This window comes from Burkholderia cepacia, from assembly GCF_001039005.1.
GTDB lineage: Bacteria > Pseudomonadota > Gammaproteobacteria > Burkholderiales > Burkholderiaceae > Burkholderia > Burkholderia theae.
This window is the reverse complement of sequence record NZ_LDWR01000096.1, coordinates 1-115,237: the sequence shown is the minus strand read 5'-3', so window position 1 is coordinate 115,237 and position 115,237 is coordinate 1. Positions and strand designations below refer to the sequence as shown.

At 65.4% G+C, this 115,237-nt stretch carries 98 protein-coding genes; 52 read left to right on the top strand and 46 right to left on the bottom strand.

Going from position 1 to position 115,237, the window contains the following annotated elements; translation table 11 throughout:
- From VL15_RS37475 to VL15_RS37425, 11 genes are all read left to right on the top strand, one after another.
- Positions 1-866: hypothetical protein (locus tag VL15_RS37475; RefSeq protein WP_230684614.1), on the top strand; the 866-nt coding region annotated here is incomplete at its 5' end.
- Between the two features lie 141 nt (positions 867-1,007).
- The gene (locus VL15_RS37470; protein ID WP_053077789.1) at positions 1,008-2,270 is read left to right on the top strand and encodes a hypothetical protein; all 1,263 of its coding nucleotides are present in this window, start codon (positions 1,008-1,010) and stop codon (positions 2,268-2,270) included.
- A 17-nt stretch (positions 2,271-2,287) separates the two neighbouring features.
- Positions 2,288-2,530: a hypothetical protein gene (locus tag VL15_RS37465; protein WP_048251936.1), complete on the top strand. Its 243-nt coding sequence runs from the start codon at positions 2,288-2,290 to the stop codon at positions 2,528-2,530.
- A 145-nt stretch (positions 2,531-2,675) separates the two neighbouring features.
- The gene (locus VL15_RS37460) at positions 2,676-2,882 is read left to right on the top strand and encodes a hypothetical protein (protein ID WP_048251935.1); all 207 of its coding nucleotides are present in this window, start codon (positions 2,676-2,678) and stop codon (positions 2,880-2,882) included.
- Positions 2,883-2,967: 85 nt separating this feature from the next.
- Positions 2,968-3,423 (top strand): CesT family type III secretion system chaperone, encoded by a 456-nt coding sequence (locus tag VL15_RS37455; protein WP_048251934.1) that lies wholly within the window; start codon positions 2,968-2,970, stop codon positions 3,421-3,423.
- 248 nt (positions 3,424-3,671) lie between these two features.
- Positions 3,672-4,409 carry a hypothetical protein gene (locus VL15_RS37450; RefSeq protein ID WP_196319672.1) on the top strand — a complete coding sequence of 246 codons (738 nt, stop codon included), beginning with the start codon at positions 3,672-3,674 and terminating at the stop codon, positions 4,407-4,409.
- A 177-nt stretch (positions 4,410-4,586) separates the two neighbouring features.
- A complete protein-coding gene (locus tag VL15_RS37445) occupies positions 4,587-6,566 on the top strand; it encodes a hypothetical protein (protein WP_155420390.1) in 1,980 nt (659 codons plus the stop codon).
- A gap of 254 nt (positions 6,567-6,820) precedes the next feature.
- A complete protein-coding gene (locus VL15_RS37440; RefSeq protein WP_053077788.1) occupies positions 6,821-7,747 on the top strand; it encodes a metal-dependent hydrolase in 927 nt (308 codons plus the stop codon).
- Positions 7,737-8,186, top strand: a complete 450-nt coding sequence (locus VL15_RS37435; protein WP_053077787.1) for an acyl-CoA thioesterase — start codon at positions 7,737-7,739, stop codon at positions 8,184-8,186. Before VL15_RS37440 ends, VL15_RS37435 begins: the two co-directional genes overlap by 11 nt.
- A 72-nt stretch (positions 8,187-8,258) precedes the next feature.
- On the top strand, positions 8,259-9,242 hold the full coding sequence (locus VL15_RS37430; RefSeq protein ID WP_155420389.1) for a hypothetical protein: 984 nt from the start codon (positions 8,259-8,261) through the stop codon (positions 9,240-9,242).
- Between the two features lie 69 nt (positions 9,243-9,311).
- On the top strand, positions 9,312-11,477 hold the full coding sequence (locus tag VL15_RS37425) for a hypothetical protein (RefSeq protein ID WP_155420388.1): 2,166 nt from the start codon (positions 9,312-9,314) through the stop codon (positions 11,475-11,477).
- 138 nt (positions 11,478-11,615) lie between these two features.
- Here VL15_RS37425 and VL15_RS37420 read toward each other — a convergent pair whose 3' ends face one another.
- From VL15_RS37420 to VL15_RS37405, 4 genes are all read right to left on the bottom strand, one after another.
- Entirely contained in the window at positions 11,616-13,400 is a 1,785-nt protein-coding gene (locus VL15_RS37420; RefSeq protein WP_155420387.1) for a hypothetical protein, read from the bottom strand.
- Positions 13,401-13,485: 85 nt separating this feature from the next.
- Entirely contained in the window at positions 13,486-14,697 is a 1,212-nt protein-coding gene (locus VL15_RS37415; protein ID WP_048251925.1) for an MFS transporter, read from the bottom strand.
- A complete protein-coding gene (locus VL15_RS37410; RefSeq protein WP_048251924.1) occupies positions 14,687-16,282 on the bottom strand; it encodes an FAD-binding oxidoreductase in 1,596 nt (531 codons plus the stop codon). Before VL15_RS37410 ends, VL15_RS37415 begins: the two co-directional genes overlap by 11 nt.
- A 2-nt stretch (positions 16,283-16,284) precedes the next feature.
- The gene (locus tag VL15_RS37405) at positions 16,285-17,508 is read right to left on the bottom strand and encodes an aromatic ring-hydroxylating oxygenase subunit alpha (RefSeq protein ID WP_053077786.1); all 1,224 of its coding nucleotides are present in this window, start codon (positions 17,506-17,508) and stop codon (positions 16,285-16,287) included.
- Positions 17,509-17,903: 395 nt separating this feature from the next.
- Between VL15_RS37405 and VL15_RS37400 the strand changes: the two genes are divergently transcribed.
- On the top strand, positions 17,904-18,683 hold the full coding sequence (locus VL15_RS37400) for a GNAT family N-acetyltransferase (RefSeq protein ID WP_048251922.1): 780 nt from the start codon (positions 17,904-17,906) through the stop codon (positions 18,681-18,683).
- A 225-nt stretch (positions 18,684-18,908) separates the two neighbouring features.
- Here the strand turns inward: VL15_RS37400 and VL15_RS37395 are convergent, their stop codons facing one another.
- Complete coding sequence (locus VL15_RS37395; RefSeq protein WP_048251921.1) at positions 18,909-19,829, bottom strand: LysR family transcriptional regulator; 921 nt, start codon at positions 19,827-19,829, stop codon at positions 18,909-18,911.
- A 132-nt stretch (positions 19,830-19,961) separates the two neighbouring features.
- On the opposite strand from VL15_RS37395, the gene VL15_RS37390 reads away from it, so the two are divergent.
- The 8 genes from VL15_RS37390 (at position 19,962) to VL15_RS37355 (ending at position 27,285) form a co-directional block, all read left to right on the top strand.
- Complete coding sequence (locus VL15_RS37390) at positions 19,962-20,912, top strand: ketopantoate reductase family protein (RefSeq protein ID WP_048251920.1); 951 nt, start codon at positions 19,962-19,964, stop codon at positions 20,910-20,912.
- Positions 20,909-21,301 (top strand): VOC family protein, encoded by a 393-nt coding sequence (locus VL15_RS37385; protein ID WP_044848449.1) that lies wholly within the window; start codon positions 20,909-20,911, stop codon positions 21,299-21,301. Before VL15_RS37390 ends, VL15_RS37385 begins: the two co-directional genes overlap by 4 nt.
- A gap of 2 nt (positions 21,302-21,303) precedes the next feature.
- On the top strand, positions 21,304-21,762 hold the full coding sequence (locus tag VL15_RS37380; RefSeq protein ID WP_048251917.1) for a MaoC family dehydratase: 459 nt from the start codon (positions 21,304-21,306) through the stop codon (positions 21,760-21,762).
- Positions 21,762-22,982 carry a CaiB/BaiF CoA transferase family protein gene (locus VL15_RS37375; RefSeq protein ID WP_048251915.1) on the top strand — a complete coding sequence of 407 codons (1,221 nt, stop codon included), beginning with the start codon at positions 21,762-21,764 and terminating at the stop codon, positions 22,980-22,982. Before VL15_RS37380 ends, VL15_RS37375 begins: the two co-directional genes overlap by 1 nt.
- A complete protein-coding gene (gene aroE / locus VL15_RS37370; RefSeq protein WP_048251948.1) occupies positions 22,982-23,815 on the top strand; it encodes a shikimate dehydrogenase in 834 nt (277 codons plus the stop codon). The genes VL15_RS37375 and aroE overlap by 1 nt, the downstream gene beginning before the upstream one ends.
- A 19-nt stretch (positions 23,816-23,834) precedes the next feature.
- Positions 23,835-24,278 carry a type II 3-dehydroquinate dehydratase gene (gene aroQ / locus VL15_RS37365; protein WP_048251947.1) on the top strand — a complete coding sequence of 148 codons (444 nt, stop codon included), beginning with the start codon at positions 23,835-23,837 and terminating at the stop codon, positions 24,276-24,278.
- A gap of 207 nt (positions 24,279-24,485) precedes the next feature.
- Entirely contained in the window at positions 24,486-25,913 is a 1,428-nt protein-coding gene (locus VL15_RS37360) for an MFS transporter (protein ID WP_048251913.1), read from the top strand.
- A gap of 136 nt (positions 25,914-26,049) precedes the next feature.
- Complete coding sequence (locus VL15_RS37355; RefSeq protein WP_048251946.1) at positions 26,050-27,285, top strand: MFS transporter; 1,236 nt, start codon at positions 26,050-26,052, stop codon at positions 27,283-27,285.
- A gap of 2,690 nt (positions 27,286-29,975) precedes the next feature.
- Here the strand turns inward: VL15_RS37355 and VL15_RS37340 are convergent.
- On the bottom strand, positions 29,976-33,569 hold the full coding sequence (locus VL15_RS37340; protein ID WP_048251908.1) for a YadA family autotransporter adhesin: 3,594 nt from the start codon (positions 33,567-33,569) through the stop codon (positions 29,976-29,978).
- A 1,100-nt stretch (positions 33,570-34,669) separates the two neighbouring features.
- Between VL15_RS37340 and VL15_RS37335 the strand changes: the two genes are divergently transcribed.
- Positions 34,670-35,476, top strand: a complete 807-nt coding sequence (locus tag VL15_RS37335) for a response regulator (RefSeq protein WP_048251906.1) — start codon at positions 34,670-34,672, stop codon at positions 35,474-35,476.
- Positions 35,477-35,507: 31 nt separating this feature from the next.
- Here VL15_RS37335 and VL15_RS37330 read toward each other — a convergent pair whose 3' ends face one another.
- Positions 35,508-37,700: a TonB-dependent siderophore receptor gene (locus VL15_RS37330; RefSeq protein ID WP_048251904.1), complete on the bottom strand. Its 2,193-nt coding sequence runs from the start codon at positions 37,698-37,700 to the stop codon at positions 35,508-35,510.
- A 503-nt stretch (positions 37,701-38,203) separates the two neighbouring features.
- Between VL15_RS37330 and VL15_RS37325 the strand changes: the two genes are divergently transcribed.
- Complete coding sequence (locus tag VL15_RS37325) at positions 38,204-39,151, top strand: mannuronate-specific alginate lyase (protein WP_230684613.1); 948 nt, start codon at positions 38,204-38,206, stop codon at positions 39,149-39,151.
- 129 nt (positions 39,152-39,280) lie between these two features.
- Here the strand turns inward: VL15_RS37325 and VL15_RS37320 are convergent, their stop codons facing one another.
- A complete protein-coding gene (locus tag VL15_RS37320) occupies positions 39,281-40,306 on the bottom strand; it encodes an AraC family transcriptional regulator (RefSeq protein ID WP_048251901.1) in 1,026 nt (341 codons plus the stop codon).
- A gap of 352 nt (positions 40,307-40,658) precedes the next feature.
- Between VL15_RS37320 and VL15_RS37315 the strand changes: the two genes are divergently transcribed.
- From VL15_RS37315 to VL15_RS37295, 5 genes are all read left to right on the top strand, one after another.
- On the top strand, positions 40,659-41,906 hold the full coding sequence (locus tag VL15_RS37315; protein WP_048251945.1) for a dienelactone hydrolase family protein: 1,248 nt from the start codon (positions 40,659-40,661) through the stop codon (positions 41,904-41,906).
- A gap of 40 nt (positions 41,907-41,946) precedes the next feature.
- Positions 41,947-42,735, top strand: a complete 789-nt coding sequence (locus VL15_RS37310) for an SDR family oxidoreductase (protein ID WP_048251899.1) — start codon at positions 41,947-41,949, stop codon at positions 42,733-42,735.
- Between the two features lie 64 nt (positions 42,736-42,799).
- The gene (locus VL15_RS37305) at positions 42,800-44,038 is read left to right on the top strand and encodes a styrene monooxygenase/indole monooxygenase family protein (RefSeq protein WP_048251897.1); all 1,239 of its coding nucleotides are present in this window, start codon (positions 42,800-42,802) and stop codon (positions 44,036-44,038) included.
- A gap of 5 nt (positions 44,039-44,043) precedes the next feature.
- Positions 44,044-44,571: a flavin reductase family protein gene (locus tag VL15_RS37300; RefSeq protein ID WP_048251896.1), complete on the top strand. Its 528-nt coding sequence runs from the start codon at positions 44,044-44,046 to the stop codon at positions 44,569-44,571.
- 36 nt (positions 44,572-44,607) lie between these two features.
- The gene (locus tag VL15_RS37295) at positions 44,608-45,564 is read left to right on the top strand and encodes a SphA family protein (protein WP_048251894.1); all 957 of its coding nucleotides are present in this window, start codon (positions 44,608-44,610) and stop codon (positions 45,562-45,564) included.
- A gap of 51 nt (positions 45,565-45,615) precedes the next feature.
- Here VL15_RS37295 and VL15_RS43650 read toward each other — a convergent pair whose 3' ends face one another.
- The 17 genes from VL15_RS43650 to VL15_RS42400 form a co-directional block, all read right to left on the bottom strand.
- Complete coding sequence (locus VL15_RS43650; RefSeq protein ID WP_268991252.1) at positions 45,616-45,744, bottom strand: hypothetical protein; 129 nt, start codon at positions 45,742-45,744, stop codon at positions 45,616-45,618.
- Between the two features lie 237 nt (positions 45,745-45,981).
- On the bottom strand, positions 45,982-46,956 hold the full coding sequence (locus VL15_RS37290; protein WP_048251893.1) for a type II secretion system F family protein: 975 nt from the start codon (positions 46,954-46,956) through the stop codon (positions 45,982-45,984).
- 36 nt (positions 46,957-46,992) lie between these two features.
- Positions 46,993-47,970, bottom strand: a complete 978-nt coding sequence (locus VL15_RS37285) for a type II secretion system F family protein (protein ID WP_048251892.1) — start codon at positions 47,968-47,970, stop codon at positions 46,993-46,995.
- 33 nt (positions 47,971-48,003) lie between these two features.
- Positions 48,004-49,371, bottom strand: coding sequence for a CpaF family protein (locus VL15_RS37280; RefSeq protein ID WP_048251891.1), 1,368 nt, complete (start codon positions 49,369-49,371; stop codon positions 48,004-48,006).
- Between the two features lie 19 nt (positions 49,372-49,390).
- The gene (locus tag VL15_RS37275; protein ID WP_048251889.1) at positions 49,391-50,599 is read right to left on the bottom strand and encodes an AAA family ATPase; all 1,209 of its coding nucleotides are present in this window, start codon (positions 50,597-50,599) and stop codon (positions 49,391-49,393) included.
- Between the two features lie 22 nt (positions 50,600-50,621).
- Positions 50,622-51,065 carry a TadE/TadG family type IV pilus assembly protein gene (locus tag VL15_RS37270; protein ID WP_048251888.1) on the bottom strand — a complete coding sequence of 148 codons (444 nt, stop codon included), beginning with the start codon at positions 51,063-51,065 and terminating at the stop codon, positions 50,622-50,624.
- Positions 51,062-51,595, bottom strand: a complete 534-nt coding sequence (locus VL15_RS37265; protein WP_048251886.1) for a TadE/TadG family type IV pilus assembly protein — start codon at positions 51,593-51,595, stop codon at positions 51,062-51,064. The genes VL15_RS37270 and VL15_RS37265 overlap by 4 nt, the downstream gene beginning before the upstream one ends.
- 12 nt (positions 51,596-51,607) lie before the next feature.
- Complete coding sequence (locus VL15_RS37260; protein WP_048251885.1) at positions 51,608-52,879, bottom strand: pilus assembly protein TadG-related protein; 1,272 nt, start codon at positions 52,877-52,879, stop codon at positions 51,608-51,610.
- A gap of 25 nt (positions 52,880-52,904) precedes the next feature.
- Positions 52,905-53,201: a hypothetical protein gene (locus tag VL15_RS37255; protein WP_048251883.1), complete on the bottom strand. Its 297-nt coding sequence runs from the start codon at positions 53,199-53,201 to the stop codon at positions 52,905-52,907.
- Between the two features lie 20 nt (positions 53,202-53,221).
- Positions 53,222-55,150, bottom strand: coding sequence for a type II and III secretion system protein family protein (locus tag VL15_RS37250; protein WP_048251882.1), 1,929 nt, complete (start codon positions 55,148-55,150; stop codon positions 53,222-53,224).
- 104 nt (positions 55,151-55,254) lie between these two features.
- Positions 55,255-56,094: a Flp pilus assembly protein CpaB gene (gene cpaB, locus VL15_RS37245; RefSeq protein ID WP_048251881.1), complete on the bottom strand. Its 840-nt coding sequence runs from the start codon at positions 56,092-56,094 to the stop codon at positions 55,255-55,257.
- 35 nt (positions 56,095-56,129) lie between these two features.
- Complete coding sequence (locus VL15_RS37240; RefSeq protein ID WP_048251879.1) at positions 56,130-57,530, bottom strand: ATP-binding protein; 1,401 nt, start codon at positions 57,528-57,530, stop codon at positions 56,130-56,132.
- 32 nt (positions 57,531-57,562) lie between these two features.
- Positions 57,563-58,102, bottom strand: coding sequence for an A24 family peptidase (locus VL15_RS37235; RefSeq protein WP_048251877.1), 540 nt, complete (start codon positions 58,100-58,102; stop codon positions 57,563-57,565).
- A 29-nt stretch (positions 58,103-58,131) separates the two neighbouring features.
- Positions 58,132-58,338, bottom strand: a complete 207-nt coding sequence (locus VL15_RS37230) for a Flp family type IVb pilin (protein ID WP_048251944.1) — start codon at positions 58,336-58,338, stop codon at positions 58,132-58,134.
- Positions 58,339-58,418: 80 nt separating this feature from the next.
- On the bottom strand, positions 58,419-58,610 hold the full coding sequence (locus tag VL15_RS37225; RefSeq protein WP_011349893.1) for a Flp family type IVb pilin: 192 nt from the start codon (positions 58,608-58,610) through the stop codon (positions 58,419-58,421).
- Positions 58,611-58,750: 140 nt separating this feature from the next.
- Positions 58,751-58,942, bottom strand: coding sequence for a Flp family type IVb pilin (locus tag VL15_RS37220; protein ID WP_048251875.1), 192 nt, complete (start codon positions 58,940-58,942; stop codon positions 58,751-58,753).
- A 99-nt stretch (positions 58,943-59,041) separates the two neighbouring features.
- Positions 59,042-59,278 carry a hypothetical protein gene (locus VL15_RS42400; RefSeq protein WP_155420385.1) on the bottom strand — a complete coding sequence of 79 codons (237 nt, stop codon included), beginning with the start codon at positions 59,276-59,278 and terminating at the stop codon, positions 59,042-59,044.
- A gap of 715 nt (positions 59,279-59,993) precedes the next feature.
- Here VL15_RS42400 and VL15_RS37215 point away from each other — a divergent pair.
- From VL15_RS37215 to VL15_RS43445, 6 genes are all read left to right on the top strand, one after another.
- On the top strand, positions 59,994-61,229 hold the full coding sequence (locus VL15_RS37215; protein ID WP_048251873.1) for a glycosyltransferase family 87 protein: 1,236 nt from the start codon (positions 59,994-59,996) through the stop codon (positions 61,227-61,229).
- Entirely contained in the window at positions 61,229-62,608 is a 1,380-nt protein-coding gene (locus tag VL15_RS37210) for a glycosyltransferase family 87 protein (protein WP_048251872.1), read from the top strand. The genes VL15_RS37215 and VL15_RS37210 overlap by 1 nt, the downstream gene beginning before the upstream one ends.
- A gap of 25 nt (positions 62,609-62,633) precedes the next feature.
- A complete protein-coding gene (locus VL15_RS37205) occupies positions 62,634-63,677 on the top strand; it encodes a glycosyltransferase family 2 protein (RefSeq protein WP_048251871.1) in 1,044 nt (347 codons plus the stop codon).
- 16 nt (positions 63,678-63,693) lie between these two features.
- The gene (locus tag VL15_RS37200; protein ID WP_048251943.1) at positions 63,694-64,077 is read left to right on the top strand and encodes a GtrA family protein; all 384 of its coding nucleotides are present in this window, start codon (positions 63,694-63,696) and stop codon (positions 64,075-64,077) included.
- Positions 64,078-64,394: 317 nt separating this feature from the next.
- Positions 64,395-64,898 carry an inclusion body family protein gene (locus VL15_RS37195; protein WP_048251869.1) on the top strand — a complete coding sequence of 168 codons (504 nt, stop codon included), beginning with the start codon at positions 64,395-64,397 and terminating at the stop codon, positions 64,896-64,898.
- Positions 64,899-64,963: 65 nt separating this feature from the next.
- Positions 64,964-65,854, top strand: coding sequence for an AidA/PixA family protein (locus VL15_RS43445; RefSeq protein WP_080971080.1), 891 nt, complete (start codon positions 64,964-64,966; stop codon positions 65,852-65,854).
- A gap of 22 nt (positions 65,855-65,876) precedes the next feature.
- Here VL15_RS43445 and VL15_RS37180 read toward each other — a convergent pair whose 3' ends face one another.
- Positions 65,877-66,815 (bottom strand): ABC transporter substrate-binding protein, encoded by a 939-nt coding sequence (locus VL15_RS37180; protein WP_048251868.1) that lies wholly within the window; start codon positions 66,813-66,815, stop codon positions 65,877-65,879.
- Between the two features lie 103 nt (positions 66,816-66,918).
- Positions 66,919-68,040, bottom strand: coding sequence for a TauD/TfdA family dioxygenase (locus tag VL15_RS37175; protein WP_048251866.1), 1,122 nt, complete (start codon positions 68,038-68,040; stop codon positions 66,919-66,921).
- A gap of 455 nt (positions 68,041-68,495) precedes the next feature.
- Here VL15_RS37175 and VL15_RS37170 point away from each other — a divergent pair, with 455 nt between their 5' ends.
- Both VL15_RS37170 and VL15_RS37165 read left to right on the top strand, forming a co-directional pair.
- Positions 68,496-69,929, top strand: a complete 1,434-nt coding sequence (locus VL15_RS37170) for an MFS transporter (RefSeq protein ID WP_048251864.1) — start codon at positions 68,496-68,498, stop codon at positions 69,927-69,929.
- Between the two features lie 54 nt (positions 69,930-69,983).
- Entirely contained in the window at positions 69,984-71,252 is a 1,269-nt protein-coding gene (locus VL15_RS37165) for an ATP-grasp domain-containing protein (protein WP_048251863.1), read from the top strand.
- A 36-nt stretch (positions 71,253-71,288) separates the two neighbouring features.
- Here the strand turns inward: VL15_RS37165 and VL15_RS37160 are convergent, their stop codons facing one another.
- Entirely contained in the window at positions 71,289-72,164 is an 876-nt protein-coding gene (locus tag VL15_RS37160) for a LysR family transcriptional regulator (RefSeq protein ID WP_048251862.1), read from the bottom strand.
- A 167-nt stretch (positions 72,165-72,331) separates the two neighbouring features.
- Here VL15_RS37160 and VL15_RS37155 point away from each other — a divergent pair, with 167 nt between their 5' ends.
- The 7 genes from VL15_RS37155 (at position 72,332) to VL15_RS37125 (ending at position 82,005) form a co-directional block, all read left to right on the top strand.
- Positions 72,332-73,276, top strand: coding sequence for a hypothetical protein (locus VL15_RS37155; RefSeq protein ID WP_048251860.1), 945 nt, complete (start codon positions 72,332-72,334; stop codon positions 73,274-73,276).
- Between the two features lie 49 nt (positions 73,277-73,325).
- Positions 73,326-74,543: an ATP-grasp domain-containing protein gene (locus VL15_RS37150; RefSeq protein WP_048251859.1), complete on the top strand. Its 1,218-nt coding sequence runs from the start codon at positions 73,326-73,328 to the stop codon at positions 74,541-74,543.
- A gap of 78 nt (positions 74,544-74,621) precedes the next feature.
- Positions 74,622-76,325: a hypothetical protein gene (locus VL15_RS37145; RefSeq protein ID WP_048251858.1), complete on the top strand. Its 1,704-nt coding sequence runs from the start codon at positions 74,622-74,624 to the stop codon at positions 76,323-76,325.
- Positions 76,326-76,361: 36 nt separating this feature from the next.
- Positions 76,362-77,570, top strand: a complete 1,209-nt coding sequence (locus VL15_RS37140) for an aminotransferase class I/II-fold pyridoxal phosphate-dependent enzyme (RefSeq protein WP_048251856.1) — start codon at positions 76,362-76,364, stop codon at positions 77,568-77,570.
- Positions 77,571-77,582: 12 nt separating this feature from the next.
- Positions 77,583-78,941, top strand: a complete 1,359-nt coding sequence (locus VL15_RS37135) for an NtaA/DmoA family FMN-dependent monooxygenase (protein ID WP_048251854.1) — start codon at positions 77,583-77,585, stop codon at positions 78,939-78,941.
- A gap of 153 nt (positions 78,942-79,094) precedes the next feature.
- Positions 79,095-80,297 (top strand): AAA family ATPase, encoded by a 1,203-nt coding sequence (locus VL15_RS37130; RefSeq protein WP_048251852.1) that lies wholly within the window; start codon positions 79,095-79,097, stop codon positions 80,295-80,297.
- Positions 80,298-80,301: 4 nt separating this feature from the next.
- Positions 80,302-82,005 carry a cobaltochelatase CobT-related protein gene (locus tag VL15_RS37125; RefSeq protein ID WP_048251851.1) on the top strand — a complete coding sequence of 568 codons (1,704 nt, stop codon included), beginning with the start codon at positions 80,302-80,304 and terminating at the stop codon, positions 82,003-82,005.
- 161 nt (positions 82,006-82,166) lie between these two features.
- On the opposite strand, the gene VL15_RS37120 is transcribed toward VL15_RS37125, so the two are convergent.
- The 9 genes from VL15_RS37120 to VL15_RS42395 all read right to left on the bottom strand — a co-directional run bounded on the left by VL15_RS37120 (position 82,167) and on the right by VL15_RS42395 (position 96,937).
- The gene (locus VL15_RS37120; protein ID WP_048251850.1) at positions 82,167-82,628 is read right to left on the bottom strand and encodes a chromate resistance protein ChrB domain-containing protein; all 462 of its coding nucleotides are present in this window, start codon (positions 82,626-82,628) and stop codon (positions 82,167-82,169) included.
- Between the two features lie 14 nt (positions 82,629-82,642).
- Entirely contained in the window at positions 82,643-83,815 is a 1,173-nt protein-coding gene (locus VL15_RS37115; protein WP_048251848.1) for a chromate transporter, read from the bottom strand.
- A gap of 20 nt (positions 83,816-83,835) precedes the next feature.
- Positions 83,836-84,798 (bottom strand): chromate resistance protein ChrB domain-containing protein, encoded by a 963-nt coding sequence (locus tag VL15_RS37110; protein WP_048251940.1) that lies wholly within the window; start codon positions 84,796-84,798, stop codon positions 83,836-83,838.
- A gap of 355 nt (positions 84,799-85,153) precedes the next feature.
- Positions 85,154-86,923 carry a histidine kinase gene (locus tag VL15_RS37105; protein WP_048251846.1) on the bottom strand — a complete coding sequence of 590 codons (1,770 nt, stop codon included), beginning with the start codon at positions 86,921-86,923 and terminating at the stop codon, positions 85,154-85,156.
- An 82-nt stretch (positions 86,924-87,005) separates the two neighbouring features.
- Entirely contained in the window at positions 87,006-88,427 is a 1,422-nt protein-coding gene (locus tag VL15_RS37100; protein WP_048251845.1) for an HD domain-containing phosphohydrolase, read from the bottom strand.
- A 94-nt stretch (positions 88,428-88,521) separates the two neighbouring features.
- A complete protein-coding gene (locus VL15_RS37095; RefSeq protein WP_048251844.1) occupies positions 88,522-88,959 on the bottom strand; it encodes a tetratricopeptide repeat protein in 438 nt (145 codons plus the stop codon).
- 1,301 nt (positions 88,960-90,260) lie between these two features.
- On the bottom strand, positions 90,261-92,660 hold the full coding sequence (locus VL15_RS37090) for a hypothetical protein (protein WP_048251843.1): 2,400 nt from the start codon (positions 92,658-92,660) through the stop codon (positions 90,261-90,263).
- Between the two features lie 93 nt (positions 92,661-92,753).
- Entirely contained in the window at positions 92,754-96,725 is a 3,972-nt protein-coding gene (locus VL15_RS37085; RefSeq protein WP_155420384.1) for a hypothetical protein, read from the bottom strand.
- A gap of 17 nt (positions 96,726-96,742) precedes the next feature.
- Positions 96,743-96,937: a hypothetical protein gene (locus VL15_RS42395; protein ID WP_155420383.1), complete on the bottom strand. Its 195-nt coding sequence runs from the start codon at positions 96,935-96,937 to the stop codon at positions 96,743-96,745.
- 651 nt (positions 96,938-97,588) lie between these two features.
- On the opposite strand from VL15_RS42395, the gene VL15_RS43645 reads away from it, so the two are divergent.
- The gene (locus VL15_RS43645; RefSeq protein ID WP_268991251.1) at positions 97,589-97,717 is read left to right on the top strand and encodes a hypothetical protein; all 129 of its coding nucleotides are present in this window, start codon (positions 97,589-97,591) and stop codon (positions 97,715-97,717) included.
- 512 nt (positions 97,718-98,229) lie between these two features.
- Here the strand turns inward: VL15_RS43645 and VL15_RS37080 are convergent.
- From VL15_RS37080 to VL15_RS37070, 3 genes are all read right to left on the bottom strand, one after another.
- Positions 98,230-99,966: a P-loop NTPase fold protein gene (locus tag VL15_RS37080; protein WP_048251841.1), complete on the bottom strand. Its 1,737-nt coding sequence runs from the start codon at positions 99,964-99,966 to the stop codon at positions 98,230-98,232.
- A gap of 406 nt (positions 99,967-100,372) precedes the next feature.
- The gene (locus VL15_RS37075; protein ID WP_048251839.1) at positions 100,373-101,818 is read right to left on the bottom strand and encodes a DEAD/DEAH box helicase; all 1,446 of its coding nucleotides are present in this window, start codon (positions 101,816-101,818) and stop codon (positions 100,373-100,375) included.
- A 186-nt stretch (positions 101,819-102,004) separates the two neighbouring features.
- Positions 102,005-102,976 carry a LysR family transcriptional regulator gene (locus VL15_RS37070; RefSeq protein ID WP_048251838.1) on the bottom strand — a complete coding sequence of 324 codons (972 nt, stop codon included), beginning with the start codon at positions 102,974-102,976 and terminating at the stop codon, positions 102,005-102,007.
- Positions 102,977-103,173: 197 nt separating this feature from the next.
- Here VL15_RS37070 and VL15_RS37065 point away from each other — a divergent pair, with 197 nt between their 5' ends.
- Positions 103,174-104,025, top strand: coding sequence for an aldo/keto reductase (locus VL15_RS37065; RefSeq protein WP_048251837.1), 852 nt, complete (start codon positions 103,174-103,176; stop codon positions 104,023-104,025).
- A 210-nt stretch (positions 104,026-104,235) separates the two neighbouring features.
- Here the strand turns inward: VL15_RS37065 and VL15_RS37060 are convergent, their stop codons facing one another.
- Positions 104,236-104,550: a hypothetical protein gene (locus tag VL15_RS37060; protein WP_048251836.1), complete on the bottom strand. Its 315-nt coding sequence runs from the start codon at positions 104,548-104,550 to the stop codon at positions 104,236-104,238.
- Positions 104,551-104,751: 201 nt separating this feature from the next.
- Between VL15_RS37060 and VL15_RS37055 the strand changes: the two genes are divergently transcribed.
- The 4 genes from VL15_RS37055 to VL15_RS37040 all read left to right on the top strand — a co-directional run bounded on the left by VL15_RS37055 (position 104,752) and on the right by VL15_RS37040 (position 108,010).
- Entirely contained in the window at positions 104,752-104,967 is a 216-nt protein-coding gene (locus VL15_RS37055) for a hypothetical protein (protein WP_230684612.1), read from the top strand.
- Positions 104,968-105,335: 368 nt separating this feature from the next.
- Entirely contained in the window at positions 105,336-106,361 is a 1,026-nt protein-coding gene (gene pstS, locus VL15_RS37050; RefSeq protein WP_230684611.1) for a phosphate ABC transporter substrate-binding protein PstS, read from the top strand.
- 307 nt (positions 106,362-106,668) lie between these two features.
- Entirely contained in the window at positions 106,669-107,514 is an 846-nt protein-coding gene (locus VL15_RS37045) for a GNAT family N-acetyltransferase (protein WP_048251832.1), read from the top strand.
- 139 nt (positions 107,515-107,653) lie between these two features.
- Positions 107,654-108,010, top strand: a complete 357-nt coding sequence (locus VL15_RS37040) for an STAS/SEC14 domain-containing protein (protein ID WP_048251831.1) — start codon at positions 107,654-107,656, stop codon at positions 108,008-108,010.
- A 58-nt stretch (positions 108,011-108,068) separates the two neighbouring features.
- Here VL15_RS37040 and VL15_RS37035 read toward each other — a convergent pair whose 3' ends face one another.
- On the bottom strand, positions 108,069-108,767 hold the full coding sequence (locus VL15_RS37035) for a hypothetical protein (RefSeq protein WP_048251830.1): 699 nt from the start codon (positions 108,765-108,767) through the stop codon (positions 108,069-108,071).
- Between the two features lie 284 nt (positions 108,768-109,051).
- Here VL15_RS37035 and VL15_RS41300 point away from each other — a divergent pair, with 284 nt between their 5' ends.
- Positions 109,052-109,237 (top strand): hypothetical protein, encoded by a 186-nt coding sequence (locus tag VL15_RS41300; RefSeq protein ID WP_419188710.1) that lies wholly within the window; start codon positions 109,052-109,054, stop codon positions 109,235-109,237.
- Positions 109,238-109,300: 63 nt separating this feature from the next.
- Here the strand turns inward: VL15_RS41300 and VL15_RS37030 are convergent, their stop codons facing one another.
- On the bottom strand, positions 109,301-110,569 hold the full coding sequence (locus tag VL15_RS37030) for an alginate lyase family protein (protein WP_230684610.1): 1,269 nt from the start codon (positions 110,567-110,569) through the stop codon (positions 109,301-109,303).
- Positions 110,570-110,988: 419 nt separating this feature from the next.
- Between VL15_RS37030 and VL15_RS37025 the strand changes: the two genes are divergently transcribed.
- The 3 genes from VL15_RS37025 to VL15_RS37015 all read left to right on the top strand — a co-directional run bounded on the left by VL15_RS37025 (position 110,989) and on the right by VL15_RS37015 (position 113,010).
- Complete coding sequence (locus VL15_RS37025) at positions 110,989-111,582, top strand: sigma-70 family RNA polymerase sigma factor (RefSeq protein WP_048251828.1); 594 nt, start codon at positions 110,989-110,991, stop codon at positions 111,580-111,582.
- The gene (locus VL15_RS37020; RefSeq protein ID WP_048251826.1) at positions 111,579-112,301 is read left to right on the top strand and encodes an anti-sigma factor; all 723 of its coding nucleotides are present in this window, start codon (positions 111,579-111,581) and stop codon (positions 112,299-112,301) included. The genes VL15_RS37025 and VL15_RS37020 overlap by 4 nt, the downstream gene beginning before the upstream one ends.
- A gap of 217 nt (positions 112,302-112,518) precedes the next feature.
- Positions 112,519-113,010 carry a fasciclin domain-containing protein gene (locus tag VL15_RS37015; RefSeq protein ID WP_419188711.1) on the top strand — a complete coding sequence of 164 codons (492 nt, stop codon included), beginning with the start codon at positions 112,519-112,521 and terminating at the stop codon, positions 113,008-113,010.
- Positions 113,011-113,126: 116 nt separating this feature from the next.
- On the opposite strand, the gene VL15_RS37010 is transcribed toward VL15_RS37015, so the two are convergent.
- The 3 genes from VL15_RS37010 to VL15_RS41295 all read right to left on the bottom strand — a co-directional run bounded on the left by VL15_RS37010 (position 113,127) and on the right by VL15_RS41295 (position 115,129).
- Positions 113,127-113,591 (bottom strand): GNAT family N-acetyltransferase, encoded by a 465-nt coding sequence (locus VL15_RS37010; protein WP_048251825.1) that lies wholly within the window; start codon positions 113,589-113,591, stop codon positions 113,127-113,129.
- Between the two features lie 212 nt (positions 113,592-113,803).
- The gene (locus VL15_RS37005) at positions 113,804-114,202 is read right to left on the bottom strand and encodes an energy transducer TonB (RefSeq protein ID WP_048251824.1); all 399 of its coding nucleotides are present in this window, start codon (positions 114,200-114,202) and stop codon (positions 113,804-113,806) included.
- Between the two features lie 537 nt (positions 114,203-114,739).
- Complete coding sequence (locus tag VL15_RS41295) at positions 114,740-115,129, bottom strand: lysozyme inhibitor LprI family protein (protein WP_080971077.1); 390 nt, start codon at positions 115,127-115,129, stop codon at positions 114,740-114,742.
- Positions 115,130-115,237 lie beyond the last annotated feature (108 nt).

Below are 115,237 nucleotides of genomic sequence, written 5' to 3'. Positions count from 1 at the left end.
AGCTTCGCGCCGGCAAGTTGCGGGCGCGCCTCGCGCAGGCCCGGCGAAAAAATGCCGGCAAGCGGGCCAGCTTCGCGATGTCGCGCAAGACGCTGGCCCAGGCGCCGCGGCAATCGGGCGCGTCCGGCTCGACCCGGCGCGCGATGCCGAAATCGCTGTCGGGATTGCGTGTCAGCCGTGACGGCGGGCGCGGCGGGCAGCGCGGCGGCGGCGAGCGGCAGTCGTCGCAGCAGGACGGGAAACAGCAGCAGCAAGGCCGGCAACAGCAACGGCAGGAACAAGATGCGCGGCGCGAGCCGGGCAAATTGCGCGTCGCCCATCGCGGCACCGGTGCCGCGTTGCCGGACGACGCGACGTTGCCCGACTGGTTGAACGACGCGCTCGATCACGAAACCGACGGCGCGCGCGAACAGGCCGTTGCCGACGCGTGTTGCGACGCGCTGCTTGCGATGCGCGACGAACTCGCCGCGGCCCCCGAACAGCGTCTCGATGCCCGGATGTATCGCGTTGCCCGTGAAGTCACGCTCGCGCGCACGTGGCTCGGCGCATCGGGCGCGACGGGTTTCGAAGCGGTTCGCGCGCGCCTCGTCGAGCGGTCCCGGTTGCGTGGTGCCGTCGCGGCCGCCGAGGATGCGCGGCACGCCGACCTGCCGGCGCCGGCCACGGAGCCGGTGAGCCGCGTCCGGCATTTCAACCTGCTGCTGGGCCTGCAGTTGCTCGCGCTCGAGCGGCCGACGGTCGGCTCGCGTGCAACGCGTGCGGACAGCATCCTGGCCTCGCTGCAGGCGGGTGCAAGCGCGGAACGCGACGACGCGCGCGACCGGCAGGACGACGACGCCCCGCCGCTCCCCGCGTCGCCGCATTGAGCGCTTCGCAACCGCGCACGCCGGTTCGCGCGCCGGTCCGGCGCCGGCATCGTCGGTCGCTACAGTGAAAGCATCGAAAGCACGCGACGCCGATGCGTTTCGACGCATGTCGCCTGCCTCACCGCAAGGATCCGAGTGATCATGAAACTGCTGCGCATCCTCACGGGACACCACGCCGGCGCCCAGGTCCATCTGGAGCCCGGCGCGTATCGCGTCGGCGTCGACGACGACGCCGACATCCAGCTCACCGACTGGCGCGGTGCCGACGTGCTGCTGGTGGTCGAGCCGAATGGCGCCGTCAGCAGCCAGCGGCTCGAGCACGCCGATGCGGATGATCCGCAGGCCGCTTTCGCCGCGTCGCCGGCCGACCAGCGGCTCGACGGCGATGTAGCGGCCAGCACGACTCAACGCGAGGCTCACGACGAAGCGAGTACCGAGCGAGAGGACGCGCCGCTGGACCCCTGCAAGGTGTGGATGGTCGATTTCGTGCCGCTGCAGTTCGACGACATCGCGTTGTGCATCGGCTGGGCGGACGACGCGTGGCCGAGCGATCTCGCGTTGCTGTCGACGCTGCTGACCGGCCCCGCCCACGCATCGCACGAAAGCGACGACACGCAACGCGGCGCCGCGCGCCTGAAACGGCTGCGCTATGCGGGCATCGTCGCCGCGTGCGTAGCCGTCGGCGCGGGCGTGATCGGCCTCAGCTTCGTGCTGACCACCAACGTCAGCCGCGCCGCGCTCACGCCGCCCGACGTGCTGTTCGAGCAACGCGTGAACCGCGCGCTGGCCGACGCGCACCTGAACGAACTGCACGCGGCGCGGGATGGTGACGGCGCCGCGCGTGCGGTGGTGACGGGCATGGTCCGCTCGGCCAACGACGATCATGTCGCGCGGCAACTGTTCGAACACCTGAAGCCGGGCGTCGTCGTGCGCCGCTACCGGGTGGCCGACGACATCGCGCGCGGAATCCGGGATGCCGTCGATGTCGACGGCGTGCAGGTCGCCTACGACGGACATGGCGTGTTTACCGTGTCCGGCGCGGTGGCCGACCGGCAACGCGTCGAGAACGCGCTGACGCGCATCCGCGGCGATTTCGACAAGAGCGTCACGCAGATTCGCGTGTCGCTGAGCGATATCGCTGTTCCGGCGCCGGCACCGAAACAGGGGACGTTCACCGCGCTGCTTTCGTCGGGCGACGTGCGGTACGCCGAGACGCCGGACGGCGTGAAGCACATCTATCCGGTGCCTGAAGCCGCCGACGACGGCGCATCGGACGCGGCCGCCGCATCGGCGCCGGACGCGGCATCCGTCACGCCGGGCTCGCCCGCCACGTCGCCTGCCGCACAGGCCAGCCCCGTGCCGTTGCCGTCGGACGACCGGGTGGCTGCGGCGTCGATTCACTGAACCCAAGGGGACATCGCATGTACGAAGCCATCGAACGCCACGCCGAGGATTTCGGCAATCTGCAGAACCTGCTTGCCGATCCCGCCGCGGGGCCGCGGCTGATCGAGCTCGAGCGCGCGTTGCAACAAAGCGCGCAAGCGGTCGGCGACGCACAGGGCGGCAACGACCTCGACCGCAGCAATCGCTCGAAGATCTATCTCGGGCTGATGGCGGCCAGCCGCCTTGTCGCCCAGCTTCGCGAACAGGAACTCGCGAAGTAGCGCCCGGTTTTCGCGCTTGCGCGCGGAATCCCGCGACGCCGGATCACCGGTCCGTCGCGTTTTGCAACGACTGCCGGGGAAGTCACTCGCGGGCAACCGCGAGGTCCTTCGTACGGCTTTTTCCACACGTCGAAAGGAGTGAGTCATGGGTGTGAGCAACTTGGCCAGCAGTTTCGCAGGCGGAGCAAACGGTGCCGCCGCCTCCGGCGGGATCATCGGACAGATCGAGGCCAATGCGAACCAGTCCCTGGCGATCGCAGGGGCACAATCGGATGCGCAGCTCAAGCAGGCGGCCGGTGAGGCGCTGAAGGGCGGCGCGAAGGGCATCAAGGACGCCGCCAGCCCGTCGTGATCGGGACGGGGCCAGCCGGCACCGTCTTTTCGCCGATCGGGCCGCGTCGCGGCGCGATCGGCTTTTCCTATCGGTTGTGTTGCCGATGAGTATCGATATCTATACCGCGTTGATCGGCGAGCTGTGCACCGCCGTCGGTTTGCCCGACGTCGACCACGTGCTGCAGACGCGCACGATCGAGGTCGAGGGTTTCGACGTGCGGCTCGATCACTTCGACAACGATCAGGGCGCGCTCTACGTCAATTTTCACTACGGCACGGTCACCGCCGGCCGCACGTTGACGATCTTCCGGCTGATGCTGGAGGCCAACCTGCTGATCTACGCGCAGGATCAGGCGCAACTCGGCATGGACAGCGACACGGGCGGCATCGTGCTGATCGTGCGCGTGCCGTTCGCCGACGACGTGACCGGCGAAACCGTCGCCGACCTGTTGTCGCACTATGCCGAGCACGGACGGTACTGGCGGCAAAACATCATCGAATCGAGCGACGACATGTTCGAAGGGATCGCGACCGGCGAATTCATCTGGCTGCGCGCGTAAGCGCGTGCCTCGGCGCAATGTGTCGAACCACGGATGGCGCCACGTGGCGGGACGACACTTCGCGTCCGCTTATCCGTCTTCGCTTCGGTGCCGTGATCCGCGTGGCGGCACTCCTATGCTGAGGTCCGGAACCCGTTGACCCCGGAGGTCACATGACTGTCACGCGTATCATCCACGGCCCGCGCCCTTCCCTCGACCCGACGTCGCAACACGACGGGGCCGGCAATGCGCCCCCCGGCAAGGGTTCGGTGCGTTCGTCGTCGGCGCAGCAGCCCGGCGCACTGCTGGGCGGTCTGCAACGGCCCGCGTCAGGGCCCGGCACGCGGGGCGCGTTCAATGTATCCGGCCGGGGGCCGAACCTGCAGGACGTGCTGGTGCCGGCCGGCACCGCGCCGCGCGTCGCGCTGCGGACGCCTCCCGCGCCCTATCCGCAACGACCGATGTCGATGCCGCCGTATCCGCACGAGCCGTCGTCGAACGCGTATCCGGGACGCCCGCGCGCCTACTCGATGCCCGGGCCGGCGCGGGGACCGCTGACCATGCCCGATCCCGCCGATTACAAGCCGGGCGGCAGATTCGGCCCGGCGCAAAACGTGAGTGCGCGGCCGGTGCACGCGTATCCCGAGCCGCAGTTCGCTCGGCCGCATCCGGGATCCGTGCCGGCGCCGCAAGCGTCCTATCCGGCGCGACCGGCCCATGCGCCGCAACCTCACCCTCCCGCCGGTGTTGCACCGGGACCGGCCGTACCGACATTCGCGACGTCTCCTGTCGACGCGCGAATCGGCTCTGCCAGGCAGCTCTTCCGCACTGTGCGGCAAGCGTTGCGCGCCTTTACCTCCGAATGGACCCGTGCCGGCGATACCGGCGGCACCATCAGCGCGAGCCAGTCGAGAGGCGAAGCGCGCCGGGCGCGCTACGCGGAGCACTCGGCGCCTGAGACGCCGCTGACCGGTGGATATGGCGACGGCCGATTCGATCGCCATTGATCGCGCCAATGCCGGCAGCAACCGGCGCCGGGGCTGACGGCATGCCCCGGCGCCGGCATTTCTAGCTGTTTACGGACGCATGGATGCCGTGCGCGTGCGGGTGTGACCGCAATAACGATCCGACGCCGGCAGTCGCCATGATTTGTTTGGGTTTCGAGACCTGATCCGAGTGTGCCGATGACCATTCCGATAACCGCCGGCGAAAGCGCCGATCCGTATCACGCCGCGACCCATGAAGGCCCTTCCGCGCCGCCCGCCCCATCGGCATCGCGGCCAACTCCCGGCCGGCCTTCGCAGCTGGCAGGACTGCCGGACCGGTCCGACACGCGATCGCCACCGGCCGATTCGGCATCGCGTGATCCGGGGCACGCGAACGGCTCTTCGTCGGCGAACCGGATGGAAAACCGGCAGCGGGATCTTCCGCAGCAATCCGAAGCAACGCGCGCATCGGATTCGCGTATCGACAGGCGCTTCAAGTCGGCTCCGCCGGTTCCGATGGTGCCGCCGCAATATGCCGCCAGCGTGTCGCCGTTGCGGCCCGCGGTCACGCGTTCCCGCTCTGCGCCGTCCGCCGTCGTCGAGCCGCAGCGGGATGCAACCGATGCGTCGGCTTCGCGAATCGACCGGAATTTCCCCGACGCCCCGCCCGTCCCGATGGTGCCGCCTCAGCTTGCCGCCGGCGTACGGCCGTTGCAACCTGCCGTCTCGCACGCTAGATCCGCGTCGTCCGCTTCGGCCGAGCCGCAGCGGGATGCAGCGGGCACTCCGAATTCGCGAATCGACCGCAATTTCCCCAACGCGCCGCCGGTTCCGATCGTGCCGCAACGCATTCTTGCCGACACACCAGACGAGTCGACCGAAACGATCGAAACGACCGACATACCGCCGACACCGATCGACACGCCCGCACCGGGTGCCGAAGTTCAGTCGACACGCGCACGCGCAACAACGCCGCCGGAAACCACCCCATCCACCGACAGCATCGAGCAACAGGAAGCGCAGATCACGGAACAGGTCAGCCTGCTCCGGCAGTTGCTCAGCAACACGGCGACCACGACCGGCATCGGCTGGACTGCCAACGTGCTGCATGCGACGGCGCGCGAAGGCACGATCTACTATCTGGCGACGGCCATCCGCGAAGTGGTCGGGCAACTCGCCGCGAAAAATCTCGAGCATGTGTCGGAACCCGTGAAAGTCGCCGTGTCCGCGAGCATCGTCGCCGGGGTCGGGATGCTCAACGCGCTCGTCGCGGTCCAGCAACGCGTCAACGGGCGGGGCAACTGGATGACCCGTTCGGCGCAGGCGTCCAATATCGCGTTGCTCGGGGCCGCGGCGGCGATTGCGGGGAACACCGGCGGGCTCGGGAAAGCAACGGCGTTGCTGATCAAGGCGACCGAGTATTCGGCCAGCCTCGGCGCGATCGGCTTGTTCATCCGGCCGGCAGACAATCGCGACCCGTCGCTGCAACACGCGAACGGCCGCGCGGTATTCACCAACATGGTGGTCTATGGCGTCAGCCAGATCCCGATCTTCACGCTGCAAGGGACGGGCGCCGCCTATTCGGGCACGAGCGAGGCCGCGCTGGCCAGCTCGGCGAAAAGCGCGTTCGGCCATTTCAGCGCGTTTGCCGCCGCCAACGCTGCGGGCGAAGTAATCAACGCGCTGGTGTACCCGGCGCTCACGGCCTTTTACGACCACCTGGCCGATGGCCTGAGGCCTGCTCTGCGCGCGGTGCAGGACGTCCGGCTCACGACCCATGTGCACGTTCCGTTCGGCAAGGATGTCATCAACAACTGGGCGGGACGCGAGGTGGTCGGCGGCGTGACACGCAATGACGTCGAGGATCGGGCGACGGGATCGACGCTCGCGCTCGAGTCGCTATTCGTGATCCTGTACCCGTTCCTCGATGTATTCAGCAGGGCCGGGCCCGCCGCCCATCTGAGTCCGAGGGACAGCGATTATCTGACGAACACGATCGCGGGGTTATCGATCGGCCTGATGTTCGTGTCCTACGTCTTCATGACGAGCATGTCGCCGCGCCGTACGGTTGCGGCCCTCGATCCGGAAGCCGCGCCGGCGGAACACGCACCGCCGGCCGCAACGGATGAGCCCGGGACCGTGCAGCAACGCCCGGAAGATGCGGCGACGCAGCGCTGAATCCAACAACCGGTTGCGATCGCGCCCGCGATCGATCCGGCGCAGCTTCGGGTTCGACGACGACGCTTCAGACGCCGCCGCTGCCACACGGCACCTGCTTGCTATAAGTCGAGCGGTGTGTGCGGCAGCGGATGCCGATGCGGTCAACACCTCACGCCCTCGCCGGTCCGCCGCCGCGCGCGCGATCGGCCGCTGCCGATACGCATGACGACCGTCGCGGCCAATCCGGCACGCAACCCGATACTGGAGATCCGATGCAAGCCACCCATGCAACGCACCACGGCGCGAGCATGCCGACCGACCTCGATGGCGACGCGCATCAAGCGACGACTCACGGCAAACCGGCATCGGGCAACGTGATCGCGTTGCGCGCTCGCACGCACGACACGCGGCCCGCATTCGATTTTTCCGGCGTGCGCTTCGCGGACTGGAATCGCGACGGCATGGTCGCGTCGCACTTCTTCAATGCGCTGTCGTTGTTCTTCCCCGCCGGCGAGAAATTCTTCATTCATTCGGTCAAGTGCTTTTCCGGCCAGGTGACCGATCCCGTCACCGCGGCGGCGGTCAGGACCTTCATCGCGCAGGAGGCGAGCCACTCGAACCAGCACCGGCGCTACCTGGTGGCCATGGTGCAGCAGGGATACGACATCGACCGGCTCGATATCCGGATGTTCGCGTGCCCGCTTGGGTCGGTTAAACCCGTGTGGCGGCTCGCGATGACGGTCGCAATGGAGCACTTCACCGCGTCGTTGTCGCGCTCGCTGCTCCGGGCCGGCACCGTCGACGGCGATCCCGACCTGACGAAACTCTGGCACTGGCACGCTTGCGAGGAGCTGGAACATCAGTCGGTGGCCATGGACGTCTATCGTCACGCAGTCGGGACGGGCGCTCGTGCGTACTGGCTGCGCGTGGCAGGCGCGCTGCGCGTCTCGTTGAATTTCCTGCCGCGGCTGGCCGCCAATTTGTCCGCGCTGCTGGCGCAGGATCTGCCGCGGCCGAGATCGGTCTGCTATCTGCAGGCCCTGCGTTACCTGTGGGGAAAGCCCGGCGTATTGAGGATTCTGATCCCCGATTTCATCGGCTACTTTCGCCCGTCGTTCCATCCGGACACGCTGCGGGAACGCGACCGTGCGCTCATCGCGGCCGTTCGCGCGAAGCTGGAGATTCCCGATGCCGGATGAACCGATCGACTGCCCGGCGCTCGCGATTCCCGTCTATCGACGACGCATCTATCACGCGGATACCGACGCCGGCGGCACCGTCCACCACGCGCGTTACCTGGCCATTCTCGAGGAGGCGCGAACCGAGTGGATCGCCGGAATCGAAGGCGACGAACTCGCGGGCTTCCGGCGGGGCGACCACGCCATGGCCGTGATCGCCGTCCGGCAGCGCTTCCTGAAGCCGCTCCGGTTCGGTCAGACCGCGGAAATCGTCAGCCGGATCACCGAGGTCGGGAAAGCCCGGCTCGCCGTCGCGTATTCGATTTTCGTCGACGGCGAACGCTGCCACGAGGCCGATATCGGCTTCGCTTGCGTGGACCTGCGCGCGGAACGCATCTGCCCGGTTCCGCGGTCGATTCTCCGCTTCGATACCACGTTATCCGAAGCAAAAAATTCCTGAATCAAGTAACCGCCGATTTGGCACACACTCCTGCTCCGGTGCCCTCGCCGGGATCAGGAAAGGACAGAAAAAATGCAGAAAATCAGCTCAGGTCACGGATCTGCCGGCGCGCTCGAGCGCGTGGGCAGCCATCAAACCGATGGCCATGTCGATGCATCGCCGGCCCCCGCCGCGTCGACTCGCGCCAGCCCGCGCGTCGACGCGAGACTGGCGCAATTGGCACGCGCCCGATCGCCTGAAGAAAGAACCGATACCGCGTTTTCCGCCAAACCCGGGCCGGCACGGGCCGACAACCCGACGGGATCCACGTCGACGCAACTCTGCTTTATCCGGAACGGCATGCCGCCACAGTATCTGACCGGCAAGCTGCTTCAGCATGGCACGGTGTTGATGGCCCATGCGCCGACTCCCGACGGAGGGCAGCGCATGACCCGATTCTCGCAAGTGACCGCATCCGACGGCTCCAGGCTGTTCATGCCTGGGTTGGCCGGTGGCGCCGGCTGGTACAGCACGCAAGGCGGGCAGCCGTATTACTACGACGAAGCCGCCGCGGCAGACGCACAGTATTTTCACGGCGACGCGTGGCAGTCGGCGCCGCCGCAAGACCTGCACGCGGGCGCGTCTTCGGCAGCCGGATCGGCTTCGGTATCGGAATTTCAAGCGCTTCCGTTTGACACATGCGCGACCAACGGAAACATCTATGTCATCGCGTGCAGCGCATACGGGCCGTTTGACTTGTTCGACGTGCACACGCACGAATCGGTCGGGAATTTCTGGGTCTCCGCTACCGAGTCAGGTCGGACGATTTCGTTTCCCTCCATCGAGAACGACTCCGATATCCCGGGGGCCGTCGATCTGGCCATCTGGCATCTTGCAAGGCACACCGCGATGCCGAAGATGACCATCGAATGTGTCCTCAATTCCGACTTGCTGGACAAGCTGACATCGAAATACGGAATGACATGCGATGACGGCTTGAATTGCACGGGAAACACGCAAGCGATGAAGGCGGTGGCGGAACGGAGTCTGCGCGAAAACAGATGGCGCCTGAATTGACGCATGCATCGGCGGCCTGACACGGGCCGCGCCTCCCCCGGCCACCCATTCTTGAAAGACGAACACGCCATGCGAACACGATCCGCCATTTCTCCTCACCGCACCGACCTCGCACCCGACAACCCCGCCACGCCGAGCCCGGAAGCAGGCCACTCGGAGGCGAACGCCGCGTCGGCCGATCAACGCCTTTCATCGCTGACCTCGTTTCAGCACCGGCGGAGATCGAGCGACTCGCCGGTTGCCAGCACGGTCGAACTGTCGACGCTGCGTGCCGGCAGCCGCGCGCGGTTGCCTCGCCGCGAGAGCGCCGAAACGGAACGCATATCAGCGGCATTGTCCGACGCCCAAATCACCGACGCGCAGACCGACGAACCGCATTCGGTACCGGCCGAGCAAACCGTGCACCTCGACTACGAAGAGATGCGAACGCTGTCACGGAACGTGCACGAACTGGCGGCGTCGCTGACGTCGTCGGTCGACGACGCCGTCGCGCTGCACACGAAGTTGCGAACGGAACTGGCGAAGCACGACGTCAACGCGCTGACCGACGCCCATCTGCGGCGCGTCGACGCATTCCAGCAACACATCGCGATGGCGCAACCCGTGAAGCAGGCGCTCGACAGGATGGCGGGCGACCTCGACACGCTGCTGGCCTCGGACGAAGGAAAGGCCGCGGAGCAAGCCGCCGGCCGCGCCGGCAAGATCCAGCGCGCGATCGGCATGACGGAAGCCATGCTCGCGATCGTCGCCAAGAACGCCGCGTGGTACGCCGCGCCCGGGATCATTCCGGCGACCGGCACATCCTTTCATGACGTCGGCAAGATGGCCGCGCTGGTGGCCTCGCGTTCGGCGCTCGCGATGGCGCTGGCCGCGATGACCGAATATCCGCTCGCGACCGACGGGCAGCGCCGCTACAAGGACGCCGGCGGGCAACTCATCCGGCTCCAGGGTTATGTGCAGGCGTTCGACCAGATGGCCGCGCTGGCGACGATGTTCGCCGTCAGCAAGGCGACCGGCCAGGCAGCGCCGCCGGCGTTTCAGGTCAGCGGCTTCGTGCTGTCCGCCTTGGGCGCGGCGATGCAGACCGGCGCGTTGAACGACGTGATGCTGCGTATCGTGCGGCCGGTCTCGACCCTGCTGCGCGGCAATGCGCCCCGCCCCGTCGAACCTGCGTTCGTGCCGATCGCGACCAACGAGCTGCGAGCCGCGATGAACGACGCGCGACCGGCGCAACCCGATCGGGTCGAACCGGCCGGACGGGATCTCGAACAAGGACTCGGGCCCGTTGCGCGCGGCACCGATCCGGCATCGACACTGCAACGCGTGCTCGACGCGCTGCATGCGTACCCGCTCGATCGCATGCAATCGGACATCGCGAAGGCTTGCCTATCGATCACCAGCCTGCACGATGCGATCTTTCCTCGGGTCGACGCGCAGCCGGCAGACGACGCGACGGCATCGGCATCACCCGCGCCGGTTTCGCCGCTGACGTATGACGCCCACGTCGAGCGGTTCACGCGCGACATCGACGCGGTACGCGCCGCCGCGCGCCGGTTCCGCGACGGCTTGCCTGCGAACGACGAGCGGCGCGTCCGGATCGACGCGGCGTTCACGGATGCGCAGGATACCGAAGCGCGGATCGCCGCGATGTCGAAGGACGGATCGCCGAAACGCACCGCGTTCTTTGCCGCGATGGGGGCCTTGAGCGTCACGGGCACGGTGCTCGGTGCGATCGGCCCCGCCGTTCACGACGAATGGCTGTCGAACCTCGACAACCGGGCGGCGATCTTCGGTGTGACGTCGTCGGTGCTGCAGGCGTTCGCGAACCTCGGCCAGTTCCTCGGCGGCGCGCAACCGGGCGACGGCCGTCTCGCGCGCATCCTGAAGATCGGCATGGACCAGGAGAACGACCGGACCCTCGCGTGGGCCAAGAACTGGGCGCGCTCCGTCCGGTTCCTGCTCAGCGAGTTTCCGCTGTTGCAGTTGTCCACGACGTTCTCCGAGATGGCCGACAAGGAAGCCGGCAGGATCCCGGAGGCGCCGGCGCACGGCATCCCGTCGGCCTATACGATCAGAAACGTGCAGGAAGCATTCCGCGCCGCGTTCAGCCTCGCATTCACCACGATGGCACTCGACGAGACAGCGCAGTGGAACCACCTCGCGGGCCTCGGCGTCAGCGCGCTTGGCGCGATCGTGCCGGTGGCGGTCGAGGCAAGTGCGTCCGTCAGGCGCTAGGCGGCGGATGATGCCTGCCGATTCAGCGCATCCCGCGCACGGGTCAGGATTGTGTCCACGCGACCGTCCTGACTCACCGCGCTGCTGAAGGGCTGGACGGGAGGGTTTGCGACATCGGCCGGCCATCCCTCGCGATCGTCAAGCCAAGGTCAGCGTGTTGCCTTCGGTTTTGAGTTTGACCTTCGCTGGATCGCGCAGGTCGTCGGCGGACATTTTCGTCACGGCGAGGCACGCGTCGCGCAGGTTGATAAAATCCGCACCGGCATTCTTCTGGAAATTCATCGGCCCGCCGTGGCTGTCGATCACCTGCTGCGCTGCCTGCGCGACCTTGCCCACGACGTTGAGCGCACCGCTCAGGTCGTCGGCGTGGCTGAAATCGTCCTTGCCCACGAACTTGTCCTTGACGTTATCGATCAACGCGGGCCCGTAGTACATGTAGACCGGGTTATCGAGATCACCGTACGTTCCGAGCAGCGCATTGAAGGCCTTTTCATCGCGCTGGCTCAGCCTGACGAGGCCATCGGTCAGCAACTGCCCCATATCGCTCTTCTGCCGGTCGAGCCGGCAAAGGGACGCGACCCGCGTGGCCAATACAAGCGCGCGGCCATCGCCAGGGAACTTCGATGCGACGAGCGCCTGATCGGCGGGGCTCAGCGGCGGCAGCATCTTCAGGTACAGATCCCTGGCTGCGGTCTCGACGCTTGCCGACCGGTTGTCGCGAACGGCCGGGAGTGCATCCCTCAGCCGCGCCATGGCGGACCATGCCTTTTCGACGACGTGTCCCGGGAGGACCGGCAGGAACGGGTTCGCCGCACCGAGCAGGTCGGTGGATTCGTGAACGGCCAGCGCCTGCAATTGGCCTTGAATCTTCGCGAGGTCATCGACGGAGCCGGCCTTCACCTGCCGGACAAGTTCGTGAAGCTGTGCCGGCTGGCACTCGCCCTGGTTCAATTGCAGGCCGTTGACACCGAGACCCCACATCGCTTTCATGATGTCGATGACCGGCGCGTGTTCGCCGGCATCGATCTTCGCGGGCGAGAAGAACTGACGTGTCAACGAACCCGGCGCAACATCGCGGCCGCGGCGGACTTCTTCGCTCATCACGCGCATCGCGACACTCAGCTTGGTGTCGTGATCGAGCGCCATGAAATTGTCGGCGGTAATGATCGTGCCGCCGACCTTGACGGGAAAATCGCCAAGCTTCTTTTGCACGACCTCGCATTTGTCCGCGGACTTCATGATGTCGTGCGCGCCCAGGATCGAACGCAGCGGCTCGAATCCGGAAAGCTTGCCGTTCGTCTCGGTGTGGAACCTGGCGTTGACTGCATTGACGGCGGCCGACAGCTTCGCCTCCATCGAGGCGCTGTCCTTCACGTCGCCACCGAAGATCGGCACGCCTGCCATCAATGCCCGGAGCGCGACGAACGAGCCGATGGTCTTCTGGAACTCGATGTGCGGCGCAAGATCGCCCTTGGGCGTACCCTCCAGCACCGCATTCGTCCCGTTCCTGGCGAACAGGTAGCTTGCAACGACCGGTTCGTCCGTAAACGACTTCAGCTCCGCCCGGAGCGAGGCAGGCGCGTGGCCGTTTTCCGCGAGGCTCGGGAATTGCTTCACCATGCTCGCGATGACCTGATCGGAGAGCGCGTCGATATGCGCTTCCTGCACTGCCGTACGCTCGACCCGTGCGTCAGGGCGGAGCGCCGGTCCTCGGCCGGTATCCTGGGTCGAGTCCGATCGATTGACGGATACGGTCAGATTGCGCGGCGACGAAGCCGCTGTCCGTTGGGGCATGTTCGCCAATACCCCGCTTGGAGCGCGCGGACGTGCTTCACGCGCATCGGGTGGGGTCGTGCCTTCGTTGGTGGCGTGATATTCGGTCGGCGTCGGCGTGCCGCTTCTGGACACGGATGGCGATGTCATGTCTTCTCCTGCTTTTGAATAACCGATGTGATGATCCGGAAACTTCAAGCGGCTCCCGCGCAGGCGAGCGAATGGGCGATCCGGATTACGAAGGACGCAACCCACGCGCACGCCACCGCGCACCGGCATGCAACCCCGCGCCCGCCACGACGAATGCCGCGCAAACGCCCAGCACACCCGACCACCCGGCCGCCGCCCAGGCCGGCACGGCCAGCGCGGTGCCGCAGGTGCCGCCGATGAAATAGACGATCATGTAGACGCCGTTGATGCGCGTGCGCGCGGCCGGCCGCAACGCATAGATCACGGTCTGGTTGCAGACCATCGCCGCCTGGATGCCCATGTCGAGCAGCACGATCGCCAGCGCCTCGACGGCGACCTGCCCCGGCCACGCCGCGAACAGCGCGAGCGCGACGAACAGGCAGGCGAGCGCGCGCCCGAACACGCGCTCGGGGCCAAGCACGTCGGCCGCGCGGCCGATCGCCGGCGCGATCAGCGCACCGGCGATGCCCGCCAGCCCGAACAACCCGTCCACGGACGCGCCCCACGCCGGATGCGCGTGCTGCAGATGCAGCGCGTAACTCGCCCACAGCGCGCTGAACGCGCCGAACAGCAGCGCCCCGCGCCATGCCGCCAGCCGCAGGCGCGGCTCGTCGCGATAGAGCGCGCGCAACGAGCGCAGCAGGTCCGCATAGGATTCGCCGGTCGTCGCCGGCGCGCGCGGCAACCGGCGCGACACGAGCCACGCGAGGGCCGCCTGCGCGAGCGCCGCGAACGCGAACATCGCGCGCCAGCCGAGCGTCTCGGTCACCGCGCCCGACACCACGCGGCTCGCGACGATACCGATCAGCAGCCCGAACATCACGCGCCCCACCACGCGGCCGCGCCGCGCGGGCGCCGCCAGCGTGGCCGCGAAGGGCACCGTCAGCGACGCGGTGGTCGCGAACACGCCGCTCGCGAGCGCGGCAAGCGCCTCCAGCGCGAAGAACGGCGCAAGCGCCGCGCCGGCCAGCGCGAGCGCGCCAAGCCACGCGAGACGCGCGACCAGCGCACGCTTCTCGTAGCGGTCGCCCAGCGGCACGAGCAGCACGAGGCCCGCCACGTAGCCGACATGGCCGAACACCGACAGCGTGCTCGCGGTGACCGGCGCGACGCCGAAGCTGTGCGCGATCGCGGCCGCCATGACCTGGTTGTAGTAGAGGCTGCCCGCCGAAAACGCGCACAGCGTCGCCATCAGCGCCACCTGCGCGCCGGTGAGGCCGTCGCCGCTGGCCGCCCCTTCGCGCGCGTCAGCAGCCATCGCCGAGCGCTCCCGGGTTGACCCGCCGATCCGGATCGAGGCTCGCCTTGACCCGCCGCATCAGGTTCCACGACCCCGGCTCGAGCACGCGCTCGAACGGATAGTCGCGCGAGACCTGCCAACTCGCGCCGCCCAGTTCCGCATACGCGAGATAGGTTGCATCGCGGATCGCCTGCACCGCTGCCCGCGCATCGGGTGCCGCAGGCCGGTCGGCCCACGGCGCGGTGACGTCGGCACCGACCATCGCGACATGCAGCGGCGTGAGTTCGTCGCGCCAGTAGAACGCGGTCTCGAAGAAGAACTCGTTGCCGATGCACATCAGGAAATGCGAGCGGCTGATCCCGTGCTGCGCCATCAACGCGTCGAACCCCTCGAAATGACGCGCCATTGCGTCGCAGACATACAGCGCGTCGCCGAGGGCGAACGTCGCGTGGCACGGCACCCAGCGCTCGCCGTTCAGCCCGAGCATGCCTCGCACCGGGCCGAACGGCTTGGCGCGAATCACGCGCGGCACCGAATCGGGCAGCTCCACGCCTTCGCGCAGCACGATGCCGCGCACCTCGGCCAGCGCCTCGTCGAGACGGCGCGCGGATTCGTCCTCGACCATCAGGTGCAGCGTGTACGGATGAGCGGTCAGGAATTGCGTACCGGCCGCCGCCACCGTCACCGCATCCTTCATGCCGACCGCGAGGCTCTTGCCGGCGCCGATCACGGCCAGCAGGCTCTTGACGCTGTCCGCCGAGCGGTTCACGCCGGCCGACTGCAGCGCCTTGTTGCGGTCGATGCCGAAGCTCTCGGCGATCTTGCCGGTCTGCGCGAGACGCACCTGCGCGTCGACCATCGCCTGCATCGTCGCGAAGCCGGCGGATAGATAACCGACATGCGGCGTGCGCTCGATCAGGCGCAGCGTGGCGGCGACCTTGATGCCGAACGCGCCGTTGTCGCCGAGAAAGAGCCCGGTGAAATCGGGCCCGCCGCCGTGCCGGGTGAACGGCTTCGCGCCGCGCCGCCCGCCCGACCCGGTGGTCACGCAGGTGCCGTCGGCCAGCACGGCCGTGACGCCGAGCACGCTGTCGGCCGCGGTGCCGTGGCGGCTCGATCCGTAGAACGCGCTGTTCTGCGACAGCGCGCCGCCGACCGTGCCGCCGATCCCGGACATCGGCCCCCAGTACGGCGTGCGCAAGCCAGTCGGCAACAGCGCCTCGTGCAGTTCGGCCCACGTGCAGCCCGCTTCCACGGTGACGAAACGGCTCTTCTCGTCGATCTCGATCACGCGCGACATGCGCCGCGTGTCGACCACGATGCAGTTGCGGTGCGGCGGCAGATAACCCTTGCCGTATGACAAACCGCCGCCGCGCGGAATCAGCGCGACGTCGAGGTCCTGCGCGAGCCGCGCCAGCGCCACCACGTCGTCGGCGCTGCGCGGCAGCGTGATCGCGAGCGGCGCCACGCCCGGTTGCCAGAACACGTCGTTCGAATAAAACGCGAGCGACGGCTCGTCGGTCAGTACCGCGTCGGCACCGATGAGCGCGCGCAACCGTTCGCCCAGATCGCCGTGCATCGGTCCGTGAAATGCAATCTGCATGGTCATGCCTCGACTGAAATCGGGTGGAAACGGAATGCGTCGTGCCGCACGGCGCGCGATGCCGGAACGTCGGGTTCGGGCGCCATCCGGCGCGCGAGCGACAGCTGAAACGCGTGCAGCGGCCCTTCGTGGAACGGCGAGAACGGGCCTGGGCGATAGCCGGGCGAGCGACGGCATGCCTGCATGCCCTCGATCATCGGAATGTCCTCGCGATTGATGCGATCCCAGTTCGTGCGCACGCGCATGCGGATCGCCTCCAGCGGATCGGATGCGTCGCCGGACGGCTCGCCGACGAAGAAGAAGTACACGTGCTCGTCGGTGGTCTGCACGTCGACCGGGTCGACCGTCAGCACGAACAGGTAGTCCGCGTGCAGGCCCAGCATCAGCGTCGGGCTCGCGAGCAGGTATTCGGCGCCGCGCGCGCGTTGCGGCGACAGCCCGGCGAACGTCGGCAAGCCGCCGTGGCCCGCGGTCGCCGCATCGTAGACGTCGGTGCCGACGCCGCAAAAATGATCGTCCACGACCGGATAGTGTTCGTTCCACAGCGACGCCTTGTTGAGCGCGGGATGAACGAACGGGTTGTGATAGCTGTCGAGAAAGTTCTCGACCACGAGCTTCCAGTTGCCGTGCACGCGATAGTGCAGCGCGCCGCCATAGTGCAGCTGCGAGAAGTCGTAGTCGTGCCAGCGCGTGTCGAGCGCGGCCAGCGTATCGGCGAGCGGTGCCGCGCGCCCGCCCGGATTCACGCAGACGAGGCCGTTCCAGCACGCGCTACGCACGCGATCGAGTTCGAGACAGGCGCGGCGCGATTCGTCCACGCGGTGATCGTGGATCCCGTTGAAGTGGCTCGCGCGTTCCAGCGAACCGTTCAACCCGTATCGCCACGCGTGATACGGACACCGGATCGAATTGACGTCGCTCGCCTGCTCGCTCACGAGCGGCACGCCGCGATGCTTGCAGATGTTGTGGAAGCAATCGAGCGTGCCGTCACGGTCGCGCGTCACGACGAGCGGCATGCCGGACAGCGTGACGGGCAGCACGTCGCCGGGGCGGCCGACCTGCCCGCTCGCGGCCGCGACGCGCCAGTGACGTTCGTCGAGCACCGCCAGCTCGTACGCGAAGATCTCGGGGTCGGTGTAGAACAGCGCGGGGAGCGATACCGCGTGCTCGAGCGGTTTCGCGAGATGCTGGGTGAGGACATGTTGATAGCGCTGCGCAGCCTGCATGAAGTTCCCCCTGTTGAGCCGCGCTCGTGCGGCCGTGACAGCGATCGTAGGAGAAACGTGCCGTCGCGACGGCTGCGATGCGAAACGGTGGCGATCCATCCGCACCGGACGGTGGCCCGATTCACGGGTGCACGTCATCCGGGCTGGTGTCTTGCCGCTCGGGGCGGCGAAGGAAACGTCGGGGTGAGCCGCTTCGGAGCTCGCGCGCGCTTCGCATTCGGCAACCGCCGTTCCGATGCGGCGGCTGTTTTCGCAACGCCTCCGCCTACATTCGTCCACATCCCATCACCCATTCCCCGAACGCCATGCGAGTGACGCGCACAGAGAATCCCGATTCCTCCCCGCGGGCCAGCGAAAGCGCTACCGATAACACGCGCCGTACGCCGACGCCGACCGTGGACACGGCCACGCAAGCGCAGATCCGATCGCAATTCCCGCCGTCTTTTCACGGGAAGCGCCGCCAGAGCACGGCGTCGCTGGAGACCGCGAGCGACGCACCGTCACCACAACGCTTTCGCGCGTCAGGCACCACGCCGGAAGCCATCGCAGGCGGACTCGGTGCGCCGGTTGCACAAGCGGCCGGCGCGTCGCGGCATGCCGTCGGTACGCCCGAGCTCGTCGGTCCGGTCATGATGACGAATGTCAGACACTATGCCGACGGAACCCACATGGGAGAAATTGACCCGCATGACGAGGACACCCGAAACGAGCTCATCAGTTTCCTGTTCGAAATAGGCGGGGACGATCGTGCCGCGCTCGCGTCCCGTTTCGAGCCTGACTATCCTCCCGACGCATTTGACCCGCGCATCTATGACGGCATGGTCGTCGCGGTCAAGGACGAGGTCATCGCGGGTTTCATGGACTATTCGGAAACGGAACTGCACGCCCCGGGGCAAGTTGCGCAGATCAATATCCTGGTTGCGAAGGAACATCGCGGGACCGATGTCGCAAGAAACCTCGCGAAACAAGTCGACGAGGCGCTGCTCGCCAAGGGCTTTCGATACAAGCTGTCCCGCGTATGGGAAAGCAATACGGCGCAGCTGGAGCGCAAGCGCCGTCGCGGTTGGCGGCCCGACCCGGCATTGACCGTCGCGGGCGACACGAAAGCGTTCTGGATCGCGCTGGATCCGAGTTTCGCGGACATTCCGCCGCCGAGGCGCGGCCCGGCCCGTTGACCGCTCCGGGCCGGCATGCACGCTGTATCGCCGGCCCGCGCGTCGTCGGGCTCCATCCAGTCGAGCAGATCGGCGAATGCCTGCAACGGGCCATGCCGCCGCGCTGCCGACAGGCGCTTGATCGGCGCTTCGTCCATCGGCGTACTTGAGCAGCGGCAAGTAGAAGCCGTTCTTTCGATGGAAAGCACGCCACGCTCGGCTCGCCTCGAATGCCAAAGCGACCCGTCATTGCGATGCACCGAACAATCGAATCACGACGCCGCGCAGCCACCGGTTGCCCGCCTCATGGTGATAGCGCGCATGCCAATGCTGCCGTACCGCGAAGCCTTCGACCGGGATCGGACATGCATGAACCGCCAGATCGCTCGCCTGAGCCAGTGTCTGGCCGATATGACGGGGTAGCGTCGTGATCAGGTCGGTCGTCTGGACGATCGCACCCAAACCCAGAAAACCCGGCAACTCCAGCACGACGTCTCGCTCGATGCGCGCCTGCCGCAGCGCCTGTTCGAGGAGTTGCGCCCCGGTTCCCGCCGTAATGGCGACATGTCCTTCGGAACGATACTGCTTTGCCCCGAGGCGACCGCGAATCCTCGGATGATGCCGGTTGGCCAGACAGACCCAGTCCTGGTCGTACAGCTTCTGCTGATAAATGCCGCCACCTAGCCAGGGCACATAGCCGATCGCGAGATCGGCTTCGCCGGATTCGAGCGCGCGTTCCGTATTGCCGTCGATCCGTGCGGCTTCCAGCCGGACACCGGGCGCCTGCGCCCGGACATGGGCCAGTAGCCTCGGAAGCAGCGTTATGTGGCTCGCGTCGGTCATGCAGATACGAAAGCGTCGCTGGGCCGTCGCCGGATCGAACGCGATCTCCCATGCGGTGAAGCGCCGCAAGGATTCGAGAATTTCCCGGCATGGCCCGATCAGCGCGTCGGCTTGCGGTGTCGGCGCCATGCCGCCGGGTGTCCGGATGAAGAGCGGATCGTGCAGATGCTCCCTCAAGTGCCCGAGCCAGATGCTGACCGTCGGCTGGCTCTGGCCCAGTTGCTCGGCTACGCGCGTGACGCTGCGCACGTCGTACAGGAGATCGAAAAGCTGAAGCAGCTTCAGGTCGGGCAGGTCGGCGGGCATCGTGGCGTTATTGTCCATGGCAATGACGTCATTGTATCCATTGCATTGTCGGCATGAGCGGCGACTCCTATCGTGAAGCCATACGTCAGCTTTGCATGGGACCAGAGTAAGGCGCCAAAGCGCCAACTCTGGTCGACAAAGGAGAAGCCATTGAAAATAGCAATTCTGGGTGCCGGCGCACTGGGCTGCGCGATCGGCGCCACCCTTACCCAAGGCGGCCACGAGACCTGGCTGATCGACCGCTCGCCTGCACACGTCGATGCGATGCGCGGTGACGGCCTGCGCGTCGACGACGCGGGCGGCACCCGCCACGTACGCGTCCACGCGACGACTCAGGCTGCCGATGTCGGCGTGGCCGACCTGGTGGTCGTGCTGGTCAAGTCGTTCCACACCGACGCGGCCATCCGCGGCGCCCAATCGCTGGTGGGGCCCGACACCACCGTGCTGTCGCTGCAGAACGGCCTCGGACACGAGGACATCCTGATCGACGTCGTCGGCCGCGAGCGCGTCCTCGCGGGCAAGACCTACGTCGGCGGCGTGCTGCGCGGTGCGGGTCATATCGAATCCGGCGTGATCGGCAAAGCCACCTATATCGGCGAACTCGACGGCCGCATCACACCGCGCGTGCAGGCGATCGCCGCCGCGTTCGATGCCGCCGGCCTCGCCACGACGATCAGCGACAACATCGTCGGCACGATGTGGGACAAGCTGCTGGTGAATGTCGCGACGGGTGCGCTGACGGGGCTGACCGGCCTCACCTACGGGCAGCTTTACGATGAGCCGCTGCTGAAGGCAACGTCGCTCGCGGCCGTGGCCGAGGCGATCGCGGCGGCGCAGGCAGCCGGCGTCAAGCTGTCGATGACCGATCCCGAACAGGCCTGGACGCTCGCCGCCGAGGGGCTGCCCGCGACCTTCAAGACGTCGATGCTGCAAAGCCTGGAGAAGGGCTCGATCACCGAAATCGACTTCATCAACGGTTCGGTCGTGCGCTGGGGGCAGCGCTACGGCGTGCCGACCCCGGTCAATGCCACGCTCGTCGCCTGCATCAAGGGGCTGGAACGCGCGATGGCCGATCGCCAACGGCAGGAGGCCACCGCATGAATGCCACGAAAGCCTATCTCGAACACGTTGCGATCTGGGTCAAGGACATCCGCTGGCACATCCGCTTCTTCGAGGACGTGCTCGGCATGACCCTGCGCGAAGTGGACGGCACGCTCGACGCGCCGCGGCAGTACTGGACGCTCGGCGGCCTGCAGTTCATCCACGCGCCGGAACACGATGGTCCGGAAGGCCGGCTCGCCCATCTCGGCGTGATGTGCGAAGACCTGGAGGCCGCGCTGGCCGCGGCGCAACGATTCGGCGTGACGGAGATGCCGCAGGGGCGGAACTGGCTTCGCCTGCCCGACGGGCTTGCCGTCGAACTGATCCAGGCCAGGCCGGCTTCCTGCGTCGCGCAGGCACTGGCGATCAACCCGCGCGCGGAGGCATGACCATGACGATCGTCGAGAAATACTGGGACGACGCCCGCGAGGGCGACACGTGCACGAGCCCGAGCTACGCCGTGACCAAGGCGCGCATTCTCGCGTACGCCGACCTCACCGGCGACCATACGCCCGTCCACGTGGACGAGGCATACGCAAACGCGAGCCATTTCGGCTGCCTCGTCGCGCACGGGCTGTTTGGCTTGTCCATCGCCGACGGCCTGAAGACGCAGAGCGACTATCGCTTTCTGCCCGGCATGTCGCTCGGCTGGAGCTGGGATTTCCTGCTGCCGATCAAGGTCGGCGACGTGCTGCACGTGAAGTTCCGCGTCGGCTCGATGCGGGCCAGCAAGAGTCGCCCGGATTGGGGCATCGTCGTACTGCCGTCGGAGCTGATCAATCAGGACGGTCAGGTCGTTCAACGCGGCGAGCATCGCCTGATGGTGCCGCGCCGCCCGGAGGCACGGTAATGCAGGCTCGCCCACTCGAAGGCATGCGCGTCGTCGACTACAGCCACTTCCTTGCCGGGCCGTATGTCGGGCGCTGTCTCGCGGCGCTCGGCGCCGAAGTCATCAAGGTCGAGCGCCCCGGGTCAGGCGACGCCGGACGCCAGCACGCGACCGTGCTCGACGACCAGCAAAGCGGCTACTTCCTGCAGCTCAACATGGGCAAGCGCGGCGTGAGCGTCAACATGAAGGACGCGCGCGGCAAGGCGTTCATGCAGCGGCTGTGCGACTCCGCCGACGTGTTCATCGAGAACTATCGGCCGGGCGCACTGGACAAGCTCGGGCTCGGCCATGCCGAATTGTCGGTGCGCAATCCGGGCCTCGTCTACTGTTCGATTTCGGCGTACGGGCATACCGGTCCCGATGCGCATCGCGCGGGCTTCGGGCTGATCGCGGAAGCCAAGAGCGGAATCATGCAGATGGTGGGCACGCCGGGCGAGCGGCCGCCGCTGCTGCGCATCTCGCTCGGCGACATGTACACCGGCATTCATGCGGTCGCGGCCATCAACGCCGCGCTGCTGGGGCGTGTGAAGAGTGGCCGCGGGCAACACATCGACATGGCGCTGTACGACACGCTGGTATCGATGCACGAATATGCGGTGCAGTGCTACACGCTGCAGGGCGTGCTGCCTGAGCAGACCGGGCACGACATGCCGACCTCGACGCTCTACGGCGTATTCCGTGCCGCGGACGGCGATCTCGTGATCGCCGCGCAAGTCGACGACGCGTGGAAACGCTTCGCCGAACTGATCGCGACGCACGGCGGCCCGGCCGGCTTCGGCGCCGACACACGGTTTCATGACAGCACCGGCCGCAACGCGCACCGCGCGGAGATTCTGTCGGTGGTCGAGCCGTGGGTGGCCGCGCGTTCCGTCGCGTCGGTGCTCGAACTGCTGGACGGCATCGACGTTCCGTGCGCGAAGGTGCAGCGCATCGACGAGGTATTGAACGATCCGCAGATCCAGGCCAGAGGCATGGTCGTCGAGCAACAGCATCCGCGCTACGGAACGCTGCGCCTGCCCAACCTGCCGTTCCGGTTTTCCGATTGCGATACGACGATACGCGAGGTCGCGCCCGATCTCGGGCAGCACAACGCGGAAATCGCGCTTTCCCTCGGGTTCGATTCGGCCGAAATCGACGCGATGCAGGCCGACGGCGTCCTCTATTCGAAAGCGAGCCAATGATGACCGACCAATATGCGGTGATCGGCAATCCGATCGGGCACACGAAATCCCCGTTGATTCACGGCCTCTTCGCGCAGGCGTCGCGGCAGGACATCAGCTATGCGGCCATCGAGGGGCCCGTCGAGCCGGCAGGCGCTTTCGCTGCCGCGGTTCGTGCGTTTTTCGAGGGCGGCGGCAAGGGCATCAACGTCACGGCGCCGTTCAAGCTCGACGCGTTCGCGATGTCGGACGAACGCAGCGAGCGGGCGCAGCTCGCGGGCGCGGCCAACGCGCTCAAGTTCGACGGCGGCCGCATCCTGGCCGACAACTTCGACGGCATCGGCCTGGTTCGCGATATCGAGACGAACCTCAATCTGCCGATGGCCGGCAAGCGTGTCCTGGTGCTCGGTGCAGGCGGCGCGGCACGCGGTGCGCTTTTGCCGTTCCTCGACGCCGGACCGGCTGAACTGGTCATCGCGAATCGCGACGTCGACAAGGCGCGCGCATTGGTCGCACAGGTTGCCGGACGCGGTCCGCTCGTTGCCGGCGGCTACGCGGACCTCGCGCGGATGGGGCGTTTCGACCTGGTCGTCAATGCGACGTCGGCCAGCCTGACCGGCGACCTGCCGCCGGTCCCGCCGAGCGTGTTCAGTCCGGCCGGCACGGCCTACGAACTGGCATACGGCAAGCGTCTGACGCCGTTTCTCCGGCTCGCGAAAAACGCAGGCGTACACGGAATGGCGGACGGCGTCGGCATGCTGGTCGAGCAGGCGGCCGAAGCGTTCGCGTGGTGGCGCGGCGTGCGCCCCGAGACCAGTTCGGTGATCGATCGGCTGGCCGTGCCCTTTGATTGAACACGCCATGGAGATTCGCATGAAGAAGATCCTGATGCTGCACGGCATCAATCACAACATGTTCGGCAAGCGCGACCCGGCACAGTACGGGACGCTCACGCTCGCGCAGATCGATGCACGGCTGCAAGGGCTCGCGGAGGAACTGGGTGTACAGGTGGACGCGTTCCAGACGAACAGCGAAGGCGCGATGTGCGAGCGCATTCATCGCGCCTTCGAGGAACGCCAGGATGCGGTGCTGATCAACGCGGGCGCATGGACGCATTACAGCTACGGCATTCGCGATGCCCTTGCCATCCTCACGTGCCCGATCGTCGAACTGCACATGTCCAACATTCATGCACGCGAGCCGTTCCGGCATCACTCCGTCCTGGCCGAGATCGTCAGCGGGCAGATTTGCGGTTTCGGTGTCCAAAGCTATCTGCTGGCGCTGAGGGCCGCGGTCTCGGCGCTCGGCGACGAATAGGCCGATTCCCGCATCGGCTGCCGATGCGGGGCCGACGCACATGCGCAACCGTTCCCGGGTGCCCGGCGTTGCGCACCGCGGTTGTTCGCCGTGCATCGTATCGATGGGCCTCGGTCAGGTCACACAACGGAGTCGATACATCGGGCAGTGACGACTCCCCGCATCACCCGCGTTGCCCGGCACACATATCAATATCTGGAGACCACGATGACCACGACCTTGCGGGACGAGCCCCGGGGCAGGCACCAATCGAGAAAAGCCGCCGTCAGCGGCTGGATCGGCTCGGTGCTCGAATACTACGATTTCTTCATCTACGCCACGGCATCGGCGCTGATCTTCCCGCAGATATTCTTTCCGCACGGCAGCCCCACGACAGCCATCATCGCGTCGCTGGCCACTTACGGTGTCGGCTATGTGTCCCGCCCGATCGGCGCGTTCGTGCTGGGCCATCTCGGCGACACGCGCGGACGGAAAACCGTCCTGCTTTTCTGCATGTTCCTGATGGGAATCTCGACCGTCGGCGTCGGCCTGCTGCCAACCTATCAGCAAGCCGGGCTGCTCGCGCCGGCGTTGCTGGTGGCGCTTCGCCTGCTGCAGGGTTTCGCCGTGGCCGGCGAGATTACCGGCGCGAGCTCGATGATCCTGGAGCACGCGCCGTTCGGTCGGCGCGGATACTTCGTCAGCTTCACGCTACAGGGCGTGCAGGCCGGGCAAGTGCTGGCCGCCGCCGTGTTCCTGCCGCTCGCCTACACCATGCCGTCCGCGCAATTCGACAGCTGGGGCTGGCGCATTCCGTTCCTGCTGAGTGCGCTGGTCATCGTGGCGGGGTTGATCATTCGCCGCCAGGTCGACGAGTCGCCGGCCTTCGATGAAGCAGTACGCAACCGGTCGCAAGCCGGCTCGCCCGTTGCCGACGCTTTCAGGCACCACTTTCCCGATATGGTGCGCGTTGCCTGCATGTCGATGATGAACGTGATTCCGGTCGTCGCCACGATCTTCGGCGCAGCCTATGCGGTCCAGCCGGCGTATGGAATCGGATTCCAGAAAGATATCTATCTCTGGATCACGGTGGTGGGCAATATCGTTGCGATGATCGTGATTCCGTTCGTCGGCAACCTGTCCGACAAGGTCGGACGCCGGTCGCCGATCATCGTCGGCTCGCTGGCGGCCGGCCTGCTCGCGTTTGCCTACCTGTATGCGATCAGCATCCGCAACGTGCCGCTCGCATTCGCGATGTCGATGCTCATGTGGGGGGTGGTGTACCAGGGCTACAACGCCGTATTTCCCGCCTTTTACCCGGAACTCTTCCCGACCCGCACGCGCGTCTCGGCGATGGCCATCGCGCAGAACCTCGGTACCGCGGCCACGGCGATGCTGCCCGCGCTGTTCACGGCGGTCGCGCCGCCCGGAGGACACCACGTCTGGCTGATCGTCGGTGCGATCGCGTTCGGCATCACCGTGATTGCGTCGCTCGCAGCCGCGAGCGCACGCGAGACCCATCGTGTTCATATGAACGACCTGGGGCGAGCGAACGCGCAACCGGTCGACAAGGCAGAATACGACCGGCTGCGCGTCGATGCGATGGCGCGCCATCGCATCGTGCGCGAACACGTGCCAGGATCCGTCGGCAGCTAGCCAGTACTCGACGGGGCGTCGTGTTCGGCGCCCCTTCCGCCGAGCATTTCCAGCTTGCTGCTGCGCCCTCACTGGCAGAGCGAACTTGCGTTGCCGCTGTCTTCACCCGATGCCCGATACCGTGCCGAAAACCGTCATGCCGGACACCACGCGCCCTGCTCGCCTGAACTTCGCGCTCATGTTGCCGCTTCTGCTGGCGGCCCAGCCGGTGGCGACCGACAGTTACCTGCCGGCGCTGCCTGAAATCGCCGCAACGCTGGGGGCCGCCAGTATCAGCCTCACGGTTTTTGCATTGATATTCGGTATCGGGCAATTGCCGATGGGCAGTCTTTCCGATCGATTCGGCCGCCGTCCCGTCTTGCTGACCGGCCTTGCGCTCTATGCGCTGGCAGCGCTGGCAGCTGCGCTCGCTTCCAGCGCCGCAATGCTGGTGGCCGCTCGTGCAATGCAGGGCTTTGCCATGGCCGCGATACTGGTATGCGCACGCGCGACGGTGCGCGACCGGTATTCGGCGGCCGACGGTCCGTACGTGATGGCGCGCGGTTTCATGGGAATGGGGATGATGGCGTTCCTCGCGCCGATTCTCGGTGCGTATGTCACGCAGCAGGCCGGATGGCGATGGGTGCTCGCAGGGATGAGCCTGTATGCGTTCGGGCTGCTCGTCATGTGCTGGTACGGCTTCGAGGAAAGTTTCTCCAGAATCGCGTCGAGCCGGGGCTCGACCCGGGACGTGCGCGAAATATTCGGCAATGCCACGTTCAGGGTATGGGCGCTGCTGGCCGCCTCGACGTACACCGGCATGTTCTGCTTTCTATTGCTTTCTCCCGCCATCTACATCCGGCATCTCGGCCTGTCGCCCCAGCGATATGGCTGGATACCCGCGAGCGGTACGCTCGTCTATGTCCTGAGTACGTATGGCTGCCGCCTGTTGCTGCGACGTCAAAGCATGCTGCGAACGGTGCGACAAGGTGCGGCGTTGAGCCTGTCCGGCGCAGTGATTCAGGCATTGGGGTGTTCGCTGCTTCCCGGAAGCATCTGGCCGCTGCTCGTGGGGCATGGCGTGTATTGCCTCGGCCACGGAATCCATCAGCCATGCGGGCAAGCAGGAGCGGTCGGTGGTCTGCCCCACCTTGCAGGCCGCGCGGTATCCTGGTCCGGCTTCATCATGATGTTCTTCGCTTTCAGCGTGGGGCAGACAGCGGCGGTTTTCACCGATCCGCGCTATCAGCTGGGCGCGTGGCCAATGGTGGTTCCGATGCTCATCGTCGGCGTGATGCTGGTGACGATTGCGTTTGCGTGGCTGCCAAAAATCATCCACGAGACTTTGGTCGCTACAACGGTTCCGGCACGTGCGGCGGATATCGCGCATTGAATTGCCGGGAAGCGACCTTGCCTGACGGTTCGCAAACCGCGCGTGCCTTTCGCAATCGCAACCGCGCCCGAACATCGGGCGACGTAGTGTTGGGTCACGCCATCTTCGTCAGCCGGGCCTACACCATGTCGTCTTCGATTCGTTCCACGTCGCCCGTCGCGTCGACGCACCCGCCTCAGCCGGACGCGGCGCCGGGCAACACCCCGCCGAACCGGGCCGCGAGCCCGTCAAGCGCCGCTTCCCACCGTGCGTCAACGGAATTTCCCGCGCTGAAGCCGCGCGGTTCGACCGATGCGTCGGCGTCAGGCGCGCGGCCGCCGGAGTCGCTCCCCGCCGACGGCACGGGCAGCCTGCGTCGCGTGGACAGCACGGTCCTCGACGCGCACCGGTCGCGCCGCGCCAGCGCGGCATCTTCCATCGAGATGGACCACATCGCGCCCGAAAACGCCGCGGCGACATCAACGACGTCAACCTCGTCAGCCGCATCGGTCACATCCGCATCGACAGCATCGACGGCATCGGCCGGCAACGAAGTCAGCTTCACGATGCCGCCGCCTTGCGGCGGCCCGCTGACCCGGCACGAGGACGGGCGCTTGCGCTGCGAGCAGGATCGAGGCGCGCAGGGCGTGCTGAACCTGCTGTCGGAACTCGATCCGGACACCGTCAGGAACCTGGATCTTCCGCCGGGCGCGACGATCCGCATCGAGTGGGACGAGAACCTGCCGCAGCAGATGAGCTCGTTCATGCGGCTGGCGGGCGGCGATGTGCTCCTCGCCACCGATATGCTGCGCGACGCGATCGCAAGCGGCGCGTCCGCCTTCACGCCGCAGGCGCGCATGCCGGGCAGCGATCAGCATCCGTCCGATTTCCTGCGCCATCTCGGCATCCGCATTCACGTGACGCCGGACCACGGAACCGGCGCAGGCCTGCAGTCCATCCTGGAGCGGCAATACGACGACCCGGCGAAGCACGCGCGTATCGCGCAATTCCGGCATGATTTCGGCGCGATGTCGCTGCTGTCGCTGGCGAACAACAAGCAGTTCACGAAGCAGCTCGCGTACGGCGTCGGCGCCAGCCTGACCGGCACCGGAACGATCGGCGCCACCTTCGACTACGGCATCTGGGACAACGTCAAACGCTCGATGAGCGAAGCCGCCGTGGCGAAATTCGGTCCGTTGCTGGATTCGCTGACGCCGCTGTTTGCCGAAACGTTCGACTCGATGGTCATCTCGCGACTGCTCGAAGTGATGAAGGGCGGCAACTTCCTGCCGGAGAATTTCGGCGAAGCGTGGGACACGCTGAAAGACGCCGCCTACTCGGGCGCGATCGCCGCGATCGGTTCCATCGCGAACAACTACGTGCGCGAACTGGCCAGCGCGGCGCGCCAGGCCGGCCATACCGAGACCGCCGCCGCGCTGCTCGTGGCGAAGCAGTTCACCAACCTGCTGGCGACGTGGATGTCCGGCGCGATGATCCCGCTCGAAGTGATGGGCGACCACAACGAACTCGTCGACGCGAAGATGAACCTCATCGAAACCGGCGTGATTCCGCGGCCGGACGTCGCAGACGTACGCACGCACGTCAGCGAATCGACGCTCAACACGATCCGGGCCGCGCGCGGCACCGGCTCCGCGATTCGGTCGATGGCCACGGGCGGCGAAATTGCCGCGACGATCGGGCTGCTACTGTCGATCCTGGAACACCAAGGCGTCATTTCCAGTTCGTTCGAACAGCTCATCACGCTGATGTATTCGACGCCGACCGAGGTCCTCAGCATGACCGCATCGATGGCGGCCGAGAAGTGGGTCGGTGCCGACGGCGGCAAGGAGAACGCCCGCATCACCACCGACGCCGGCAAGCAAAGTGCGATGCTGGCGCGGATCTCCGATCACGAAGCGACCACCCTCGACGATCTCGACCGCATCGCGAGACCGGACGGCGAGCGCAATGCGTCGCTCGGCCATGCCGTCACGCAGGCGCTCGGCACGGCCATGGGCATCGTCGACAAGGGCGCCGATCTCGGCATCCGGTACGCCGGCGCGGGCCTGACTCGCGTGGGCAATGCGCTGTCGCCGATTGCCGACATACCGTATGTCAGCCCAGTCCTGACTTCGGTGGGAAACGGGCTGTCCGGCACCGCCCAGTACGCGTTCGAGCATGCGCTCAAGCCCCTTGGCCAGGGCGTGCAAGCGGTCTCAGGGGCCGCCTACCGGAACGCATTGAAACCGGCGGGACAAGGTATTGCGCGGGCCATCGACATGGCGAGCCCCGTGCTCGATCCGCTCGGGAAAGGCGCGGCGACCGTCGCAACGGGCGCCGGGCGTCATGTGGTCAAACCGGTTGCCAATGCAACTGCGGCGACATTCGATACCGTCGTGCGCGCGCCAGGTGCCGTCGTCGGCGCGGGCGTGACGGCGTTCGATCAGGCTGCGTCGTCGGCGACCGACGCACTGAGCGGCGCCATGCGACGGCGTCGAGCCCCGCGGGACACCGAGCCGTCCGGGCCGGATCAGGTCTGACGACGGGGCCGTCGAAGCACGTACGGCCCAACCGCAAGCGCGCTTCGCAACCCGTCAAACGTCAATGGCCCGAGGTCAACACACTGACCTCGGGCCACGAATTTTCCGCAGGTACCGGGCTTCACGATCCTTGCCCGGCACCCCTGGCCATTCGACGCAGCGCGACCTACATCAGAACTGATAACCCGCGCCGACCACCGCGCCGAAGTCCGAGCGGGTGTTGCCCGTCACCGACGCCTTGACGACCCAGCGGTTGCTCTCCGTCACGTACGAGTACCCTGCCGCAAAGCCCTGCTGGCCGTGATAGTTCGAGGTCGCCGCCGACACCATCGAGCGGCCCGCGCCCGTCGGTTGCGGCAGACCGGCCACCGCCATCGCCGACGCGACACCGCCGTACATGTCCTTCTTCAGGTCGTTGAACGAGTTGTACACCTGCCCGATGCGCTGGTCGGTGTAGTTCTTCGCCTGCGTCGAAGCGGACGTAAGGTTGTCGTTCAGCTGCTGCACGTTCACCGCGTCGGTCGGCGCCGTCCCGGCCGCGACGTTCGTGATCTGGCGCTCGCTGCCCTTCGCGCCGACCGAGAACGAATTGTCGCGATCGGCGACCGAACCCTGACCGACCGCCACCGCGTTCTTGCCGGTTGCCGTCGCCGTCGACCCGATCGCGCCCGCATCGGCGCGCGCGATCCACGTCGTGTTCGCGTCGGTTACCGCCGCGCGGATCTGGTCGTTGGCCGCCACGTTCTTCAACGCGTTGTTGAACTGGCCGACGTTGACCGCATCGTTGTCGTTCACGCCCGCCGCGACGCCGGTCAGCGTGCGGTCGCCCGCCGTGCCGGAGAAGTTCACGCTGGTGCCGCCGGTGCCCTTGCCGACAGTGATCGCGCCGTTCGGATCCTGCTGCTGCACGAGGCCGGCCTTGCCGTTCGCGATGTTGGTCACATTACCCTGCAGGTTCGAGATGTCGGTCGTGTTCTTCGAGACTTGCTGGTTGGTCGCGTAGAGCTGCGAGCCGTTCACCGCGTCCGTGCTGGTCGCGCTGAGCGTGCCTGCCTGCACGTTGGTGATGCGCGTGCCGCCGGCGCCGCCGAGCGTGATTGTGCTCTTCGAGCTGTCGTCGTACTGCACCGCGAGCGCGCCGAGCTGGTTGAGGTTCGACTGCACGCCCTTCAGCTGCTTCACGTTCACCGCGTCGGTATCGCTGGTGCCCGCGGCGACGTTCTTGAGCACGACGGCCGAGTTCGCGTCGCCGCCGACGAGCGACACCGAATTCAACCGGTTGCCGTTCGTGTCGACGTCGTACTTGACGACGTTCTTCACGGCTTCGCCGGTCTGGTTCGACACCTGCGTGATCTGCTGCTGCAGATCGGATTTCACGCCCGACAACTGGCCGCCGTTCACGGCGTCCGTGCTGCCCGCGGCGACGTTGCCGTCGGCCACGTTCGTCAGCTTCGTCGGAGCACCGCCGCGCGCCGCGCTGTACGCACCGAGTTTCGGGTCGAACTGCAGCGCGTCCTGCTGCAGCCCGGCGATCGCGGCGGTGTTGCCGGCGATGTTCGTTTCCGCATTGCCGAGGCGCGTTTCGTGATTCTCGAGCGTCGTCGTGTTGCTGCCGACCCGGCCGTCGAGGTTCGTCAGCGCGTCGCCGACATTGTTGAACGAGCCGCCGCCAACCTTGTAGGACGGTGCGCTGATCGAGCCGTCCTGGTTCGCCGTCGCGCCACCGCCCAGCGCGGCCGCGGAGCCGTCGATCGCACGGCGCAATTGCGCGCCGTTCACCGCGTCCGTGCTGCCGGACGCCACGTTGCCTTCCGCGACATTGGTCACGCGCACCGGGTTCCCGCCGTTGCCCGCGCCGAGCGAAACCTGCCGCTTGCTCGCATCGTCGTACTTCACGGCCAGCGCATCGAGCTGGCTCGTGCCGTTCTGAACCGCCGCGGTCAACTGGTCGACGTTGACGGCATCCGTGCCCTTCTTGCCGGCCGCGACGTTGCTGATGAGTTGCGGGCCGTTGCCACCGTGGCTCGCATCGTAGGCGCCGAGGCTCGGGTTCCACTGGAGCGCATCCTGCTGGAGCGCGGCGATGTTGCCCGTATTCGTCGTCACCTGGTTGCCGAGCGTCGTGATCGACTGATTGAGCGTGCTGGTCGCCTTGCCGAGCTGGCCCACGTTCACGGCGTCGCCCGCGGCAACGCCGTCCGCAACGTTGTGCAGGCCGACCGGCGCCTGCGCGCCCGTGCCGCCGAGCGTGACGCCGCTGTGCTCGTCGTCGTCGTACTGCACGGCGTTCTTCGTCGCGGCGCCGATCTGGCTGGTGATCGACGTGCTCAGGTTGCCGAGCGTCGTGCTGAGGTTGTTCGTCACGCTCGTGCTGAGCGATGCCAGGCCGCCGTTCAGTTGCCCGACGTTGACGGCATCGTGCACGTCCTTGCCGTCCGCGACATTGTGCAGCGTGGTGCCGTTGGGGCCGGCAAACGTCACCGAGTCGAACCCGCTCGGGCCGTCGTACTTCACGTTGCGCGTATCGGCCGCCTGCAGGCTGCCGATGTTCGACGCCGCCGTGCTCAGCGACGCGTTGATGCCGGTAACGCTGCCCTGCAGGTTCGTGATGTTCGAGGCCGCCGTCGAGATCGACGTTTGCAGCGGCGCGACACTGCCCTTCAACTGGCCGACGTTGACCGCATCGGTATCGGCGACACCGGCCGCAACGCCGCCGATCGTGGTGCCGTTGCTGCCGTCGAGCGCGATCGCCGCATGCGAGTTGTCGGTGTACTTCACGACGTTCTGCGTGGCCGTCACGATGCTCGTGCTGAGGCTGTTGCCCACATTGGTCACGCGCTGGTCGACGTTCGAGATCGTGGTCGACAGCGAATTGCCGACCGACGTCACACGCGCATCGACGTTGCCGATGCCGGTGCTGAGCGTGCTGTTCACGTTCTTCAGCTGCTGGACGTTGACGGCGTCCGTATCGGCCGCGCCGGCCGCGACGTTCTTGAGCTGGCGTTCTTTGCCGAGCGCGCCGAACGACACCGCGCCGCCGACCGGTGCGGCCGTGCCGCCGAACACCGGCGTGCCGCCGTTGTTCGCGCCGACGCTGCCCGAGCCGATCGCCACCTGGTTGTTGTCGTTCGTCTGCGCGCCCGCCCCGATCGCCACGGATTGCGTGCCGCCGGCGCGCGTCTGCGTCGCCGCGTCATACGCAGCGCCGCTCGAGACGCCGTCGCTCGACGTCGGATTCGCGCCGCCGATCGCGATCGAACGATCGCCGCTGGCCAGCGCCGAATGGCCGAGCGCGATCGAGCTGGTGCCGTGCGCATCGGCGACGTTGCCGATCGCCATCGAGAAATCGCCGATCGCGGCGGACTGACGGCCGACCGCCAGCGCCGTATTGCCTTGCGCCACCGCCACCGTGCCGATCGCGGTGGACGAGTTCGCCAGCGCCTGCGAACCGACACCGATTGCGATCGCGCCGCCGCTGCTGGTGCCGCCGTTGCTGCTCGCGTTCGACTGGTCGCCGATCGCGATACCGCTGGTGCCGGCCTTGGCATTCGTCCCCTGCGTCACGTTCGCGGTGCTCACCGCCACGAAACTCGCGCTCTTCGTTGCGACACAGAGCGGGTTCGTCCCGTCGATGCACTGGCCGTTCAACGCGTTGTCCGGGTTGCCGCGATCGACGAAATTGTCCGCATGCGCGGCTCCCGCGATCAGGACACCGGCACCCGTGAACATGGCGGCGGCGAGCGCCGAAATCTGCTTCCTCTTCATGGTCTTCTGCTCCGTTTTGTAGCGTCTGGTTTGAATTTGGACTACTTACTTTTATCGACAGCTTCGACTTCGATTTCGATTGCGACTTCCGTGCGGAACCTGATTCCGATACCCGGTTCGACCTTGTCGAAGGCAGCACGTATCGGCCGTCCGTATCGACAGGGCGTTCGAAGGCCCGGGCACGCCGTTCGTTTGACGGTCCGTTCCGTTAATTCGACAACTCAATTAGCAATGCAGATTGTTATTTATGGACGAGCTATCCCCCGACTGAATCCGGAGATTCAACCCGCCGTTATAAACAACCCTGATTCGATGCCGCGCGGACCGCGACCCATCCCGTTTCTTTTAATTCATCTCGGCAGCATCAATTGATGCTTCGGACCTGGGTCACACAACGTCCGTCACGATTCGCCGTGCCTTCCGTTTTCTTGCGTCACCCCTCGTTCAAGTCGGACGAATTATGAGACACGATCTAAAATTATTGAAGGCAACATTCTTTATAGATTGTAAAATTCAATATATTCAATGAGTTGCGTAAAATATAGATATCTCGCAAACGTTTTACACCCACCGCGATTAATCCAAATGTTTTTAGAAGCGGATAAATACTTTGCCGAAGCGGATTCAAATTAAATACCACCAAACAAATCGTTGCCGGAAAACCGCCCTACCGTGCGATTCCGCACCAAACACACACGCAAGTCACGGGTATTGACCAACATCAACGGCCGAAACTTCAGGCGCGATCCGCAGCATATGGCGAATAATCGTGGAAACGGAATGAAGTGAATAGAGCCGACCCATCTGGCGGGAATCGAAATATGCTCCTACAATTCCGCTCGCATCGATACCGGCAGCCGCGTGCATTCCAGGCGCGACGACGGCAACGCTCCGCGTCTTTACCGGCTCAGTGATCAGAACAACGAACGCCAGGTAACGCGCCGACCGGTTGCCCGTCGCGCAGTCCGGCTCAATCCGATTGTCGATGCGAGCGTGCGACGCGTGTGCGCGTCGTCATGGAGCAGCTTCCCAGGATTTCCCCGAACCGGGCCGGCCACCCGCGGGAACGCAGCCAGCATTATTTCCAGAACAGGTGCACGATGCCTCCATCGATCTCCGCATTGAGTGACGCCCATATCCTGATCGTCGACGATCAGCCCGACCAGCTGCATCTGCTGATCGACATCCTGCGCAGCACGGGGTGCCGCATCAGCATCGCATTCGACGGGTCGCAGGCGTGCCAGCGCGCCCAGGCGCTGATGCCCGACGTGATCCTGATGGATGTGCGCATGCCGCGCATGGACGGATTCACCGCGTGCCGGCTGCTCGCCGCCGATCCGCTGACGAGCGCGATTCCGGTCATCTTCCTGACCGTGGCCGGCGAACTGCACGAACGTCTCGAGGGGCTCGAAATCGGCGGCGTCGACTATGTGGTGAAGCCGTTCGAGCCGGCGGAAGTGCTTGCACGGATTCGCGTGCAGCTCGCGCGGACGAAACGCGACCGGCCCGCCGATGCGGAAAGCCCGTTCGCCGCCGGCAAGGACGACGACATCATCGTGCGCGCGGCGATCCGCCACCTGTCGCGCACGCTGAACGATCCGCCGACGGTGGAGCAGCTGGCGCGCGCGGTCGGCACGCATGAAAAGCGGCTGTCGCGCGCGTTTCGCGACAATCTCGGCCAGACGGTGTTCGAGTATCTGCGGGTCGAGCGGCTGCGGATCGCGCAGGATCTGCTGGATTCGACGTCGCTCAGCATTGCCAGCATCGCGAAGGAAATCGGTTTTTCCACGCCGGCGAATTTCGCGACCGCGTTCCGCGAACGTTTCGGCATCACGCCGACCGAGTGGCGGCGCCAGCGCCAGGCAGGCGGGCGCGCCGCGACCCGGGAACCGCAACGCGACGCGTAGGCCGGGTTCGGTGTGATCGCGACGACCGCGATTACCAGTTGTATTTCGCGGTGGCCAGCACGGTCCGCTCGTTGCCGAACACGCACACGGCATACGACTGGCAGCCGCTGACGTAACGCCGGTCGAACAGGTTCGCGACGTTCAGGGCCAGGCGCCAGTGCCGCATCTCGTAGTGCATCGCCAGGTCGTACAGCGTCGTGCTCGGCACCGTCAGCGCATTGTCGGGCGCGCCGGCCGACGCGCTCTGGTAGCGCACGCCGCCGCCGATCCCGAGGCCCGACAGCGGACCCGTGCGCCAGGTCCAGTCGGCCCACAGCGACGCCATCTGCCGCGGCAGCGGCACGGCCACCGGCCAGTGGTTCAGCGACGCGTCGTTCGCCTTCACGTTCTTGACGTCCTGATAGACATACGACGCGACGATCGACAGCTCGCGGGTCAGCTTGCCGACCGCGCTCAGCTCGATGCCGCGCGAGCGCACCTCGCCGGTCTGCACGGACGACGTGCCGGTCGGGTCGAGATTCACCGGCGTCGGCGTCACGACGTTGGTCTGGTTGATCTGATAAACGGCCGCGTTGAGCATCAGGTTCCGGCCGGGCGGCTGCCAGCGCAGCCCGGCCTCCATCTGCGTGCCGCGCGTCGGTTTCGGCAAGCCGCCACCATATAGGCGCACGCCGATCACCGGATCGAACGACGTCGAATAACTCACGTACGGCGACAACCCGGCGTCACCCTCATAGGTGAGCCCGACGCGCCCGGAGAACGCACTGACGTCCTGCTGCTTCTGCGTGCCGGCCGTCCGGTCGTCGAACCGCGCGTTCACCCAGTCCTCGCGGCCGCCGAGCGTCAGCGTCCAGCGCTGCCAGCGGATCTGGTCCTGCGCGTACGCACCGAATCCGTTCATCGCCGTGTACTGATCGACGTGGCCGAGCGACGTCGGGCCGGAGAAGATCGCCGCCGTGACGGGCCGATAGACGGGGTGGTACAGGTTCAGCGACGGCGCCAGCGCGAGCCACACGCTGTTGGTCGTCGTCTGCCGGTCGAATTGCAGGCCGAACAGCAGCGTGTGTTCGAGCGGCCCGGTGCCGAAGCGCGCCTGCGCGTGGTTGTCGATATCGAGCCGGCTGTAGTTGAGCTGGAACAGCCCCGCGAAACGCATCATGTTGGTCGTGCTGCGGGGCGCCAGGCCGTTGCCGAACACCGTCGCGTCGTCGAGCGACAGGCGCGACCAGCGCACGTCCTGGTGCAGCGTCCAGATCGCGTTCACGCGGTGCTCCAGCGCATAACCGAGCGACCATTGCTTCTTCCGGTAGTCGTTGAACCCGGGATCGCCCATGTAGATGTCCTGCGACAGGCGGCCGTTCGGGTTCGGCAGCACCGTGCCCGATGCGGGCAGGAAGTTCGACGAAATGTCGCCGCTGTCCTGCAGGAAGGTCGCGGAGAACGTCAGCGACGTGTCGGCATTCGGCCGCCATCGGAACGACGGCGCCAGCGCGACGCGCCGGTCGCCGTTCGGGCCGGTCACCGCATTGCCGTCGCGGGCCACGCCGACGAAGCGATACGCGTACCGGCCGTCCGGGTCGAGCGTGTCGCCGATGTCGAGCATGAACTGCTTGCGCGCATCGTTGCCGATCTGCACGCCGGCCTCGCGCACGCGCTCGCCGTCGGCGAGCTTCGTGTGCGCGTCGACGATCGCGCCGGGCTCGCCCGCGCCGTACAGCACCGACGTCGGCCCGCGCAGCACCGCGATCGAGTCGATCGTATAGGGGTCGACACGCCAGTTCGCGATCACGGCCGTATTCGGCGCAGCCACACCGTCGACGTACAGCGTCGGCGTGAAGCCGCGCAGCGCCGCATACCAGTCGGTCCGGCTGTCGGCGCCGAACGTCGCGAAACCCGGCACGTAGCGCAGCGCCTGGTTCAGGTCGGCCGCGCCGGTCATCTCGATCTGTTGCGCGGTCACGAGGTTGATCGTCTGCGGGATCTCGGCCACCGGCGTGTCGGTCTTCGTGCCCGCCGTGGTGCGCAGCCCGACGAGCCCGACGGACGATCCGTCGGCCTTCCCTTTCACGTCGATCGGCGGCAGCACGGCCGCCGCCGCGTCGGGCTGCGGCGCCGCTGCCGCGCCCGATGCCTGCGCATGCGCGCCGCCTGCTGCCGCCACGCACAGTGCTCCCCCGGCCGCGACCGCCATTGCGCGTCGCACCGCCCTCGTCCCCGTTAACATCGTTCAATGCTCCGTCGTGCTGGTGGCCGATTCGGCCCGATCGTGGCGCGACGCGCCGCCGGCGTCCGTCCCGTGTTGTCGTTCTGGTGATGTGGGTTGCGCGCGAGTCGGTATGCACTGGCCGATGGCGTCATTCGCGAGCGCAGCGATCATACCGGGCGAACGTGGCGCGGTCTTTAAAAAAGTGCGCAGGCGCGCACGGGCTGGCGAAGCCCGGGTCCCGGGCGCTGGAGACGGTGCATGCGCGGCATCGATCGGGCCAATTCCAATTGCCGCCGGGAAAGGCGGATGAAAGACGGGCACGCTAGACTGCGTGCGGCCCGGGAGCGGCCGCGCACCACGCGGTCCCGGCGTCGCATCGCGCGTAGTCGAGCGCGTCCGGCGTCGCGGCATTACCCGCTGCCAGATTGGCGGAGCCGGTTGCGGCCTTTGCGCCGCAATATCGGCTTACGCGTTTGCGACACCACCGTCATCCCCTCACTACCGAGGACCGTATGCGCCGCATGTCGACCCGACCGCTGTTCGCCGCATTGCTTGCCCTGGGCGCAGTCTTCTGCGCCGTGCCATCCGCCCACGCCTGCGACATACCGGCGGCCGTGACGACGATCGATCCGCCCGGCTACTATGACGACGCCGCCGGTTATGCGCGCGCCGTGAAGCCGATGCGCGATTTCATTTCGCGGCTCAACACGGCGGCGGACAAAGGCGACTGGGCCTGCGCATTGAGCCTGCTGGAAAGCTGGGCGCAGGCCGATGCGCTGATGGGCCGGATCTCGGGCTATCAAGGCTATTACGAGCGCTCATGGGCCGGCACCGACTTCGCGATGGTGATCCTGCGCATGCCGCGCGACGTGCGCGACGCGAATCGCGCGCGCTTCGACGCGATCGATCCATGGCTCGAACGCATCGCGATCGCCACCCGCGATTCGGAAGCGATCAACCATCTGCACAACAACCTCGTGTACTGGGCCGGGCTCGACCTGATCGCCATCGGCACCGTGACCAACAACGCGAGCCTGATCGACTCGGGGCTGCTGCGGGTTCGCGAAGGCATCCGCGACATCGGCCCCGACGGCGCGCTCGCGCGGGAAGTCAAGCGCGGCAACCGCGCGCTGCACTATCACACCTTCGCGCTGCTCCCGCTCGTGTTCGCGGCGGAACTCGTGCAGCGGCGCCATATCGATCTCTACCGGGAAAACAACGGCGCGATCAGCCGCCTCGCGAATCTCGTGATCGACGCGGTGGAAAATCCCGCGAGTTTCACGGCCATCACGCCGATCAAGCAGGATCTGTTTCCGTGGACGTTCCGCGACGAATTGAGCTGGGTCGAGCCGTACTACGCGCGCTTTCACGACCCGCGCCTGCCGGCGATCATCGCACCGCGCCGCCCGTTCGACGAATGGCGGCTCGGCGGCAATGTGACGGCGGTCTGGGGCGCGTCGCTGCCGTAGGCGACACGCGGGCTTCGCGCTGCCGGCGAGTGCGTGACTGCCACGCACTCGATATCCGTTTCCACACGGACACGGCGCGCGGTGTGCCGCCGGCGTTGCACCGGCCCGGCAACCCCGCCGCTTCCTCCATCACCCCCGCACGCGCCGCATCCTCAGCGTCGCCGACGGCGACTCCCCGAACGCCCGCTTGTACTCGATCGCGAACCGCCCGAGGTGCGCGAAGCCCCATTTCAGCGCGATATCCGTCACCGAGGCGAGCCCCGGCGTCGTTTCGGCCAGCAGTTCCTCGCGCACATGTTGCAGCCGCAACTGCCGCACGAAGCCCATCGGCGTGATCCCGTGGCGGCTCCGGAAGCCGGCGAACAGCGTGCTCGGGCTGACGCCGGCGAGTTCGGCGAGCCGCTCGATCGTCAGCGGCTCGTCGAGATGCGCGCGGATGTATTCCTCGACGCGCCGCACATAGAACGGCGCGAGCGCCACCGGCAGGTGCCGCGTGCCGTTGCGCGCGCTGTTCGGGTGGCCGTGCAGCAGCAGGTTGAGCAGCGTCGATTCGAGCTGCTCGAACGCGAGCGGATGACGCAGCGGATGCGCATCCGTCGCGATCGCGCCGGCGAGGATCGGCAGCAACTGGGCCAGACACGTCCCCTGCGGCGATGCCAGGCTGAATTCCGGTTCGAATTCGACCGGCGCGCGCCGGTCGTCGCCGAAATGCCGCTGCGCATGCCGCTCCATCACCTCGCGCTCGATGCGCACGATCACTTGCGGGCACGCATCGCCCCACCGCATCTTGAGCGGCAGCGTCGGCGAGATCAGCGACGCGGTGCCCGGCGACGACACGAAGCGCGTCGAGCCGCATTCGATCTCGGCGTCGCCGCGCAGCGGGATCTGCAGCAGGAAGAAGTGTTCGAGCGGCCCGGGCTCGATGCTGACGCCGCCGCCATAATCGAGCAGGTTCAGCGACACGTTGCCCCAGCGCGCATGATGCATGCTGCTGTGCAGCGCACGCGATTCGCCGGTCGGCGTGAGCCGGTGCGGCTTGAAGACGTCGGCAACCCGCGCGCGCACCTCGTCGACGTCGTTCGACTGCAGCAGCAGGTTGCCGTGATTGAAACAGGCGGCGTCGTCCAGCCAGCCGGTTTCGGAAAATTGCGCCATCGAAGTTCTCCCGTCATGCTCGATCGCACTCGCGCCGTGCATGCGTTCCCCGAATGGGGGAATCCGTCGCACGATCCGGACAGCACCCGGCGTATCCGGACAGTCCGCCCATCGGAACACGCAAGTCCCGCGCAAACGACGCAAGAAACGGACCGTTCGCGCATCGTAGAAAACTGTGCGGGGCTCCCCCATCCGCACATACCCGCAGTCAGCCGCGCATCCGCCCGGGCGCGGCGGCCGGTTCGTCAGGTTTCCGGAATTCGCGGATACCGGCCGAAGAAAGCGGATAGAAGCGCGCATTTCGTCCGCCAATACTGGGCCCGTCACAGACACGAACAGCATGGAGGAACACATGAAAGGACGCCACATCGAGATTCCGGCGCCGGACGGCGGGACGTTTCGCGCCTATCTGAGCACGCCGGCCGGCGGCACCGGGCCGGGCATCGTGCTCTGTCACGAGATCTTCGGCGCGAACGCGACCATGCGGGAGGTGGCCGATTATTACGCGGAGGAAGGCTACACGGTGCTCGTGCCCGACCTGTTCTGGCGTCAGTCCCCGGGCATCGAGCTCGGCCATACCGCGGCCGATGTCGAACGCGCGATGGCCCTGTACCAGGGGTTCGACGAAAACAAGGGCGTCGAGGACGTCGGCGCGGCGCTGAGCGTGCTCACGCAACGGCCGGAATGCACGGGCGCGACCGGCGTGCTCGGCTTCTGCCTCGGCGGCAAGCTCGCGTATCTCGCCGCCTGCCGGCTGCCGGGCGTGGCCGCGGCGGTCAGCTACTACGGCGTGGGCATCGAGCATGCGCTGGACGAGGCGTCGCACCTGCGCGGGCGGCTCGTGCTGCAGATTGCCGGACAGGACCGCTTCTGCCCGCCCGACGCGCAGCAGCGCATCGCCGAAACGCTGTCCGGGCGCGCAGGCGTCGAAGTGTACGTGTATCCGGGCGTCGATCACGCGTTCGCCCGCATCGGCGGCGATCATTTCGACAAGGCCGCTGCGGTCATGGCCCATCAGCGCGCGATCGCCGCGTTCCGCGCCGCGCTCGGCCCGCATTACGACCTCTCCGCGCTGTGGGAAGCGCATATCCGGCACGAATTCGATACGCGCGACGTCGACGCGACGATGGCCACGATGGTCGCCGAGCCGTACGTCAACCATATTCCGACGCTGACGGGCGGCGTCGGCCACGACGAGCTCAAGCGCTTCTACACGCATCACTTCGTGCATGCGAACCCGCCCGACACGACGATCACGCCGATCTCGCGCACGGTCGGCGCGAGCCAGATCGTCGACGAGCTGCTGTTCTGCTTCACGCACACCACCGAGATCGACTGGATGCTGCCCGGCGTCGCGCCGACCGGCAAGCGCGTCGAGATTCCGCTGGTCGCGATCGTGAAGTTTCGTGGCGACAAGCTCTATCACGAACACATCTACTGGGATCAGGCGAGCGTGCTCGTGCAGATCGGCCTGCTCGACGCGGCCGGCCTGCCGGTCGCGGGCGCCGAAACGGCCCGCAAGCTGCTCGACGAAACCGTGCCGTCGAACGGCCTGATGCGCCGCTGGCAGGACAGCGCGCCAGCGCCGGGTGCGCGTTGACGCGGCCCTTCCCTCACCCATCGATTCCAGGAGACACCCCATGACTGCCCTTGCTGGCAAAGTCGCGATCGTCACCGGCGGCGCCACGCTGATCGGCGCCGCGGTCGCGCAGGACCTGAGCCGCGCCGGCGCGTGCGTCGCGATCCTCGATCTCGATGCGGAGAACGGCGCGCGCGTCGCCGATTCGCTGGGCGAGCATGCGATGTTCGTCGCGCTCGACATCACCGACGACCGCGCGATCGAGCAAGCGGTCGCGGTCATCGCTGAACGATTCGGCGCGATCGACCTGCTCGTCAACCTCGCCTGCAGCTATGTCGACAACGGCATCCACGCGACTCGCAACGACTGGCTCGCCGCGATGGACGTCAACGTCGTGTCGGCGGCGATGCTGGCGAAGGCCGTGCATCCGCACATGGTCCGGCGCGGCGGCGGCGCGATCGTGAACTTCAGCTCGATCTCGGCCCAGTGCGCACAGACCGGCCGCTGGCTCTATCCGACCTCCAAGGCGGCGATCCGGCAGCTCACGCGCAGCATGGCGATGGATCTCGCGCCCGATCGCATTCGTGTCAACTCGGTGTCGCCGGGGTGGACCTGGTCGCGCGTGATGGACGAGATGACGCGCGGCGACCGCGCGAAGACCGATCGCGTCGCCGCGCCGTTTCATCTGCTCGGCCGCGTCGGCGATCCGTCGGAGGTCGCGCAGGTCGTGACGTTCCTGTGCAGCGACGCGGCGAGCTTCGTGACGGGCGCCGACTACGCGGTGGACGGCGGTTATTCCGCGATGGGCCCCGAACAGGCGGTGCCGGCCATTCCGCGTCTGGCGGAATGACCGCGGACCGCTCAGACCCCTCGCCATCATTCCGGCCGGACCCCGGCCAAACCAGGACATTCTCATGAGACGCATCGCTATCGTCGGCGCCGGCCAGTCCGGCCTGCAACTCGCTTTCGCCCTGCTCGACCAGGGCTACCACGTCACGCTCGCGACCAACCGCGACGCGGAGCAGATCCGCACCGGCAAGGTCATGTCGAGCCAGTGCATGTTCCATACCGCGTTGCAGATCGAGCGCGATCTCGGCCTGAACACGTGGGAGGAAGCGTGCCCTTCCGTCGAAGGCATCGGCATCGCGGTGCCGCATCCGGACGGAAACGGCCGCAAGGCGATCGACTGGTCGTCGCGGCTGACCCGCTATGCGCAGTCCGTCGACCAGCGCGTGAAGATGGCCGACTGGCTCGATGGCGTCCGGCGCCGTGGCGCGGACGTGCGCATCGGCGATATCGGCGTGCCCGAACTCGAGGAACTGGCGCGCAGCCACGACCTCGTGCTGCTCGCGGCCGGCAAGGGCGAGATCGTCAACCTGCTGGGCCGCGACGACGCGCGCAGCGCGTTCGACCGCCCGCAACGCGCGCTCGCCCTCACCTACGTGAAAGGGATGACGCCGAGCCAGCCGTATTCGCGCGTGCGCTTCAACCTGCTGCCCGGCATCGGCGAGTACTTCGTGTTCCCCGCGCTGACCACGACGGGCCCGTGCGAAATCATGGTGTTCGAAGGCATTCCGGGCGGCCCGCTCGACTGCTGGGCCGACGTGAAGACGCCCGAGCAGCATCTCGACAGGAGCCTGTCGTTCCTGCAGCAGTATGTGCCGTGGGAATTCGAGCGCTGCCGCGACGTCGAGCTCACCGATCCGAACGGCACGCTGTCCGGGCGCTTCGCGCCGACGGTGCGCAAGCCGTTCTTCCGGCTGCCGTCGGGTCGCACGGTCTTCGGGATGGCCGACGCCGTGGTGGTCAACGATCCGATCACCGGCCAGGGATCGAACAACGCCGCGAAATGCGCGAACGCGTATTTCGATGCGATCGTCGCGCGCGATGCCGCGCCGTTCGGCGAAGACTGGATGCAGCAGACCTTCGAAGGCTACTGGGCGTATGCGCAGCATGTCGTGCGCTGGACCAACTCGCTGCTCACGCCGCCGCCGCCGCACATCCTCGAACTGCTCGGCGCGGCCGGTCAGTTGCCGTCGCTCGCCGCGGCGCTCGTCGACGGCTTCGACGATCCGCGCCGGTTCTCGCCGTGGTGGTTCGAGCCGTCGGCCTGCGCGGCGTTCATCCGCGAACACAGTGCGCGTTCGGAGTAATCGACATGGAAACGACCGTTCCCGGCAATCCGGCCATCGACCCGCTGCAATTGCGCGCCGCCTTCGGGCAGTTTCCGACCGGCGTCACCGTGATCACCACGTGCGCGGCCGACGGACGCAAGGTGGGCCTCACGGCCAATTCGTTCTCGTCGCTGTCGCTGGACCCGCCGCTCGTGCTGTGGAGCCTCCGGAAGATCGCGCCGAGCCGCCCCGATTTCATCGCGGCCAGCCACTTCGCGATCAACATCCTCGCGCACGACCAGATCGACCTGTCGCGCCGCTTCGCGACGCCCAGCGCCGACAAGTTCGACGGCGTGCATCACGTGGATTCGGATAGTGGCGGCGTGCCGTGCCTCGACGGCGCGAGCGCGCGCTTCGTGTGCCGCAACGTCGGTCACTACGAAGGCGGCGATCACCTGCTCTTCATCGGCCAGATCGAGCAGTTCGCCGCGTTCGGCAAGGCGCCGCTCGTGTTCCATGCGGGCCAGTATCGCGCGATCGCCGATCATCCCGATCTTTCACGCGCCATTTGATTAGTTATACCAATAAATAACCAGGAGGTGGTGGACATGAAATTCGGCTCTCGCCTGCTCGTCGCCGCAGGCCTCGCGCTCGCCGGCATCGCCGGTCACGCGCCGGCCAATGCGACCGACCTGCCGTCGGTCAACCTCGGCATGACCAGTTTCCTCGACGGGATGCCGCCGGCCGGCTCCGGCTGGTACGGTACGCAGTACTTCCAGTACTACACGGCCGGCCGCGTCAACGACAATGCCGGCAACAAGGTCGGCCTGCCGAAGCAGGACATCGACCTGTTCGCGGGGTTGAGCCAGCTCGTCTATCAGTCGCCGCTGACGTTCGCCGGGATGCATCCGGGCCTCGACGTGATCCTGCCGTGGATCGCGTCTGCGCATACGGACGACGGCATCGGCAACGTCGCGCTGAATGCGCGGGCCGGTTTCGGCGATCTGCTGATCGGCCCGTTCATCCAGTTCGACCCGGTGATGGGCGCGCAGGGCCCGCGCTTCGCGCAGCGCGTGGAATTCCAGTTCATCGCGCCGACCGGCGCGTACGATCCGGCGCGCGCGATCAACCCGGGCAGTCATTTCTGGTCGTTCGATCCGTACTGGGCCGCGACGCTGTGGCTCACGCCGAAATGGACCGTGTCATGGCGGCTGCACTATCTGTGGAACGCGACCAACCATCAGCCGGCCACGGCGCTCGGCCCCGACGTGACGTCGACCCAGGCCGGCCAGGCGATCCATGCCAACTTCGCGACCGAGTATGAAGTGCGTCCCGGCCTGCGGCTGGGGCTGAACGGCTATTGGCTGCGCCAGACCACCGACATGAAGGAAAACGGGCAGGACGTGCCCGGCACACGGGAAGCCGTGCTGGCGATCGGCCCGGGTGCGATGGTCAGCTTCTCGCCGCAGGATCACCTGCTGTTCAACGCGTACTTCGAGGTCCATGCGCGCAACCGGCCGCAGGGGACGCGGATGGTGCTGCGTTATGTGCATCACTTCCAGTGAGACCGGCGATCGATCGCCGGGCATCGCATCCGGCACGCGCGCCGTGTTCGTTCAAGCGGCGCTAACGGGCTCGTCGATCCGCAGCAGCCGGCCGGCGAGTGCGAGGCCGACGAGCGGCACGCCGATCGTGACGCCGCGCGAACACCGGTCGCGATCCGCGACCTTTGCTTCATCGCTCAAAACGCGATGCCGGCAAACTTCGCCGGCATTCAGGTTAGCAGTAGGGGGCCGCCGAAAAGGCGGTGGACTACGGCTTGTTCCATGGCCGACCATGGGTCCAGGATGCATTGACACCGCTATGGTCAACCTGTCTCGCGGCACCGCCTGGGGAGGAAGCCTCCATGAAACCTGTTGCCGTGCCGGCCGGCGGGTGCTTCAGGGCCGGCACGCAAATCCTTTACTGGCGATCCCTCTCGCTCACGGCGCCACGCCAACGAACGTCGGCAGCAGCACGCGATACACGTGAATCATCGCCGGCCCGAGCAGCACGAGCATCAGCGCGGGAAAGATGCAGAAGATCAGCGGGAACAGCAGCTTCAATGCGATCTTCGCCGCGCGCTCTTCCGCGCGCATCCGCCGCCGCGTACGCAGCATGTCCGACAGCACGCGCAGCGATTCGCTGATGCTCGTGCCGAAGCGATCGGCCTGGATCAGCATCGCGCAGAACGATTCGATGTCCTCGACACCGGTCCGCAGCGCGAGATTGCGCAGCGCCGTTTCCTTCGTGAAGCCGGAGCGCATCTCGAGCAGCAGCAGGTCGAGTTCGCTTGCGACCACCTCGCTGCGAAACCGCAGCTCCTCGCTCACCTTCATCAGCGCCGCGTCGAGCCCCAGCCCCGCCTCGACGCACACCGTCAGCAAATCGAGCGCGTCCGGAAAATCCTCGAAGATCTTCTGCTGGCGCACCTTGACCCGCTGCGACAGCACGACGTTCGGGATGTAGTAGCCGATCCCGGCGAGCGCCACGAGGATGACCGACAGCAGCTCGCGCTCGTTGCCGATTTCCGTCGTGATCAGCGCCAGCAGCGCCGTGCACGGCAACGCGAGCGCGAGCAGCGTCTTCGCGGTGAAATACAGCGCGGCCGCACTCTGGTCGCGCCAGCCGGCATTCATGAGCCGGATGCGCAGCGGCGAATTCTCCCAGCCCTCCTTCGGCACCGACAGCTTCGAGATCGGGGTGGACAGATCGACCAGCTTCGCGACCCAGCGCGACGCCAGATCGTCGCCGCCGCCCGGGCCCGCGACGGCACCCGCCCCGGCCCCGCCGGCCTGCTGGAGCCGGCGCTGGATATTACGCGGCGCGAACAGCAGCATCGCGACCAGCGCGCCGCCGGCCACGAAGATGAACAAGCCGCCCAGCATCACGGCCTGGACTACGCTGAGGTTTTGCATGACAGCCTCGCAACGGTTCGTTAATCGATTGGCGCGTCAGACGCGAATCCGGACAATGCGGCGGATCCAGAACAGGCCGAACAGCATCGACACCAGCATCCCGCCGACCATCCTGATCCCGGCCGGATCCTCCCAGAGCACCGACAAAAACTCGCGGTTCAGCAGCGCCATCACCGCCGCGGTGCCGAACGGCAGCAGCCCGAGAATCCACGCCGACAGCCGCCCTTCCGCGGACAGCACGCGCACCTTGTCGAACAGCTTGAAGCGCTCGCGGATCAGCGCGGCGATGCTGTCGAGCAGCTCGGCCAGGTTGCCGCCCGTCTCGCGCTGGATCAGCACCGCGATCACGAAGTAGCGCAGGTCCTGCACCGGCACACGGGTCGCGAGGTTCATCAGCGCATCGTGCAGCGACACGCCGTAGTTGACCTCGTCGAACGTGATCCGGAATTCGCCGCCCATCGGATCGGGAAACTCGTCGCCGACCATCCCGAGCGTGCCCGTGAACGAATGCCCGGAACGCAGCGCGCGCGCGATCATGTCGCAGATGTCCGGCAACTGCCGTTCGAGCTTGCGCATGCGGCTTCCGCGGCGGCGCATCACATACATCATCGGCATGCACGCGACGAGCAGCACGACCGGCAGCACGGCGATCTGCGGCAGCGTGGCGAAGCTCAGCGCGAGCCACGTGCATGCCGGCAACGCCGTGCTGAGCATGATCAGCTTCGGCAGCGTCCAGTCGAGGCCGGATTGCTGGATCACCAGATCGAGCCGATGCACGCGCGGCACGCGCAGCAGCAAGCGATCGAACGGCTTCGAGTCGTCGAGCATCCGCTTCTTCAGGATCGACAGCCGCTCCTGCTGCACGTTGCCGCCGGCCGACATCGCGCGAATGCGCGATTCGATCCGGCGCGCGGCGCTGCCGTGCCGCGCGTTCCACCATTGATAGACGCCTTCGATCGTGAGCACGACCGCGACGAAGGTGAGAATCACAAAGGCATAAAAGATCGTGTTCATGAAGCCTCCCCGGGAGCAAGCGGCGACCGGCCGTCAGTTCGTCTCGTAACGCTGGGACGGGTCGTAGAGCGAATCCGGCAGGTTGATGCCGAACGCCTGCAGCCGCTCGACGAACTTCGGCCGCACGCCGGTCGCGCAGAAATGGCCGCGTACCGAGCCGTCGCGGTCCACGCCCATGCGCTTGAACGTGAAGATCTCCTGCATGTTGATGATGTCGCCTTCCATCCCGGTCAGCTCCTGGATGCTGACGATCTTGCGCTTGCCGTCGGTGAGCCGCGCCGCCTGCACGACCACCGAGATCGCCGACGCGATCTGCTGGCGCATCGTCTTCGGCGGCAGCGCCAGCCCGGAGATGCTGATCATGTTCTCGAGCCGCGTCAGCGCGTCGCGCGGCGTGTTCGCATGGATCGTCGCGAGCGAGCCTTCGTGGCCGGTGTTCATCGCGTTGAGCATGTCGAGCGCTTCGGCACCGCGCACTTCGCCGAGGATGATCCGGTCCGGCCGCATCCGCAGCGCGTTGCGCACCAGCGTGCGTTGCGTGATCTCGCCCTTGCCTTCGATGTTCGGCGGGCGCGTTTCGAGCCGCAGCACGTGCGGCTGCTGCAGCTGCAGCTCGGCCGCGTCCTCGATCGTCACGATCCGCTCGTTGCGCGGAATGTAGCCGGACAGGATGTTGAGCAGCGTCGTCTTGCCGCTGCCGGTGCCGCCCGACACGAGCACGTTCACCTTCGCGCGCGACAGCGCGTCGAGCAGCTCCGCCATCGGCGGCGTCAGGCTGTGGAAGCGAACCAGGTCGTCCATCTTCAGCGGGTTGACCGCGAAGCGCCGAATCGACATCAGCGGCCCGTCGATCGCCGACGGCGGGATGATCGCGTTCACGCGCGAGCCGTCCGGCAGCCGCGCATCGACCATCGGGCTCGATTCGTCGATGCGGCGCCCGACACGCGACACGATCTTCTCGATCACCTTCATCAGGTGCGCGTCGTCGTAGAACGTCACGTCGGTCAGTTCCAGCTGGCCGCAACGCTCGACGTACACCTGCCGGTACGTGTTCACGAGGATGTCGGAGATGCCGGGATCGCGCAGCAGCGCTTCGAGCGGGCCGAAACCGAACATCTCGTCGTACACGTCGATCGCGAGCTGGCGCCGCTCGATGTCGTTCGCGGGCATCCGCTCGTCGTCGAGGATCCGCGAGATCAGCGCGGAGATTTCCTGGCGGACCTGTTCCGGCGGCATCCGCGACAGGCGCTCCAGCTCGACGCGTTCGAGCACGGCCAGGTGAATTTCGCGGCGCAGCTTCTGGTACGCGTCGCGTACCGACGAATGGGCCGGGCCCGCCGGTTCACTGCCCGTCGCCAGCGGGGCCGTCCGGTGCAACGACATCTGTTCGCGCAATGACATGATGGTTTCCCCGAAAGAGTTACATGGACTTGAGTTTCGGCGTGGCCTTGCGGCCGAACAGCCGGGACATCAGCGGTTCGCTGCGCGCCGCGCTGTGCCCGGCGCGCACTTCCCCGTCGACGAGTTGTTTCGCGCAAGCCTGCAGCGCGCGCGCGACCGCCGTGCTGCGTGCGAGCCGCGACACCGGATGCCCCTGGTTGATCGCTTCGAGCACGGTCTCCGCGTCGTCGGGAATCGTGCAGGCGGCCTGCAGGCCGAGCACTTCCTCGAGCGCGGTGCGGGTCCGGTCGCTCGCGCGCGTCGCGCGGTTCACGATGAGCCGCATCTGGTCGGTCGAGTAGCCGAGCGACACGAGGATCTCCAGCAGCCGGCGGCCGGCGCGCACGTGCGGCATCGCGGGCTGCAGCACGATCTGGATCTGGTCGCTGCGATCCAGCGCGACCATCGACAGCGGATTGATGCCGACGCCGACGTCGAAGATCACGAAGTCGTAGCGCGGCGCGGCGACGCCGAGGATCCATTCGAGCGCGTCCTCACGCATCTCGGCGGCCCTGACCGGGTCGCCGGCGCCCGCGAGCACGTGGAAGTTCTCCGTCACGTGCGCGACGCTCGCGTCGAGAAACGCGCTGTCGAGCCGCTCGATCTGCGCGCAAAGCTGCGGCAGCGTCGACGGCGGAGTTTCGTCGCTGACCAGGAATGCCGCATCGGCGAACTGCTGGTTCAGGTCGATCAGCAGCACGCGGCGCTTGAAGCCCTCCGCGATCTCGAACGCGACGTTGCTGGCCGCGAAGCTCGTGCCGGCCCCGCCCTTGCACGACATGAACGACACGATCCGCGTATCGTCGGTGTCGCACCGCGTGCTTTGCGCGGCGGCACGCTCGAGCGCGCGGCCGAGCGCCTGCGGATCGAGCGGCCACTGCAGCACGTCGCGCGCGCCGGCGCGCATCGCGTCGAGCAGCACGTGCGGCGACGCGTCCGCCGTCACCAGGATGCAGGTCAGGCCCGCATGCCCGCGGCAGATCCGCTCGATCGCCGCCAGCTCGGACGGGTCGATCGACGTGCCGTCGACCAGCAGGATGTCGAACGCGTCGAGCCCGTCGGTGCGATGTTCGATCTGCGACGGGCGGCCGGTCGCGCGCGTCGCGCGATAGCGTCCGCTGTCGGCCACGAGGCGCGCGATCTGCGTGAGTCGCGCGGTATCGTCGGAAGCTACGAGGATATTGATCATGTCGTGTGCCTCGTCTGTTCGATCAGTTGCAAGCGTTGCCGCCGGTCGCGGAAGTCAGGCTTTCGCGCGGCAGCGTGGTCGTGAACGGCGGCATCGTCACCGTGACGTTCACGAACGGGATCATCGTCTTGACTGTGACGTTCGTGACGCTCACGGTCACGAACGCGCACGTGTTCACGGTGCAGCTCGCCGGCGAGTAGCTCACCGACACGTTCGCGCTCGACAGCAGCGGCAGCAGCGCGGTCACGCGCTTCGCGACGCCGGCGGCATTCACGTCGCAGACCACCGCGGTGCGCGCGCCGAGGCGCACGGCCTCGCTCGCGGTATTCCAGTAGAACAACACGCGGCCGAATTCGAAGATGCCGATCAGCAGCATGATCAGCACCGACGCGATCAGCCCGAACTCGACGATCGTCGAGCCGCGTTGACCGCGCCGGCGCGACAGGGGGAAGGGGCGTGCGTTCATGACACTTGCCTCATCACGGTGATGATGTTGCCGAAGGTGATCGACGACAGCCCCGGGTACGCGGGAATCGGCTGGTACTTGTAGCCCTTGACCTTCACTTCGACGACGTTGATGGCACCCGTCGCCGTGCCGCTCGCCGCGTTGTTGTTCGCGTCGTAGGTCGGCAGGTTCGAGAACTGCGACGGGTCGGACGCGTCGCTGCAGCCGGTCGTATGCGCCGCGTCGCAGATGGTCACCATCGAGGTCTTGAGCCCCGGCACCAGCTCGGTGCCGGACGCGCCGCAGGTTGTGCTGCCGTACACGACGAGACACTGCGCCGCCGACACCGGATACGCGCTGTCGGTCGGCAGCCAGATCGACAGGTAGCGCGCCGCGTCGCGCGTCGCCTTGGTCAGCGTCTCGTACTGGTAGATCGCGCGGCCGAACTCGGCCACGCCGGTCGCGAGCGTGACCATCGGGATCAGCACGAGCGCGAACTCGACAGCGGCGACGCCACGGGTGCGCGAACGACGAAACGGGGGCTTTTTCATGATCGCCTCTCCCTATTGAACGAGCATCGGCACCTGGACCCCGGACGCGCTGCCGTCGCCGGGCAAGCCGTGCGTCGCGCACGGATTGTTGCCGGATGTCGACGAACCGAGGTATTCGAGGTGTGCGACGATCCCGCCTTTGCCAGGGCTGAACGGAACCGGATCAAGCATCAGCACGCAGTCCCACTGCGTGACGTGCACCTTGCCGCTGTTGCCGTTCAGCGTCGAGCAGTCGCCTTCCGGCGCGAGCGCAACGCGGCGGTCGCCGCCGGAGGTCTGGTAGTTGCTCGCCGTCACGGTGCCGTTGGTGGCGATCCCGCTGCCCGCCGGCGGCGCGCCGTCGCCCTGGTAAGGCTTGAAGGTCGTGCGGTCGGTCACGAACTGCGTGTACGCGTCGCCCTTGATGCCCGCCGTTCCGGGCGGCCCGTAGTTCGGGCCGACATACGCATAGCCGGTGAAGTCGGGCTGGCCGCTCGAGCCGTTCGAGCCATTGGTGTAGATGCCGAAGCGTGTATTCCAGGCACGCAGCGACGCCGACTTCAGGCCCGTGCTGCCGAGATCGGGCGGGCTCGTGATATTGCAGGTGTTGCCCGACAGCTCGCTCGCGATGGTCGGCTCGTTCGTCGAGCCGTCGAGCGCCGCCCAGCCGAAGTTGCCGGGCCCGTAGGTCGTCGACGAGCCGGACAGCGACGAAATCCAGTCGCCGACCTTGTAGGACGGCGCGCCCGTCGCACGGCACACGAACACCGGAATCGCGCAGGTCGTCTGCCCGCCGCCGACCGTCGCGATCGCACTCGCCGACACTTCCGCCGCGTTCGCGAGCTTGGTGCCCGGCAGCACGTTCAGCACCTCGATGAACCAGTGCGCGATGTTGCTCAGCGTCGCGGTGCATTGCACGTACTTCATGTTCGCCGGCGTCGTGACGGAATTCTTCGGCAGGAACGGATCGGTCAGCGAATCGCTGAACGTGACGTTCGCATTCGTCAGCATCTGCACCGACTTGTTCTGGAAGAACACGAAGTTGAGATGCCCCGCGGCGATGCCGTCCGCTTCGGCGACGGACAGGCTGATCGCCGAGGTCAGGTCACGCGCAGCCGACAGCGCGCACGCATCGGCGCTGTTCTGCAGTTCGCTGCGCGTGACGTACAGCTTGCCGAGGTCCAGCGCAAGGCCGACGAACCCGATCATCACCGCCAGCGCGAGACCGACGATGATCGCGACGGCGCCGCGCTGGCGATGCAGGCCGCGACGGGTGACTTTCGGATAGCGAGTTGCGCTGGACATGGCGTTCTCCCTGAGCGTGCCGTCGTTACTGGCTGGCCTTGCCGATGCCGATCACGAAGGCATTGGTGGGCGGATCGACCTGCTTGAACGACTTGTCGTAGTTGTCGAGCGCGGCCGTGGCGGCGCCGCCGTTGACCACCGCCGGCGCTGTCGCGTGTTCGGCGGCATGCGGATCGATGATCTGGGCCTGCATCACGGCGCGGACCGATTCGCCGAAGCGGGTGTCCCACACCGGCGTCGACGACATGCAGCCGGCAAGCGCGAAGGCGAGCGGTACGGCGAGCGCCGCGCGGCGCACGAATACGAGGTAGGCGGATTTCATGAACGTCCCCTTGGATGGGTTCAACGATCGGTGGATTCGGGTTCCGCGCTCGCACGTGCGATTTGCGCGTGTGGAGCCGCCGGTATCCGGTGCGTGGGTCGCGCCGCCGGCCGGGCCGGCGTGTCGGGGCCGGCCGCCGCGAGGCGCGCGGCGGCGGCTTCGATGTGCGCGATACGGGCCGCGTTGGCCGTGTCGGGCTGCGGCGCGGTGGCCGCCACCGGCGCGGGCGTCTTGTGCGGCTCGGCCGGCACCGGCGGCTGTGCGTCCGTGCCTTGCGGCGCGCGCGGTGCGGGCAGCGCGGCAGCCGCCCCAGCGGGCGCTTCCGATTGCGGTGCTGGTGCCTGGGCCGGTGCCTGGGCCGGTGCTTGCGGTGCTGCTGCTGCGCCGTTCGCGGGTTGCGTGCCCGGCCGGCGGACCCCGCCGCGGCCTTCCATGTTGCCCGTCGCATACACGTCGGCTTCGTTCGGCTTCGAGAAGCTGTCGGTCGGCAGCGGCACGTCCGCGGTCTGCAGCGGCTTCACCAGGTGCGGCGTGATCAGGAAGATCAGCTCGGTGCGGTCCTGCTGGAACGACGTGCTGCGGAACAGCGCGCCGAGCACGGGCACTTCGCCGACACCCGGGATCGCCTTCAGCGAGCCGGTCCCGTTGTCCTTGATCAGCCCGCCGATCGCGAACGATTCGCCGTCGCTCATCTGGACCGTCGTCGACGCACGCCGCGTCGTGATCAGCGGCAGGATCGACGTGCCGCCGATGTTGGACGCACTCAGCGTGACGCCCGTCTGCGACAGTTCCGACACTTCCGGTGCGACCTTCAGGCTGATCCGGCCGTTCGCCAGCACGGTCGGCGTGAACTTCAGCGCGACGCCGAACTCCTCTTCCTGCAGCGTGATCGACGAGATGCCGTTGCCGCTGCTTTGCGGGATCGGAATGAAGATCTTGCCGCCGGCGAGGAACGTGGCTTCCTGGCCGCTGATCGTCACGAGATTCGGCTCCGCGAGGATCTTGACGAGGTTGTCGGTGTTCTGCGCATCGGCCGCGATGTTGAACGGCTTGTTGTTCGCCTTGCTGAAGGCGACCGCGCTGGAGACGCCCGCGAGCAGGTTGCTGACCAGCGCGCCGCTCCACGAACCGAACCCGCCCTGGATGTTGAGCGCGCTGCCCATCTGGTTGATCAGCGTCTTCGACACCTCGGCCACCTTCACTTCGAGCATCACCTGCTGCGGCGACGTGACGCTCAGCATGTTCAGCACGCCGCTGCCCTGCTTGGCGCCCGCGGCGGGGTCGCCGGCGCTGTCGCCGTAGGCACGTGCGATCTGCACGGCCTGCTGCGCGGCCTGCGAGCTCGACACGGTGCCCGACAGCACGATCGTGCCGGCCGCGGTCGTCACGCGGATATCGCGTTCACTCGGCATCAGCTGCTGCAGCGATGCCTGCAGCCCGCCGGCATCCGCGCCGACCGCTACATCGATCACGCGGCATGCACCGCTCCTGCCCTGCACGATCATGTTGGTCGTGCCGACCGACAGCCCGAGGATGTACAGCGTCTGCGGCGACACCATCGTTGCCTGCGCGACGGCCGGGTTGCCGATCGTCCGATTGCGGACCGGCTCCGGCATCGGCACCAGCAGCGACTTGCCGAGCGGCACGCTGACGCTGGTCGATTCGCGCACCGCGCCGACGCAGTTCGGCCCGTGCAGCGGCCCGGACGACGCGGCGGGTGCGGCGGCCGCTGCCGGCGCCATGCTGATCGTCATCTGTACCGGACCCTTGCCGATCGCGGCCGGCGCGCTGGCGCCGCCCTTCGTCAGCACGCCCGTTTCGATGCCTTCCTGGGCCAGTGCGCCATAAACGGTCAGCCATCCTGAACAGAGGATCGCGGCCATCATCGTGCCCCGTGCGACGCGCGTCCGCAGTGGGCCGGTACCTGTGCATTGCGGTTTGATCTTCATTTCGTCTGATCCCCCGAGAGACCGGCGCCGTGCCGGTTGTCGACTTCCCAGGCCGCCGTGCTTCGCTGACGGCCAATCTGTTTATCTGGATGTGTTGATCTGCTTCAGAAACATTCGACGCTGCCCTTCACGCCCGTCAGCACGCCGACGCAGTCGCGCCGCGCTTCCGGCGCCGCGTGCGACGCGACGTGCACGCGCACCGTCCGAACGTGTACGGGAGCCGGCGGCGCTTCGGGCACGGGTTCCTTGCCGAGCAGCGTCACCTTGGTCGCACCGCCGGTGTTCAGCGTCTTCTGGTCGACCTGGTTGCGCAGCACGAGCGACAGCGTGCCGACGCTGCGTGCGAGGTCGAGCCGTTCGGCCTGGTCGGGCGTGACTTCCAGCGTCACCGCGTTGACCACCTTCGGCGCGGTGTCGTCGCGGCTGACCTGCTGCGCGACGGCGAGCACGAGGATGTGTTCGAGCACGATCTTGGAGATGCTCTGCCCGTCGGTCTTGCCCTGCTGTTCCTGCGTGTTGACGATCACGTCGACGTAGTTGCCCGGCAGCGCGAAACCCGCGACGCCGACCACGTCGTTGACACGCACCGTGATCGCGCGGCTGCCGTCGGCGATTACCGCGGACAGCCCGCCCTTCGTGCCGACCGGTGCGAGCTTCGCTTCGATCACCGGCTCGCCGCGCGACAGGCTGGTGCGCACGACCCGACCTTCGAGCCCTTTCGTATCGGTGAACGCGCCGGTCGGCACACTGCTCGACGGCCAGCTGACCATGTGAATCTGGTTCGGCCCGAGCGGTTCGCCCAGGTTCAGGTCGGTGGTGGCCACCGCGACCGGCGTGACCGAACTCGTGGATGTCTGTACCAGCCAGTGAGACGCGAACACGACCGCGGCAAGACCCGCGACCATCGCGACGACCAGCATCATCAGCGCTCGACTGTTTTTCATGGCAATGCTCCTCGACGAATCGTGAAAGAAACGGCTCAACCGGTGATGAACGTACGTCCGCCTCGCTCGACGGGCGGCGGATGGCTGACGTCCCGTTCGGGCGCCGCGCCGAAATAGCTGGCCCACGCGTCGTACAGCGCGTCGTGCGTCACCTCGAGCGGACCGCCGCGGTAACGCGCGCCGGCGGCCACGAGGCGCAGCAGGTCCGCCGGAAAGCACGCGAGAAATGCCTTGCCGGTCGGCAGGTGCAGCCGGTGCAGCAGGTAGTCGAACGCATCGTTCGCCGATACGAGACCGAGCGATGCGCAGGCCGCGTCGTACACGGCGCGGTAGGCGTCGATCGACAGCGCACCGACGTGCAGCTTCGAGCCGAGGCGGCGCAGGAACGCGTCGTCGCAGAACTGGTCCGGCGCGAGGTTGCTCGAGAACACCGGCCACACGTCGAACGGCAGCACGAAGCGGTTGCCGGATTCGAGCGTCAGGAAATCGACGCCGCGATCGAGCGGGCGCAGCCAGCGATTGAGCAGGTCGCGCGGCTCGACGCGCTGGCGGCCGAGATCGTCGACGATGTACATGCCCATGTTCGCCTTCATGTGCGGCGGCGCCTGGTAGAAACCGGCGGCTTCGTCGCGGCGCAGGTCGAGCTCGTCGAGCGTCAGTTCGCCGCCGGACATCACGACCGGCCGCTTGCACAGGCGCCAGCGGCGATCGACCGACTGGCTGCCCGGTGGCGACGCCACGTCGACGTGCACGAGCGGGTCGTAGATCTGGATCACTTCGCCGGCCGCGCAGATCGCATGCGGCACCGGCACGCGGCCGTGCATCAGCGAACCGAGCCGCTCGGCGAGAAAGGTCTTGCCGCTGCCGGCCGGGCCGTAGATCAGCAGCGGACGGCCCGCGTTCAGCGCCGCGGCCGCCGCATCGAGCACCGACGTGTCGATCACGATGCCTTCGAACGCCGACCACACGTCTTCCTGGACGATGTGTAGCTTGTGCACCGAATGGGCGCTCACGCTGGCGAGATACGCGTCGAGCGTCACCGGCGCCGGCCCGCTGTAGCCGCTGCGCGCGCGTTCCTCGAGCGCGAGCACGCGGCCCGCATCGGTCAGGCGGAACGTCACGTCGAGATCGGTCGCGCCGCGATGGGTGAGCTCGACGAGATGCTCGCGCACCAGGAAAGCGAAGACGTCGTCGAGCACCGCGAGCGGCAGGCAGTGCCGCTCGACCAGGTCGCCGTACGACGGGCGGCCGAGCATCAGCGTCGACTTCAGCACGAGGCCCGCGACGAAGGTCGTGCTCAGCCCGGTTTCCGCGAGCGTGCGCGGCGCCGCCGGCAGCTGCGTGCCCAGCTTCGTATTGGCCTCCCGCGACGGCAGCGGATCGGGCAGGTGGGCCACCTGCGCGTCGCGTCTCGGTTCGGTGTGGTTCGTGTTCATGGTCGTTCCGTCCTCTATGCGGGTTCGTCGCGTTATGCGCACGACGCGAACAGCATGCCCAGCGTGCCGGCCGCGATCGCCACGCCGTACGGCAGCGTGCCGACCGAGGCGATTTCCACGGGGCCGTCGGCGGCATCCGTGCGCGCCCCCTGCGAGCGCCGCGCGATCAGCGCGCGGACGTTCGCCCACATCTGGCGCATCCGGCCGCGCAACAGCGCGAACGCGATGCCGCCGATCCCGCCGGCGATGAAGGTCGCCAGCACGATGTAAAACGTCATTTCCGCGCCGACCCACGCACCGATCGCGAGCATCAGCTTCACGTCGCCGGCCGCCATGCCGCGCAACAGGTAGAACGGCAGCAGCAGGCCGAAGCCGGTCGCGGCGCCGGCGAGCCATCCGAGTGCGCCAGCCAGGACGCCGTGCAACATGCACTGGGCGATCAGCGCGCCGCCGAGTCCGAGCGCGACGAGGCGATTCGGGATGCGTCGGGTCGCGATGTCCGTGCTGGCCGCGGCGACCGCGAGCAGCGTCACGCACAACGGAACCGGGTAAGGCGGCGCAACAGGTAACATGGCGAACCTCGCGGATCGAATTCGGTGAATCAGGAAACCAGCGCCATCGCGGTGGTCACGGCAAGCGTCACGGCCGCCGCGATCGCCTCATACGCATTGCCAAGCGAGCCTTTCAGCGTGACGACACTGCCCAGCACGGCGACGGCAAACATCGCCGCGAGCAACGCATACTCGATCGACGTCACGCCTTGCTCGTCGCCGATCCAGCGGCTGACGACACGCACTCGGGTCCGCATGATGATCTCCGGTTCCGGTTGATCGGAAGACCGGGACGGCTCGAGCGCTGCACCAGCCGAGCCGTCCGCGGTACGGTCCATCAGATGCCTGCCACCGCCGAATCCAGGTCGGCCGCGATCGTGCTGAACACGGTCTTGAGGTCCTTCCCGATGGTCGACAGCGCGAGGATGATGCCGACTGCGATCAGTGCGGCGATCAGGCCGTATTCGATGGCGGTCACGCCGTCTTCATCGCGGACGAAACGGCTGGCTTGTTGAATGAACTTGGACATGATGATCTCCTTGTGTGGTGACGCTCAAAGCGCTCGCGTGCCGGCTGGTCGGTTGACCGTGCATCGATACGTCGAGACGTGTTGTTGATGCCGTATGGTGGCGACGAACGATTCGGATGAGTCGCTCGTCGTGCCGCCCATCAGATGCCTGCTACTACTGAGTCCAGATCAGCCGCAACCGTGCTGAACACGGTCTTGAGATCCGTACCGATCGTCGTCAACGCGACGACGATTCCGATCGCGATCAGTGCGGCGATCAGGCCGTATTCGATGGCCGTCACACCTTCCTGATCCTGGATGAACCACGCGATCTTTTCGATGACTCTCGACATGAGTAATCTCCTTTCGGACTGCTATTAAATTCCCTTCGTCTGGCACGACGTCGGGGACGGGGGCACCACCGGCACTACAAGAAAATCGGAGCGCGACGCTCAGCTGCGAAGACAGGGATGCGCGCACCTGTCCGTGCGAACGGATTTCAGCGAGAGGAAACGCAGGAGATGCGCAACCGGTTCGATCAGCCGGATGAAGCCGGCGAGCCGATCGACCGGAACGGCGTCATTGCCGTTCGATGCGCGGAATTCAATTGAACGGGAGACAAACTCCCGGCGATGCTGCAGATCGATTTTGTCGCGGTCTGCGAGCCGCGATGTGCTGTGGTCTTTCATTTTTATACCCCGTGTGCTGCCATGCCGATTTTTATTGCCCTGACGATACCGGGTCTCATTGGCCTATCGACGAAGGTTCTTGCGGTGCTTCGACCTGGAGCTGCGTGTTTCCCCGACGCGCTCCGGCCTTCCTTTCCGCTGGTGATTGTCGAGTCGGTTCCGTCTGTCTTGTTTCAGAACCGCCCGGTCATCACATCGTCGACTGCCGTGCCAACGCTTACGCAAAGAGCGGACCATCTCGAGCGAAATCAAGGCCCATCAAGGGTTGCGGCGATCGCCGCGCTCCCCGGCCGGTGACGCGACACGGAAAATGTTTCAGATTTGATATACGCGTTCCGGCGAACGCGGCACGCCGGGATACGCGTCGCCGCGCTGCGCAAAGGGTCCAAAAAAATTTCTCGGGACTTTCCCGAACGCGTGAAGGCGGTCGTGTTTCGCGGGATCGGCGGCGTGCCGCACCGGTGAAAATCGGCAAATGTTTCACACCGGATACATTAATTCCGGTCGCGTCGATTTCTCATACCTGAAAACGCGGTTTTCACGCGACTCACCGGCGAATCGACATTCCGGGTTTCCGTGCGTGGTTTGCGTCATGCGATTTTTTCTCCAACAATGCATTCACCGGACAACGCCATTCAGAGCGATTCGATCCGGACGCAAGACAACATGAAACGGCTGCGACAGACCAAGCGGCCTCAACCAAATACGGGGCATCATGCACACAGCCAATCGTGGGACGCGCGATCGCGCCATACACCGGGCTCAATGGCTGACAGCAGACCGGATCATTCCGTACAGCTGCATCATGCTGATGCTCTTCGCGTCGTTGCTGATCGTCTGGGGCATCGTGACCGACGGCTTCACATCGAACGCCACCGCTCGCCCCGGCATCGACTTCTCGGTCTTCTGGACCGCATCGCATCTCGTGTTGCAAGGCCATGCGGCATCGGCCTACGACCCTTCGTCATTCTTGCAGGCCGAGTTCGCGCACTTCGGTGCGTATCTGCAGCACCGGCCGCTTCCCTGGCTCTATCCGCCGACGATGTTGCTGTTCATCGCTCCGGTTGCCCTCGTGCCTTTCCTGCCCGCATATTTCCTCTTTTTCGCGGGCAGCCTTTTATGCTACGCGTTCGCCGTCTCGCGGTTGTCGGGATTGCGCGCGCATCTTCCCGTGCCGCGCGCGGCGGCGCTCGTCGTGCTCGGGTATTCGGCGGTGTGCATGTCCGCGCTGTTCGGCCAGAACAGCATCCTGACCGCCGGCCTCGCGGCACTCGCGCTGCATCTGCTCGGCAAGCGCCCGATCCTGGCCGGCGTATTGATCGGACTACTCGCGATCAAGCCGCAACTGGCCGTGGTGTTCCCGTTCGTGCTGATCGCGGCGCGTGCGTGGCGCACCTTCGCGGCGGCGGCCATCAGCGCGATGCTGTTCGCGGCGGCCGGCGTCGCGCTGGCCGGCCCCGCCGCACTGCACGGGTTGAGCCATGCGATGTCGACGGTACGCGACCAGCATTTCATGCTCGCGTCGTACTGGCTCGCATCGCCGACGCCGTTCGCCGCGTTGCGGCTCGCGGGCGCGCCGGTCGCGATCGCGCTGGCCGCGCAAGCGGCGATCGCCGTGCTCGCGCTGACGGCCGCCGTCGACGTGTGGCGCCGCACACGCGACATGCGCCTGCGCGGCGCGGTGCTGGCGGTCGCCACGCTGCTGACGACGCCGTATCTGTGGAACTACGAACTGACGTGGCTCGGCATCGCGATCTTCTGCCTGCTCGCCTACGGTCTGGACGAAGGCTGGTTGCCCGGCGACCAGGGCATTCTCCTGCTCGCGTGGCTGCTGCCGATCTTCGAAATGCTGAACCGGCTGATGAAGCTGCCGCAGATCGGGCCGCTCGTGCTGCTCGCGGTGCTGTTCGTCGTCGTGCGCCGCACGGCGCTTGCGTCCCGGAGCGCATGATGAAGGCGCCCTCGTTCGCCCGCCACGCGCATCCGGCCGTCGACATGCATCCGGAGCTCCCGATCGCGGGCCCGCGCCGCTACCCGCACTGGCTCAATCGCGATCGCGTGCGTCTCTATGCGGCCGGCGTGTTGCTGGCCGAGCTGCTGTTCATCGGCATCTACGTGATCCGCGTGGCCCTGTCGCGCCACGGCGCACTGGAACCGCTGTCGCAGGATTTCTCGCCGATCTGGAGCGCCGCGTGGCTCGCCGCGCACGGACACGGTGCCGACGCATGGCACTTCCCCGCGCTGTTCGCGGTCCAGAAGCTCGCGGTCCCGACGATGACGCTCGCGGACGGCACGCTGCCGTGGCTCTATCCTCCGACGATGCTGCTGCTCGTGCTGCCGCTCGGCTGGCTGCCGTACACGCTGGCGCTCGTGCTGTGGCTCGGTGTCACGTATGCGCTGTTCGCCGCGACGATCCGCGCGACCGCGCAGCGCGATGCCGCGTGGCTGTGCGCGCTCGCCTTCCCCGGCGCGTTCCTCACCGTAATCGTCGGGCAGACCAGCCTCTTCACCGCGCTGCTTGCCGGCATCGGCCTGTTCGTGCTGAACCGCCGCCCCGTGTGCGCCGGGATCTGCTTCGGCCTGCTGACGATGAAGCCGCAGCTCGCCGTGCTGTTCCCGCTCGCGCTGCTGTGCGCGGGCCAATGGCGCGCGCTGGCCGCGTGGGCCGCGACGATCGCCGGCAGCGCCGCGCTTGCGACGCTCGCGTTCGGGATCGGCCCGTGGGTCACATTCGCGCATGTGCTCGGCAACGTGTATGCGATCGTCGGCACCGGTCACGCCAAGCTCGCGCGCATGCCGACCGTGTTCGCGCTCGCGACGATGGCCGGCTGGCCCGCGCTTGCCGCGCGCAGCCTGCAGCTGCTGTCGGCCGCGGCCGCCGTCTTCGCCGTCGTCTACGCGTGGCGTGGCGCATGTTCGTACGCGCTGCGCGCCGCGACCCTCGCGTGCGCATGCCTGCTCGTCAGCCCTTACCTGTACGACTACGACCTGACGTGGTACGGCATCGTGATCGCGTGGTACGCGCGTTATGCGTGGACGCACGGCTGGCGGCGCTTCGATCGCGAATGGCTGATGCTGATGTGGCCGATGCCGCTCGCGGGCCTGGCGGTCGTGCCGCATCTGTCGTTCCAGTTCATGCCGCTCGTCACGCTGGCGTCGCTCGCGCTGCTCGTCAGCCGGATCGCCCAGGAACGACACGACGTGCCGTCGATACCGGACGCACGCGACGACTCGACCGAGACCGGATTCGCGCATCCGGTCCGACCGCACCACCGCCCGGCGTACGGAATGCGCCGCGCCGGCCGCCCGACCTTCGGCGCGGACCGGTGAAGCGACATCACAAAGGGGAATCATCATGCGGGAACCACACTTCACGCCGCTCGTTTCGCTGGTCGTGCCGTTCTATAACGAAGGCGAGGCGGTCGAGCATTTCTTCGACGTCGTGATTCCGTTGCTGACGGCCATCGCGTCGATCCGCTTCGAGATCGTCTGCGTGAACGACGGCAGCCGCGACGACACGCTCGAACGCCTGATCCGGATCAGCACCCGCGAGCGGCGCGTGCGCGTCATCGATCTCACCCGCAACTTCGGCAAGGAAGCGGCGCTGACGGCCGGCCTCGACGAAGCCGCCGGCGACGCGGTGATCCCGCTCGACGCCGACCTGCAGGACCCGCCGAGCCTGATTCCGGTGATGATCGAACACTGGCGCGACGGCGCGGAGGTCGTCGCGGCGAAGCGCAGCAACCGCGCCTGCGATTCGTTCGCGAAGCGCACCGCCGCCGCGATCTACTACCGCGTGCACAACCTGCTGTCGGACGTGAAGCTGCCGGAGAACGTCGGCGATTTCCGGCTGATGGATCGCAAGGTCGTGAACGCGCTGCGCAGCCTGCCCGAGCGGCACCGCTTCATGAAGGGGCTGTTCGCGTGGGTCGGCTACCGCACCGTGATCGTCGAATACCAGCGCGATCCGCGCAGCGCCGGACACTCGAAGTTCTCCGGCTGGAAGCTGTGGAATTTCGCGCTGGAAGGGATCACCAGCTTCAGCACCGTGCCGCTGCGCAGCTGGACCTACATCGGCGTCGGCATCGCTGCGCTCGCGTTCCTGTACGGCTCGTTCATCGTCTTGCGCACGCTGCTGTTCGGCAATCCGGTGCTCGGTTACGCGTCGCTGATCTCGATCACGCTGTTCATCGGCGGTATCGAGCTGATCGGCATCGGCGTGGTCGGCGAATATATCGGGCGGATCTACGACGAGTCGAAGCAACGGCCCGTGTACCTGATCCGCCGCCGCTACCAGGCGCACGCCAAGGTGATCGAGCTCCCGGTCGCGCGCGACGCGCGCCGCCAGATCGCACGCCGGCGCGTGCAGCCGATCCGTGCGCGGATCGACGCACGCTGAACGCGCGCAGACGGCCATGATCGACCTGCTCTATGCCGAACGCACGAGGCTCGTGCGCTTCGGCTTGTCGGGGCTGTTCTCGACCGCGATCCACACGCTGGTCGCATCGGCGATGTTCGAGATGTGCGATGCGACGCTGGTGACCGCGAATGCGGTCGCGTTCCTGTGCGCCACGGCGTTCTCGTATCTCGCGAATACGCTGTGGAGCTTCTCGTCGACGGTGCGCACGCGCAACGCGCTGCGCTTTTTCGCGGTCACGCTGGCCGGCTTCCTCGAAACGCTGCTGCTCGCGCGCGCCGCAGAAGCGTTCGATGTGTCGCGCGGGATGAGCATCGTCGTGATCGCGCTGCTCATTCCGCCGACGACGTTCGTGCTGCATCGGCTCTGGACCTACCGTTGAGCGGCCTGTCGCCGGTCGTCCCGCCTCATTTCCCATTTCAGAAAAATAATCGATCAATCAATTAACAGATTCAATGTCGCGATATTTATGTCACGCATCAATTCGATTGATTCCGATATTAAAATTACCGCCTGAAATTATTTTAACGACCCTGTTTACTTTCACAGCTTCCAGAATTAATCGAACGGGATAACCTGCATTCGCCATCGCGTCCGTACGAGCCCCAATCAGCGTGGAGCCTTGCGGGACAAGGCGATGGCCGCTGCACGAAGAAATTCGCGCAACAATAAGTCCCATTCCTTCAAACGGGAGCTTCTATGTCACGCGTCACCGATGTGCTCGTTTCTTTCGATACCGAAACCATTCTCAAAAAATATCCGAATCCCAGCAAGAATCCGGCCGCGCCGACGCTGATCGACTGGCGTTATGTCTATATGGTGACCAACCAGGACAACGTCATCTCCGGGCAGGCGGGCGGCGAACTCGACCTGAAGGCGCAGGTCGGCGACCTGATCCGCTGGCGTGAAACGAGCCTGTCGCTGGGCTTCGAGAACCAGGTGGTGTTCTACAAGTTCATCGGCAACGTCGGCAACGAACTGATCTCGACGCCGACGCCGCGGGTCGCGGAAGCGTCGATTCCGGTGCCGAACACCAGCAAGCCGGAAGTGCCGACGTGCCAGAAGGTCGCGAACTACTACTGGTCGTCGGAATGCCTGAAGGTCGGCCGCGTGACCTATCACTTCCAATTCCAGATCATCGATCGCAACTGCCAGAGCCAGGGCTGCTTCTCGTGGGATCCGTTCATCTCGATCCATAACTGATCGCGGCAGGCGGGCGGCCGCGCTGCGGTCGCCCGCGTCGTTTCCTTGTTGCGGAGGAAGTGCTCATGTCTGGTCTTCGTTGCGATGTGCTCGCGATCGTCGATGCCGTCACGCTGCTGTCGGCCTACCCCGATGCGAGCCGGGACGCGGCCGCACCGACCGTGATCGACGGCCGGCACATCTACGTGTTGAGCCCGGGCGACGCCGTGCAGCTCGGCCACAACGACAACCGGCTCTTTGCCGGCCTCGCGCCGGGCGACGAGTTGCACCTGCGCGAAACCGCGCTGGCGCTGCGTGCCGAGTTGAGCGTGTTGTTCGTCCGGTTCGCGTTGAAGGATGCGGGCATCGTCGCGCCGATCGAAGCGGAAGTGCGCGACGCCACCACGCCGGTACCGGATGGCGACGACCTGCTTCATCCGTCGTGCCGGCCGCTGAAAGACCATGTCTGGCGCAGCGAGGTACTGGCCGCCGGCACCACCACGTGTACGGCCGATTTCGCCGTGCTCGATCGCGACGGCGCCGTGTCGGGTTATTTCCGCTGGGAAACGTCGATCGAGATCGCCGGCAGCCAGCCGGACACGAAGCAAGCGGATTTCAAGCCGTCGTCGGACCGGAACGGCAACTTCAACCTGCCGCCGAATACCGCGTTCAAGGCGCTCTTCTACGCGAATGCCGCCGACCGGCAGGACCTGAAACTGTTCATCGACGATGCGCCGGAACCGGCCGCCTCGTTCATCGGCAACAGCGACGCCGGCGTCAGGCTGTTCACGCTGAATTCGCAAGGCGGCAAGATCCGGATCGATGCCTCGGCCAACGGCAGGAAATCCGCGACCGATGCGCGCCTCGCGCCGCTGTCCGCGGGCGACACGGTTTGGCTCGGCTGGCTCGGGTCCGAGGACGGCGCCGACAGCGACTTCAACGACGGTATCGTTATCCTGCAGTGGCCGATTACCTGATCGCACGTTCGCCGTATTGCACTCAGGTGCGCGGCAGCCCCGGCGGATTGATCTGCGACTTGTCGATCGACTCGGCGTCGAGACTCCAGCGGCCGAGCACCTTCCGGTAGCTGCCGTTCGCGATCAGCGCATTGATCGCGATCGTCAGTGGATCGGCAAGGCCGCTGCCCTTGCGCGTCGTGATCGCGATGTCCGCGGTGCGCGGCCAGCCGCCGCTCACGGTGCCGATCAGCTTCGCGTCGCCGCGCAGCGACGCCTGGTACGCGAGCATCGAATTCACGCTGAAGATCGTGTCGACGCGGCCCGATTGCAGCGCGACCCAGCGCTCCGCCGCATCGGCGTAATACTGGATCTCGACCGGCGCGAGGCCGCGTGCGACGTTCTGCCGGTTCCATTCGAGCAGGATCTTTTCCTGGTTCGTCCCCGAGTCGGTTACTACGCGCAGCCCCGCGACGTCCTTCGGCTCGCGGATCGCGGCGATCCGGCTGTTGTTCTTCACATAGAAACCGAGCTGATCTCGCCGATAGGTCGAGAAGTCGAACTTCTCCTTGCGCTGCTCGGTGACCGTCACGTTCGAGATCACCGCGTCGACCTTGCCGGATTGCAGCGCGAGCGGCCAGTCGGCCCACGCGAGCGGCACGATCTTCAGCTTGCGGCCGATGCTGTCCGCGATGAGCTGCGCGAGATCGGGATCGAAGCCGACCACCGTGCGCGCATCGGTCGCATAAGTGCTGAGCGGCGGCAGGTTCGGTGCGATGCCGATCGTCAGCGTGTTTGCTTCGGCAAACCTGAAGCCGCCCGGCAACGCCTGTTCGACCGCCGGGTTCACGGTGCCGCGCTGCCGGCCAGGCTGCTCGGGGCTCAGGTCGAACGTCGCGGCCTGCGCAACAACGCTGCCGCCAAGCAGGACGGCGGCCAGCACACGCACGACGCGCGCCACGGGAAATGCTGTTCTTCTCATGTTGTCGGGATTCCTTCCGGTTCGTTGATGCATTGGCCGAACGCGAGCGGGGGCCGGGCGATGGTCGGCGCAGGTCGCCGCCCCCTCCGCATTCGCGGCCCGCTCATGCGGGCGTGGCTTCGAGTTCGGCCGCGGCCGCGCGCTGCGGCACCGGTTGCGCGACGGGTATCGGGCGCTGCTGCGCCGGCGACTCGCCCGCATACAGCGCTTTCGGATCGAATACGCGCGCCTGCAACGGCGTGAACGCGCGGAAATTCCACAGGCTGCGCGCGACGAACACGCGCTGCACCCAGCGAAACGCGCGATCGTTCTCGTCGTATTGCGGATCGAAGCGGTCGCGCGAATGCAGCGTGAAATGGTTGTTGATCAGCACCAGCTTGCCCGGCGACACCTGGACCCCGAACGACACCTCGCGCACCGCGCGATACAGGTTGGCCAGCGCCTCTTGCGCACGCGTGTTGACCGCCAGCACCATGTCCGGATAGAACGCGACCGTCACGCGCGGCGCATCGAGCGGCCCCGACAGCACGGCACTCAGGTCGGTGTTGTCGCGCGGCGTCGGTGCCGCGCCGCGCCACCGGTACGGCACGCGGATGATGAAGTGCTCGCCGTAGAGCAGCGCGATATCGTCCGGCGACAGCAGTTGAAGCGCGCGGCGCGCATCGGCGAGCCGCGTGTACGGGCCGCCGCCGGCCTCGCTGCGCACGCCGAGCAGCAGCAACGCGAACGGCGACGTGTCGCCTTCGGGCATGTGGGCCTGCGCGGCGTTCTCGATGTGGAAATCAAGCTCGACCTCCGAGCCGAGACCCGTATAGTCGCGCGCGGTCGCCTTGTGCGGCGTGAGATTGTTCACGAGTTCGCGGCCTTCGTGCGCGATCGAATACGGCTCGCCGGCCAGCGTGCTCAGGGCGACCAGCACGTTCTCGCTCAGCACGCCGGCCTTGAACGAGCGGCCGGTTTCCTCGAACCTCGGGCTGCCCTGCACGTCCTCGTCGATCGGCAGGTTGTCGATCTCGATCGAGCCGTGCGCGTCCGCGGTCGGTGCCTTCGCGCGGTCGAATGCGTCGACGACCCGGTCCGGAAAGGCATTGTAGGCGAGCTTGCGTACTGCGCTGATGTAGCCGGCGCCGCCGGCCGGGTCGTAGGCCAGCGCGCCGAGCGTCTTCCGGATGTGACCGGATTCCGCTGCCGTCAAAACGATGCGTTCATCTGCGAGATAGGTCATAGGTCTCTCGTATAAAGAATCTTGGGTCGAAGAGCGGTTAGGCACCACCGCCGCGCTTTGCCGTCCTCGGTGCGCAGCGCTCGACAAGACTAGGAGACCTCTGTTGCGTTGCGAAATGATATTAAATCGATTGCTAACAAAAATAATCGATATAAGTTCAGCAACACGACCGGCGTCATGCCGCATCGGTCGCGCCGGCCCTTAACACGAATACTTGTTAAAAAATCGCTGCTTATTATTTGTATTCGCCAGCGTGTCGATGCTAGTTTTCTGTCGGATTCGACGATGCGGCCCGCCCTCGACGGGCGGCCGGCTCCCTCCCTCCGCCATACGGAAACCCGCCAGATGAATCGATACCGCCTGCTGCGCTGCGCCTTCGGATACGACGTGCCGTTGCCGGCATGCGGCCTCTCGTACCATGCGCTCCACTCGCACCAAGCAGCCCGGGAGCCGCGATGAGCGAGCAGGTTCCCGCGCTCGACAGCGCGCTCACCGCGGCCGCGCCGCCGCACCGCACGTCGCTGCGCGCGATCTTCCCGACCGTTGCGGCCGCGAGCCTCGGCTTCGCGATCGTCCAGCTCGACGTGACCGTCGTCAACGTCGCGATTCCGAGCCTCGGTCATTCGTTCGGATCGAGCGTCCACGGGCTGCAATGGATCGTCGACGCGTACACGCTGTCGTTCGCCGCGCTGCTGCTGACGTCCGGCACGCTGGCCGACCGCTTCGGCAGCCGCCGGCTGTTCGCGTACGGCCTCGCGCTGTTCCTGCTCGCGTCGCTCGGCTGCGCGCTCGCGCCGTCACTGGCGGCGCTGATCGCCGCGCGCGTCGCGCAGGGTGTCGGTGCCGCGATGATCCTGCCCACGTCGCTCGCGCTCATCACCCACGCTTGCGCGAACGATGCCGCCGCGCGCGTGAAGGCCATCGCATGGTGGAGCGCGACGGGCGGCGCGATCAGCGCGGCCGGGCCGACGCTCGGCGGCCTGCTGATCGATTCGCTCGGCTGGCGCGCGATCTTCTTCATCAACCTGCCGATCTGCGCGCTCGGGCTGTGGCTCACGCTGCGCCACGTGCGGGATTCGGCCGCCGCGCGCACACGGCTGTTCGACCCGGCCGGCCAGATCGTCGCGGTGCTCGTGCTCGGGCTGCTGACGGGCGGGATCATCCGGGCCGGCGCGCACGGACTGGGCGACCCGTATGCGGCCGGCGCGCTGGCCGCGTCGGTCGTGCTCGGCGCGCTGTTCGTCGCGATCGAGCGGCGCGTGGCCGCGCCGATGCTGCAGCTTGCGTTCTTCCGGATCGCACGCGTGCCGGGCACGCTCGCGATCGGCGCGGTCACGAATGCCGCGTTCTACGGGCTGATCTTTTCGCTGAGCCTCTATTTCCAGAACGCGCGCGGCTTCACCGCGACCGAATCGGGGCTCGCGCTCGCGCCGCTCACGATCATCATGCTCGCCAATATCGCGAGTGCGCGCCTCGCCGTCCGGTACGGGTTCCGCACGACCGTGATCGTCGGCCTCGCCGTGTCGCTCGCGGGTTACGTGTGGCTGTGGCAAACGCTCGCCGCGCACACGCCGTATGCGCTGCTGGCGCCGGGGCTCGCGGCGATGGCGATCGGCGGCGGCATCGCGATTCCCGCGCTGACGTCGACGATGCTCGGCAGCGTCGAGGCCGGCCGCTCAGGCACCGCGTCCGCGATCCTCAATACCGCGCGCCAGGTCGGCGCCGCCGTCGGCGTCGCGGCGCTCGGTGCGCTGGTCGCGGGCCAGGGCACGGCGATCGTGGCCGGCGCGGCGCGCGCGTTCGCCGTCGCGGCCGTCCTCGTCGCCGTCTGCATCGTGTTGGCCGCACGCTGGCCGGGCGATGCGCCGAACGCCGGCACGCGGGCCTGAGCACGCGCTGCCCGCCCCCTCTTTCAACCGATCCCACAGCCGAGCGAGGAATCCATGCAGCATCGTTTCATCGATACCGTCCTGATCGTCGACGGCGCGTCGACCGCCGCCTATCTGGCGCCCGCATTTCGCGCGTACGGCATCCGTTGCGCGCACGTGATCAGCGACCCCGATTTGCCGGACATCTACTGGAACCAGTTCGTCCCGTCCGACTACATCCGCCAGGTCCAGCATCGCGGCGACATCGACGCGACGCTCGCGCAACTGAGCGACCTGCGGATCGGCGCTGTGCTGCACGGCCTGGACGCGGCGCTGGAGCTGGCCGACACGCTGGCCGAGCGGCTCGACGTGCCGTACCGCAACAACCTCGCGACGTCGGCCGCGCGGCGCGACAAGTTCGTGATGAACGAGCGCATCCGCCAGGCCGGCCTGCGCGCGCCGGCGCACTTCCACAGCACGTCGGTCGACGAAGCGCTCGAATGGGCGCGCGCGCACGGCACGCTGCCGCTCGTCGTGAAGCCGGCGCGCAGCGCGGGCGTGGCCGGCGTGAAGATCTGCCGGACGCTCGCACAGGTCGAGGACGCCGCGCGCGACGTGCTGGCCACCCGTTCGCTGTACAACCAGCCGAACGACGACATCGTGATCCAGAGTTATTCCGAGGGGCAGGAATACATCGTCGACTCGGTGTCGTTCGAAGGCCGACATCGGGTGGTCAGCCTGTGGGAAGTGCACCGCGACCGCACGCACGCGCCGCGCCTCGACAAGATGTTGGTGCTGAACCACGCCGACCCGCGCTACGCGCCGCTGCTCGATTACGCGGCCGACGTGCTCGACGCGCTCGACGTGCGCTACGGGCCGACCCATCTCGAGCTGTTCGATACCGCCGACGGCCCGACGATCGTCGAACTGAACGCGCGGCTGCACGGCAGCCTCGATCCGCGGCTGACCAGCGCGGTCAGCGGCGAGAATCACGTGTCGGCCGCGGTCGAAGCCGTGCTGCATCCGGAGCGGCTGTTCGGCGAAACCGCCGCGCCGACGGATTTCCGCGGCTACTGCGGGCACGTGCTGCTGCTGTCGTCGCGCAACGGCGTGCTCGCGCAGGACTTCACATGGCAGGCGATCCAGGCGCTGCCGTCGTTCGTCGGGCTCAAGCAATGGATCAAGGTGGGCGACACGCTGCGCGTGACCACCGACCTGAAGACGGCGCTCGGCACGGTCGGCCTCTACAGCCCGACGTTCGAGCGGCTGCTCGAGGATTGCCGGCGCATCCGCGAAATCGAGGCCGATTTCTTCGCGGACGAACGCGCGATCGCACCGGCGTAGCGTAGCGGGCGTTGCCGGCGCTGCCGGCGCTGCCGACTAGCGCGCGAGCAGCGCCCCCGCCTGCCGGCCCAGCACCGCGCGCAATGCATCGAGTTCGGGCAGCGCGGGCGCTTCTTCGGGCGTGACGAGATAGGTCGTCACGCTGTCGAGATCGTCGAACGCATGCGCGCGCAGCTCCTTGCGCGCCACGTGCTCGGCCGTGATCCGCTTCGGCAGGATCGCGACGCCCATGCCGGCCGCCACGCATCCGAGGATCGCGCCGAACGTGCCGAACGACGCCACCGATTCGATCGCGAAACCGCGCGCCTTCAGCCAGTGCTCCGCGACCGCGCGATACGGGCAGCCGTCGTGAAACGCCAGCAGCCGCACCGTGGTGTCGGCCAGCAGTTGCCGGCGCGTGACCGTGGCCGCGCTCACCAGCACCATGTCCTCGGCGAACGCGGGTTCGTAGCGCAGCCCGGGCCGGACGACCGCGCGCGCGGTGAGCGCCGCGTCGATCCGGCCGCGCAGCAGCGCGTCGGCCAGTTCCGGCTCGCTGCCGATCTGCACCGCGAGACCGAGCGCCGGATCGCGTTCCTTCAAGGCGGCGGCCAGCGCCGGCAGCCGCGTGGCCGCCGTGCTTTCCATCGACCCGAGCCGGAAGCTGCGCGCGACCGGCGTCTCGCGCACCACCTGCGTCGCTTCGTCGACGAGACGCAGGATGCGGTCGCAATACGGAATCAGCCGGCGCCCGGCATCGTTCAGCACCAGCCGCTTGCCGTGCCGGTCGAACAGCGGCGCGTCGAGCGACTCTTCGAGCTGACGCAGCCGCGCGGTCACGTTCGACTGCGTGCAGCCCAGCCGTTCGGCCGCGCGCAACGCGCTGCCTTCCTGCACGACGGCCCGGAAGGTTTCGAGCAGAGGTATGTTCATATCACTTTCTCTTGTTACCGATTCAGTTTATATCATTTTACTTCGCACATCATCCGGATTAGCCTAGGCAACATTCGATGCTGGCCGGCCCTATTCCGAGGAATCCGCATGTCATCCGCTGTCTGCTCCGGTTTCATGTCCGCTTGCCGCCGGCCCGAGGCTCGCCCGTGCGCGCGCTGATCGCCGCGACGGTGCGGCGCGGGCCGACCGTGCTCGCATGCGGCGTCGGCCTCGGGCTGCTGGTTCCGCCGCTCGCGGCTCTCGCGCGGCCGCTGATGCCCGTCACCGTGTTCCTGTTCGTGCTCGGCACGCTGCTGCGCGTCGAGCCCAGCGCCGTGCGCGCGGTCGCGCGGCGGCCGGCCGTGTCGCTGCTGCTGCCCGCCGCGACGATGATCGCGTGCCCGGTCGCGCTCGGCATTACCGCACGGCTCGCCGGCCTGCCGTACGACTGGGTCGTCGCGCTGGTGATCGCGTATTGCGCGCCGCCGTCGAGCGGCACGTCGACGATCGCGCGCATGCTGTCGCTCGACGCGAGCGTCGCGCTCGTCGCGACCCTCGCGTCGATGGCGTTCGTCCCGCTCACCGCGCCGCTACTGACGGCCTGGTTCAGCCACGATGCGGCCGTGGCGATCTCGCCTGTGAGCCTTGCATTGCGGCTCGCGCTGCTGATCGGCAGCGCCGAGGGCGTCGCGCTGCTCGTGCGGCGGTTTGCGGGTGCGCGGCTCGATCGTTATGCGACGCCCATCGACGCGATCGTCGTCGTCGCGCTGCTGGTGTTCGCGCTCGGCACGATGGCCGGCATGCAGCAATCGATCATCGACGCGCCACAGCGCGCATTGACCGCGATCGCGCTGGCGTTCGCGGTCAACGCGGGTTTCCAGATCATCGCGTACGGGCTCACGCCCGGCGACGTCCGCACCCGGCTCAATGTCGCGCTGATCGTCGCCAATCGCAACGTCGGCCTGATGTGGGCCGCGCTCGGGCTCGCCGCGACGCCGACCATGGCGCTCGTGTTCACGTGCGCGCAGTTGCCGATCTATACGCTGCCGCGCGTGGTGCAACACCTGCTGCCGCGCCTCGAAGCGCAACGCCTGCGTCGGCGTGCGCGTTAGCCGGCGCGTGAAGCGGCGCCATTCTTCCGTCCTCGATCAAGGATCCAGCATGAAGCGACTCATCGTGATCGGCGCCCGCGCCACCGGCAGCAGCGTGGCCCTCGTGCGCGCCGCGCTCGCGCGGCAGGTGGCCGTGACCGTCATCACCGCGCCCGGCCATCGTCTCGACGGCGTGTTTCCCGACGGCGTCGAGACGGTCAACCTCGCGCCCGACGCCGGTCAGCTCGCCAATTGGCTGCGCACGCGCTTCGCCGGCGAGCTCGACACGCTGCGCGTGACGACCGCGCACGACACCTATGCGCGCACCGCCGCGTGGGTCGCCGACGCACTCGGCCTGCCCGGCCCCGATGCGCGGCAGGTCGCGCACGCCGTGTCGAAGTCGAACCAGAAAGCGTTGCTCGCCGCGCACGGCATCCCGGCCGCGCAATTCGTCTCGGGCACGCTGGCCGCGCCGGCGGCGCTCGCGGCCGCGGCCGACCCGTTGCGCTTTCCGGTCGTCGTCAAGCCGTCGGAAGGCTCGGCGAGCGATGGCGTGCGGCGCTGCGAGGACATCGCCGAAGTCCGCGCGCAGCTCGACGCGCTCGCCGCCGCGCAAGCCGATACGCCGTCGCTCGCGACCGAGCGCGTCGTCATCGAGGAATTCCTGAGCGGCAGCGAATACTGCGTCGAGTATTTCGACGGTCGTTATGTCGGCGCACTGCGCAAGCTGAAGCGCCATGGCGCCGGTTTTCTCGAACGCGGTTATACGTCCGAACTCGATCTCGATGCCGACACGCTGCGCGCGCTGATCGACGTCGGCACGCGTGCGACCGCGGCCGCCGGGCTCACGTGGGGGCCCGTGCACCTGGACTGCATCGTGCACGACGGCGTGCCGCACGTAATCGAACTGAATCCGCGCATCGCGGGCAGCTTCATCTGCGACATCGTGCGCGACGGATACGGCTTCAACGTGGTCGACGCGTTGCTCGACAAGCTCGACGGACGCGCGGTGACGATCCCCGAGCTGTTCGAGCCGCACGCGTATGCCCGCGCCGAATTCCTGCTCGACAGCGATCCCGGCGCGTGGCGTTTCGCGCAGGCCGGCGAGATCGACGATGGCGCGGTCACGATCAGCTACGGACCGCAAGTGCTGCCCGATCGCGAACGGCGCGCGTTTCTGTATGTGCGTGTCGCGCTGCCGGCCGCGCATCGTGCGCACGGGACGCCCGGGCATCCCGGTGCGTCGACCCATGGCGACCCTGTCGCGCGGCCGACCGTTTCCGGCTGACGTCACGACCCACCTTCGACACGACCGGCGCCGGCGCGCGCCGATCGATTTCCCGACCCGTCCCCGCCTTCCTTCACCATGACGACGCTTTTTTCTGCCGTGTATCCGCGCACGCTGCGCACGTTGACCGACCGCTTCACGGCCGGCACCGCGACCCGCATCGAGGCCTGGCTGTTCGAAGACGAAACGGCGCGCCGCGATGCCGAACGCACGCTCGCCGCACGCGGCATCGACGCGGTGTTGCGCAGCGCGTACAAGCCGCTGCTGCATTTCTTCATCGAGGAATTCGCGCCACCGCGCACCGACCGGATCGTGGTCCGCACGCCCGCCGGCGCACACCAGCGGTTCCGGCTCGAAGCGTATCCGCTCGCGGGCTGGCTCGCGCCGCTCGAGTTCGCGTTCGAGCCCGGCGACGATCCCGCGCACTATGTCGTCGAAGCCGACGGAGTAACGCATCGCATCTTCGCGCCCAACGACGCGACCGCGTCGCCGTGCGGCTGGTTACGAGCATGGCACGGCGACACGCTGATCGAGGACGCGCCGCTCGTCACCGAATTCGAGGCCGCCGCGGCCGCGACGCTGGACGCGCTGCGCGCGCATCCATGGCCGGACAACGCGCCATTCTTCGACATCCTGCGGATCGCGATCGCCACCTCGGGCATCGAACGTACGCTGCCGTATGGCGAGGAACTCGTCAGCACGCTCGAAGCGTGGACCGAGGACGCCTATTACGGTGCGGCCGAATTCTTCCACGCGCATGCGGGCCGCGACGCATCCGACCGCACGTTGCAATCCGGCCAGATCGTGCCCGAGATCGTTCGCACGCAAGGCGATACAACGCTGCGCATCACGCTTGAAACGCATGTCCGCGCGGATACGGCGGAAACCGACGCCGCCTCGGGCGACACGCTCGCGTCGCCGGCCGCGCTCGCGGCGGTCGACCGACCGCTGTCGCCGCCCGACGTCGCCCGCGCGCTCGACGCGCTGCCGGGCGAGCGGTTCGCCGTCACTTCTCACCAGGGCCGCGGCGTAAACGGCATATACGTGCGCGGCGCGTTGCCCGGGATCGTCGTCACCGCTGGCCAGCATGCGAATGAAACGTCGGGTGTCGTCGGTGCGCTGCGGGCCGCCCACGCGCTCAACACACGCCCGGATGCGCACTACGCGCTCGTGCCGCTCGAGAATCCGGACGGCGCCGCGCTGCATCATCACCTGCGCGCCACGCATCCGACGCATCTGTCCCATGCGGCGCGCTTCACCGCGCTCGGCGACGACCTCGAAGCCCGCACGCAACCGCCGTTCGGCGAGAAAGCCGCCCGCCTCGACGCGATCGAACGCACCGGCGCGCGGCTGCACCTGAGCCTGCACGGCTACCCCGCGCACGAATGGACGCGGCCGCGCAGAGGCTACGTCCCGCGCGGCAGCGAACTCTGGTCGATTCCGAAGGGTTTCTTCCTGATCCTGCGGCACCACGCGGGCCACGATGGGCGGCCGTTCCTCGATGCGCTGACCCACGCGCTGTCGCAATCGGACGAACTCGTGGCATTCAACGAACGGCAACTCCATGCGTGGCACGCACATGCGGGCGACCTGCCGTTCCCGCGCATCAACGGCATTCCGTGTCATGTGCTCGAGGATCACCGCTCGACCGTGCCGTTCACGCTCATCACCGAGTTTCCCGACGAAACCATCGAGGGCGACGCGTTCCGGCTGGCCCATACGACGCAAACGCGCGCGGTCGAACTGGCCGCCGGCCTGTACTGGGCCGGCCTGCTCGGCTGACCTGCACGCGCCCCTTCCTCACACCGGAGACCCGGCATGGAACAGCGGAATCGCCACACCAATCTGCAGAAGGTCGTCGCGCGCTCGCACGGCGAATGGGACGATGCGCAGCGCATCGGCCTCGCCGGCATCAACGCGACCGTGTCCGGCCGCAACCGGCTGCACGACGCGCACGGCCGGCAGTTCGCGCATTTCTGCACGACGTCGTATCTGGGCCTCGACTACGACGAGCGCATCCTCGAAGGCGCGATGAACGCGTTGCGCGCGACGCGCACGCTGCGGATCGCCAACTCGCGCAACCGCTGCAAGCTCGCGATCCTCGACCGCTACGAGCAGGCGCTCGGCGCGCACTTCGGCGCGACGGCCAGCGTCGCGCTGTCGTGCAGCGCCGCGAGCACCGGCGTGCTGCCGCTGATGGCGGCCGGCCTGCTGAGCGACGGCGTGCGGCCGGTGATGGCCTTCGACCGTTTCGCGCATTACTCGATGAACCACGCGAAACCCGCTTGCGCGGACGAAACCGACGTGCTGACCATCGCGCACAACGACCTCGATCATCTGGAGTCGCTGTGCCGCCAGCACCGGCAGGTCGCCTACATTGCCGATTCGTTCTACAGCATGGGCGGCGTGTCGCCGGTCGCCGACGTGATCGCATTGCAGCAGAAGTACGGGATGCTGGTGTACTACGACGATTCCCACGCACTGAGTGCGATCGGCCCGCTCGGCCGTGGGCTGGTCCATGCGGTGCTGAGCGAATTGCCCGAACGCGTGTTCGTCGTCGCGTCGCTGGCCAAGGCATTCGGTGCGAGCGGCGGCGTGCTCCTGTATCGCGACGCCGGCACGCGCAACCTGATCGACCGTTACGGCGGCCCCGCCAACTGGTCGCAGAGCCTGAATGCGGCCGCGATCGGCGCCGGCCTCGCGTCGCTCGACATCCATCAGTCACCCGAGCTGCCCGCGTTGCAGGCGCGGCTGCAGCACAACCTGCGCCGCTTCGACGCCGCGCTCTCGACCGCGCAGCACGGCAGCGCGTCGCCGATCCGGCTGCTCCGCTGCGGCGATGCCGAATTCGCGAACCGGATGGCCGCCACGCTGCTCGAGCGCGGTTTTCTCACGTCGCCGGTGTTCTTTCCCGTAGTGCCGCAAGACAGCCCGGCCGTACGCGTCACGCTCCGCGCGGACATGACCGACGACGAGCTCGACGCATTCTGCGCGAGCGTCGACGCACTCACGCCGATCTGCGCGTAACGGACGACACGGATGCGCAAGCCGATCCGCTTCAACGCGTTCCTGCTGAACAGCCCGACCCACCTCGCGCCCGGGATGTGGACGCATCGCGACGACCGTTCGCGCGACTATCTCGACATGGCGCACTGGCTCGCGCTCGGCCGCCTGCTGGAAGCCGCCCGCTTCGACGCGATTTTCTTCGCCGACGTGCTCGGCCCCCATGCGGCGCACGGCGACGGCCTCGCGCGATCGATCGAATCGGCCGCGCAACTGCCCGTCAACGATCCGCTCCCGGTGATCGCCGGCCTCTCCACCGTCACCGAGAACCTGTGCTTCGGCTTCACGTCGTCGGTGTTCGCCGAACACCCTTACGTGTTCGCGCGCCGCATCTCGACGCTAGACCACCTGACGCGCGGCCGCGTGGCCTGGAACATCGTCACGTCCTACCTGCCCGGCGCGCTCGACAGCCTCGGCCGTCCCGAGCTGGCCGACCACGACCTGCGCTACGACTACGCCGACGAATACCTGTCGGTCTGCTACCAGTTATGGGAAGGCAGCTGGCGCGACGACGCGGTGCTGCGCGACGCGGCTGCCGGTCGTTATGCCGATGCCGCCCGCGTGCGCGCCGTCGCGCATGCGGGCCGGCACTTCAACGTGTCCGGCATTCACCTGAGCGAACCGTCGCCGCAACGCACACCGCTGCTGTTCCAGGCCGGCGCATCGCCGCGCGGCATCCGCTTCTGCGCGCAGCACGCCGAATGCGCGTTCGTGGTGGCACATTCACCGGAACGACTCGCGCAGCTCGTCGACGCGATCCGCGACCGCACCGAACAGGCGGGCCGGCCGCGCGACGCGGTCCGCATCTATGCGCAGGCGGCGATCGTCGTCGCCGAAACCGACGCGCTCGCCGCCGCGACGCTCGCCGATTACCGCCGTCACGTCGATCGCGACGCCGTGCGGGCGCTGCTGTCCGGCTGGCTCGGCATCGACTTCGCGGCACTCGATGGCGCGGCGCCATTGACGACGTTCGACAACCGCGCGATCCAGTCGCTCGCGACCCAGTTCGCGCAGGCCGACGGGTCCGGCTGGACCGTCGATCGCGTGATCGACTGGGCCGGCCTCGGCGGTCTCGGCCCGGTGCTGTCCGGTAGTCCGCGCACGGTCGCCGACGCGCTCGAACACTGGTTCGACACGACCGGCATCGACGGGCTCAATGTCCCGTACCTGACGCTGCCGGATTCCTACCGGCAGATCGCCAGCCTGCTCGTTCCCGAACTGACGCGTCGCCAGCGCTACCCGGCTGCCTATGCGCCGGGGTCGTTCCGGGAAAAGCTGTTCGGTGCCGCGGCGCGGGTGCCGGACAATCATGCTGCAGCGCGTTACCGGTGGTGATCGCCTGATCCGGCTGGCGGGCGGGCCGCCCGTTCCGCGCTGAAGCGTCGCGAGGCGTTATCGGCGCGAATGTCGTCTTGCGCGGCAAAAATATACAATCGACGCGATGCATCGAAGGTATGCCACGCCGGCCGCCCACTCTCGCTTGCCACCATGAACGCACCCGCTGACGATTCTCCTTCCGCCCCATCGGTACTCGGCGTCTATCGGCAACGGGCGGATCCGTCCGCCGGACAGTGGATCGTCAGCCGCTCCGAACGCGCGCACATGTACCGCATCCAGCATCACCGGCCCGACGGCAGCACGTCGGTCGATACGGTCGTCGATGCGGACAACCTCGACGCGAAACTGCACAAGTGGCTTCAGGAAGGTTTCGTCCGGCGCGAAGCCGGCGAGCGCGCGGCCCCTGCCCATCGCGGCGGGTTCATGCAGGACCTGCGCCGCGCGCGGGCGGCGCGGCGGTCGACCGCCGGCGATGCAGCGCATACCGCGCACGTGGGCGGCGTGCCGATGCCGCGCGGCCCGGGCGGGCCGCTCGTGCCACCGCCGAACCCGGCCTACCTGTTCACCGCGCGCGCGACGAACGTGCTGGAAGACATCGTCGAGAACCGGCGCATCCTGCTGATCGGGCACACCGGAACGGGCAAGACGAGCCTCATCGAGCAGGCCGCCGCGCAGGCCGGCCACGGCGTGCTGCGCTCGAACATGAACGGGCAGACGACGGTCGGCGACTTCGTCGGCTTCTGGACCGTCAAGGGCGGCGAGACGATCTGGGTCGACGGCGTGCTGCCGACCGCGATGCGCGAAGGACTGTGGCTCATCGTCGACGAGATCGACTTCGCGGAACCGGCCATCCTCGCGGTGCTGACCGCCGTGCTCGAACCGGCCGGACGCCTGCTGCTGAAGGAGAAAGGCAACGAGATCGTCGTGCCGCATCCGTCGTTCCGGCTGTTCGCAACCGCCAATGCGGTGGGCGCGATGGGCCAGTTCCGCCACCTGTACCAGGGCGCGAACGTGATGAACGAGGCGTTCCTCGACCGCTGGCGCGTGTACCACCTCGACTATCTGCCGCCGCCCGACGAGGCGCACGTGCTGCAGCGGACCTTCGGCGCGGCCATGTCCGACGCGATGGCCGACACGCTCGCGGCGATCGCGGCCGACTGCCGCGCCGCGTTCGTCCGCGAGGATCTGACCAGCGCGTTCTCGACGCGGCGCCTGCTCGACTGGGCCGAGCTGATGCTGCGCACCGGCGACCCCGAATCGGCCGCCGGCCCGACCATCTATGCGAAGGTCAGCGCGGAAGATGCCGACCTGATTCGCAGCATCATCCGCCACTACATCGCCGTCGAGGCCTAGCGCGATGGACCGGGACGACGATGCGCGCGCGCTTCACCTGACACGGCTGGCCCGCACGCTCACGCAACGGCACGGCATCGAAGTGCGGTTCGCAAGCCATGGGCCGATCGTGCAGCGCGACGTGCTGGTGCTGCCCGATACGCTGCTCGCCGGCGATGTCGACGACGACGCGATCACCGGCTTCGTCGACCTCCATGCGGCACGCACACGCTTCGGCGTAATCGACGATGTGGCCGCGCTGGCATCGCCCAGTGTGCGGGCCATCGCGCAGGCGATCGACGATCGGCGCGCGGCCGCTCGCCTCGTCGCGATCTATCCCGGCGCGAACACGTTCCTGCGCCGGATGCGCGCGGCGTCGGCCACCGAAACCCTCGGCCGATGGCCCGGGATCGCGTGGCGCGACAAACTACTGTGGCGCATCGAACGCGCGCTGTGGGACGAACAGCCGTCCGCCATCGAGCGCGTGCCGTCGCTCGACGCCACGATGGCCGCATCCGACGATCTCGTCGACGACGCGCGCGCCGCGACATCGACGGCCGACAGCATCCGAGCCGCGCACCGAATTGTCGAACGCGTGCGCGCGCTCGCGTCGGCCGGCGCCAACAACATGATGTTCACGGCCGATCCGGGCAGCACGATCGACAGCGCGAGCATCGCCGCCGAGTTCGAATCGGACGGACAGAGCGCATCGGACGACGCGCGCGCGCCGGTCAGCGCCGAATCCGGCGCCGGCGCGATCGCCGATACCGAGTCGTCGACCGAAGCGCCCACGCCGGGCGACGCGGCGCCCGGCTCGATCCGCTTGTCCGCGGACAATCGGCCGCTGTTCTCCGTCCCGCTGACCACCGCGTTCGACACGATCACCGACTTCACGGGAAAAGGCGAACCGGCTCGCTGGCATCGCCTCCGCGGCGCGGCGCGCGCGCAGACGGAGCCGCTCAAGAGACGACTCGAACGCGCGTTGAAAGTGGACGAGCAAACGCGCTGGAAGCGCGAACAGGAGCGCGGCGAACTCGACCGGACCTCGCTCGTGCGCCTGGCGACCGTGCCCGGCTATCGCACGCCGTTTCGCGTCAAACGCGCGGCGCCGGGGCGCGACGCGGCGGTCAGCCTGCTGATCGACTGCAGCGGCTCGATGGCCGGCAAGAAGATCGAACTCGCCACCCTCTGCGCGGCCGCGCTGTGCGACGCGCTGATGCAGCTCGGCTTCGCGTGCGAAGTGCTCGGCTACAGCTCCGTCGAGGATGCCGCGATGCGCGCGCATTACCGGCGCTGGATCGACGGCGGTAACGGAACATTCGGCTATAACCGCTTTGTCGAACGGCTCGACTTGCGCGTCTACAAGCGGTTCGATTCCGACAACCCCAGCGGCCTGGCCTGCGTCGAATGCGGCCACGAGAATCCCGACGGCGAGGCGTTGAGCTGGGCCGCCGAGCGGCTGCTGTCGACGCGCGCGCGCCGGCGCATCCTGATGGTGCTGTCGGACGGCTATCCGGCAACCGGCGACGGCAACCCGGCGATCCTGCGCACCGACCTGCGCGCACGCGTCGATGCGCTGCGCGAGCAACGCGTCGAGTTGATCGGCGTCGGGATTCTCGACGATGCGGTCGAAGCGTTCTATCCGGTCAGCAGCGTGGTCGAACACTTGCAGGAACTGCCGGGCGCGGCGTTCAGCGTACTAAGCGATACGCTGCTGGATCGGCGGTAGTGGCGGGCGGGCAGGCCCTGATGTTGCGGCCGAATCTGCGCGTCGCATGACACGACCGCAATTGAAAAATCACGTTTGAACCTGCGCTGAAATCCGCGCGCTCGCGTCCAGCGATCCGTTGACGTCGTCCGCAAATGCCCGGCGAAGAACCGCACGGCCGGTCAATCCGGCATCCTTGGCGGCCACGTGTGGCTTTCCGCCTGACAATGCCTGCACCACGCGTAGAGCGCGTCGTACATCACCAGGCCGTGTTCCAGCATGTCGTGATCGTCGGAAAACACATGCGACAAACCCAGTGAAATCGCGTAAAGCCCGCTCGACTGCGGCGTCAAGTCGAGCCGCGACGTATCCGCGCCCCGAACGATGCGGGCCATTTGCTGCAAGGCCGGATCGTCGCCCAGACCGTATTTGTCGAGAAACGCGTCGAAGCTGCAATTGTCGCCGACATGCGTCAACGCCACACCCGGAATGTCGTACGGGATCGCGCCGGTCTCGCCGGCGATGCGCAGGACGTCACCCGGTGGTACGTAGAGAAAGTCAGGTGCCTCGTCGATAAAACGAACGATCAGCCAGGGACAGGCAATCCGGTCGATCTTGGGACGTTCGCGCGTAATCCATTGCATGACAGCCTCCACGGTCAGTGATGCAACAGCGGATACACCACCAGGCCAATCACGGCGGCCCCCGCCACGATCGCCGGCTCCGACAGTTTCTTGAACTTGACCAGCAATACAATCGTCGCGAGCGCCATCAACGCCGTCGGCACATCGACGATCGAACGCTTGGCCAGAACAATCACCGACCCCGTAATGGCGCCCACGGCTGCCGCCGTGACGCCGTCGACAAACGCCAGAATCGCCGGCAGCTTGCCGTACTTCTTGAAATACGGGGCCGGCAGCACCGTGAACAGATAGCACGGCAGGAACGTGCCGGCTGCCGCCACGCACGCACCGGGCAGGCCGGCCACCAAATAGCCGATGAAGCCCACCGTGATGACGACCGGCCCCGGCGTGATCATCGCAACCGCAACGGCGTCGACGAACTGCTTCTCGTTGAGCCACTGGTGCTCCGTGACCACGCCGCCATAGAGGAACGGCACGATCGCGAGCCCCGAGCCGAACACGAAGGCGCCTGCCTTGGCAAAGAAGACGGCAAGTTGTGCAAGCTGCGGCCAATCGACGGTACCCAGCAATGCGCCCGTGGCGGAGACGGGCACGGCGACAATCGCATTGACACGCCGTTGGCGTACCCACTTGGGTGGCGAGCGCCTGAACCAGACGAGCAGGCCCGCCGCAAGAAACAGCCACGCCACTTCGGATTCGGTCACGACCGTCACGGCAACCAGACCCAGATAGATCGCCCATAGCAGCTTGTCTCTGCCGATGCTCTTTGCAGTCAGCTTGCGCGCGCTGATCGCGATAATGCCGATCACCGCCGCGCCGACGCCGTAGAACACCGACTGCATCCAGGTCAGGCCGCCGAATCGGGTGTACGCGTAGCCGAGCAGCACGACCATCAGAAACGACGGCAGCACGAAAGCGATCCCGACCAGCGTGGCACCGACGATACGGTAATGCACGTAGCCGAGATAGATCGCCAATTGCGCCGCCAGCGGACCGGGAGCGAGCTGCGCGAGCGCGAGACCTTCCTTGTAGTCCGCGTCGGCGATCCATTTGCGGTTATCCACGAGGTCGCGATGCATATAGCCGGCGAGCGCAACCGGCCCGCCGAACCCCGTGGTGCCGAGCCGCGCGAAGTATCCGATCAGTTGCCACAGCGTATAGGCAGGACGGTCGCGATGTGTATTCATGGTGCGTGCGAGCAGCAGGGTTATGGCTTTCGGTTAGCGCGAAAATGGGCATACAACGAGTCGAGGACGGCACCGATCTCCGTCAGCAAAGCGTCGTCGCCGCCAAGACGCTTTCGCGCACCGGCCAGGATGGCCTCGAACCCGCCGGCTTCGGGCACGGGCGCACCGCCCACGTCCAGCGCATGCACCATTGCGCCCAACCGCACGAGTGCTTCGTTGTCTTCCAGCCCAAAGCTGGCGATCAGTACCTCGAATGAAACGCGGTCCCCCACGTGCGTGAACGGGGCGCCATCGAAATCGAAGCCAAGGGCGTCAACCGGACATTCAGCGAGATTTTCCAGCCACACAAAGCGCGCATGCGGATCGATGAAGCGCTGAATCAGCCACGCGCTGGCGACCCGGTCCACCCAAAGGTGACGACGCGTCGCCCACAGCCGCCCTTGATACTGGGCAGGGTCGCGGCGCGAAATACCGCCTTGAGCGGCATGCGGCTCGCCGGGGGATCGCAACGCTTCGAGGGCGGCGGTGAAATCCCGCCATTGCGCACTCGCGCGTAGCGAGGTTTCGCCGGGAAAAAAATCGACTCTCCGGATCGCTTCGTACGTGCGAGCGTGGCGACGTTGAAGGCGACTGAGATCGGCTGCCGCGAGATCGGACAGGGTCTTGCGGTCTTCCGAAAGATCGGCCAACCAGTCGGCGTAATCGCCGGTGCGATCGAACAGTGCCTGGTACGCATCCTCGTCGGCGGCATCTTCCGCACGGACATGCAACAACCAGGCCTGCCCCTCGCCGTTACGCGCCTCGTCAGCCAGATCGCGCAACTGCGCTGCCTGCTCGGCATGGGCCGGCAACAGGTATGCGCCGTCCCTCAGGGCGCCGCAGCCCAGCGCCTTGACGGCACGCCATATACGCATGCGCGTGGTCGCACCGGCCGTCGGCAGACTGACGATCAGCAGGAGCCAGGAACGAGAGATCGTATTCATGACGGCAGCATAGGCTGCCGTCATAGGTGCTGCAACACTGTAGAGATTGCTACATGATTCAATGTCTACCGCAACCATTACCGGGCCGCCCCCGTCGACTGACGGCCGGCAACCATGCGTCCAGCATGCTCCCTTGCACACGACCAAAATGGAAAGCCTCGCCGAAGCGGGCTTTTTCTGGAACGTGAACCGGAATCGAACCGGCCTGAACTGTTGTGCAGGCGGGCATCGCTTCCGGCCTGTCAATCGTCTACGGAAATGTCGGCGTCACAAGCGATTGCCGCGACATCGCCCCGAACGCCACGGTGACGCGTAAAACCCGCCAGGCCTGAGGCGGACATCCGCTGTCACCTCCTCACACCCGTTGCACCAGCGCCGCCGCGTTCGTGTTGTCGCTGGCCCGCCGGACCGGCAGTCGAATGCAGAACGTCGTGCCGTACCCGGGCTCGCTCGTCACGTCGATCGCGCCGCGATGGCGCTCGACGATGCCATGCGATACCGACAAGCCGAGCCCGGTTCCCTGCCCGACCGGCTTCGTCGTGAAGAACGGATCGAAGATCCGACGGACCACGTCGGGCGTCATGCCCGTCCCGGTGTCGCTGATCGCGATCGACACCTGCTCGCCGTCGCTCGACGTGCGGATCGTGATCACGCCACGCTCGGGAATCGCCTGCGCCGCGTTGACCAGCAGGTTCATGAACACCTGGTTCAACTGCGACGGCAGGCATTCGACCCGCGGCAGGTCGCCATAGTCGCGCACGATGTCGGCCTTGTACTTGAGTTCGTTATGGACGACGTTGAGCGTGCTCTCGATCCCTGCATGGAGATCGACCACGCTCCATTCGTCGCTGCCCGGGCGCGAGAAATCGCGCAGGTCCTGCACGATGCGCCGCACCCGTACCGCACCATCGATCGATTCGTCGATCAGCGTCACGATCTCGTCGCGAACATAGTCCAGATCCGCGGCGCGGCCCATCGCCGTCAGCGCGTCGCGGGCGGCGGGGTCGAGCTGCGGCAGCGCCGCTTCATGCGCCGCGACCACGTCGAGCAGAGTGCGCACCCAGGTCTTCAAGGTATTGAGGTTCGCGCTGACGAAGCCGATCGGATTGTTGATCTCGTGCGCGACGCCCGCCGCGAGCTGGCCGATCGACGCGAGTTTTTCCGACTGCAGCAGCTGCACGTGGGTTTCCTCGAGCGCATGCAGAAGACGCCGCTGCTCCTCCTTTTCCTGTTCGAGCCGTGCCTGCGCGGCCTTGCGTTCGTCGATCTCGGTCGCCATGTTCTCGCGCGTACGCTGCAGCATCTCCGTCGTCTGCTCGTAGCGGCGCAATGCGCGTTCGAGTTCCGCGGTGCGCAATCGCACGAGCCGTTCCAGCGTGTCGGCCATCCCGCGCAAAAAGGTTGTGCGCGCATCGAAACGGCTGAGCAGCAGCGTGACGATCAGCGTCGCCATCGTAAACAGCGCGACGGTCGTCGCGAGCCACGGCGCGTCGATCCCGTTCGCGGCGCCGCATCGGGCATCCGGCGCGAAATGCGCGGCCGCCATCCCTGTATAGTGCATGCCGGTAATCGCGATGCCCATGATGAAGGCCGCGCCGACCCGCTGCGCGGTCGCATGGCGCGCCTGCTGCACGCGCAGCGCCTGCGCAATCCATAGCGCGGCAGTCGACGCGATCACCGCGACGCCGATCGATGCGGCAAACAGCGAGGGATCGTAGCGAATGCCGGGCTGCATGTGCATCGCGGCCATCCCCGTGTAGTGCATGCCGGCAATCCCGCCGCCCATCAGCGCCCCGCCCGCGAGCAGCCGCCGCCAGCCCAGCCGCGCACGCGTGACGACGGTCAGCGCGAAATACGACACGAGCACCGCGATCGCGAGCGATACGCCCGTGTCCAGCAACGCATAACCCAGCGGGATCGGCAGCGAAAACGCGAGCATGCCGACGAAATGCATCGACCAGATCCCGGTGCCCATCGCGGCCGCGCCGCCGCCCAGCCACGCATGCTTGAGCTTCGGGTTGTCGAGCAACGAAATGAACGCGGCCAGGTCGAGCGTCGTATAGGACGCCAGCGTCGCGATGGCGAGCGACAGCAGGACGAGCAGGAGGTTGTAGGTGCCGTGCATGATCGAGCGCCCGAATCGATGTGGATGCATGGCCGCGGCGCGTAGTCGAGCGTGCCGCGGCCAGCCCGCCGCGCGTCCTGTGTCAGCCGGGCGGCGCGCTCGCGTTGTGCGCCTGCTTCGAGGCGGTCGAGCCGGCCAGAACGAGGATATCGAACGGCGCCCCTTCCCGCGTCTCGAAGCGGCGCACGAGCTCGATCTGGTGCGCCGACATCACGCTGCCCTTCGTCATCAGCAGCACGCCGCGATGCGTGCGCAGGTCGTCGGCCAGTTGCATCCCTTCGCGCAGCTGCGCGGACTTGATCTCCGCGACGGACGCCGCGATGCCGAGACTCGCCGGGTCCCGCATCAGCTCGATGCAACGCTCGACAATCTGCGGGTCGTAACGCACGCCGGCCTGCGACTTCAATGCATCGAGAGCCTGCTCGAGCGAATGCGGCGCACCGATTTCGCCATTGCGCAGCCCTTCGAAATCGCGTGCGATCGCAACGATCCGCGAGCCGAGCGGGATCGCGTCGCCGGCCAGCCCGTCCGGCGTGCCGCGCCCGTTGAAGCGCTCGTACTGGTGCAGCACGATCGATGCGACCTTGTGCAATTGCGCGACAGGCGTCAGCACCATCTGCGCGCGCAGCGGATGCTCCTGGAACAGGCGGTGTTCGTCCGTCGTCATCCGCGTGGTCGGCTTGTGCAGCAATTCGTCGGGCAACGACAACTTGCCGATGCCGTGCAGCAGCCCCGCGTAATAGACGTCCTGCGCGTGCAGACTGCTCATCCCCGACGACAACGCGAGCCGGCGCGCGATCTCGCCGACCCGCATCGCGTGTCCGCTAGCGGTCCCGCACCGCATTTCGATCATGCTCGCGCACACCTGGACCATCGCCGTGAAGCTGCTTTTCAGGTCGCGTTGCGCCGCTTCGAGGAACATCACGGTCTGGCCGAGTTCCTCGGTACGCGCGCGCACCTGTGTTTCGAGTTCCGTGTTGAAACGGCGCAGCGCTTCGTTCTGTGCCTCCGTCAGCGCGGCCAGCCGGGCGGCTTCGCGGCGCAAGCGCCGCTGCTCCAGCGCCTGTTCGATGGTCAGCAGCAGATCGTGATCGTCCCACGGCTTGTTCAGATAGCGATACACGCCGCCTTCGTTGACGGCCTGCACGACCGACGCGATCTCCGCATAGCCGGTCAGCAGGATGCGCATCGTGTCCGGGTACATGGCCCGTGCGCGAGCCAGAAATTCGGCCCCGCTCATGTGCGGCATCCGCATGTCGGACACGATCAGGTCGACTTCGGTCGACGCCAGTATGTCCAGCGCGGCCTCGCCGCTGGCGGCCGTCAGGATGTCGTAACGTGCGGGCCGGAACACGCGCTTGAGCGCCGACAGCACGCTCGGCTCGTCGTCGACCAGCAGGATCGACGGTGCGCTGCATGCGTCGTCGGATGCCGCTGCCGCCTCGGCCGCCTCGGCCGTTTCAGGCAATGCCGCGTTCGGTCCGTTTGTTTCAGATGTCGTCATAATTGGCCTCGGATCAATTATTTACATCTTCTCTCTCTGCAACATCGGCTGGCGCGGTGGTTTCCACATTGGGGGAAACGCTAATACATTCGGGTCAGGGCGTCTTGATTCCTTCCGCACGCGTGGCAAGGAATCGCAGGTACTTGCCGTGCTCGTCCTCGAATAGCTCCGGGCCGCCGCCCATGTAGGCGCGCATCAGTTCGTCTGCAGCGCGATCGAGATTGCCGAGTTCGAGTTGGCACTGCCCGAGCCTCAGGTGAAGAAACGGATTGCCGATCGCGTCGGGGAAATGCATCGCATGGCCAAGATTGTCGCGGCCGGCCGCGTAGTCGCCTTGATGGAAATTCGCGTCGCCGATCGCTGCGAGCAGCCAGGTTCCCGCCTCCCAAACGGTCTTAGGTTCGGGAAGCAGGTCGAATGCCTCCCAGTATTTCGCGAGTGCGCCTTCGTAGTTCTCGTCTTCTGCCAATGCATCGCCGGCTTCGCTCAGCGCTGCGATTCGCTCGTGAAGCAGGTTGTCCAGTTCTGCCATGTGCGGCCTCCTTTCCGGGACATGAATGCGGCGTGGTGCGGCGAATGGTTGCGATGCGATCGAGCTGTTGCCCGCTCTATCGGAGCCGCATGCGATTGGTTCGATGGGCCGATTTTGACGCAGCATACCCGAGCGCAGTGAGGCATGCGCGTCGACTTCCTGCAAGCCTGCCCGGCAACTGCCGAACAGTCGTCATGCCGCGTGACGCGTGAACGTAAATGAAGAGCGTCATTGGTGACTGATTTCAGGATCGTCCGTTACCGACGGCGGATTCAACCGGTCGATGCAACACACTAGACGCTGCGTAAGCAGTGGAGGTGTTGCAAATGAAACAGCGGCGCAGGATCTACTACACCGAGACTCAAAAGGCACTGATGTGGGAGCGGTGGCGCAAGGGGGACACGCTTGCGCAGATTGCCCGACTGCTCTTACGCTGAGCTACGACAGTTTGAACCTGACTGAGTTGCGTAAGGAAGTAGATGTGGTCTACGAATGGTATCTCAATGCCGATCGCAGTCTGGCGAAAGCGTACAACCGTATCGATGCGATACGCAGCCTAACAGCGGAGTCGATACGTCGAATCGAATTGAAGTCATCTGGCCATGCTCGGGGCGGGACAGCTTCAGTGTTGTATGAGCAGCAGCTTCATTTGCTCAACAGGATCTTGCATCTCCTTGAGGAATAGTGCTCGTTTCCGTGAGCGTCGCGACTGACCGATTGTGGCCGAGAGCAGTCGGACGTAGTCGACCCCGGATGTCCCGCGACACTGCTTTTCCAGCATAGGTGACTGAGCTTGAGGCAGAAAGCGTACTGTCTGAACTCAGTGCTTCGCCCGGCCGTAGGGTGCGCCGGGAATCGGTCTAGAAATCAGGACGTTACCGCCGGAACGCTTCGTCCACTACCGTAGAACAAAATAAAGTTGTCACCGTTTGCGAAGTAAATATGTCACTTCGCCGGTTCGCAGTCGCCCAAGAGCTGCGAACCCTTGTGAACTCAAGGATTAATCCGCCGCGAATTAAAGTTGTCACCGAGCGCGGCGCCGCGAAAACCGGTGTCAACTCCCTCGCGACGTCGTTGCGGCGCCGTCGGTCGCGGTCACACGTTCTGCGGAACCCGAGTTTGAATGAGTAATCGTGCCGTAGTGGTAACAATGTCAATAAAATCGTCAACTCAGGGCCCGGATGCCTTGTTCGACAAGAATTCTGGAGTGAAAGAATTAATTTGCTCTACGGCAGTGCGCAGCACAACATCAACTTCAAGGCCGTGCTTCGGCTGGAACGGCCTCGCTGTGGCCGTCGCGGCTAGTCGGCCGCCATCAGGCGCAAGTCTCGTGCGGCAGCGGTCACAGCCTTACCCTGATAGGTCAGTAGCGCCAACTTGAACCTTTCGACGAAGCGGGCCGCGGCCGCTTGCGCAAGCCGGGCGGCAAACGCTGCCTCGTCGGCGCTGGTCCATGCTGCCCGAGCGGCTTCCTCGCTCGTGCGCACCGGCTCGGCGAGGCAACGGACGTCGAGCGTCACTCTGCCCACCATGCGCCCATCGCCGGCCAAGACAGGATGGCAAGTCGAGAGAAAGCCGGAACAGCCTGGAAACGGGGAATACGCGACGCCGACGAATTCGGCATCCTTCCTGTCGGAGCGACGCCGGAGCGCGACCCGCAATCGAGCGGATGAAGCAGTGTCGGCCGCTTGACGCCACCCGCTGATATATGCGGCTCCGTCACCGACGTAGAGGCAACCGGCAGTGGAGGCGAGCACGTCCACCGGCACTGTGTGTGCAATCGCTTGCTGCCCGTATTGGAGCGTCAAACTCAATTCGGCATCAGAGAGCGGTGGAACGTCGAGCGCTTCGAAGAATTCCAATCCGCGAATGCTCACGGCAAGCACTGCGCTTTCGTCCTCGGGAGCCAAGTCGAAGCGGCGCCAACCTTGACGAACCGCATCATGGAATTGATGCGCGAACTTCGAAAGAAAAAGATCCAGGAACGCTCCCATCCTTTGGTCGTACCCCAACGTACTCGTCGTCGAAAAACGCGCTGCGAACGCGCTCACCGCGCTCGTCAGGCTCGCGCTCACGCCCGGCGTCAGCAGCGGGACGTCAGAGCGGCTGTCGACATGAAGCGATTGCGAAGAAGCTACCGCGACCGGAAGCAGATCGAGAGCGATACTGTCCAGTGCGATGTTGAGCAAGTCGTGAACTGCGGTATCGGGAACGCGGTGAAGAATGGAAAGCGCGGGGCCGGCGCATTCCTTCAACAAGTGCAGCATGACGGCCGTTGTCGCAGGCGCGCTCAAAAAGCGCGGCAGCTCGGAGGATACGAGAAGCTGGGTCGTCCGGTCGCCGATGAAGTACTCGGATCGGTCATCGCCGTCCGGCTCCAGAACGAGGTCGTAAAGCGTTTCAACACCTTCGAGCGGCGCAGGCTCGATGTCGCGCGGCTGAACGGGGCGCAGCGCTGCCTCTCCTTCTGGTGCATGACAAATCAGATCCGGCGCGCCGTCCGCCCCCAGTCTGCGGATACCGAACTGGTTGAAGCCCGGAATGCTCGCCGCCAGGTGCTCCGGATTGACGGCCGCGTACTCACCGTTGGAGCCGGCTTTCGATGCATGAATCAGAAACGGGTGACCCGAAGTGAACGCAAAATCGACACCGGCAAACCGGAAAAGCGGCCGGTCCGAACGCATCGGTGCGGCACGCAGGACCACGCTTCGCTTGCCGCGCGGCGTGCGGACTTCGTCGCCGGAGCGAATGGACTCGATCGCCTTCAATGTTCCGTCGGCGAGGACGACCATCGATCCCGGCGCAAAGCAACTGCCTCCGGGCACATGCCGGTAGCGCGATCCCGGTTGACTGTTGGCCGTGAATTCATAGCTGTTCGCCTCCCTCATACAGGAGGGCCACTGTGAGCCTGGATAAGTGTTGCAGACTTCCTTCAGCATCGCGCCCGTGGCGTCGGACAGATCGGCACCGCCGAGGTTTTGCAGCATCCAGTTGCTCCAGCCCAGCCAATTTCCGGCCATCAACTGCTGCGGAACCGGCAATCCCTTGCTGACGACCGTGGAAATCGTCGAGTCAATTTCCGCATCGCGGGCGCCGAGCGCGACCAGTTTGATCCAATGATGGAAGAGTTCCCAGTCGCGATCCGGCCAATTCCCGGTGGCGTCCTGGGTGCGCTTCATGTTGATCCATGCGTCGGAGGTCAGCCCGCGGATATAGTCGGTCCTCGCGGCCGCCATGTCGACGGCGGTGCGGGAAAACGGAGCAAGCGCGCTCTTGATCACACCGTCGGTGACCGCGGCAACATAGGCATACCAATGCGCACCGTGCGCCCGCAGGCTCGCATTCCATGCCGCGATGTCGCGATCGATATCGTCGATCAGCAGTTGCCTCCGCAGCGAACTCGTGACCGCGTACATCTGTTGACACAAAGCAGCCACCGAGAATTGCCGCCAGAAATCGTCGGAGAAACCGACGAGACTCGCAAGGTTTCCAGCTTCGGCATCGGGAGCGTAGTTCGAAAAGAAAATCGATCGAAAGGAGCGCCCCGTTCCGAACAGCTGCGAATAATTTCCCGGCGTGGCGCCTTGGATGCGATTGACGTAGATGGCCCGCGCGCGTGAGCCGATCGGATTGGCCCCCTCCGGAGGCAGTGCTTCCGATAGCTTGCCGACATCGGCCCAATTGCCCTCAAGTGTCGTCATACACGAACTTCCTGATAGCTCGAACGTTATGCGAGCCGAAGGCCAGCCAATTGGCTGCGGCCCTCGGCTTCCAGTAGTGACAATCGCGGCGAATCAGCCAATTGCTTGCGGGACGCTCACTTCCTGTTCAGTAGCACGTCCGAAGAAAGCGGATACCAGCGTGCCAGCAACACTCGGGAGGACCTCGATCGAGAAGCTCGTCTCGGCGGAGCCAACCATGTTGCTGGCAGTCAGCTTGAAGACCTTTTTCGCGAAAATCGGAATGTCCTTGCCGGTCTCCATCGATACGACCCCAGTGCTCGTGTCGAATTGCACGTTCGCCGGAAGCCCTGGCGAGAGACTCCAGGCGAGCGGCGCGCTGCCGATCACGCCGAGCGATGGCTTCTGCCGCTGGTCGTGCTGGTAAGTAGACCAACTGATATCGGTCATGCTCAGAAGCTGAGGCGCGATCGACACCATCTCGACCACCAGCGTAGTACCCGTATCGCGGGTCAGCGTCCATCCACCCGCGTTGTCCGTGCTCAAGTACCACTTTTCCTGTCCGTTGCTGGCCAACGACTCGCTGTAGAACCTGAATGGCGCCGACTTCAGATACTTGGCGTCGTTGACCGTATCGTACTGCGCGTCACCAAGGATCTCGGCCCGCCATTGAAGATGCTTGTCCGTTGCGGCGCTCTCAGGCGCTGGGATGGCCGCGAGACGGCCATCCTTATCGACCCCGAGCACGAAAAAATTCTTCTTGCCGTCGCTGCCGACCACGGGAGCGCCAAACTGCGCGCGGCCGTCCTGATCGACGCTCAGATAGAACGCGCAATGTCCGGTGCCGTCGAACCGCTGCTGCGAGAGCTTTCCATCGCCCCCGATATAGAGCGACTTGCTTGCGTCGCCATTCGGCTTAAGGGCAACGCCGGAGCGCTGCATTTGGCCAATCGGCTGGTAGACCTGGAAGTAATCGATGTCCGTCTCGTAACGCATGTAATACACACCCGCCCTGTTCTTGGCGAATTGTTCGACGGGCGAAGGTTTTGATCGGAACAACTGGATCGCGATCAGCACCGCGGCGGTGAGCAAGGCGATGACGCCGATGACCGACACCACGGCGAAGAGCGTTCCGACCGATACGCCCCCTAGCGTCGCCACGCCGAAGGCCCCGCAGGCCCACGCCCCGGCGGTCGCGATGAACTCCAGGATCGATGCTGCCAGGAACAACGCGTTCGCCGCGACTTCGAGTGACTCGCCGCCTTCGGCGAGCGCGATAGCCGACATGACGATGCCGACCGTAGCCAGCACCGCGCCCAACCGCGTGGCGATGAACTCGTTGAGATTCCGGCCGAAAATCCTCTGAAGCGTGGCGATCCTGTTCGCGCGGCTGAGAAGCGCAGCGCCCTCGGCAGCGGACTCCGCGAAGAGTGCCCGCATTGCGAGGCCGTCGAGTTCCCTCTCGAGCGCGCCGTTGCTAAAGAGCCAGGCCTTGAACCCGGAGGCCGATTCCAGGCTGCTGTGCGTGAGCAGTTGCGGGGAGAAGAATGCCCTCATTCTTCCCCAGAGCCCCTGCTCGACCGCGAACACGCGGCCGAGTGCAATGCCGCGCACGGCGAGCATCAGGACGATCTGCGCGGTGAATCCGACGCTGGCGGCGATGATCTGAGCCTGCTCCGCCGCGGTCAGATCGGACCAATTGACCGTGCCTTGCACGAACAGGCTGATCAGCAGTCCGGCCGCGCCGACCAGCACCACGCGTGCGACGAGCATTGGGAGCGCGGACAGCACTTTGCCGACCACCGATTCGTATCTCGCTGCAAAGGTCGCCCATTGGAAGAGGCCCGCCGACGTTGCAGCGGCTACCCGCATGGCGTCGAGCAGTTGGTCGACTGTGGCCTGAGCGCCATGCTTGCGCACCTCCTCGGCCGCCTCCCGCATCTTCGGGTCTGGGCTCTTGATGTATTCGTCGACGAACTTGTCGACGATCTGTTTCAATGCGAAATTGAAGTCCTTTATATCTCCGTCGTAGGAAATCAACTGGGGCAGCAGCGTCGCGACCTGGAAAAGCTGCAGCATGTACGAATATTGCGATGCGAAGTAGCTCGAGGTATCGAGAACGTTCAGGAGCGCCACTGTTCTCTGCACGCGCTGCGTGAACTCGGAGCCGTCGACTTCCGCTCCACCGAACACGACCGCCTGCAGCATATTCAAATAGGGCGGACGCGATGTGTACACATACATGACAAAAGCCCAATACGATTTGGTCGCCTTTGCCTTCTCGCCGATCTCGCGTATCTGCGCGAGAAGCTTGTTCAGCTCCTCCGTAGTACCGGCAAAGTTATCCCTGGCTTCCGTAAGCCATTCGGCGACCTTCGCATCGATCCGAGGTGCATAAGTAGCGGCGTTGTCGATCTGATCCTGGACGAACCAGCTGAGGTCGGTCCACTTCTCCTGGTAGCGACGCGCGTAAAGCAATGGCGCCTGGGCCTGCATGACGTCGCTGACGCCGCTTTCATTGGTCAGCCAGGCGTTCGCGCGCCTGCCGTTGAGGGTTCTGGCCGCCGGATCGGTGCTCCATTCCGCCAGGGTTCCGCACGTGTAGGCGACGCTAAGCTTGCGATAGAACTGCGGCGGGTTCCCTCCGCGCGTTCCCGGCGTTTGCGATATGCCGATCAGAGATGGAGGAAGCGGCTTTGGATTCGGATTGAAGAATTGCTTGCAATCCTTGTCATCCATGTAGTACTGAAGTATTTCGTAGAAATCCTCCATCGACTGCTGCTGAAACAGGTCGTAGTACTGCCCATTCGAATCACGCACGAATTGACTCATGCGAATGAGATCCTGCACTGTGTGCGCGGTGTCTTTCACGGCGGCAACCTTGCCAAGCGCTGTACGCAGCGAGTCCGGCACCTTCAGGGAATGCGTCATCACCGAAACGATGTCCGGGTGAACGCGAGCTCCGGCAATGTCCATTGACGAATCGACAATTTCGTCGCCGTCCGAGGAAAAGGTGAGGTGCCCGCTCTCCGGCAGGCCGGAGGCCGCGCAAAGCTCAGGCGCGAGATTGCGCCAGCGGAGCACGTTACCGTCGATTACTGCGTCAGGAACGGCCGTGGTTCCGACATGCAGTCGCCCGTCGTGCACGGAGACCAGCATGTTTGGCGCATAGCCCTCGCCGGTCAGGCAGTACAGGCCTGCAATGTTGCTCGACGTCCAGACGCCTTCCACGCCATATACAGTGCCGCTTAGATCAGGTTTTTCCGTCAGTATGCCGCCGACCATCGTGTCGGCGAACTCGCTCAGCTTCAGCTTGAGCTTGTAGGGGAAGAGATTTCCGCCGACGTGACCCGAATTTGGCACTTCCGACGCGTTGGACGGAACGAAGTTCAGATAGCGGTCACGGTTTAGGAAACCGGCGTACGTGCCGACCTCCGGCTCCCATGTATGGCCCGTTGTCAGATCCTTGAAGCGGGTGACGAACTCGAAGACTGGCTCTCCTTCGACGATCTCCTCCTTGGTGATGCCATATGTGAACTCGAGCGAGTACTCTTTCGGCCATTGAGCCGTCCTCCAGCGCTCCGACTCGACGTCCCACCGAATATCGGGAGCAATGCTCGTGCCGGCGACGTAGGCAGCACCCTTGGCCAATTTGAGGCGATAGGTCTGCGGCTTCACCGCGTATTCGACGGCGAACGAATGGCCCTCGACGTCCACCACACCGAACCCCTGTGTCCGCTCACGGGTCAGGCGCAAGTGGCCCCTGATCACCGTTTCGCCATCGGGCGCTTCGAAGTTGAGTTCCTCGAAATCCTCGTCCCATTTGCTGTTTGCGCTCAGAACCGGTAACGCCCCAACAAACAGATGATCTCTCGTCACATCCGCATGATCGGGGGTCACAAATGTAAGCGTGCGCGGGAGGCGCGCTATCGCGGCTTCGCTGGCTTCCGACTGGCCGATCGGATCGGCCAGCGTCAGGCTCAAGGTTCTTGCGGACGGATAGAGCGCCGCGATCATCTCTTTGCGGCGCTGCCGGGTAGCGCGATGCTCAGCGCGAATTTTCGACGCTCGACTACTGACAGTCATGTTGGTCTCCTCGAAATTTAATAAATCGAAGCAATATTGTGATTCTTAGCAAACTGCCGATTCTTGCCGCCCGCCTGTTGTCGGCGGCTGCGGCGATCCGCCGTTGGTGCGGCACCAACGCATTGCTTATAGCCGCGTATGACTTTAATGAGCGGTGTTGTGTGGAGAATCTTCGGAGATAGGCTGATGCCCGAATCAGCGGGTTGCAGCAAGTCCGCTGCTCGATACATGACGGGCAATAGAATCGATGGTAGAACAGAAGAGGAGGCGGACACACTGATAAAGTTGTCAGTTATTCATCCAGATTCTTGCGCGCATCCGCTCCGGGTGTCAGGTACATTCGGAATTACAATAATCAATAAAATTGAAATTATTCAATCGAGCGCTATCTGAATTGCAACTTCATCTACAACATCGCCCGCCCGGCGCTTACGTTCATGGAACGGACGCACTGAAATTTGCGGGAGGCCAGCCCCCGCGCGGCTGGATTTACCCCATACCTCCGCACACCGCGTCACACTCGAGTCGCTGATTCGACCCTTCGCCGGAACTCGCGTGGCGAGCGATATTTCAGCGAACTATGGGGATGCTGCTCGTTGTCATTTTCGAAGGCGATGGCGAGATTGAATCGCGCGAATCGTGCCGATTCCTTCGGCGCCTGCCTGAGGTCTGGCCGGAATCAAAAATATGCGAAGCTTCGCACATTTTTGATTAGGCACAGTTCCCGGTTATGCCCAGTTCGCGACGGGTTGAGTTCTGCGGTGATCGTGGCGTGCCGGTCAGGGCCGGCCGGCACCCGAAACGTCTTCGCATAATCGGAGCAAGCCTCCCCGATCGGCCATTCCGGTCGACCGGAGAAGCTCATGAACAACACACCGTCTCCGACGCCGTCCGTACCCCGGTCACGAGGTAACGGCAAGCGTTTAGCACAGGCAGAACTGCCTGATGAACTGAACAACTGGGTCGGCGAATTCGATCGCCATCTCTCGTAGACCAAAATAAAATCGCCACCGTTTGCGAAGTAAAAGTGTCACTTCGCCGGTCGGCATCGGCTGGGAAACGGGATACTTTCGCAAATTCATGGGCTTGAGTGTCGCGCAATAAAGTCGTCACCGGTCCCGGCGTTGCGAAGACAGATGTCAACTCACCCAGGACGCCCTCGCACCGCAGGCAGTCGCGGTTACGCGTTCCGCGGAACCCGAGTTTGAATGGGTAATCACACTATCGTGATAAGACGGCATCTCGTTATCATGCCGTTCGGCGATGTCTTAAAACAGCCACGCGCGACACAGAGTGGCCGTTGTGGAGCCACGCGAAGGACTCTTTGCGACCCATACGCGACATCGGCGGTACGGGTTTGGGTGCCCAGAAGCTGACGCTCGTACAGTCAGTAACGAAGGCGATGTCGCCGCATGCCCGTGCTCTCGATGGAGGTTGGCGTCCCTTGGAGATCCGGGGACAGTCGCCCTGGTACCGCTGCATTGAAGTCGACCGCTGTCGATACCTACGGCTTGGTTTCAATTTCGCCCTCGGCCAAAAGCGCTGGAACTTTGCTCTCTGCGAACAACATCCGCAACAATCGTCCGAATCGGTTCTCTTTCTCGGCTCTGACGATGCGCCGACATGCTTCCAAGAAATTCATCCCAGCTTGGCCGAAGTGGTTCTCGTACATTTGATTCTGTTCGAGAATGTCCAAACCTTTAAGTACAAAAAGCTTGAAATCACGACCTTTCAACGTCCGCATCGCAGTCTCGAAATCGTCGATCGTAGCGGCTCTCATCGTCGCTACTTCCCGATGGCCCCAACCGCTGTTCTCAAGAAGGTACTTGATGGCATCGACGACGGTCGCACTGTGAATTCGAGCATCGCGCGCATTGTCGATTGCTGCCTTAAGTTTGGGGTGTAGCGGCTGATGGAACGGTGATTCCCCGAATTCGGTTTTGTCGGCGATGGTCGCGAAGTGAGCCAACCAACCATCAATCAAATTTTCTTCAAGTTTGGCACCGCCAGGAAGATCGACCATCTGTTTTCCTAGCGCTGTGACAGTGTAGGCGTCAAGGTCGGCGACTCTGGTGATGAGCTTGACCGCATCAGCTACGAGATCGTCGTCGCAGGCTGTGACGTCCCAATTGAAACGTTCAGAGAATGCATACGCGAGATTCCTAGATTCGGTGCGATTCTCGTTGTGTTGGTAGCCTTGGACGATCGCCTCAATCGCCTTTGCGTCGTGCCTTCCGTCGCAAACGAAGGCGACGACCCGCTCTTCAAATTCGTCCGAAGAATTAATCCCGAGCTTTGACAGCAGAACTTTCCATGCGGCCGGCGTTGCGTCCTCGGCTTTCTCCTTTGACGCATCGCCTTCCTGAGCGAGGTAGCGCGTTATAAAGTCGCTAGAACCTCGGTTGTAGCCTGCGACATACTCCAGAGTCGGCCCGTCCTTGATGGCTTTGTTTGCAAGAGCAGAAATGAGCACAATCGAGGGAACAGTTCGTGCCTGTATGGCGAGAGGCATGTCCCCAGTCTCACCGAGGAGCCGAACCACAAGACGATAAGCCTGACGGATGACCCGGATATTGGTGATCCCGCACGCGTCCACCGCAGTCCTGGCCATCGCGCGGTAAGGGCAATTCGAGCTCGGAACCGCGATGTCAAACGCCTCCCCAGGTGTCGGCGTGAAACGAAGTTCTTCTTCGACCACCTTCTCTCGGAACGCCGCCCAGAGCGCGCTGTCGGTAGACGAGGAGAACTGGTCCGAGTTGAGAATCAAGAGGAATCGCGTACCAAAATTCTGAGAGTATTCGTCGACGAAGCCCAGAACCTCGTCAACTGACAACGATGCGTGCTTGCGCTCGATGTCGTCGACGACTACGAATCGGTTGCGCAAGGCGACAGGAACTGCTACCAGCGCAAGCTCGTCGAGCGCCGAAAATCCCTCGTGGACTTTCTTCAAGGCGTCGACGCTGGCCTTCCAAGTCTTCACCAGACCTTCTGTCAACGAGCTGCTTTCTCCGCCTACTGGGAGTGCGCTTTGGACCACCTTGAGCTTGAGCTGATTGATGTCTTTCAAGCCAAAGAGGGACACGTAGCGCGCGCCTTCGACAATCGGGTCCTGCGACTCTTTGCGAATTTCGTTCCAGAGGTGGGTTTTGCCGGTACCCCATGCGCCTATCAGCGCGAAGACTTTTAGGTCGGCGTTGTCGATGAGCGAGATCAACTGCGTTTTAGATTGTTCGATCGTCATTTGCTTTATTCCGTGCTGAATCCAGCAGGCGTTCCCGCCAGTACGACGTTTGGGGTGCATCACTGGCGCACTCGACCAGCCAGATCCCGTGAAGATTTTTCGAGATTCGAAGAGAACGCGTTGTCATTTCTCAATTCTGCGCCAGCACCGGGCCACCGCGAGTTTATGGGCAGCTCCGAAGCTACCGTTCTCGACCGGCAGAAAATGGCCGAACCTCGCCGATCGGCTACCGATCGACGCTCGCCCCGCGGCCAGCGACAGAACGCGCCGCAGAACGGCCGGTCGACCGTAGGAACTCAGGTGATCGGTCGCCGAACTTTACCGGCCATCCTGTCAAGCTCAGAATCGTCGATACCCAATACGCAGGCTTCGGCTCACTGCGATGGCGTTACTCATCCCCCACGAATCAGGGCTGACGCTTGCCTCGACCACCCGCGGGTTTGCCAGCCGGCTTGCGTGCACCCGCCGCTGTCTTGCCAGCTGGTTTACTGCGCGGCTTTTGCACACTGAACGGGTTCCCACTGGACAAACTCGTGCCTTTACCTGCGGCGACAGCACGCTGCGCCGCGGGCTTGCGTTTGCTTTCGCCGCCTTGCGAGTGCGGCTTCTTGCCGGGTGCCTGCTTGGCGCCCGGCACAGCCTGCGGCACTTTCGGTTTCTTGGGCTTTTTGGGTTTCTTGATGATCTCGCCCGTTGCACTGGTTTCCGGCACGCGATGATCGGCTTCAAAACCCGGCTCTTCTTCACGGGGCAGCGATTGCCGGATCAGCGCTTCGATCGCGGCCAGTTGCGGCGCTTCATCGGCACACACGAGGGACACCGCCACGCCGCTCGCACCCGCGCGGCCGGTACGGCCAATACGGTGCACATAGTCCTGCGCCACGATCGGCAGATCGACGTTGATCACCAGCGGCAGATCGTCGATATCCAGCCCGCGCGCAGCCACGTCGGTGGCGACCAGCATCTGTACTTCGCGTGTCTTGAAGCGCTCCAGCGCACGCAGGCGCGCGGGTTGCGGCTTGTCGCCGTGGATGGTGTCGACCGCATAACCCGCTTCATCCAGCATGGCCGCCAGGTAATCCACGCCTTTGCGGGTTTTGACGAACACCAGCGCGTGCTCCCACTTGTTCTCGGCCACCAGGTGCATGAAGAGGTCGGGCTTGTTCCTTTTGTCCACCGGCACCACCCACTGCTTGATCTTGCTGGCCGTGACATTGGGCGGGCTGACGCTGATATTGACCGGGTTGCGCAGAATGCCCGCCGCCATCGCGCGGATATCGTCGGTAAACGTCGCCGAGAACAGCAGCGTCTGGCGCTGAGCAGGCAACGCGGCAAAGACGGCGTCGAGCTCGCGCGCAAAGCCCAGATCCAGCATGCGGTCGGCTTCGTCCAGCACCAGCGTCTGGACTTGATCGAACTGCACCGCGTTCTGGCGATTCAGATCGAGCAACCGGCCCGGCGTCGCGACGAGCACATCGACGCCTTTGCGCAACTTCATCATCTGCGGGTTGATACTCACACCGCCGTAGGCGGCCAGAAATCGCAAGTCGAGGCCTTTGCCGTAAGCGACAAAGCTTTGCAGCACTTGTTCGGCCAGTTCACGCGTGGGCACCAGCACCAGCACGCGCGCGCGGTTGCTGGACACCGCCGGGCCGTGCTGCACCAGCCGTTGCAACAGCGGAAGCGCGAAACCCGCCGTTTTGCCGGTGCCGGTCTGTGCCGCGGCCATGACGTCCTTGCCACCGAGCACGGCAGGAATCGCCTTGGCCTGCACCGGCGTAGGTGTCTGGTAATTGAGGTCCTGCACATTACGCAGCAAGGGGTCGATCAGGCCGAGCGAGGCAAAAGACATGGACGTGTTCCGGGCTAAAACCGCAATTCTAGCGGTTACCGCGCCGATTGCAGCGCGTACATCGACGAATGGACGGCCATGGAGGCGTTGGATGCTCGGGCGTTTCGTGGCCTGCTTTCGCGGCCGCTGTCGATCTCCGGCCGGCAATCGCCTCGAAAGAAAATCACACGCGATGAAGCGGCCAACCTACCGCGCGCGGACAGATCGCTTCGACCGCGACTTGAACCGCTCGAGCTCTTTATCGGTGAGCATGAAATCGTGGCAGTCATGCAGACGCTCGAACGCGAGATCCAGAAACGCTCGCACGCGCTTCGGCAGAGCAGTTCGGCTTCCGTAGTAAAGGTGCAGGCCGATGTGCGTGCTCATATGCTGCACGAGAACCGGCACCAGTCGTCCCGCCCGGATATGCGGCACGGCCGAGAACCCCGCGAGCTGCCCCATCACCTGCCCGGCGAGCACCGCGTGCACTTCAAGCTCCGAGTCGTTCGTCGCGAACGCAGGCGACATCTGCCGATGTTCGAGCTTGCCGTCGACGTTCAGGTACCAGGGCGCCACCTTGCCCGTGGCAGGATGCCGGAACACGCCGCAGCGGTGCGCCGCCAGGTCATCCAGTGTCGATGGCGTGCCGTTTGCTTCGAGATAGTCAGGCGCGGCGCACACGATCATCTGGATCGGGAAGAGCTGCCGGCCGATTACGCCTTCGCTGGCCGATGCACCGATCCTGAAGCCGACATCGACGCGATCCAGCACCCAGTTGCCGATTCCGTCATCGAGCTGGACGTCCGGTTGAATACCGGGGTGCGCGCGACAGAACACGTCGAGCAGCGGCATCAGGACGGCTGCGAACGACGATTTCGGCCCGACGATACGCAGCGGCCCCGCGATCTCGTCCTTGGACTCCCGCGCCAGGACAAGCGCCCTGTCCAGCGCCTCCAGTGCGGGCTGCGTGTTCTCCAGAAACCGCTGCCCTTCCTCGGTCAGCGCGAGGCTGCGCGTGGTTCGATGCAATAGCCGGACGCCGAGATGCTGCTCCAGCTGCGCAATGGTTTGACTCGCCGCCTGAGGCGTGACGCCTTGGGCCAGCGCAGCCTTTCGGATGCTGCCGAGTTCCACCGCTTTGGCGAAGGTTGCGATGGCCTTGAAGTCGTTGCCGGGCATGGTCGATGCTTGCGTTGAAGCGCTCATGGTCGAGCGCGCATCGCATCAGTATCAATCTCAGCTTGATACTGATGCAACCGGAATTCGACTATTCGCTTGAAACTGCACCTTCTAAAGTAGCGCCTCAGGGCCATGAAATCCGGTTCGCCCCGAGCCGGCCTCATGCCGCCATCGACTTTCCGCACCAAGGACCGACCATGCAGGATGTGACACTGAACAACGGGATGACGATGCCGATCCTCGGCTACGGCGTCTTTCAGATTGCCGACGAGGCGGAATGCGAACGCTGCGTCGTCGACGCGGTACAGGCAGGCTATCGCCTGATCGACACCGCGGCGTCCTACAAGAACGAGGAGGCTGTCGGGCGCGGCCTCAAACGGTGCGGGGTGCCGCGCGACCAGCTTTTCGTCACCAGCAAGCTGTGGGTCGAGGACGCCGGTTATGAACGGGCTCGGGTGGCCATCGACAAGTCGCTGAAGCGTCTGGGCCTCGACTACCTCGATCTGTTCCTGATCCATCAACCGTTCTCCGACGTTCACGGCGCGTGGAGAGCGATGGAGGAAGCGCATCGTGCCGGCAAGCTGCGCGCGATCGGCGTGAGCAACTTCCACCCGGATCGTCTGATGGATATCGCGTGTTTCAACGAGGTGACGCCGGCGGTCAACCAGATCGAAGTCAACCCCTTCCACCAGCAGGACGAAAGCGTCGATTTCATGCGCGGGCTTGGCATTCAGCCCGAGGCTTGGGCGCCCTTCGCCGAAGGGCGCAACAACCTGTTCGAGAACGCGCAGCTCGCGGCGATTGCGCAGCGCCACGGCAAGACCGTGGGACAGGTCGTGTTGCGTTGGGTGGTTCAGCGTGGAATCGTCGCGCTGGCGAAGTCCGTGCGCAAGGAACGGATGGTGGAAAACCTGGCCGTCTTCGACTTCGCACTGTCCGACGAAGACATGCAGGCCATCGCAACGCTGGAGACCGGCACGAGCCGTTTCTTCTCCCATCGCGATCCGGCGATCGTGAAGTGGATGAGCGAACGAAAACTCGGTCTCTGACGCGCATGCGTCCGGTTCGCCGCCGTCGCACGGCAACTTGACCTTCCCTTCCGCCGCCCCACGGTTCGCGAACGCACGCACGATCGACGCTCAATCCGGGACAGCAAGGGCCCGATCCGGGCCGACAAAGATCGTGCCGTCACGCGCGAACGAACCGTCATCCTGCGTGCGGTCTTCAGGCCTCGAGGCTCGTCGACCGCTCGACGGCGCTCATCGTGTCACCGCCCGGGCATCGTGCCCGGCCCACGTCTTGCCCGTTCTGACGAAATCGGAAATCTTCAAGGGGACAGTATCCGCCTTGGCATTCGAACGCGACTTCCGGGCGGCGCCCAGGATCGGAGTCAAGTGCTCATAAAAGCACTCGAGCTGTCGCGCATCGGTCGCCAATCGCTCGAGATCGAGCGCCTTCTCGAGCACCGTCCGCGCAATATGAAAGCGCTGAAGCCCGCGCCCCACGCGAACCTGAAACACCACACCATCACTGTTATGCGGCACTCCTGCCCACACAAGCGAACCGCTTTCCATGATGCCTCCGAAAAATCACAATCGTCACATCAATATGCCAGTAAGCTCTCACGGTGCCTATGGTGTTTCAAAATTATGACGCTTGGCGCATCGGTTTTTTTACCGCAACGCGCATGTTGCGACGCAACAAAAATGCCCGTAGACTGAGTTCGCACCTTCGATGTAGTTGCCCGCAGTCGCCCCATGACGGGAGAGCACGCCGTGAAGACTTCTTCATCAGCACCGAGCCAGGCGCCCCCCGCCCTCCACGTATTCGAACAGGATGGCGGCTGGCATTGGGGCATCACGGTTCCTCGCTCAATGGGAAGTGGCTTCAAGCTGATCGCATTCAGCGAGCACATCTTTACCGCCGAAGACACGGCCCAACGTGACGGCGATCGCGCGTTGGCCTCGATCGTGGCAAGCGACGGGAACTGACCTGCGCGGTTCGGGCCGTTGCACGTTCCTTGAGTTTTCGCATCGAGATGCAATACTCCTATCACCCTTCGATGCGACACCGCTCGAAGGTCGCTGTCGCGGTCAACCGACAGTCATTGCCGAACGACGGCCGGCACATCCAGCTCGACACATCAGACTTCCAGATCAGAACCCGCATGCGGGCGACGCATGGATCCTTGCGTGTTGCCTGAGCCGGCAATCCTGGTCGCCCATGCTGAACTGTCTGCCGGCTACAGCGTTGCAAGCGGTTGCAAGCGACTACAACGACATCGCCGCACGTCGTGAAGTAGTCACAAGCCGGCAGTAGCGTGTAGAACAGCATGCCGACAGAAGACAGGAGGTGTTACGTGAACATCCGGATCCTGGTTCCCTGCACCCTGGCCCTTGTTGCTATCGCCGCTCACGCTGCCGATATCACCGGCGCGGGCAGCACGTTTGCCGCGCCGATTTACACGAAATGGGCCGATGCGTACAAGAAGTCGGGCGGCGGCAAGGTCAACTATCAAGGCATCGGTTCGTCCGGTGGCCTGAAGCAGATCAACGCGAAGACAATCGATTTTGCCGGTTCGGACGCGCCGCTGAAGGATGACGAACTCGCGAAGCAAGGCCTGTTCCAGTTCCCGACGGTGGTCGGCGGCGTGGTGCCGGTCGTCAACGTGCCGGGCATGAAGGCAGGCACGCTGACGCTGTCGGGCCCGGTGCTCGGCGACATCTACCTCGGCAAGATCAAGAAGTGGAACGATCCGGCGATCGTCGCGCTGAACCCGAAGGTCAAGCTGCCGGATACCGACATCGCGGTCGTTCGTCGTGCTGACGGCTCGGGTACGAGCTTCATCTGGACGAACTACCTGTCGAAGGTCAACGGCGAGTGGAAATCCAAGATCGGCGAAGGCACGACGGTCAACTGGCCGACGGGCACCGGCGGCAAGGGCAACGACGGCGTCGCGGCCTTCGTGCAGCGTCTGCCGGGTGCGATCGGTTACGTCGAGTGGGCGTACGCGAAGAAGAACAACATGGCCTACACCGCGCTGAAGAACTCGACGGGCACGGTGGTCGAACCGAAGACCGAAACGTTCAAGGCCGCTGCTGCCGGCGCGAACTGGTCGAAATCGTTCTACCAGATCCTGACGGACGAGCCGGGCAAGGACGCATGGCCCGTCGTCGGCGCGACCTTCGTGCTGCTGTACGCGAAGCAGGACAAACCGGATCAGGGCAAGGAAACGCTGAAGTTCTTCGACTGGGCGTTCAAGAATGGCAACCAGGCCGCCACGGAACTCGACTACATCTCGCTTCCCGATCCGGTCGTGTCCGAAATCCGCAAGCAATGGAAGGCGAAAATCAAGGACGCCTCCGGTAAAGCGCTGGTGGACTAAGTGCGCCGGGCGGGACGCGCTATCGACCGCAAACGTCCGTTGACGAAGCGGGAGCGTCCCTTCAAAAATCGTTCCAAAACGTCCGTTATAGCCAGCATCCGTTGGTCGTAGTCGCCGGCAACCGACCGAAACGCGAACCGCCTGGTTGCGCATCGAGGCCCCTGCAAATTTCGTCCGGCAGTCCCGGCGTTGAGCATGCGTGCACGGTCTATTCTGTCAGTTGATAGGTGCCCGCTTGCCGGCGCTTGCTCGCTGCATTTTCCGTAACACGAAGCGGCAATCCTTAGCGCCGCGACCGGGACGAACCATGGATCAAGGCGGAGACTTTGTCGTGCGCACGATGTCGGCCGACGAGGTGGCGATGTCGGTCGAATGGGCGGCGGCCGAAGGGTGGAACCCCGGCTTGCATGACCCGCACTGTTTCAGGGAAGCGGACCCGGCCGGTTTCTTCGTCGGCATCTGGCGCGGCGAACCGGTCGCGTGCCTCGCCGCTGTCGCCTATGACGATCGCTTTGGCTTCATCGGTCTCTACATCGTGAAATCCGGGTTTCGCGGCAAAGGCTTCGGTATGCGAATCTGGCAGCACGGCATGCGTTACCTGGGAGACCGCAACATCGGTCTCGACGGCGTCGTCGCGCAACAGGCGAACTACAGGAAGTCCGGGTTCCGGCTCGCATACCGCAACATCCGCTACCAGGGGCGCGTGGACGGCATCGGGTGCGCGCATGTGACGGCGGCGGCCGACGTGCCGTTCGAGCAGTTGCTTGCCTACGATCGCCCGTGTTTTCCCGCGGCGCGCGAGCGTTTCGTCTCCGCGTGGATCGCGCAGCCGGATGCCGTTGCGCTCGCAACAGTCGACGCTGGCCGCATCGCCGGATACGGTGTCGTGCGCCGCTGCAAGGCCGGCTGCAAGATCGGTCCGCTCTTCGCGGATGACGCAGGCGTCGCCACCGGGCTGTTTCGCGCGCTGGCGGCGCGCATGCCCGGCGAGGTCATCGTGCTCGACGTGCCGGAAACGAACCCCGCGGCCGTCGCGCTGGCGGAACGGCACGGCATGACGAGCGTCTTCGAAACCGCGCGGATGTATACGCAAGACGCACCCGCGATCGCGATCGATCGCGTATTCGGGGTGACGTCGTTTGAACTGGGATGATGGCGCGAACACGTCGGCCTGCCCTGCATGGTGCCGACCGGGCGATAGGGAAAGGGGTAGCATGAAGCAATCATCGAACGCCAGGCGCATCCACGCCGCGCCTGATTGTGTGACGTCTCCCTAGTCAGGAGGTCTTGCCATGATCCTCTATCACACCGAGCCCGATTCCCCTGTCGTCGAAATTTCCGTCGAAGGCAAAATCACCGACCATGATCTGCGCGAAGCCATCGAGCGCATGCGTGGCGATCTCGAACTGAACGGCAAGACCCGCGTGCTCGAACGCATCGAGCATTTCACCGGCATCGAGCCGAAGGCGCTGTGGACCGATATCACGCTCGGCGTTCCGCTGGCGCGCAAGGTCACGCGCGCCGCCGTGGCGGCCGATGCAGGATGGATCCACGCGGCGATGCATCTGGCGCGGTTCTTTACGAAGGCCGAAGTCAAGGCGTTCCACGTCAACGAGCTGGAGCAGGCGCGCGACTGGATCAAAGCCTGAGCGCAGCGCCGGCTGGCGATCCCGCCGGCGGTCGATAGGCCGGTCGGATTCGTAGAACTCATTTCCTGCTGAACATCTGCGACAGCAACCAGGCCATGACCATGTTGAACCATGTCACTGGGCCATAGAACGGGAATCCCGCGGCGATCTGACCATTAATCGGGTTAAGCGGGCCCGTCATGGTGAACATACCGAATACAGCGCAGCAGTTCATTAAAACGGCAACCAGCGTGAGGATATTCAGCCAGCCGGGTAGCAGACCGGATTTGACCGAGATGTAAAAGCACGAAAGCCCGAATGGCGCCCAAAGCACCCCAAGCACCGATGCAACCGACCCGAAACCCGCCACGAGCGTATAAGGAACCGTCTGAGGCGCGTACTCCAGCACGCCCATGGCGGCCAGGCCAAGTCCGATGGCAGCGCCCCATGCACCGAGAAAAGCGATATCACTGATCAATGCGATCCAGCTCAACTGATGATATTGACTGGTGTCCGCATGCCATAGACGGCCTGCCAGCATCCCCGATATGACAATCATCGGCCCCAGCAGGAACGCGAGCAGGATGGTCGTCGCTTTGAACTGAAAGGCATGCGCCGTATAAGCCGACAGCATCGCGGGAATCGATGTTCCGTCGTGAAAGTTCGCCAGATAGAAATAAAGAACGACGTTCAACAAGACCGAAACGATTGCGCCCTGGATGTAGAAGAAAGCCTTGGGCACGTAGAACGTCGGCTTTTCAGCATAAGAAGCGCTCACGATTCGTTCATCCTTGACCTATCCTGACTGGCCGCGTGGCCGGGCATATCGGGGGTCTGGCGTGGAACACGGCAAGAAACCGCGAGGACACGTTCCCGATGCGACGATTACATTGACAACTGTAATGGTTGCGTCGACCGAAAGTATTGGGGAAACCCCGTAGGTAGAGGTGAGCGCCGAATCTGGCCGTTGAAGTCGAACGTAAGCGATCCATGATCGGCGTCTACCCAACGGCGCTCTGAGCGACGAGCATAGGTGTCCACCTATTTGGGAGGTGGGCACCTATGGCTGACAAAAACCCCGCGTTGAGACGAGTTCGTCAAAACAGCGACGGCCGTCGCCGCGTTGACGAGAAAGGCAAACGCGCATTGGCCGAGGCTGCGTTACGCCTGGGCGTGTCGGTGGCTCGCCTGGCGCAGGAGCACGGGATCAACGCCAACCTGCGACGCAAGGGATTTCAAAATATTTGATGGAGCGTGAGAAAGGCCTCGTGCCGGCGTCGCATCCCGGAGAATCTGCTGAGTCGCTGAAGGTCATTTAATCGTATAGGTCAACGTCCCATATCCCAGCTGATCGAAGCCGCCGCTATTGGGACCGTAGTCGCCACCGCCGCCTTCCGGCGCGATCTTGCGGGCAAAAGCCTCGACGTCCGGCGCGGAGAGCCCTTTGAGCACAACGTAGTGGTTGTAGACGAGTGCCCAGATCGGACGCCCGTCACCGCGCGAATTCGGCGAGATGACGGGCTGCGTGACGTCGCTGTTCGTGTATTGCGTGTAAGGCACGTCCTTCCCGAGGTTGTATCGGGCGGCGTATTCCGCTCCGCGCAGGAACCGGTTGTCGTCATATCCGTAAAGATCGTCCCCCTGGCTCCAGGCCATCTGGCAGAACGCCCCGAGCAGCGCGATATCGAGCATGGTATGCCCTTGGTCGCGTCCGCTTTCCTGCACCTGACCCAGCCCGTTCGGATACAGCTTCCACACCACGTGTTCGATTGAACCGTTGCCTGCGCCATGCTTGAAGTAGTCGACCGCTTCGGCATAGACGTCGCGACGGTCGGTCAGGACACCGATTGCCAGCATCGATGCCATGTTGGCGAGATCCCAGTTGGCCCAGTAATGGTCGATCTTTCCGCCGTTGTGCCGCGTCAGGAAATCGTGGTTCATCGGATAGAACACGCCGAGCATCATCGACTGGAAGTGCTGGAGATCGTCGGGGCGCCACAGTGCGGACGTGCGGAGGATTTCGCCGGCGTTCGCCAGCTGGTAGCCGTAAATGCCGGAAGCCAGGAATTTGTCGGAACTGCCGCCGATCATGGTGAGCGTGCGCGACCACGCATTCAGGATGTCGATGGCGTGTTGGGCGTAGGCATTGTCGCCGGTGATCTTCCACCGAAGTGCGAGCGCATAGGCCGCAGCGGCATCGTTGAAGAGCGTGGCGTAATTCTCTGCGTGGTCGGGGTTGCGTCCGCGATAGATGGCCGGCTGCGGATTCGGCTTCCAGTCGAGCGACGCATGCCGGTTGGCAACCAGGCGTTGCCAACCGTCGAACCACGGCTGCCGCCGCGCGGCGACGTTCACGCGCATGCGCGTGAAATCGCTCTCCGTATGCAGCAGGCCGGGGTGAACAAAAGGTGCGCTGGCCATGCGGGCGCCGGGTGCAGGCTTCGGCTGTGCGTCGGTGTGTGACTGATATGAACCGGTCACGTCGGTATGCTGCTGCGCCGCGGCGATGCACCCGCCAAGCATCACGATGCAAAGAACGGGAATCGTGGCTGCTGCTCGCAAGGACAGACGAAACGCCATATGGCTCCGATAATGGTTGCGCCGATCTTGCTGAGAAAGAACCAGCATGGATTCGAATAGGAACCGGCATACGATGAACGGACCGCCGGGAGAAAGCCGCGTTGCAACGTATGAACGGTCCTCGCGACGCTTCGGTTGACGGTAAGCATGCCGTAAAGAATCGTCCGTCATCCGGGGAAGACTCATTCCGAGTCTGCGCATACCGATCTAACAGGCGTCGCTTACGGACCGCATACGGTCAAACGACCACACACGTGCATCCGGATGCTCGCGTGGAACGTAACTGAATCGGCAGACTCGGAGATCGCGGGATCGGGGGTACGATGGCAGCTACCGACATTCACTCTCGCGTCCCGCTCCATCGCGCGTCAGATGCCGCCCCAGATTCTTCAAGCCACCCGGTGGAGAATTCAGTGCACATGAGAAGCAACCTGGCTTCCGATAGCGAGCGGTCGATCGGCGAATCCGAAAACCGCCGGCGCGAAGAACTCAACCAGCTTCTTCTCGACGCGGGCGCCGGCGATCAAGGCGCTTTCAGCACCCTCTACCGGCGCACCTCCGCGAAACTGTTCGGGGTGTGCGTGACGATGCTGCGAGATCGCGGTGAAGCCGAGGAGGTCTTGCAAGAGGTCTATGTCACGGTATGGCATCGGGCCGCGACGTTCGATCCGACACTGGCCAGTGCGATCACCTGGCTTGGGGCCATTGCGCGCAATCGGGCGATCGACCGCCTTCGACGTCACCGCGAAGTCCACGTCGATGAGTCGACGATGGAAGAAGCGGTCGACGAACGGCCATCGCCCGCCACTGCGGCTGAAAACAGCGAGGAACGGCGGCGGCTGGAGCACTGCCTGGAGATACTGCCCGCCACACAGCGTAGCGTCGTGCGAGAGGCATTCTTTGCGGGCGCAACGTATGCGGAGCTGGCGGAGCGCCTTCGTGTTCCGCTCGGTACGTTGAAAAGCTGGATTCGGCGCAGTTTGCTCCAACTCAAAGCGTGTCTCGAACGATGAACACCCCACTCTCCAGCCCGAACGACATCCGTTGTGCCGAATACGTATTAGGCGTGCTCGATGGGTCGGAGCGCAGGCGGATCGAACAGGCCATGCAGCGCGATCCTCAACTCGCCGCCAGCGTGGCGCGTTGGCAAAACCACCTGCTGCCGCTGAACGACGACATCGTCGGGATCGAGCCGCCGCCGCACGTGTGGATACGCATCCAGGCCGACCTCGGATTTGCGCCCGCCAACCGGCCTCGCCCGCGCGTCGGCTTCTGGAACAACCTGCAAGGCTGGCGCTGGATCGGCATCGGTTCGAGCATCGCGGCGATCGCGCTCGCTGTCCTGTCGGTTCTGCCGCTCCGCCCGCCCACCGTCGTCGAGCCCACTCATGACGTCTACAAGGTGGCAAGCCTCGTCCGCGACGGCGGCACCGCCGGCTGGACCGTGACCGTCGATGTGGAGCGCGCGCGCATGGTGATTGTGCCGGCAAGCGATACCCCCGTCGCGGCCGATCGCTCCACCCAACTGTGGCTGATCGCGCCGGGCGGACGACCCGCTTCCCTCGGCCTGATCGCCGCGGATCGACCGACTGTCGTGTCGATACCGCGCACGGCGCTCGTCTCGCTGAACGCCAGCGCGATACTGGCCGTGTCACTTGAACCGCGCGGCGGATCGCCGACCGGGCAGCCGACCGGACCGGTGCTGGCGAAGGGTGCCGTCGGCAGCGCATGAGCTTGACCTACGGTCCGTTCATCGCCGCTTGAAATTCGGCCGTCCCGCATGCATCCGTTGCCCCGTTCGTCTCGTATCTTCGGTAGCTTCCAGCCGGAAGCATCGATCTTTCGGGAGAACCCAGATGGAATCCTGCAGAAAATTGAAAGTGATCGGCACGGTGCTCACCCTCGCGATCGCGCTGGGCGTCACCACGCAAGCCGCGACGGCGGGTTCGATGTCCATGGACAAAACCGTGGAGGTGGGCGGCGCTGCGATGTATCCGTCGAAGAACATCGTCGAGAACGCGGTGAACTCAAACGATCACACGACGCTGGTCGCGGCCGTGAAGGCCGGCGGGCTGGTCGATACCTTGTCGAGCAAGGGGCCGTTCACGGTCTTCGCACCGACCAACGAGGCATTCGCCGCCTTGCCGCCCGGCACGGTGCAGACGTTACTGAAACCCGAGAACAAGGCGACGCTGGTCAAGGTGCTCACGTATCACGTCGTGCCCGGACGCCTCACCGCACATGACCTGGCCAAGGCGGTCGATCAGGGCGGCGGCAAGGCGGCGTTGAAGACGGTCGAGGGCGATCCGCTGATCGTCAGCCGCGATGCAAAGGGGTGGGCCATCACCGACGACAAGGGCAATGTCGCGCATGTGACGATCGGCGACGTCATGCAGTCGAATGGTGTGATTCATGTGGTCGACACTGTACTGTTGCCGTGACACGCAGGCTTGGTTCGGGGGCGGGTGCGATATGCACGAAATCCATTCGTTATCCTGCATAGTGCTCCGTTCCCGATATAAGTTGTCCTCGATAAGCGATCAATAAGCGGCGCCCATCAGACAGGTACCCGAAGGATTGGAAAGAGCCTTCCCGGAATGACGGTCGATTCTTTCTCGCCGATTTTTTCTGCGCCGAGCGCCAGATAGAATGGCACGGCATTGGGATCAGCTTCGATCACGAAGCTCCTGATTCCTCTCGCGGCCGCCTCTTTCCTGAGTTCGGACCATAACGCACGTGCGACGCCCTGCCCCATATGATCTGGGTGAACGAATAGCCAGCCGCGAGTAGGTTCATCGGAATCCATCGAGGCCCTGACCCAGAACCCGATGATCCGTTCTTCAGTTTCGGCAACGTAGGCGATTGAATCTTCGATCATCTCGGGCGTAACGGTAAGGTCGGCTTCCCACAGTTCCAGCCATTCTGTGGGGTAGCCCCAGTGCGCCTTCGAAAGAAATGCGAGCTTCGTCAGTTGGTCTGCATCCGAAGGGCGGCCAGCCCGTATCACAAAGTTGCGGTGCATCTCATCTCCTGGGCAGCGAATTCCGCGCGAGTAACATCCTGGTGAACCGCGATAAGCCCCCTGCGCACTACGGTTTAGCGCTGGTGGCCGGCAGCCTGCGGTCGTGATCACCGGCAACTGGCCGAACGGCGAACTTCGAGCTGGCACGTTCGGGCCGCTGACAAAGTCAGGCTCGCTCCCCAAAACGCGCACTCTTCAATGTAATTCCCCGGTTACATCGAGAAATCGAACACTTGTTTCCCCTGTACGCCCCTGCCTCCCTTGGGTGGCTCACACGTCATATTCTCGATCGACTTGACTGACGCGCTGTCCAGATCTTCATACCCACTCGATGCAAATACGCTGGCATCGGCAATCTCACCGCTTGCCTTTACGGTAAAGCCAACCACAACCCGACCTTTGTGACCGCTGTGGTGAGCCGTTACCGGGTACGAAGGAATGGGGATTTTGCAAGAAAGACCGTACGCCGATACAGTAAGACCGGCATCGTTAGCCTCGACGCCATATGCACCCAGCGTGAACACCATGCCAAACACCGTCAATGCCATCTTCAAATTTACGATCTCAAGCTCCTCAACAGCTTCTTCGAAGGTGCTTATGGTAAGCCGCAATCATTCAACGGACCAATGCTAGCCAAGAGTCTTGGTCATCTGGGCTTTGTTGCCGAGGTCAAGGATGCACTACGCAGGTACGCTGTCGGCAATACCGAGGGCATATCGAACGCCCGCGACTGGCCGGCAGATGCCGCCTGTCGTCTCCGGCAACTGGCCGAACGGCAAACTTCGCACAGGCATGTTCGGGCCGCTGGCAAACTCGGGCAGCTAAAGCAACCTTCCCGCTCTCATAAGCACCTACCCACCTCTGTACCTGCAACCGTCACTCCAATGATGCAGCAGTACCTGCGCCTTATCTGACAAAGCCTGACGCAGAAAGCTACGCCAAGATCTACGCCGATAGTTTTTGAAATGGACCGCTACCGATCCACTTCGGCCCTTTTAACCGGACGACCGCTTTAGCGGTCTAACCGCCGCCCCGAGTTGTAAGCTTTCAACGATAGAATCGGTGCGATGCTGGTCGGTAGTCGGCCGGCGTCCGGCTCAAATCGCCCCTGAGCGGTCCCTCCAGTTTTTCGATAGCGGTCCATCCGGCTACGGTAACCAAAGCTGTTTCAGCTCTTTGGTCCGTTGTTCTGTCAATGCTTTTAGGCACGACTGCACTGTCGCTTTACGTATTGTTCCATGTTGAAAAATGCGATCCTGCACCTGACAGTCTGCGTCACGGAACCTGATCCATTCCCGTTGTGCCGCCATCAACGCTGCTCTCGCATCAGCTCGTTCGTTACCCGCACCCATCATGTTAAGCGCCGCGTGGTAAGCATCGTTCAACTGCGCGTCAGCCCTAACAAAATCTTCGTGTGCACAAGCGGCAGCATCAACACCTGATCCGTCATTGTGGCAAACAGGCTGCTGCGCCTTTGCGGTCATGGTGAAAGTAGCCGCAGCGATACAAAGCAGCTTTGAAAGGACACAGGTCTTCATTTGAGAGATTCTTTCCTTGACGATTATCGAACGGGGCCCACAGATGATTTTGCCGCAACCATAGGGGCTGTCGAATGTCCCTTCCTGGCTGCGGATTCAACCGGTCGA

Coding starts and splice junctions, on each gene's coding strand:
- VL15_RS37205 (WP_048251871.1), top strand. CDS start 62,634: ATGCGGGAACCACACTTCACGCCGCTCGTTTCGCTGGTCGTGCCGTTC.
- VL15_RS37460 (WP_048251935.1), top strand. CDS start 2,676: ATGGGTGTGAGCAACTTGGCCAGCAGTTTCGCAGGCGGAGCAAACGGT.
- VL15_RS37165 (WP_048251863.1), top strand. CDS start 69,984: ATGCAGCATCGTTTCATCGATACCGTCCTGATCGTCGACGGCGCGTCG.
- cpaB (WP_048251881.1), bottom strand. CDS start 56,094: ATGAAAAACAGTCGAGCGCTGATGATGCTGGTCGTCGCGATGGTCGCG.
- VL15_RS37265 (WP_048251886.1), bottom strand. CDS start 51,595: ATGAAAAAGCCCCCGTTTCGTCGTTCGCGCACCCGTGGCGTCGCCGCT.
- VL15_RS37175 (WP_048251866.1), bottom strand. CDS start 68,040: ATGACCTATCTCGCAGATGAACGCATCGTTTTGACGGCAGCGGAATCC.
- VL15_RS37115 (WP_048251848.1), bottom strand. CDS start 83,815: ATGAATACACATCGCGACCGTCCTGCCTATACGCTGTGGCAACTGATC.
- VL15_RS37325 (WP_230684613.1), top strand. CDS start 38,204: ATGTCGACCCGACCGCTGTTCGCCGCATTGCTTGCCCTGGGCGCAGTC.
- VL15_RS37230 (WP_048251944.1), bottom strand. CDS start 58,338: ATGCGGACCCGAGTGCGTGTCGTCAGCCGCTGGATCGGCGACGAGCAA.
- VL15_RS37065 (WP_048251837.1), top strand. CDS start 103,174: ATGCAGGATGTGACACTGAACAACGGGATGACGATGCCGATCCTCGGC.
- VL15_RS37430 (WP_155420389.1), top strand. CDS start 8,259: ATGCAGAAAATCAGCTCAGGTCACGGATCTGCCGGCGCGCTCGAGCGC.
- VL15_RS37280 (WP_048251891.1), bottom strand. CDS start 49,371: ATGTCATTGCGCGAACAGATGTCGTTGCACCGGACGGCCCCGCTGGCG.
- aroQ (WP_048251947.1), top strand. CDS start 23,835: ATGAAGAAGATCCTGATGCTGCACGGCATCAATCACAACATGTTCGGC.
- VL15_RS37330 (WP_048251904.1), bottom strand. CDS start 37,700: ATGTTAACGGGGACGAGGGCGGTGCGACGCGCAATGGCGGTCGCGGCC.
- VL15_RS37385 (WP_044848449.1), top strand. CDS start 20,909: ATGAATGCCACGAAAGCCTATCTCGAACACGTTGCGATCTGGGTCAAG.
- VL15_RS37335 (WP_048251906.1), top strand. CDS start 34,670: ATGCCTCCATCGATCTCCGCATTGAGTGACGCCCATATCCTGATCGTC.
- VL15_RS37405 (WP_053077786.1), bottom strand. CDS start 17,508: ATGCAGGCTGCGCAGCGCTATCAACATGTCCTCACCCAGCATCTCGCG.
- VL15_RS37060 (WP_048251836.1), bottom strand. CDS start 104,550: ATGGAAAGCGGTTCGCTTGTGTGGGCAGGAGTGCCGCATAACAGTGAT.
- VL15_RS37295 (WP_048251894.1), top strand. CDS start 44,608: ATGAAATTCGGCTCTCGCCTGCTCGTCGCCGCAGGCCTCGCGCTCGCC.
- VL15_RS37145 (WP_048251858.1), top strand. CDS start 74,622: ATGACGACGCTTTTTTCTGCCGTGTATCCGCGCACGCTGCGCACGTTG.
- VL15_RS37095 (WP_048251844.1), bottom strand. CDS start 88,959: ATGGCAGAACTGGACAACCTGCTTCACGAGCGAATCGCAGCGCTGAGC.
- VL15_RS37140 (WP_048251856.1), top strand. CDS start 76,362: ATGGAACAGCGGAATCGCCACACCAATCTGCAGAAGGTCGTCGCGCGC.
- VL15_RS37135 (WP_048251854.1), top strand. CDS start 77,583: ATGCGCAAGCCGATCCGCTTCAACGCGTTCCTGCTGAACAGCCCGACC.
- VL15_RS37075 (WP_048251839.1), bottom strand. CDS start 101,818: ATGTCTTTTGCCTCGCTCGGCCTGATCGACCCCTTGCTGCGTAATGTG.
- VL15_RS37090 (WP_048251843.1), bottom strand. CDS start 92,660: ATGACGACACTTGAGGGCAATTGGGCCGATGTCGGCAAGCTATCGGAA.
- VL15_RS37355 (WP_048251946.1), top strand. CDS start 26,050: ATGCCGGACACCACGCGCCCTGCTCGCCTGAACTTCGCGCTCATGTTG.
- VL15_RS37270 (WP_048251888.1), bottom strand. CDS start 51,065: ATGAACGCACGCCCCTTCCCCCTGTCGCGCCGGCGCGGTCAACGCGGC.
- VL15_RS37160 (WP_048251862.1), bottom strand. CDS start 72,164: ATGAACATACCTCTGCTCGAAACCTTCCGGGCCGTCGTGCAGGAAGGC.
- VL15_RS37285 (WP_048251892.1), bottom strand. CDS start 47,970: ATGAACACGATCTTTTATGCCTTTGTGATTCTCACCTTCGTCGCGGTC.
- VL15_RS37275 (WP_048251889.1), bottom strand. CDS start 50,599: ATGATCAATATCCTCGTAGCTTCCGACGATACCGCGCGACTCACGCAG.
- VL15_RS37320 (WP_048251901.1), bottom strand. CDS start 40,306: ATGGCGCAATTTTCCGAAACCGGCTGGCTGGACGACGCCGCCTGTTTC.
- VL15_RS37040 (WP_048251831.1), top strand. CDS start 107,654: ATGATCCTCTATCACACCGAGCCCGATTCCCCTGTCGTCGAAATTTCC.
- VL15_RS37315 (WP_048251945.1), top strand. CDS start 40,659: ATGAAAGGACGCCACATCGAGATTCCGGCGCCGGACGGCGGGACGTTT.
- VL15_RS37170 (WP_048251864.1), top strand. CDS start 68,496: ATGAGCGAGCAGGTTCCCGCGCTCGACAGCGCGCTCACCGCGGCCGCG.
- VL15_RS37225 (WP_011349893.1), bottom strand. CDS start 58,610: ATGTCCAAGTTCATTCAACAAGCCAGCCGTTTCGTCCGCGATGAAGAC.
- VL15_RS37470 (WP_053077789.1), top strand. CDS start 1,008: ATGAAACTGCTGCGCATCCTCACGGGACACCACGCCGGCGCCCAGGTC.
- VL15_RS37435 (WP_053077787.1), top strand. CDS start 7,737: ATGCCGGATGAACCGATCGACTGCCCGGCGCTCGCGATTCCCGTCTAT.
- VL15_RS43445 (WP_080971080.1), top strand. CDS start 64,964: ATGTCTGGTCTTCGTTGCGATGTGCTCGCGATCGTCGATGCCGTCACG.
- VL15_RS37375 (WP_048251915.1), top strand. CDS start 21,762: ATGCAGGCTCGCCCACTCGAAGGCATGCGCGTCGTCGACTACAGCCAC.
- VL15_RS37195 (WP_048251869.1), top strand. CDS start 64,395: ATGTCACGCGTCACCGATGTGCTCGTTTCTTTCGATACCGAAACCATT.
- VL15_RS37120 (WP_048251850.1), bottom strand. CDS start 82,628: ATGCAATGGATTACGCGCGAACGTCCCAAGATCGACCGGATTGCCTGT.
- VL15_RS42400 (WP_155420385.1), bottom strand. CDS start 59,278: ATGAAAGACCACAGCACATCGCGGCTCGCAGACCGCGACAAAATCGAT.
- aroE (WP_048251948.1), top strand. CDS start 22,982: ATGACCGACCAATATGCGGTGATCGGCAATCCGATCGGGCACACGAAA.
- VL15_RS37215 (WP_048251873.1), top strand. CDS start 59,994: ATGCACACAGCCAATCGTGGGACGCGCGATCGCGCCATACACCGGGCT.
- VL15_RS37150 (WP_048251859.1), top strand. CDS start 73,326: ATGAAGCGACTCATCGTGATCGGCGCCCGCGCCACCGGCAGCAGCGTG.
- VL15_RS37070 (WP_048251838.1), bottom strand. CDS start 102,976: ATGCCCGGCAACGACTTCAAGGCCATCGCAACCTTCGCCAAAGCGGTG.
- VL15_RS43645 (WP_268991251.1), top strand. CDS start 97,589: ATGAACAACACACCGTCTCCGACGCCGTCCGTACCCCGGTCACGAGGT.
- VL15_RS37130 (WP_048251852.1), top strand. CDS start 79,095: ATGAACGCACCCGCTGACGATTCTCCTTCCGCCCCATCGGTACTCGGC.
- VL15_RS37235 (WP_048251877.1), bottom strand. CDS start 58,102: ATGTTACCTGTTGCGCCGCCTTACCCGGTTCCGTTGTGCGTGACGCTG.
- VL15_RS37180 (WP_048251868.1), bottom strand. CDS start 66,815: ATGAGAAGAACAGCATTTCCCGTGGCGCGCGTCGTGCGTGTGCTGGCC.
- VL15_RS37010 (WP_048251825.1), bottom strand. CDS start 113,591: ATGCACCGCAACTTTGTGATACGGGCTGGCCGCCCTTCGGATGCAGAC.
- VL15_RS37305 (WP_048251897.1), top strand. CDS start 42,800: ATGAGACGCATCGCTATCGTCGGCGCCGGCCAGTCCGGCCTGCAACTC.
- VL15_RS37380 (WP_048251917.1), top strand. CDS start 21,304: ATGACGATCGTCGAGAAATACTGGGACGACGCCCGCGAGGGCGACACG.
- VL15_RS41295 (WP_080971077.1), bottom strand. CDS start 115,129: ATGAAGACCTGTGTCCTTTCAAAGCTGCTTTGTATCGCTGCGGCTACT.
- VL15_RS37415 (WP_048251925.1), bottom strand. CDS start 14,697: ATGGCTGCTGACGCGCGCGAAGGGGCGGCCAGCGGCGACGGCCTCACC.
- VL15_RS37030 (WP_230684610.1), bottom strand. CDS start 110,569: ATGGCGTTTCGTCTGTCCTTGCGAGCAGCAGCCACGATTCCCGTTCTT.
- VL15_RS37020 (WP_048251826.1), top strand. CDS start 111,579: ATGAACACCCCACTCTCCAGCCCGAACGACATCCGTTGTGCCGAATAC.
- VL15_RS37210 (WP_048251872.1), top strand. CDS start 61,229: ATGAAGGCGCCCTCGTTCGCCCGCCACGCGCATCCGGCCGTCGACATG.
- VL15_RS37340 (WP_048251908.1), bottom strand. CDS start 33,569: ATGAAGAGGAAGCAGATTTCGGCGCTCGCCGCCGCCATGTTCACGGGT.
- VL15_RS37395 (WP_048251921.1), bottom strand. CDS start 19,829: ATGGACAATAACGCCACGATGCCCGCCGACCTGCCCGACCTGAAGCTG.
- VL15_RS37240 (WP_048251879.1), bottom strand. CDS start 57,530: ATGAACACGAACCACACCGAACCGAGACGCGACGCGCAGGTGGCCCAC.
- VL15_RS37260 (WP_048251885.1), bottom strand. CDS start 52,879: ATGTCCAGCGCAACTCGCTATCCGAAAGTCACCCGTCGCGGCCTGCAT.
- VL15_RS37025 (WP_048251828.1), top strand. CDS start 110,989: ATGAGAAGCAACCTGGCTTCCGATAGCGAGCGGTCGATCGGCGAATCC.
- VL15_RS37100 (WP_048251845.1), bottom strand. CDS start 88,427: ATGACGACATCTGAAACAAACGGACCGAACGCGGCATTGCCTGAAACG.
- VL15_RS37085 (WP_155420384.1), bottom strand. CDS start 96,725: ATGACTGTCAGTAGTCGAGCGTCGAAAATTCGCGCTGAGCATCGCGCT.
- VL15_RS37045 (WP_048251832.1), top strand. CDS start 106,669: ATGGATCAAGGCGGAGACTTTGTCGTGCGCACGATGTCGGCCGACGAG.
- VL15_RS37360 (WP_048251913.1), top strand. CDS start 24,486: ATGACCACGACCTTGCGGGACGAGCCCCGGGGCAGGCACCAATCGAGA.
- VL15_RS37080 (WP_048251841.1), bottom strand. CDS start 99,966: ATGACGATCGAACAATCTAAAACGCAGTTGATCTCGCTCATCGACAAC.
- VL15_RS37250 (WP_048251882.1), bottom strand. CDS start 55,150: ATGAAGATCAAACCGCAATGCACAGGTACCGGCCCACTGCGGACGCGC.
- VL15_RS37220 (WP_048251875.1), bottom strand. CDS start 58,942: ATGTCGAGAGTCATCGAAAAGATCGCGTGGTTCATCCAGGATCAGGAA.
- VL15_RS37200 (WP_048251943.1), top strand. CDS start 63,694: ATGATCGACCTGCTCTATGCCGAACGCACGAGGCTCGTGCGCTTCGGC.
- VL15_RS37465 (WP_048251936.1), top strand. CDS start 2,288: ATGTACGAAGCCATCGAACGCCACGCCGAGGATTTCGGCAATCTGCAG.
- VL15_RS37105 (WP_048251846.1), bottom strand. CDS start 86,923: ATGCACGGCACCTACAACCTCCTGCTCGTCCTGCTGTCGCTCGCCATC.
- VL15_RS37425 (WP_155420388.1), top strand. CDS start 9,312: ATGCGAACACGATCCGCCATTTCTCCTCACCGCACCGACCTCGCACCC.
- VL15_RS37015 (WP_419188711.1), top strand. CDS start 112,519: ATGTCCATGGACAAAACCGTGGAGGTGGGCGGCGCTGCGATGTATCCG.
- VL15_RS41300 (WP_419188710.1), top strand. CDS start 109,052: ATGGCTGACAAAAACCCCGCGTTGAGACGAGTTCGTCAAAACAGCGAC.
- VL15_RS37290 (WP_048251893.1), bottom strand. CDS start 46,956: ATGCAAAACCTCAGCGTAGTCCAGGCCGTGATGCTGGGCGGCTTGTTC.
- VL15_RS37440 (WP_053077788.1), top strand. CDS start 6,821: ATGCAAGCCACCCATGCAACGCACCACGGCGCGAGCATGCCGACCGAC.
- VL15_RS37125 (WP_048251851.1), top strand. CDS start 80,302: ATGGACCGGGACGACGATGCGCGCGCGCTTCACCTGACACGGCTGGCC.
- VL15_RS37445 (WP_155420390.1), top strand. CDS start 4,587: ATGACCATTCCGATAACCGCCGGCGAAAGCGCCGATCCGTATCACGCC.
- VL15_RS37300 (WP_048251896.1), top strand. CDS start 44,044: ATGGAAACGACCGTTCCCGGCAATCCGGCCATCGACCCGCTGCAATTG.
- VL15_RS37310 (WP_048251899.1), top strand. CDS start 41,947: ATGACTGCCCTTGCTGGCAAAGTCGCGATCGTCACCGGCGGCGCCACG.
- VL15_RS37455 (WP_048251934.1), top strand. CDS start 2,968: ATGAGTATCGATATCTATACCGCGTTGATCGGCGAGCTGTGCACCGCC.
- VL15_RS37420 (WP_155420387.1), bottom strand. CDS start 13,400: ATGACATCGCCATCCGTGTCCAGAAGCGGCACGCCGACGCCGACCGAA.
- VL15_RS37255 (WP_048251883.1), bottom strand. CDS start 53,201: ATGAAATCCGCCTACCTCGTATTCGTGCGCCGCGCGGCGCTCGCCGTA.
- VL15_RS37410 (WP_048251924.1), bottom strand. CDS start 16,282: ATGCAGATTGCATTTCACGGACCGATGCACGGCGATCTGGGCGAACGG.
- VL15_RS37110 (WP_048251940.1), bottom strand. CDS start 84,798: ATGAATACGATCTCTCGTTCCTGGCTCCTGCTGATCGTCAGTCTGCCG.